General features: G+C 68.3%; 105 protein-coding genes and 1 pseudogene (1 of these 106 running past the window's edge). 58 read left to right on the plus strand and 48 right to left on the minus strand.

Translation table 11 applies throughout. From position 1 onward, the window contains the following. The 3 genes and pseudogenes from AC3WLE_RS17570 to AC3WLE_RS17580 all read right to left on the minus strand — a co-directional run. Positions 1 to 679, minus strand: a pseudogene (locus tag AC3WLE_RS17570) (hypothetical protein); the annotation flags it as partial. Continuing rightward, on the minus strand, positions 676 to 1314 hold the full coding sequence (locus AC3WLE_RS17575) for a sigma-70 family RNA polymerase sigma factor (protein WP_492321692.1): 639 nt from the start codon (positions 1312 to 1314) through the stop codon (positions 676 to 678). The pseudogene AC3WLE_RS17570 and the gene AC3WLE_RS17575, both read right to left, overlap by 4 nt. 79 nt (positions 1315 to 1393) lie before the next feature. Continuing rightward, the gene (locus AC3WLE_RS17580; RefSeq protein WP_492357017.1) at positions 1394 to 3094 is read right to left on the minus strand and encodes a vWA domain-containing protein; all 1701 of its coding nucleotides are present in this window, start codon (positions 3092 to 3094) and stop codon (positions 1394 to 1396) included. Positions 3095 to 3298: 204 nt separating this feature from the next. On the opposite strand from AC3WLE_RS17580, the gene ggt reads away from it, so the two are divergent. Further along, positions 3299 to 5179 carry a gamma-glutamyltransferase gene (gene ggt, locus AC3WLE_RS17585; RefSeq protein ID WP_037024366.1) on the plus strand — a complete coding sequence of 627 codons (1881 nt, stop codon included), beginning with the start codon at positions 3299 to 3301 and terminating at the stop codon, positions 5177 to 5179. 69 nt (positions 5180 to 5248) lie between these two features. On the opposite strand, the gene AC3WLE_RS17590 is transcribed toward ggt, so the two are convergent. The 4 genes from AC3WLE_RS17590 to AC3WLE_RS17605 all read right to left on the minus strand — a co-directional run bounded on the left by AC3WLE_RS17590 (position 5249) and on the right by AC3WLE_RS17605 (position 9529). Beyond that, positions 5249 to 6325, minus strand: a complete 1077-nt coding sequence (locus tag AC3WLE_RS17590) for a phosphotransferase (protein ID WP_492352049.1) — start codon at positions 6323 to 6325, stop codon at positions 5249 to 5251. 60 nt (positions 6326 to 6385) lie between these two features. Then, a complete protein-coding gene (locus AC3WLE_RS17595; protein WP_492357016.1) occupies positions 6386 to 7111 on the minus strand; it encodes a histidine phosphatase family protein in 726 nt (241 codons plus the stop codon). Positions 7112 to 7193: 82 nt separating this feature from the next. Further along, entirely contained in the window at positions 7194 to 7973 is a 780-nt protein-coding gene (locus AC3WLE_RS17600; protein WP_492352050.1) for an oxepin-CoA hydrolase, alternative type, read from the minus strand. A gap of 32 nt (positions 7974 to 8005) precedes the next feature. Then, a complete protein-coding gene (locus AC3WLE_RS17605) occupies positions 8006 to 9529 on the minus strand; it encodes a 3-hydroxyacyl-CoA dehydrogenase (protein ID WP_492357015.1) in 1524 nt (507 codons plus the stop codon). A gap of 189 nt (positions 9530 to 9718) precedes the next feature. Between AC3WLE_RS17605 and AC3WLE_RS17610 the strand changes: the two genes are divergently transcribed. Next, positions 9719 to 10363: a glutathione S-transferase gene (locus AC3WLE_RS17610; protein ID WP_492357014.1), complete on the plus strand. Its 645-nt coding sequence runs from the start codon at positions 9719 to 9721 to the stop codon at positions 10361 to 10363. Between the two features lie 69 nt (positions 10364 to 10432). Here the strand turns inward: AC3WLE_RS17610 and AC3WLE_RS17615 are convergent, their stop codons facing one another. Both AC3WLE_RS17615 and AC3WLE_RS17620 read right to left on the minus strand, forming a co-directional pair. Further along, positions 10433 to 11614 carry a pyridoxal phosphate-dependent aminotransferase gene (locus tag AC3WLE_RS17615; RefSeq protein ID WP_492321697.1) on the minus strand — a complete coding sequence of 394 codons (1182 nt, stop codon included), beginning with the start codon at positions 11612 to 11614 and terminating at the stop codon, positions 10433 to 10435. A 79-nt stretch (positions 11615 to 11693) separates the two neighbouring features. After that, positions 11694 to 12221, minus strand: a complete 528-nt coding sequence (locus tag AC3WLE_RS17620; protein ID WP_492321698.1) for a PIN domain-containing protein — start codon at positions 12219 to 12221, stop codon at positions 11694 to 11696. 49 nt (positions 12222 to 12270) lie between these two features. Between AC3WLE_RS17620 and yaaA the strand changes: the two genes are divergently transcribed. Both yaaA and AC3WLE_RS17630 read left to right on the plus strand, forming a co-directional pair. Then, positions 12271 to 13056, plus strand: coding sequence for a peroxide stress protein YaaA (gene yaaA / locus AC3WLE_RS17625; protein WP_492357013.1), 786 nt, complete (start codon positions 12271 to 12273; stop codon positions 13054 to 13056). Positions 13057 to 13082: 26 nt separating this feature from the next. After that, entirely contained in the window at positions 13083 to 14225 is a 1143-nt protein-coding gene (locus tag AC3WLE_RS17630) for a M14 family metallopeptidase (protein WP_010809076.1), read from the plus strand. 92 nt (positions 14226 to 14317) lie between these two features. Here AC3WLE_RS17630 and AC3WLE_RS17635 read toward each other — a convergent pair whose 3' ends face one another. The 3 genes from AC3WLE_RS17635 to AC3WLE_RS17645 form a co-directional block, all read right to left on the minus strand. Continuing rightward, a complete protein-coding gene (locus tag AC3WLE_RS17635; protein ID WP_492363584.1) occupies positions 14318 to 15106 on the minus strand; it encodes a BspC domain-containing protein in 789 nt (262 codons plus the stop codon). Positions 15107 to 15357: 251 nt separating this feature from the next. Beyond that, positions 15358 to 16245 carry an N-formylglutamate amidohydrolase gene (locus tag AC3WLE_RS17640; protein WP_010809074.1) on the minus strand — a complete coding sequence of 296 codons (888 nt, stop codon included), beginning with the start codon at positions 16243 to 16245 and terminating at the stop codon, positions 15358 to 15360. A gap of 15 nt (positions 16246 to 16260) precedes the next feature. Next, complete coding sequence (locus AC3WLE_RS17645; RefSeq protein ID WP_492320881.1) at positions 16261 to 17247, minus strand: tripartite tricarboxylate transporter substrate binding protein BugE; 987 nt, start codon at positions 17245 to 17247, stop codon at positions 16261 to 16263. A 124-nt stretch (positions 17248 to 17371) separates the two neighbouring features. On the opposite strand from AC3WLE_RS17645, the gene AC3WLE_RS17650 reads away from it, so the two are divergent. Further along, complete coding sequence (locus AC3WLE_RS17650) at positions 17372 to 18280, plus strand: LysR substrate-binding domain-containing protein (RefSeq protein ID WP_492320880.1); 909 nt, start codon at positions 17372 to 17374, stop codon at positions 18278 to 18280. A 67-nt stretch (positions 18281 to 18347) separates the two neighbouring features. Here the strand turns inward: AC3WLE_RS17650 and AC3WLE_RS17655 are convergent, their stop codons facing one another. The 3 genes from AC3WLE_RS17655 to AC3WLE_RS17665 are packed head-to-tail and all read right to left on the minus strand — an operon-like array spanning position 18348 to position 21049. Continuing rightward, the gene (locus AC3WLE_RS17655; RefSeq protein ID WP_010809067.1) at positions 18348 to 19523 is read right to left on the minus strand and encodes a vWA domain-containing protein; all 1176 of its coding nucleotides are present in this window, start codon (positions 19521 to 19523) and stop codon (positions 18348 to 18350) included. Positions 19524 to 19551: 28 nt separating this feature from the next. After that, the gene (locus AC3WLE_RS17660) at positions 19552 to 20145 is read right to left on the minus strand and encodes a GNAT family N-acetyltransferase (protein WP_492320879.1); all 594 of its coding nucleotides are present in this window, start codon (positions 20143 to 20145) and stop codon (positions 19552 to 19554) included. Positions 20146 to 20158: 13 nt separating this feature from the next. After that, positions 20159 to 21049, minus strand: a complete 891-nt coding sequence (locus AC3WLE_RS17665) for an AAA family ATPase (RefSeq protein ID WP_492320878.1) — start codon at positions 21047 to 21049, stop codon at positions 20159 to 20161. Between the two features lie 540 nt (positions 21050 to 21589). On the opposite strand from AC3WLE_RS17665, the gene AC3WLE_RS17670 reads away from it, so the two are divergent. Together AC3WLE_RS17670 and AC3WLE_RS17675 are read left to right on the plus strand one after the other, a co-directional pair. Continuing rightward, on the plus strand, positions 21590 to 21937 hold the full coding sequence (locus AC3WLE_RS17670) for a c-type cytochrome (RefSeq protein ID WP_010809064.1): 348 nt from the start codon (positions 21590 to 21592) through the stop codon (positions 21935 to 21937). Positions 21938 to 21947: 10 nt separating this feature from the next. After that, entirely contained in the window at positions 21948 to 22346 is a 399-nt protein-coding gene (locus AC3WLE_RS17675; RefSeq protein ID WP_010809063.1) for a c-type cytochrome, read from the plus strand. A gap of 100 nt (positions 22347 to 22446) precedes the next feature. Here AC3WLE_RS17675 and aroG read toward each other — a convergent pair whose 3' ends face one another. After that, positions 22447 to 23526 (minus strand): 3-deoxy-7-phosphoheptulonate synthase AroG, encoded by a 1080-nt coding sequence (gene aroG / locus AC3WLE_RS17680; protein ID WP_492320877.1) that lies wholly within the window; start codon positions 23524 to 23526, stop codon positions 22447 to 22449. A gap of 513 nt (positions 23527 to 24039) precedes the next feature. Between aroG and AC3WLE_RS17685 the strand changes: the two genes are divergently transcribed. Next, positions 24040 to 25095, plus strand: coding sequence for a class I SAM-dependent methyltransferase (locus AC3WLE_RS17685; protein WP_492320876.1), 1056 nt, complete (start codon positions 24040 to 24042; stop codon positions 25093 to 25095). Between the two features lie 63 nt (positions 25096 to 25158). Here the strand turns inward: AC3WLE_RS17685 and tldD are convergent, their stop codons facing one another. The 3 genes from tldD to AC3WLE_RS17700 form a co-directional block, all read right to left on the minus strand. Beyond that, positions 25159 to 26619 (minus strand): metalloprotease TldD, encoded by a 1461-nt coding sequence (gene tldD / locus AC3WLE_RS17690; protein ID WP_492357530.1) that lies wholly within the window; start codon positions 26617 to 26619, stop codon positions 25159 to 25161. A gap of 99 nt (positions 26620 to 26718) precedes the next feature. Beyond that, positions 26719 to 27549 carry a carbon-nitrogen hydrolase family protein gene (locus tag AC3WLE_RS17695; protein WP_492357531.1) on the minus strand — a complete coding sequence of 277 codons (831 nt, stop codon included), beginning with the start codon at positions 27547 to 27549 and terminating at the stop codon, positions 26719 to 26721. Positions 27550 to 27572: 23 nt separating this feature from the next. After that, positions 27573 to 31841 (minus strand): YhdP family protein, encoded by a 4269-nt coding sequence (locus AC3WLE_RS17700; RefSeq protein ID WP_492363585.1) that lies wholly within the window; start codon positions 31839 to 31841, stop codon positions 27573 to 27575. Between the two features lie 314 nt (positions 31842 to 32155). Between AC3WLE_RS17700 and glnE the strand changes: the two genes are divergently transcribed. Beyond that, positions 32156 to 35029, plus strand: a complete 2874-nt coding sequence (gene glnE, locus AC3WLE_RS17705) for a bifunctional [glutamate--ammonia ligase]-adenylyl-L-tyrosine phosphorylase/[glutamate--ammonia-ligase] adenylyltransferase (RefSeq protein WP_492340389.1) — start codon at positions 32156 to 32158, stop codon at positions 35027 to 35029. Next, a complete protein-coding gene (gene rrtA / locus AC3WLE_RS17710; RefSeq protein WP_492320873.1) occupies positions 35019 to 35657 on the plus strand; it encodes a rhombosortase in 639 nt (212 codons plus the stop codon). Before glnE ends, rrtA begins: the two co-directional genes overlap by 11 nt. Before the next feature lie 18 nt (positions 35658 to 35675). Here the strand turns inward: rrtA and mprA are convergent, their stop codons facing one another. From mprA to AC3WLE_RS17730, 4 genes are all read right to left on the minus strand, one after another. After that, entirely contained in the window at positions 35676 to 37301 is a 1626-nt protein-coding gene (mprA, locus tag AC3WLE_RS17715; RefSeq protein ID WP_492356899.1) for an MprA protease, GlyGly-CTERM protein-sorting domain-containing form, read from the minus strand. A 109-nt stretch (positions 37302 to 37410) separates the two neighbouring features. Then, complete coding sequence (locus AC3WLE_RS17720) at positions 37411 to 37860, minus strand: hypothetical protein (protein ID WP_011614896.1); 450 nt, start codon at positions 37858 to 37860, stop codon at positions 37411 to 37413. Between the two features lie 55 nt (positions 37861 to 37915). Further along, positions 37916 to 39670, minus strand: coding sequence for a DNA repair protein RecN (gene recN / locus AC3WLE_RS17725; protein ID WP_492356900.1), 1755 nt, complete (start codon positions 39668 to 39670; stop codon positions 37916 to 37918). Between the two features lie 66 nt (positions 39671 to 39736). Beyond that, positions 39737 to 40654 carry an NAD kinase gene (locus tag AC3WLE_RS17730; RefSeq protein WP_492320870.1) on the minus strand — a complete coding sequence of 306 codons (918 nt, stop codon included), beginning with the start codon at positions 40652 to 40654 and terminating at the stop codon, positions 39737 to 39739. Between the two features lie 102 nt (positions 40655 to 40756). Between AC3WLE_RS17730 and hrcA the strand changes: the two genes are divergently transcribed. The 3 genes from hrcA to AC3WLE_RS17745 all read left to right on the plus strand — a co-directional run bounded on the left by hrcA (position 40757) and on the right by AC3WLE_RS17745 (position 43405). Beyond that, positions 40757 to 41791, plus strand: coding sequence for a heat-inducible transcriptional repressor HrcA (gene hrcA / locus AC3WLE_RS17735; RefSeq protein ID WP_492320869.1), 1035 nt, complete (start codon positions 40757 to 40759; stop codon positions 41789 to 41791). Positions 41792 to 41897: 106 nt separating this feature from the next. Next, a complete protein-coding gene (hemH, locus tag AC3WLE_RS17740; protein ID WP_492320868.1) occupies positions 41898 to 43013 on the plus strand; it encodes a ferrochelatase in 1116 nt (371 codons plus the stop codon). Next, positions 43010 to 43405, plus strand: a complete 396-nt coding sequence (locus tag AC3WLE_RS17745) for an RNA-binding S4 domain-containing protein (protein WP_492352814.1) — start codon at positions 43010 to 43012, stop codon at positions 43403 to 43405. Before hemH ends, AC3WLE_RS17745 begins: the two co-directional genes overlap by 4 nt. Before the next feature lie 69 nt (positions 43406 to 43474). Here AC3WLE_RS17745 and AC3WLE_RS17750 read toward each other — a convergent pair whose 3' ends face one another. Then, positions 43475 to 43630: a hypothetical protein gene (locus AC3WLE_RS17750; protein ID WP_492356919.1), complete on the minus strand. Its 156-nt coding sequence runs from the start codon at positions 43628 to 43630 to the stop codon at positions 43475 to 43477. 293 nt (positions 43631 to 43923) lie between these two features. Between AC3WLE_RS17750 and grpE the strand changes: the two genes are divergently transcribed. Both grpE and AC3WLE_RS17760 read left to right on the plus strand, forming a co-directional pair. After that, positions 43924 to 44484 (plus strand): nucleotide exchange factor GrpE, encoded by a 561-nt coding sequence (gene grpE / locus AC3WLE_RS17755; RefSeq protein WP_010809047.1) that lies wholly within the window; start codon positions 43924 to 43926, stop codon positions 44482 to 44484. A gap of 88 nt (positions 44485 to 44572) precedes the next feature. Then, complete coding sequence (locus AC3WLE_RS17760; RefSeq protein WP_492356901.1) at positions 44573 to 45001, plus strand: thioredoxin family protein; 429 nt, start codon at positions 44573 to 44575, stop codon at positions 44999 to 45001. Positions 45002 to 45016: 15 nt separating this feature from the next. Here the strand turns inward: AC3WLE_RS17760 and AC3WLE_RS17765 are convergent, their stop codons facing one another. Next, positions 45017 to 46309, minus strand: a complete 1293-nt coding sequence (locus tag AC3WLE_RS17765; protein ID WP_492356902.1) for a phospholipase A — start codon at positions 46307 to 46309, stop codon at positions 45017 to 45019. A 133-nt stretch (positions 46310 to 46442) separates the two neighbouring features. Further along, on the minus strand, positions 46443 to 46874 hold the full coding sequence (locus AC3WLE_RS17770) for a DUF1841 family protein (RefSeq protein WP_010809044.1): 432 nt from the start codon (positions 46872 to 46874) through the stop codon (positions 46443 to 46445). A 102-nt stretch (positions 46875 to 46976) separates the two neighbouring features. Here AC3WLE_RS17770 and AC3WLE_RS17775 point away from each other — a divergent pair, with 102 nt between their 5' ends. Together AC3WLE_RS17775 and AC3WLE_RS17780 are read left to right on the plus strand one after the other, a co-directional pair. Further along, entirely contained in the window at positions 46977 to 47915 is a 939-nt protein-coding gene (locus AC3WLE_RS17775; protein WP_492356903.1) for a DMT family transporter, read from the plus strand. A gap of 88 nt (positions 47916 to 48003) precedes the next feature. Beyond that, positions 48004 to 48591, plus strand: a complete 588-nt coding sequence (locus AC3WLE_RS17780; protein ID WP_492352811.1) for a malonic semialdehyde reductase — start codon at positions 48004 to 48006, stop codon at positions 48589 to 48591. Positions 48592 to 48670: 79 nt separating this feature from the next. Here the strand turns inward: AC3WLE_RS17780 and AC3WLE_RS17785 are convergent, their stop codons facing one another. Genes AC3WLE_RS17785 through AC3WLE_RS17795 form a run of 3 tightly spaced genes read right to left on the minus strand, consistent with a single transcriptional unit; the run spans position 48671 to position 51959 of the window. Then, positions 48671 to 49396 (minus strand): Coq4 family protein, encoded by a 726-nt coding sequence (locus tag AC3WLE_RS17785; protein ID WP_492356904.1) that lies wholly within the window; start codon positions 49394 to 49396, stop codon positions 48671 to 48673. A 17-nt stretch (positions 49397 to 49413) separates the two neighbouring features. Then, positions 49414 to 50397: an alpha/beta fold hydrolase gene (locus AC3WLE_RS17790; protein ID WP_492320862.1), complete on the minus strand. Its 984-nt coding sequence runs from the start codon at positions 50395 to 50397 to the stop codon at positions 49414 to 49416. Next, positions 50394 to 51959, minus strand: a complete 1566-nt coding sequence (locus tag AC3WLE_RS17795; RefSeq protein ID WP_492356905.1) for a flavin-containing monooxygenase — start codon at positions 51957 to 51959, stop codon at positions 50394 to 50396. Before AC3WLE_RS17795 ends, AC3WLE_RS17790 begins: the two co-directional genes overlap by 4 nt. An 85-nt stretch (positions 51960 to 52044) precedes the next feature. Here AC3WLE_RS17795 and AC3WLE_RS17800 point away from each other — a divergent pair, with 85 nt between their 5' ends. Then, positions 52045 to 52671: a TetR/AcrR family transcriptional regulator gene (locus tag AC3WLE_RS17800; protein WP_492320860.1), complete on the plus strand. Its 627-nt coding sequence runs from the start codon at positions 52045 to 52047 to the stop codon at positions 52669 to 52671. 15 nt (positions 52672 to 52686) lie between these two features. On the opposite strand, the gene nth is transcribed toward AC3WLE_RS17800, so the two are convergent. After that, positions 52687 to 53331: an endonuclease III gene (gene nth, locus AC3WLE_RS17805; RefSeq protein WP_011614905.1), complete on the minus strand. Its 645-nt coding sequence runs from the start codon at positions 53329 to 53331 to the stop codon at positions 52687 to 52689. Then, a complete protein-coding gene (gene rsxB / locus AC3WLE_RS17810; protein WP_492356906.1) occupies positions 53328 to 54137 on the minus strand; it encodes an electron transport complex subunit RsxB in 810 nt (269 codons plus the stop codon). The genes nth and rsxB overlap by 4 nt, the downstream gene beginning before the upstream one ends. 293 nt (positions 54138 to 54430) lie before the next feature. Between rsxB and AC3WLE_RS17815 the strand changes: the two genes are divergently transcribed. Beyond that, complete coding sequence (locus AC3WLE_RS17815) at positions 54431 to 55066, plus strand: TetR/AcrR family transcriptional regulator (protein ID WP_010809035.1); 636 nt, start codon at positions 54431 to 54433, stop codon at positions 55064 to 55066. 52 nt (positions 55067 to 55118) lie between these two features. Here AC3WLE_RS17815 and AC3WLE_RS17820 read toward each other — a convergent pair whose 3' ends face one another. Continuing rightward, a complete protein-coding gene (locus AC3WLE_RS17820; protein ID WP_492320858.1) occupies positions 55119 to 56378 on the minus strand; it encodes a polyhydroxyalkanoate depolymerase in 1260 nt (419 codons plus the stop codon). Between the two features lie 311 nt (positions 56379 to 56689). Further along, a complete protein-coding gene (locus tag AC3WLE_RS17825; RefSeq protein ID WP_010809033.1) occupies positions 56690 to 57886 on the minus strand; it encodes an amino acid aminotransferase in 1197 nt (398 codons plus the stop codon). Positions 57887 to 58071: 185 nt separating this feature from the next. Between AC3WLE_RS17825 and uvrB the strand changes: the two genes are divergently transcribed. The 14 genes from uvrB to iscX all read left to right on the plus strand — a co-directional run bounded on the left by uvrB (position 58072) and on the right by iscX (position 69693). After that, a complete protein-coding gene (gene uvrB / locus AC3WLE_RS17830) occupies positions 58072 to 60156 on the plus strand; it encodes an excinuclease ABC subunit UvrB (protein ID WP_492320857.1) in 2085 nt (694 codons plus the stop codon). Positions 60157 to 60253: 97 nt separating this feature from the next. Next, entirely contained in the window at positions 60254 to 60475 is a 222-nt protein-coding gene (locus tag AC3WLE_RS17835; RefSeq protein WP_010809031.1) for a hypothetical protein, read from the plus strand. 33 nt (positions 60476 to 60508) lie between these two features. Beyond that, positions 60509 to 60751, plus strand: a complete 243-nt coding sequence (locus AC3WLE_RS17840; RefSeq protein ID WP_035822940.1) for a hypothetical protein — start codon at positions 60509 to 60511, stop codon at positions 60749 to 60751. A 90-nt stretch (positions 60752 to 60841) separates the two neighbouring features. Beyond that, the gene (locus AC3WLE_RS17845) at positions 60842 to 61330 is read left to right on the plus strand and encodes a low molecular weight protein-tyrosine-phosphatase (protein WP_010809029.1); all 489 of its coding nucleotides are present in this window, start codon (positions 60842 to 60844) and stop codon (positions 61328 to 61330) included. Between the two features lie 87 nt (positions 61331 to 61417). Next, positions 61418 to 63514, plus strand: coding sequence for a site-specific recombinase (locus AC3WLE_RS17850; RefSeq protein ID WP_492356907.1), 2097 nt, complete (start codon positions 61418 to 61420; stop codon positions 63512 to 63514). A gap of 106 nt (positions 63515 to 63620) precedes the next feature. Beyond that, entirely contained in the window at positions 63621 to 64175 is a 555-nt protein-coding gene (gene iscR, locus AC3WLE_RS17855) for a Fe-S cluster assembly transcriptional regulator IscR (protein WP_011614910.1), read from the plus strand. Between the two features lie 55 nt (positions 64176 to 64230). Next, complete coding sequence (locus AC3WLE_RS17860) at positions 64231 to 65454, plus strand: IscS subfamily cysteine desulfurase (protein WP_269446663.1); 1224 nt, start codon at positions 64231 to 64233, stop codon at positions 65452 to 65454. 66 nt (positions 65455 to 65520) lie between these two features. Then, the gene (gene iscU / locus AC3WLE_RS17865; RefSeq protein WP_010809025.1) at positions 65521 to 65919 is read left to right on the plus strand and encodes a Fe-S cluster assembly scaffold IscU; all 399 of its coding nucleotides are present in this window, start codon (positions 65521 to 65523) and stop codon (positions 65917 to 65919) included. A 43-nt stretch (positions 65920 to 65962) separates the two neighbouring features. After that, a complete protein-coding gene (gene iscA / locus AC3WLE_RS17870; RefSeq protein WP_010809024.1) occupies positions 65963 to 66283 on the plus strand; it encodes an iron-sulfur cluster assembly protein IscA in 321 nt (106 codons plus the stop codon). A 25-nt stretch (positions 66284 to 66308) separates the two neighbouring features. Beyond that, the gene (locus AC3WLE_RS17875) at positions 66309 to 66530 is read left to right on the plus strand and encodes a DUF3565 domain-containing protein (RefSeq protein ID WP_010809023.1); all 222 of its coding nucleotides are present in this window, start codon (positions 66309 to 66311) and stop codon (positions 66528 to 66530) included. Positions 66531 to 66593: 63 nt separating this feature from the next. Beyond that, positions 66594 to 67112 (plus strand): Fe-S protein assembly co-chaperone HscB, encoded by a 519-nt coding sequence (gene hscB / locus AC3WLE_RS17880; protein ID WP_492356908.1) that lies wholly within the window; start codon positions 66594 to 66596, stop codon positions 67110 to 67112. Positions 67113 to 67221: 109 nt separating this feature from the next. After that, positions 67222 to 69087, plus strand: a complete 1866-nt coding sequence (hscA, locus tag AC3WLE_RS17885) for a Fe-S protein assembly chaperone HscA (RefSeq protein WP_492356909.1) — start codon at positions 67222 to 67224, stop codon at positions 69085 to 69087. 40 nt (positions 69088 to 69127) lie between these two features. Then, on the plus strand, positions 69128 to 69466 hold the full coding sequence (gene fdx / locus AC3WLE_RS17890) for an ISC system 2Fe-2S type ferredoxin (protein WP_010809020.1): 339 nt from the start codon (positions 69128 to 69130) through the stop codon (positions 69464 to 69466). Positions 69467 to 69498: 32 nt separating this feature from the next. Further along, positions 69499 to 69693 carry a Fe-S cluster assembly protein IscX gene (gene iscX / locus AC3WLE_RS17895; protein ID WP_010809019.1) on the plus strand — a complete coding sequence of 65 codons (195 nt, stop codon included), beginning with the start codon at positions 69499 to 69501 and terminating at the stop codon, positions 69691 to 69693. Positions 69694 to 69769: 76 nt separating this feature from the next. On the opposite strand, the gene AC3WLE_RS17900 is transcribed toward iscX, so the two are convergent. The 4 genes from AC3WLE_RS17900 to prfB form a co-directional block, all read right to left on the minus strand. Further along, positions 69770 to 70516, minus strand: coding sequence for a glycine zipper 2TM domain-containing protein (locus AC3WLE_RS17900; RefSeq protein ID WP_492320852.1), 747 nt, complete (start codon positions 70514 to 70516; stop codon positions 69770 to 69772). A gap of 250 nt (positions 70517 to 70766) precedes the next feature. After that, positions 70767 to 72311 (minus strand): lysine--tRNA ligase, encoded by a 1545-nt coding sequence (gene lysS / locus AC3WLE_RS17905; protein ID WP_492320851.1) that lies wholly within the window; start codon positions 72309 to 72311, stop codon positions 70767 to 70769. Positions 72312 to 72374: 63 nt separating this feature from the next. Beyond that, positions 72375 to 73133 carry an SDR family oxidoreductase gene (locus AC3WLE_RS17910; protein WP_492352806.1) on the minus strand — a complete coding sequence of 253 codons (759 nt, stop codon included), beginning with the start codon at positions 73131 to 73133 and terminating at the stop codon, positions 72375 to 72377. Positions 73134 to 73261: 128 nt separating this feature from the next. Then, positions 73262 to 74366 (minus strand): peptide chain release factor 2 gene (gene prfB, locus AC3WLE_RS17915; protein WP_492356910.1). Its coding sequence is split into 2 segments (ribosomal slippage): positions 73262 to 74284 and positions 74286 to 74366, totalling 1104 coding nucleotides; the frame shifts between segments, so codons are not numbered across the junction. Positions 74367 to 74557: 191 nt separating this feature from the next. On the opposite strand from prfB, the gene AC3WLE_RS17920 reads away from it, so the two are divergent. Continuing rightward, the gene (locus AC3WLE_RS17920; protein WP_492356911.1) at positions 74558 to 75268 is read left to right on the plus strand and encodes a peptidoglycan DD-metalloendopeptidase family protein; all 711 of its coding nucleotides are present in this window, start codon (positions 74558 to 74560) and stop codon (positions 75266 to 75268) included. A 28-nt stretch (positions 75269 to 75296) separates the two neighbouring features. Here AC3WLE_RS17920 and recJ read toward each other — a convergent pair whose 3' ends face one another. Together recJ and AC3WLE_RS17930 are read right to left on the minus strand one after the other, a co-directional pair. Beyond that, complete coding sequence (recJ, locus tag AC3WLE_RS17925; protein WP_492320848.1) at positions 75297 to 76994, minus strand: single-stranded-DNA-specific exonuclease RecJ; 1698 nt, start codon at positions 76992 to 76994, stop codon at positions 75297 to 75299. Positions 76995 to 77055: 61 nt separating this feature from the next. Then, positions 77056 to 78165 carry a hypothetical protein gene (locus AC3WLE_RS17930; protein ID WP_492320847.1) on the minus strand — a complete coding sequence of 370 codons (1110 nt, stop codon included), beginning with the start codon at positions 78163 to 78165 and terminating at the stop codon, positions 77056 to 77058. A 136-nt stretch (positions 78166 to 78301) separates the two neighbouring features. Here AC3WLE_RS17930 and AC3WLE_RS17935 point away from each other — a divergent pair, with 136 nt between their 5' ends. The 4 genes from AC3WLE_RS17935 to AC3WLE_RS17950 all read left to right on the plus strand — a co-directional run bounded on the left by AC3WLE_RS17935 (position 78302) and on the right by AC3WLE_RS17950 (position 83643). Continuing rightward, a complete protein-coding gene (locus tag AC3WLE_RS17935; RefSeq protein WP_492356912.1) occupies positions 78302 to 79552 on the plus strand; it encodes a lipoprotein-releasing ABC transporter permease subunit in 1251 nt (416 codons plus the stop codon). Then, positions 79545 to 80285: a lipoprotein-releasing ABC transporter ATP-binding protein LolD gene (lolD, locus tag AC3WLE_RS17940; RefSeq protein ID WP_010809010.1), complete on the plus strand. Its 741-nt coding sequence runs from the start codon at positions 79545 to 79547 to the stop codon at positions 80283 to 80285. Before AC3WLE_RS17935 ends, lolD begins: the two co-directional genes overlap by 8 nt. Before the next feature lie 13 nt (positions 80286 to 80298). Continuing rightward, positions 80299 to 81159, plus strand: coding sequence for a TatD family hydrolase (locus AC3WLE_RS17945; RefSeq protein ID WP_492356913.1), 861 nt, complete (start codon positions 80299 to 80301; stop codon positions 81157 to 81159). A gap of 72 nt (positions 81160 to 81231) precedes the next feature. Then, positions 81232 to 83643: a DNA internalization-related competence protein ComEC/Rec2 gene (locus AC3WLE_RS17950; RefSeq protein ID WP_492356914.1), complete on the plus strand. Its 2412-nt coding sequence runs from the start codon at positions 81232 to 81234 to the stop codon at positions 83641 to 83643. 12 nt (positions 83644 to 83655) lie between these two features. Here AC3WLE_RS17950 and AC3WLE_RS17955 read toward each other — a convergent pair whose 3' ends face one another. After that, positions 83656 to 84603 carry a MurR/RpiR family transcriptional regulator gene (locus AC3WLE_RS17955; protein ID WP_492320842.1) on the minus strand — a complete coding sequence of 316 codons (948 nt, stop codon included), beginning with the start codon at positions 84601 to 84603 and terminating at the stop codon, positions 83656 to 83658. Positions 84604 to 84647: 44 nt separating this feature from the next. Then, positions 84648 to 84860 carry a hypothetical protein gene (locus AC3WLE_RS17960; protein ID WP_492356915.1) on the minus strand — a complete coding sequence of 71 codons (213 nt, stop codon included), beginning with the start codon at positions 84858 to 84860 and terminating at the stop codon, positions 84648 to 84650. Between AC3WLE_RS17960 and edd the strand changes: the two genes are divergently transcribed. The 12 genes from edd (at position 84859) to ftsB (ending at position 97849) form a co-directional block, all read left to right on the plus strand. After that, positions 84859 to 86754: a phosphogluconate dehydratase gene (gene edd, locus AC3WLE_RS17965; RefSeq protein WP_492320840.1), complete on the plus strand. Its 1896-nt coding sequence runs from the start codon at positions 84859 to 84861 to the stop codon at positions 86752 to 86754. The two genes, AC3WLE_RS17960 and edd, sit on opposite strands and share 2 nt — an antisense overlap. 149 nt (positions 86755 to 86903) lie before the next feature. Beyond that, positions 86904 to 87410 (plus strand): gluconokinase, encoded by a 507-nt coding sequence (locus tag AC3WLE_RS17970; RefSeq protein ID WP_492320900.1) that lies wholly within the window; start codon positions 86904 to 86906, stop codon positions 87408 to 87410. Positions 87411 to 87744: 334 nt separating this feature from the next. Continuing rightward, positions 87745 to 89220 carry a circularly permuted type 2 ATP-grasp protein gene (locus AC3WLE_RS17975; protein WP_492320839.1) on the plus strand — a complete coding sequence of 492 codons (1476 nt, stop codon included), beginning with the start codon at positions 87745 to 87747 and terminating at the stop codon, positions 89218 to 89220. 67 nt (positions 89221 to 89287) lie between these two features. Next, positions 89288 to 90241 (plus strand): alpha-E domain-containing protein, encoded by a 954-nt coding sequence (locus tag AC3WLE_RS17980; protein WP_010809003.1) that lies wholly within the window; start codon positions 89288 to 89290, stop codon positions 90239 to 90241. Positions 90242 to 90288: 47 nt separating this feature from the next. Beyond that, positions 90289 to 91128: a transglutaminase family protein gene (locus tag AC3WLE_RS17985; RefSeq protein WP_492320838.1), complete on the plus strand. Its 840-nt coding sequence runs from the start codon at positions 90289 to 90291 to the stop codon at positions 91126 to 91128. A 115-nt stretch (positions 91129 to 91243) separates the two neighbouring features. After that, entirely contained in the window at positions 91244 to 92065 is an 822-nt protein-coding gene (locus AC3WLE_RS17990; RefSeq protein ID WP_492320837.1) for a proteasome-type protease, read from the plus strand. 22 nt (positions 92066 to 92087) lie between these two features. After that, positions 92088 to 92894 carry an alpha/beta fold hydrolase gene (locus tag AC3WLE_RS17995; RefSeq protein WP_010809000.1) on the plus strand — a complete coding sequence of 269 codons (807 nt, stop codon included), beginning with the start codon at positions 92088 to 92090 and terminating at the stop codon, positions 92892 to 92894. A 139-nt stretch (positions 92895 to 93033) separates the two neighbouring features. Beyond that, on the plus strand, positions 93034 to 94686 hold the full coding sequence (gene pyrG / locus AC3WLE_RS18000) for a CTP synthase (RefSeq protein WP_492320836.1): 1653 nt from the start codon (positions 93034 to 93036) through the stop codon (positions 94684 to 94686). A gap of 28 nt (positions 94687 to 94714) precedes the next feature. After that, on the plus strand, positions 94715 to 95584 hold the full coding sequence (gene kdsA / locus AC3WLE_RS18005; RefSeq protein WP_035822887.1) for a 3-deoxy-8-phosphooctulonate synthase: 870 nt from the start codon (positions 94715 to 94717) through the stop codon (positions 95582 to 95584). An 82-nt stretch (positions 95585 to 95666) separates the two neighbouring features. Further along, on the plus strand, positions 95667 to 95960 hold the full coding sequence (locus tag AC3WLE_RS18010) for a DUF1330 domain-containing protein (protein WP_492320834.1): 294 nt from the start codon (positions 95667 to 95669) through the stop codon (positions 95958 to 95960). Positions 95961 to 96048: 88 nt separating this feature from the next. Further along, the gene (gene eno / locus AC3WLE_RS18015) at positions 96049 to 97338 is read left to right on the plus strand and encodes a phosphopyruvate hydratase (protein WP_492320833.1); all 1290 of its coding nucleotides are present in this window, start codon (positions 96049 to 96051) and stop codon (positions 97336 to 97338) included. Positions 97339 to 97507: 169 nt separating this feature from the next. Next, complete coding sequence (gene ftsB, locus AC3WLE_RS18020) at positions 97508 to 97849, plus strand: cell division protein FtsB (RefSeq protein ID WP_010808995.1); 342 nt, start codon at positions 97508 to 97510, stop codon at positions 97847 to 97849. A gap of 55 nt (positions 97850 to 97904) precedes the next feature. Here the strand turns inward: ftsB and AC3WLE_RS18025 are convergent, their stop codons facing one another. From AC3WLE_RS18025 to AC3WLE_RS18035, 3 genes are all read right to left on the minus strand, one after another. Continuing rightward, complete coding sequence (locus tag AC3WLE_RS18025; protein ID WP_492320832.1) at positions 97905 to 98327, minus strand: hypothetical protein; 423 nt, start codon at positions 98325 to 98327, stop codon at positions 97905 to 97907. 104 nt (positions 98328 to 98431) lie between these two features. Next, positions 98432 to 99433, minus strand: a complete 1002-nt coding sequence (hslO, locus tag AC3WLE_RS18030) for an Hsp33 family molecular chaperone HslO (protein WP_492320831.1) — start codon at positions 99431 to 99433, stop codon at positions 98432 to 98434. A gap of 39 nt (positions 99434 to 99472) precedes the next feature. After that, positions 99473 to 99997 carry a gamma carbonic anhydrase family protein gene (locus AC3WLE_RS18035; protein WP_010808992.1) on the minus strand — a complete coding sequence of 175 codons (525 nt, stop codon included), beginning with the start codon at positions 99995 to 99997 and terminating at the stop codon, positions 99473 to 99475. Positions 99998 to 100134: 137 nt separating this feature from the next. On the opposite strand from AC3WLE_RS18035, the gene AC3WLE_RS18040 reads away from it, so the two are divergent. Next, positions 100135 to 101016 carry a ferritin-like domain-containing protein gene (locus AC3WLE_RS18040; protein ID WP_492356916.1) on the plus strand — a complete coding sequence of 294 codons (882 nt, stop codon included), beginning with the start codon at positions 100135 to 100137 and terminating at the stop codon, positions 101014 to 101016. A 17-nt stretch (positions 101017 to 101033) separates the two neighbouring features. Here the strand turns inward: AC3WLE_RS18040 and AC3WLE_RS18045 are convergent, their stop codons facing one another. Together AC3WLE_RS18045 and AC3WLE_RS18050 are read right to left on the minus strand one after the other, a co-directional pair. After that, positions 101034 to 102239 carry an MFS transporter gene (locus tag AC3WLE_RS18045; protein WP_492356917.1) on the minus strand — a complete coding sequence of 402 codons (1206 nt, stop codon included), beginning with the start codon at positions 102237 to 102239 and terminating at the stop codon, positions 101034 to 101036. A gap of 40 nt (positions 102240 to 102279) precedes the next feature. Continuing rightward, the gene (locus tag AC3WLE_RS18050) at positions 102280 to 103482 is read right to left on the minus strand and encodes a serine hydrolase domain-containing protein (protein ID WP_492320828.1); all 1203 of its coding nucleotides are present in this window, start codon (positions 103480 to 103482) and stop codon (positions 102280 to 102282) included. A gap of 113 nt (positions 103483 to 103595) precedes the next feature. On the opposite strand from AC3WLE_RS18050, the gene AC3WLE_RS18055 reads away from it, so the two are divergent. Further along, on the plus strand, positions 103596 to 104483 hold the full coding sequence (locus tag AC3WLE_RS18055; protein WP_492320827.1) for a LysR family transcriptional regulator: 888 nt from the start codon (positions 103596 to 103598) through the stop codon (positions 104481 to 104483). Here the strand turns inward: AC3WLE_RS18055 and AC3WLE_RS18060 are convergent. Beyond that, on the minus strand, positions 104480 to 106210 hold the full coding sequence (locus AC3WLE_RS18060) for an acetate--CoA ligase (protein WP_492340249.1): 1731 nt from the start codon (positions 106208 to 106210) through the stop codon (positions 104480 to 104482). The genes AC3WLE_RS18055 and AC3WLE_RS18060 overlap by 4 nt on opposite strands. A 169-nt stretch (positions 106211 to 106379) precedes the next feature. Between AC3WLE_RS18060 and AC3WLE_RS18065 the strand changes: the two genes are divergently transcribed. Then, the gene (locus AC3WLE_RS18065) at positions 106380 to 107279 is read left to right on the plus strand and encodes an alpha/beta fold hydrolase (RefSeq protein WP_492356918.1); all 900 of its coding nucleotides are present in this window, start codon (positions 106380 to 106382) and stop codon (positions 107277 to 107279) included. Between the two features lie 16 nt (positions 107280 to 107295). Here AC3WLE_RS18065 and AC3WLE_RS18070 read toward each other — a convergent pair whose 3' ends face one another. Beyond that, positions 107296 to 108381 carry an NAD(P)/FAD-dependent oxidoreductase gene (locus AC3WLE_RS18070; RefSeq protein WP_492320825.1) on the minus strand — a complete coding sequence of 362 codons (1086 nt, stop codon included), beginning with the start codon at positions 108379 to 108381 and terminating at the stop codon, positions 107296 to 107298. A 174-nt stretch (positions 108382 to 108555) separates the two neighbouring features. Between AC3WLE_RS18070 and AC3WLE_RS18075 the strand changes: the two genes are divergently transcribed. From AC3WLE_RS18075 to dapA, 5 genes are all read left to right on the plus strand, one after another. After that, positions 108556 to 109401 (plus strand): 3',5'-nucleoside bisphosphate phosphatase, encoded by an 846-nt coding sequence (locus tag AC3WLE_RS18075; protein ID WP_492352995.1) that lies wholly within the window; start codon positions 108556 to 108558, stop codon positions 109399 to 109401. 71 nt (positions 109402 to 109472) lie between these two features. After that, the gene (locus AC3WLE_RS18080; RefSeq protein WP_492320823.1) at positions 109473 to 110096 is read left to right on the plus strand and encodes an L-threonylcarbamoyladenylate synthase; all 624 of its coding nucleotides are present in this window, start codon (positions 109473 to 109475) and stop codon (positions 110094 to 110096) included. Between the two features lie 79 nt (positions 110097 to 110175). Beyond that, positions 110176 to 110841 (plus strand): site-2 protease family protein, encoded by a 666-nt coding sequence (locus AC3WLE_RS18085; RefSeq protein ID WP_492320822.1) that lies wholly within the window; start codon positions 110176 to 110178, stop codon positions 110839 to 110841. 16 nt (positions 110842 to 110857) lie between these two features. Further along, a complete protein-coding gene (locus tag AC3WLE_RS18090; protein WP_492320821.1) occupies positions 110858 to 111436 on the plus strand; it encodes a class I SAM-dependent methyltransferase in 579 nt (192 codons plus the stop codon). A gap of 137 nt (positions 111437 to 111573) precedes the next feature. Beyond that, positions 111574 to 112139: the 5' portion of a 4-hydroxy-tetrahydrodipicolinate synthase gene (gene dapA / locus AC3WLE_RS18095; RefSeq protein ID WP_010808980.1), read on the plus strand. 319 nt of this gene lie beyond the right edge of the window; 566 of the gene's 885 nt are visible here — the first part of the coding sequence; the start codon lies at positions 111574 to 111576; its stop codon lies beyond the right edge, outside the window.

Raw genomic sequence — 112139 nt, forward strand, 5'->3', positions numbered from 1 at the left:
CTTCCCGCCGCGGGGCCGGGGCAGCCTTCGCCGCCGGCGGCGGGTTTGCCGGCGCGGCCGTCCCGGACTCCGCCGCAGCTTGCGGTGCGGGCGCTGCTGCCATCTCTGCGGCGGGTGCCGCGGCCGGGGCGGACACCTGTTCAGGCGCCGATGCCGGCAGCAGTGCGCCGTCATCGATCTGCCGCAGCACGATACTGGTGGTCAGCCCGGCCACTGCCGCAACGCTGGCCACGAGTCCCAGCGAGCGCCACCAGCGCCGCGCGCGCGCGGCGCGCGCTGCCATGGCTTGCGCCGCTGTCCGTGTTGCCCGTGCCGGTGTTGCCGCCTCCGCCTCCGCCTGTGCCTGCAGCCACGCGCTGGCAGCGGCACCGACCGGGGCACCCAGGATATCCGCTGCGGGCTCGCCTGACGCCACGCGCGCAAGCAGCGCATCGCGTCGCGTGGCCTGCGCCGCCTGCAGGCGCGCGGCTTCTTGCAGCACCGCCGTGGCCAGTGTTGGCGGCGCGGCGAAGGGCAGGGCCGCCGCGCCGGCCCGTTGGCGATCCGCCTCCTGTTGTGCCGCACGTGCGGCCGCGTGCACCGACTCTGCCAGCGCAGCGGACGGCGCGTAGGCGGGCAGGTCCCGCAGCAGAGCTGAAAGCCGGTCCTTGCCGTCGATAAAGCGGTCGGCCGCGTTCACGACGGCGTCTCCTGCGAGCCCGGCACGTTGCCGGCCAGGTCTGCGCGCAGGCGCGCGAACGCATAGCGCAGCCGGCTCTTCACCGTCTCGAACTTCTCGCCGAGCATCTGCGCAATCTCTTCGACGCTCATGTCGCTGAAGAAGCGCAGCACCACCACCTCGCGCTGGGCGACGGGCAGCTGCAGCAGCGCGCGGTGCACGTGGTGCGCGTGCTCGCGCAACTGCAGCTCCGCTTCCGGCGACAGGTCGTCGGCCGGCATCTCCGCTGGCTGGTCGTCCAGCGCTACGCGCTGGCGCGCATCGGCGCTGCGCACCTGGTCGAGCCAGGTATTGCGCGCGATCTGGAACAGGAAGGTGCGGAACGCCGCGCCCGGCTGGTAGTCACCGCAGCGGGTCATCAGCTTGACCCAGGTCTTCTGCGCGATGTCCTCCGCTTCGCCACGGTTGCCCTGGCATAGCCAGGCCACGTAGTTGTAGAGGCCGGCGTTATGGCGGCGGAACAGCTCGGTGACTGGCTGCTCGATGATGCCGCCCGCCACCAGCAGCATCAGGTCGTGGTCGGGCAGCGCCGACAGCGCGGCGCCGGGCGTGGCGGCTGCGGGCGCGGCGGAAGGGGCGGGGGCGGGTGCCTGCATGCGCCCGAGTATAGGAGAGCGCAAGGCGGCGCGACAGCCTGCCGCGCCGCCTTGCGCCGGCTTGCGGCCCGGGCTGGTGTCAGCGTGCCGCACGCTCGGCCGGCCCGCCGCTGGTGGCGCCGGCCGGACTGGACGTGGCCAGGCTCTGTGCCAGGTCCACCAGCTTGAGGAACTCGCCCCGATAGCCGAAGCGGTCGGTGCCGCGGGCGCCCTGGGCCAGCGCGTGGGCATCGGCGTAGCGCCAGTCGCCGGTGAACTTGCCGCCGCGCAGCACCTGGCCGAAACCGGCCACCGCCGCGGCAAAGCGGAAGTCGTCATCGCCTTGCGCCAGCGGGCGGATGGCCTGCCGCGCGACGGTGATGTCCATCAACTGGCTGGTGCTGGCGGCGGGCAGCTTGTAGCGCAGCTTGATGTGCGCGAGCTCGCCGTCGCGCCCCGGCGCGGGTGCGGCCGGCTGGTAGCGCAGCGGATCGACCAGCCCGGCCTGGCCGGCCAGCGTCAGCTCATACAGCGCCGTCACGGTGTGGCCCGCGCCGATATCGCCGGCATCGACCTTGTCGTTGTTGAAGTCCTCGCGCGCCAGCATGCGGTTCTCGTAGCCGATCAGGCGATACTCCTTCACCGTGGCCGGATTGAATTCCACCTGGATCTTCACGTCGCGCGCGATGGTGGCCAGGGTCGAGCTGATCTCGCTGACCAGCACCTTGTTGCCTTCCATCAGGTTGTCGATATACGAATAGGCGCCGTCGCCGGCATCGGCCAGCTGCTCCATCAGCTGCTCGTTGTAGTTGCCGGTGCCGAAGCCGAGTGTGGACAGCGACACGCCCGACCTGCGCTTCTCTTCCACCATGCTCTTGAGTTGCCGGAAGTCGGTCACGCCCACATTGAAGTCGCCGTCGGTGGCCAGCAGCACGCGGTTGATGCCGCCGGCGATAAAGCTCTGCTGCGCGGCCTGGTAGGCCAGCGCGATGCCGCTGGCGCCGGCGGTGCTGCCCCCGGCCACGATCTGGTCGATGGCGGCGCTGATGGCGGTCTTGTCGCTGCCCGGCGTGGGTGGCAGCGCCACGCGCGTGCCGCTGGCATAGGTGACCAGCGTGATGCGGTCCTGCGGGCGCAGCTTGTGCACCAGCAGCTTGAGCGAGGACTTCAGCAGCGGCAGCTTGTCCGGCGAATTCATCGATCCCGACACATCCACCAGGAATACCAGGTTGGCGGGCGGCAGCGCGGCGCTGGCCATGTCCTTGCCCTTGATGCCGATGCGCAGCAGCACATTGGCCGGGTGCCAGGGCGCGGGCGCCAGCGCGGCATGCACGGCGAACGGGCGGACGTCGGCGGGCTGGGCATAGTCATAGGGGAAGTAGTTCAGCAACTCTTCCACGCGCACCGCATCGGCCGGCGGCATGCGTCCGGCATTGAGCATGCGGCGCATATTGCTGTAGCTGCCGGTATCGACATCGATGCTGAAGGTGGATACCGGCGCCTGCGCCACCAGCCTGACGCCGTTTTCCTCGATGGCGCCGTAGCGTTCGCGCTCGGCTGGCGCCGGCGGCGGCAGGTGGTAGGGCATCGCCAGCGGGGCGCGCGGGGCGATGGCGCGCATTTCCATGGCGGGTGCCACCTGGCCAGCCTTGGCGGCGTGGTCGTGCGTGGGCGCCGGGGCCGCGGGCGGCGGCACAGGCTGGGCCACTTCCTGGGGAAGCGACGGCGAATGCCCGCCGCAGGCCGACAGCGCCAGGGCGGCGGCAAGACTGGAAATGACGGCCGGTGCGCGAAGTTGCATATTGTTCTCCTGAGCGGCCGCGGGGCGGGACCCCGGTCATGACGGCCTGTCGATGAAACGGTGCTGGCGAGGGATCGGGGTTAAGCCGGGAGAATTTTTTTGCACCTGCATGTGGCTCCCTCATGTGGCGGCAGTCAGACTTTCTTGCCCCAGGATGCTCCGATCGCCACTACAATCGTTTGATCCTTCCCCAGGAGATATCGCATGGCTCACCCTGACCTCTCTTCGATGGCGTGGCGCGGCGCGCTGGCCCTTGCCCTGACGGCGCTGCTCGGTGCTTGTGGTACCCAGGGCGGAGGGACCGCCGCGCCCGCAGCACCGGCCGCGCCGTCGGCCACGACACCGCCTGCCGCGATGCCGCCGGCCCCGGAAGTTGCCTCCGGGTATCGCCCGGGCATGTCCACCGTCTACGCGCAGCGCCACATGGCTGCCGCGGCCAACCCGCTGGCGAGCGAGGCCGGGCGCGCCATCCTGCGCCAGGGCGGCTCGGCCATCGACGCCGCCATCGCGATGCAGGCCGTGCTGACGCTGGTCGAGCCGCAGGCCACCGGCATCGGCGGCGGCGCCTTCATCATGTACTGGGACGGCAAGAACGTTCAGGCCTTCGACGGCCGCGAGACCGCCCCTGCCGGCGCCACCGAAAACCTGTTCCTGCGCCCCGACGGCAAGCCCATGGAGTTCAGCGAGGCCCAGATCGGGGGACGCTCCGTCGGCACGCCCGGCGTGATGCGCGCGCTGGAAATGGCGCACCAGAAGCACGGCCGCCTGCCGTGGGCCAAGCTGTTCCAGCCCGCCATCGACCTGGCCGAGAAGGGCTTCCCGATCTCGCAGCGGCTGTACACGCAGGTGGCGGCCGACAAGTTCCTGGCCAATTCGCCGGAGATGGCCGCCTACTTCCTGGATGCACAGGGCAAGCCCAAGCCGGCCGGCACGGTGCTGAAGAACCCGAAGCTGGCGCAGACCCTGCGCGATGTCGCCCGGCGCGGTGCCGGCGTGCTCTACAACGGTCCGATCGCGCGCGATATCGTCGCCAAGGTCAACGGCGGCAGCAATGCCGGCTCGCTGTCGCTGGCTGACCTGGGCAGCTACCGGGCCAAGCAGCGCGTGCCGGTCTGTACCGACTACAAGCGCTGGAAGATCTGCGGCATGCCGCCGCCGTCGTCGGGCGGCATCGCCATCGCGCAGATCCTGGGCACGCTGCAGGCGCTCGAGACCAAGAATCCCAAGTACGCGCTGGCCGCGCTCAAGCCGCAGGGCGTGAACACGCCGGCGGTGATGGAGGCCAATCCCGACGCGGTCCACGCGATCTCCGAAGCCGACCGCCTGGCCTACGCCGACCGTGGCCTGTACGTGGCCGATGCCGACTTCGTGCCGGTCAACGTGACCGGCCTGGTCAGCCCGTCCTACCTTGCCACACGCGCGGAGCTGATCGGCGACAAGAGCATGGGCAAGGCCCAGCCGGGGGTGCCGCCGGGCACGGCGATGGCCTACGCGCCCGACCGTTCACCGCCGCGCGTTTCCACCTCGCAGATCGTTGCGGTCGATGGCCGCGGCGGGGCGATTTCAATGACCACCACGATCGAGTCGTACTTCGGCTCCCATCTGATGGTGCGCGGCTTCATGCTGAACAACCAGCTGACCGATTTCTCCTTCGTGCCGAGCGAGAACGGCAAGCCGGTGGCCAACCGCGTGCAGCCGGGCAAGCGGCCGCGCTCGTCGATGGCGCCGACACTGGTGTTTGACCGCGAGAGCGGCCAGCTGGTCGCCACGGTCGGTTCGCCGGGCGGCTCGCAGATCATCGAGTATGTGTCCAAGACCCTGGTCGGCATGCTGGACTGGAACATGGACGTGCAGGCCGCCATCGGCATGGGCAACTTCGGCAGCCGCAACGGCCCGACCGAGGTGGAGAAGGGGCTGGTGTCGCCGGGCCTGGTGCAGGCACTGCAGCAGCGCGGCCACCAGGTGGCCGAGATCGAGATGACCAGCGGCACGCAGGCGATCATGCGCAAGCAGGGGCCTGACGGCAAGGTGGTGTGGGCCGGTGGTGCGGACCCGCGGCGGGAAGGGGTGGCGCTGGGGGATTGAGCGCCGCGCGATGCAGATGAAAAACGGGCGCCTCGGCGCCCGTCTTCTTTTGCTGCAGCAGTTGCCGCGTCAGCCCTTCGCCTTCTGCGCGTACTGCCACCCCATCTCCGCCATCGGCCGCGCGCGCTTGCCTGCGTCCAGCGCCTGCGCCGACGACGCGGTGCCGTCCACCACGCGCTTCATGATCCCCTGCAGGATGCCGGCGATGCGGAACATGCTGAAGGCCAGGTAGAAGTTCCAGTCGCCGGTGATCGGGCGGCCGGTGCGCTGCTCGTACAGGCGGCGGTAGCTGGCTTCGTCCGGGATGCCCAGCGCGGCGAAGTCAACGCCGGCAATGCCGCGGAACTGGCCCGGGGCGATATGCCAGCTCATGCAGTGATAGCTGAAGTCGGCCATCGGGTGGCCCAGCGTGGACAGTTCCCAGTCCAGCACCGCCAGCACGCGCGGCTCGGTCGGGTGGAACATCAGGTTGTCGAGCCGGTAGTCGCCGTGCACGATTGAGGTCAGGTCGGCGTCTTCCTGCGGGATATGCTGCGGCAGCCAGTCCATCAGCGCGTCCATCGACGGGATCGATTCGGTCTCGGACAGCTTGTACTGCTTGGTCCAGCGCTCGATCTGGCGCTGGAAGTAGTTGCCGGGCTTGCCGTAGTCGCCCAGGCCGATGGCGTTGTAGTCGACCGTGTGCAGCGCAGCGATGACGCGGTTCATCTCGTCGTAGATGGCGCTGCGCTCGGCGGTGCTCATGCCCGGCAGCGACTGGTCCCACAGCACGCGGCCGGCGACGAACTCCATGATGTAGAAGGCGCGCCCGATCACGGACTCGTCCTCGCACAGCGCGTACATGCGCGCCACCGGCACGTCGCTGCCGGCCAGCGCGGCCATCACGCGGTATTCGCGCTCGATCGCGTGCGCCGAAGGCAGCAGCTTGCTCTTGGGGCCGGGCTTGGCGCGCATCACGTAGGTCTGGCCCGGCGTGACCAGCTTGAAGGTCGGGTTGGACTGGCCGCCCTTGAACTGCTCCACGGTCAGCGGGCCGGCAAAGCCCTCCACGTGCCGGCGCATCCAGGCTTCCAGCGCGTCGGTGTCGAAGCGCTGCTGGTCCGCCACCGGGCGCGTGCCCTCGAAGTGCGATACGTTGCTGGTCATGCTGTCTCCGTTGGTTTTCTGTTCGGTATCGGTTGGGATTCGATCAAGTCCGCGGCGCGCTCAGCCCTGCGGCTGGCGTCCGCGCAAATACTGGTGCAGCAGCACTTCCATGGTGGTGTGGCGCGTGCCGCTGTGCACGGGCGTGGGCGGCGAGTAGTTGGTCATGCGCACCACCCAGTCGAGCGGGCCGTCGCCCATGTCGAGCACATTGATGCAGCCCGCGGTCTGCTGCAGCGAGCCGAAGAACACGCGCCGCCCGCAGGTGATGGCCTGCGACAGGATGGCGCGGTTGGTGCCGCCGTGCAGCACCATCAGCGCGGTGTCCCAGTCGGGATCGGCGCGCAGGCGCTCCAGCGCGGGCAGCACGCGGTCGAGGAACTGGCCGATGGTCTCGCCGTTGAGGAAGCGCTTGTGTTCCGGGACTTCGCCTTCGAAGGCGCCGACGAAGGCGTCGCGCAGGTCCTGGTCGGCAATCGCGGACAGGTCGCCGCCGCGGATCTCCTGCAGCGCGGGCCAGACTTCAGGCACGATGCCGTCCATCTCCGGCAGCTCGGCCAGCACGCGCTCCGCGGTCTCCACCGTGCGCGGCAGTCCGCTGACGATGACGCGGTCGAAGCGGATCTGTTCGGCGGCAAAGGCGCGGCCGGCGGCGGTGGCCTGCATGCGGCCGGTCTCGTTCAGCGGCACCATCTCGGGCAGGGCAGGGCGCCCGGCCTCGTCGAAATATGAAACGGCACCATGCCGCATCAGGTAGATGCGGCGACGCGAGGACGGCGGCAATTCCATGCGTTGTCTCCTTGTATTGTGCGGCATGCCTGTCTGTCGCGGGCTGGCCGTTCGGGTAAAGCCAGGCGTCCGGCGCCCGGCTTCAGCGGTACTGCGGCTTGCGCTTTTCCAGGAAGGCGCTGATGCCTTCGCCGCCGTCGGGGTGGTGCAGCGCGGCGACGAAGCTGTCGCGCTCGGCCAGCAGGTGTTCGGCGCGCGATGCCGTGGCTGCGTGGTTGATCAGGGCCTTGATGCGGCCCACGGCGTGCGGCGACTGGCGGGCAAGGCCAGCGGCCAGGCGCAGGGCCTCGTCCAGGGCCTGGCCCGGCTCGGTGACGCGGTTGACCAGCCCGAACTGCGCCAGCCGCGCCGCGTCCATCGGCTTGCCTTCCATCATCAGTTCGCTGGCCAGCGGCCGCGGCAGCGCGCGTGCGATCTCATACGAGCCGCCGCCGTCGGGCGTGAGCCCCACGGAGACATAGGCCATCACGAACTTGGCATTGCTGGCCGCCACCACGAAGTCGCACGCCAGCACCACCGAGAAGCCCGCGCCAGCGGCCGCGCCTTCCACCGCCGCGATGATCGGCTTGGGAAAGGCGTGCAGCGACTCGACCCAGCCGTTCAGCAGGGCGATGCTGGCGGCCTGCACCTCCTGCGGCTGGCTGCGGTTGCCGAGCAGCCGGTTGAGGTTGCCGCCGGCGCAGAAAATGCCGTCGGCGCCGGTGATGATGACCGCGCGCACCGAGTCATCGGCGGCGGCCTGATCCAGCGCCTGCTGCGAGGCCGCGTAGATGTCCGGGTGCAGCGCATTGCGTGCCTCGGGGTTCGAGATGGTCAGCACCAGGGTCGAATCGACGCGGTGGGAAAGCAACTGTGCGGGCATGGGCGTGGCTCGGTCGGTGGGGCGTGGCGGGCTTACTGCTCTTCGGCCAGCAGCGACAGGCCCAGGCCGGCACGGCGCCACAGCCACGGGCTCGGGCGGTAGCGCATGTCGCCGGTGAGCGCTTCCATGTTGCGCAGCGTCTCCAGCACCAGTTGCGGGCCGACCGCATCGCCCAGCGCCAGCGGGCCCTTGGGATAGCCCAGGCCCAGGTTGACGGCCAGGTCGATGTCCGACGGCGTGGCGATGCGCTGCTGCGCGATATCGCTGGCGATATTGATGATGCAGCAGAGCACGCGCTGCGCGACAAAGCCGGCCGAATCACGGATCACCGTGACCGGAACGCCGTCGCTGGCGAACAGGCCGTGCGCGGCATCACGCGCGGCGGCGCTGGTGGCCGGGGTGGTCATCAGCGTGCGGCGCTTGGTGGCCTCGAACGGCAGCAGCGTGTCGATGGCAACGGTGCGGGCCGGGTCCAGGCCCTGCTGCAGCGCGCTGGTGGTGGCGTCCAGGCCCAGCGGGGTGACGATGATCAGCGCGTCGGCCGACGGCTTGTTGCCGCCTTCCGGGGTCACGCCCAGCGCGCCCAGCAGTTTGGTCACCATGGCGTGGCCGCGCTCGCTGGCGTGGCTGACCCACACGCTCGACGGGCGCGCGCCCGGCACCGCGGCGGCGGCTGGCACTTGCTTCTGGCCATCGGCGTAGGAATAGAAACCGGCGCCGGCCTTGCGGCCGATCAGCCCGCCGACCGCGCGGATCGCGGTGATCGGCGACGGGCGGTAGCGCGGTTCCTGGTAGAACTGGTTGTAGATCGACTCCATCACCGGGTGCGACACGTCCAGCCCGGTCAGGTCCATCAGCTCGAACGGGCCCATGCGGAAGCCGGCCTGCTCGCGCATGATGTTGTCGATGTCGGCAAATCCGGCCACGCCTTCCTGCGCGACCTTCAGGCCTTCGATATTCATGCCGCGGCCGGCATGGTTGACGATAAAGCCCGGCATGTCCTTGCACCGCACCGGCGTATGGCCCATGCGGCGCGACAGCGCCATCAGCGCGTCGCCCACCGCGGGGTTGCCCGACAGGCCGTCGATGACCTCGACCACCTTCATCAGCGGCACCGGGTTGAAGAAGTGGTAGCCGGCGATGCGGCCCGGGTGCTTTGAACCCACGGCGATTGCGGTGATCGACAGCGAAGACGTGTTCGAGGCGATGACGGCATCTTCACGCAGGACCGCTTCGAGCTTGGCGATCAGGTCGCGCTTGACCTCCAGCTTCTCGACGATGGCTTCCAGCACCATGTCGCAGCCGGCCAGGTCTTCCAGCGCGCCGCAGGGCTTGACGCGGGCCAGCGTGGCCTCGGCGTCGGCGGCGCTGATCTTGCCCTTGTCGGCGAGCTTGGCCAGCGTGTCCTGCAGGTACTGGCGCGCGGCGGCCACGGCTTGCGGGTTGGCGTCGTACAGGTTGACGGTCAGGCCCGCCTGCGCGGCGATCTGCGCGATGCCCCGGCCCATGGCGCCGGTGCCGACGATACCCAGCGTATCGATGGTGAAAGTGCTCATCAGTTGCCCCAAAAGTTGTGGTTAAATTAGCACGATCGTACGTTTTTTGCACCTTCCGCAACAGTCTGGCGGGGCAGGCGGCGTGCGCTGATCGGCCAGCCGGTACACTGCAGACCCCGGATGGTCCACAATCACCCGACATCCGCACCGTGCGATGCGGGGATCATCCCAATAACGGAGAGAGACGACATGCTGAAGCTCTGCGGTTTTGCCGCCAGCAACTACTACAACAAAGTGAAGCTGGCGCTGCTGGAAAAGAACGTGCCGTTCGAAGAGGTGCTGGCCTGGATCGGCCAGACCGACCCGGCGGCCACGCCCGCGGGCAAGGTGCCCTACATCATCACCGAATCCGGCCCGCTGTGCGAGTCCGAAGCCATCGTCGACTACGTGGAGGCAGCCTATCCGCAGACGCCGCTGCTGCCGGGCGACCCGTACCAGGCCGCCAAGGTGCGCGAGATCGTCGTCTTCATGGAACTGTACCTGGAGCTGACCGCGCGCGAGCTGTACCCCGAGGCATTCTTCGGCGGCAAGGTCAGCGACGGCGTCAAGGACCGCCAGCACAAGCTGCTGACGCGCTATGTCCCGGCCTTCGCCAAGCTGGCGAAGTTCTCGCCGTATATCGCCGGCGACAGCTTCACGCTGGCCGACTGCGCCGCCGCGGCACACCTGCCGCTGGTGTCGTCGTGCACCAAGATCATCTACGGCACCGACCTGCTGGCCGACCTGCCGGTCAAGGACTACCTGAAGACGCTGTCGGCGCGTGAGTCGGTGCAGAAGGTCAATGCCGACCGCAAGGCCAATCTTGAGCTGATGGCGAGCCGCAGCAAGCAGTAAGCGAAGCGGCTTGAACTGCCGCATGTGTGAAAAACGCCCGCGAATTCATCGCGGGCGTTTTTGTTTTCATCACAGCCTGGCCAGCCGCTCCAGCGCCAGCGCCAGCGTCTCTTCCTTCTTGGCAAAGCAGAAACGCACCACGCCCGATTCACGCGGCTGCGTGTAGAAGGCCGAGACCGGGATCGCGGCCACGCCGATCTCGCGCGTCAGCCACATCGCGAAGTCGGCCTCGCTCAGGTCGGAAATGGCCGAGTAGTCGACGCACTGGAAGTAGGTGCCGTCCGACGGCAGCAGCTTGAACCGGCTGTTGGCCAGCCCGGCGCGGAAGAAGTCGCGCTTGGCCTGGTAGAACGCCGACAGCTGCAGGTAGGGCGCGGGATCGGCCATGTAGTCGGCCAGGCCGTGCTGCACCGGCGTGTTCACGGTGAACACATTGAACTGGTGCACCTTGCGGAACTCGGCCATCAGCGCTGCCGGCGCGGCCACGTAGCCGACTTTCCAGCCGGTCACGTGATAGGTCTTGCCGAAGCTCGAGATCACGAAGCTGCGGCGCGCAAGCTCAGGATGGCGCGAGACCGAGGCGTGCTGCTGGCCGTCGTAGACCATGTGCTCGTAGACCTCGTCCGAGAGCAGCAGGATGTCGGTGCCGGCCAGGATCTGCGCCAGCTGGTCCATGTCGGACGCGCGCAGGATCGTGCCGGTGGGGTTGTGCGGCGTGTTGATCAGGATCATGCGCGTGCGCGGCGTGATCGCTGCGGCCAGCCTGTCGAAGGGCACGCGGAATTCCGGCGCTTCCAGCGTGACCGGCACGGCGGTGGCGCCGGCCAGCTCGATCGCGGGCAGGTAGCTGTCGTAGCACGGCTCCAGCACGATCACCTCGTCGCCCGGATGCACCGCGCACAGGATCGCGGTCAGGATGCCCTGGGTGGCCCCGGCGGTGACGGTGATCTCGGTGTCCCAGCTGTACTGGTGGCCATAGAGGCTGGCGATCTTGGCGGCGATGGCCTGGCGCAGGCGCGGCACGCCCGCCATCGGCGGGTACTGGTTATGGCCGGCGCGCATGGCAGCGGTCACGGCATCGACGATCCTGGGGTCGCAGTCGAAGTCCGGGAAGCCCTGGCCCAGGTTGACGGCGTTCTTCTCGGTGGCCAGCGCGGACATCACGGTGAAGATGGTGGTGCCGACGGCGGGCAGGCGCGAGGGCGGCGGGGACAACGGCGTCAACTGGGTGTGGGTGGTGTCTGCGGACATGATGCGAACGTGTCGATGCGGTGGGGATTGCGATCAGGCGTGCGGCGCCACCGGGGAGGCGGCGCCGGGAGCCGACATTCTAAAGCGGATCGGCGGCGCTGGCGGCGCCAAGCGCGGCCAGCCAGGCACCGAAGGCCGGCGGCGTCATCACTTCCACGCCGCTGCTGCGGCGCAGGCGGGTGCGCAGCTTGAGCACGGCCTTGTCCTTCGATACCAGGCAGGCGGCGCCGGCAAAATGCGCCAGCTCAACGAACTTCTGGTCGTCGGTGTCCTTGCAGCGCGGCAGGCGGATGGCGTCGTAGTCGGCCTGCGGCGGCGCGGCTTCCAGGCTGGCGAGGCGGTCGACGGTGGCCAGCGCGGCATCGATATCGACGTCAAAGCGGGCAAATTGCGGATAGGCCAGCACCCGCCGCAGTTCCTCGCGGCAGTCGGCGCGGATCACCGGGGCGATGGTGCCGGCCTCCAGCGCGGTGCGGATAGGCTCCACATGCGGGTCGCGGAAGACCAGCAGGTCCACCCAGATGTTGGAGTCCAGCACCACGCGCGGCGCTGATGTGACGCCGGCGGGGCTGGCGAAGAGGGTGGTTGCGGTGGTGTCGAGGCGCATTCGCTACAATCTTGGCTTGTTTGTCCTTGGCTACTGCCGCGATTTTGCCATGCTCATCGTTTTGTCTCCCGCCAAGTCGCTGGACTACGAGACTCCCCCGCGCCTCAAGACCCACACGCTGCCGCGCTTTATCGACCGTTCCGCCACGCTGATCGAGCGCCTGCGCAAGCTGGCGCCGCAGGATGTGGGCGCGCTGATGGACATCTCCGACAAGCTCGCGGTGCTCAATGTGACGCGCTACGGCGACTGGTCGCCGGAGTTCACCGCGGCCAACAGCAAGCAGGCGGTGCTGGCCTTCAACGGCGACGTCTACGACGGCCTCGACGCGAAGACGCTGTCGGCCGATGACCTCGGCTTTGCGCAGAAGCACATCCGCATCCTGTCCGGCCTGTACGGCGTGCTGCGCCCGCTGGACTGGATGCAGCCCTACCGGCTGGAGATGGGCACGCGCCTCGACAACGTTGCCGGCAAGGACCTGTACGCGTTCTGGGGCGACGATGTCACGCAGATGATCAACGCCGACATGGCCGCGCTCAGGCAGGAAGGCGCGCCGGTGCTGGTCAACCTGGCCTCGGAAGAATATTTCAAGGTGGTGCGGCCCAAGGTGCTGCAGGCCCGGATCGTCACGCCGGTGTTCGAGGACTGGAAGGGCGGCCGCTACAAGATCATTTCGTTCCACGCCAAGCGCGCGCGCGGCACCATGGCACGCTACGCCGTGACGCAGCGCGTGACCGAGCCGGACAAGCTCAAGCGCTTTGCCGAAGACGGCTACGCCTTCGACGCCGCGGCCTCGGATGCCACCCGCTGGGTGTTCCGCCGCCGCCTGGAAGACTGAAACCCATCGCCACGAGACTGCCAGCCATGCCTGCCGCCTTGCACATCTCTTCGCAATTCGACTCCGGCGCCATCGAGGTCGAGGCGCTCGACCGCGCCGACGATATCCGCCTGCGCATCCGCGCCGACTCGCACGCAGACTTCCGCCAGTGGTTCCATTTCCGCCTGCAGGGCGCGGCGGGGCAGGCGTGCCGGATGCACTTCCTGAACGCCGGCGACTGCACCTACCCGGACGGATGGCGTGACTACCGCGCGGTGGCTTCGTACGACCGCGCCAACTGGTTCCGCGTGCCGACGCGCTTCGACGGCCAGGTGATGACGGTGGAATTCACGCCCGAGCACGACAGCATCTGGTTTGCGTATTTCGAGCCGTATCCGGATGAGCGCCACCTGTCGCTGCTGGCCAGCTGCCAGCGCTCGCCGCTGGCGCGGCTGTCGCACCTGGGCAGCACCGTGGACGGGCGCGACATGACCCGTGTCACGCTGGGCCAGCCCGGCCCCGGCAAGAAGACCATCTGGATGATCGCGCGCCAGCACCCGGGCGAGAGCATGGCCGAATGGTTTGTCGAAGGCGTGCTGCAGCGCCTGACCGGCACCGGCATGTGGGCGGGCGACCCGGTTGCGCGCAAGCTGCTGGAGCGCGCGGTGTTCCACATCGTGCCGAACATGAACCCGGACGGCTCGGCGCGCGGCAACCTGCGCACCAACGCCGCCGGCGCCAACCTGAACCGCGAGTGGATGGCGCCGAGCCCGGATACCAGCCCCGAGGTCTACCACGTGCGCCGCGCCATCGAGGCCAGCGGCTGCGACATGTTCTTCGACATCCATGGCGACGAGGGACTGCCGTACAACTTCGTCGCCGGCAGCGAGATGCTGCCGGGCTTTACCGAGGCGCGCCGGCGCGAGCAGCAGCGCTTTATCGAGGCCTTCAAGCGGGTCTCGCCGGATTTCCAGGATGTGCACGGCTACGCGGCCAGCAAGTACAACGCGGATGCGCTCAAGCTGGCCTCCAAGTACATCGGCCATACCTTCGGCTGCCTGGCGCTGACACTGGAAATGCCGTTCAAGGACAATGCCGACCTGCCGGATCCGGCGGTCGGCTGGAACGGCGCGCGCAGTGCGCTGCTGGGGACGGCGATGCTGCAGGCTATCCTGGACTACCTGGGCTGAGGCTGGCGACTCTGTTGCACGCTGCTGGCTGTCTCCCCTCTCCCGCATGCGGGAGAGGGGAGACAGCCAGCGCCCGCACGGGCGCCATCGCGTTACTGCTTCTTCTTGGCCTTGCTGGTCGTCTTGGCCGAGCCGGAGGTGGACTTGGCGCTCGTTGACTTCGACGACCTGGACGCCGTCGCCTTGCTTGACTTCGATGCCGTGCTCTTGCCCTTGGCCCCATTGCGGCTCTTGCTTGCCGAAGTGCGCGTAGCAGTTGGCACGGCCGGCGCGGCAGCCGGTTCGCTGATGGTGGCGCCGCCGCTGTCCAGCAGTTCATACGCCAGCATCATCCCGTCGTCATAACCGCAGCGCACCTTCACCGGCTGCCAGTCGTCGCTGCCGCGGCGCTTGTGCGCGGTGGCGGCGAAGGTGACCACCGAGCTGACCGGAACGGCCTGCTTGCCCGGCGAGAAGCGTCCGCTCCATGGCTCGGTCGTGGCCTGTCCCGCTGCGAGCGCGCCGGTGGGAATCTTCAGGGCATCGTAGGTGGCCGAGCGCGGCACCACCCAGCTGGCGTGGGCGGCGCAGTCCGCCACGTCGCTGGTGGCGTTCTCGGTCTTCATCAGTTGTTCGCGCATGCGGGTCCGGTACTCGGACAGGCTGACGCGGCCGCGGTCGGGCAGGGTGACGGTCTTGGTGGGTGGCGTGGGAGTGGCGGGTGCCGGGGCGGCGGCGGCAGGTCGGGCGGGCGCGGCGGCGGGTGCCGGGGCAGGTGCCGGGCCGGCGCTGGCATCTTCGGCCGGCATATTGGCGCAGCCTGCCAGCGCGATCGCACCGGCCACTGCGGCAGCCACCATGCGGAGCCGGCTGCCGAGCAGTTCGGAGATTCGTCGGATCACGGTGTGAGCGGTGTGTGCGTTCTTGGGTTTGCCCGCGGCGCCGTAGGGCCGGCAGGCAAGATGGGTTCGCAAAGGAATGCCATGATAGAGGAAACCTATCTGACAAAGTTCCTAAATCTTGTTACCCATTCTTCTAACGCATGATGTCGTGCAACAAGTGACTTGTGCGCTAGCAGGAATCCCCTGTCTCGCACAACTGCGGTGAACCCGCAGCTTATGCGGGGCTGCGTGGCGCAGCCCCGGCCCGGGTATCAGGCCACGCGCGACGGCATCGAGCGCGTAAAGCGCAGCAGCTCGTCGAGCAGCAGGTTCAGGTCATGGCGCAGCCTGGCAAAGCCCGCGGTATGCGTGAGGCCCACCTCGTCCATGTAGAGCTTGCGGTTGACCTCCAGCTGCAGGCTGTGGCAGCCGGCCTGGGGCTGGCCCACCACGCGCACGATCTCCACGCCCTTGTACGGGTGGTTGCGCCAGACGTCGTAGCCCATCTCCTTGAGCACGCCCTCGACCCGGTCGGTGAAGCGCTTGTCGCAGGTGGTGCCGTCGCGGTCGCCGACCACGAAATCCGGATGCTCCAGCCCCGGGAACTCGGTGGCGAATGGCGCGGCGTGGCTCGGCATCGAATGGCAGTTGATATGCCAGGCGCTGCCGTGGCTGGCCACGGCGCGGTCGGCCAGCTTCTGCAGCTGCGCGTAATAGGGCAGGTAGCAGCGGTTGATGCGCGCCTGCACTTCTTCCACGCTCAGCTTGCGGTCGTAGATGGCCTCGCCGGTGTCCAGCACCCGCCAGACCAGGCCCTTGCCCAGCCGGGTCTTGGCGGTCTCCTGCCTGGCGCCGGGCCAGGGAGCGTCGAGCAGGGCTTCGTCGATTTCTTCCAGCGCGCGGTTGGCGTCCAGGTAGCTGCGCGGGAAGCCCGCGCACAGCAGCGCGATGCCGCGCGCCGGGGCGCCGGCGTAGAGTTCGTCGACAAAGGTGTCTTCGGCCTGGCGCAGCAGCGGCAGCGGCAGCGCGGGGTCGGGGCGGAAGTCCGTCGGGTAGGTCGTCGCGCTGTGCGGCGAGTCCAGGAACAGCGCGGCGGGCTCGCCCTCGGGCTGGTACAGGTAGAACGGACTGTCCGCGGTGGTTCGGTCGGTGTCGGTCATGGTGTTGCCGTAAAGTCAGTCGAGCGAGATCTTGGCGGCGGCGGCCACGCGCTTGTTCTTGGCCACTTCGCTCTTGATCTGGGCGGCAAAGTGCGCCGGCGTATCGCCTACCGGGGTCGCGCCCAGCTTCTCGAGCTTGGCCTTCACTTCCGGCAGTGCCAGCACCTTGACCGCGGCGGTGTGGAGCCTGGTCTGGATATCCGCCGGCAGGTTGGCCGGCGCGATCAGGCCGAACCAGGCGGCGTCGTTGACTTCGCCCAGGCCCAGTTCGGCGAAGGTCGGCACGTTGGGCAGCGCGGCCACGCGCTTGGGCGCTGCCACGGCGAGCGCACGCAGCTTGCCGCCTTCAATGAACGGCAGCGACGACGGCAGGTTGTCGAACAGCACCTGCACCTGGCCGGCCAGCGCGTCGTTCAGCGCCGGGCCCACGCCCTTGTAGGGCACGTGCAGCAGTTCGGTCTTGCTGCTCATCTTGAACAGTTCCCCCATCATGTGCGAGACGCTGCCGTTGCCCGCCGAGCCATAGGCCAGCTTGTTGGGCTGCGACTGCGCCAGCGCGATGAAGGACTTCATGTCGGTGGCCTTGACCGCCGGGTTGATGCTCATCACGTTGGGCACCGAGGCCAGGTTGGTGATGGTGGTGAAGTCCTTGGTTGCATCGTAGGACAGGCGCGGGTAGACCGCCGGATTGATGCCATGGGTCGAGGCCGTGGCAATGCCCAGCGTGTAGCCGTCCGGCGCCGCCTTGGACAGGAAAGCGGTGCCGATGCTGCCGCCGGCGCCGCCGCGGTTGTCAACCACCACGGCCTGGCCCAGTTGCTGGCCGAGCTTGTCGGCGACGATGCGCGCGACGATGTCGGTGGTGCCGCCGGCGGGGAAGGGCACCACCAGCGTGATCGGCTTGGTCGGATAGCCGGCCTGGGCCATGGCGCTGAAGGAGATGCCGGCAGCGGCGGCGGCCGAAGCGGCGGCCAGGAGGCGGAGAAGATGGCGACGTTGCATGGGGGGATCCAGGGCGAGGGGAGGAATAAAGTGGATTTCACGATTCTGCGCGCCCGAGCAAGCGCGCCGCAAACGAAATAAAATCCTTAGCTCATTCCATTTGGTCGTGAAGTAGAGGTGATTTATGCGACGCTTATGTCCGTCGCTGACCGAGTTGCAGGCCTTTGAGGCCGCGGCACGCCATAACAGTTTTACCGTAGCCGCGCGTGAACTGCATGTCACGCAAGGCGCGGTCAGCAAGCAGGTGCGCAGCCTGGAGGCTTACCTGGGCGTGGAGCTGTTCCAGCGCGTGCGCCAGCGCCTGATGCTGACCACCGCGGGCGAGCGCTACCTGGAGCGCATCGGCCCCAGCCTGAACGAGCTGGAGGCCGCCACCGTCGAGCTGATGGCGCGGCAGGGGCGGGGCGGCGTGCTGCATATCGCCAGCATGCCGACGCTGGGCGCCAAGTGGCTGATTCCGCGCCTGCCGCAGTTCTTCGCGCGCCATCCGGAGGTGAAGCTGGAATTCGTGCCGCACGCGCAGGGCTACGATTTTTCCGAGCCGGACCTGGACGCCGCGATCCGCTTCGGCGACGGCGTCTGGCCCGGCAGCCTGGCCGACTACATGACCGGGCGCGAGGTGCTGCCGGTGTGCCGCCCGGGCCTGCTGGCGTCCGAGCCCGGCGGCGTGGCGCCCACGCCCGCTGCCTTGCTGCGCTATCCGCTGCTGCACCACACCACCGTGCCCGAAGCCTGGCCCGACTGGTTCGCCACGCTGGGCGTGCCGACCCGCGAGGCCTGGAGCGGCGCGCGCTTCGACCAGTTCTCGCTGCTCACGCAGGCCGCGCTGTCGGGTCTGGGCATCGCGCTGATCCCGCGCTGCCTGATCGAGGAAGAGCTGGCCACAGGGGCGCTGGTGGTGGCGCATCCGGCCCAGGTGCTGGCCAAGAAGGGCTATTACCTGTGCTATCCGGAGCAGAAGCAGCACCTGCCGGCGCTGCGCACGTTCCGCGCATGGGTGATGGAAGGGGCCGACCTGGCGCGGCCGGGCTGAGGCCGGAGCACAAAAAAGGGCGGCATCTCGATGCCGCCCCTTGCGCGCTTCAGCAGCCAGCGCTGCCTTACTTCGACAACACCTTCATCGCCTGTTCCAGCCCGGCCAGCGTCACCGGATACATCCGTCCCTTCATCAGCTGGTTGATGACCGTGATCGACTGCCGGTACTGCCACAGCCCTTCCGGCTCGGGGTTGAGCCAGACGAAGTGCGGGAACTGCTCGGTCATCCGGTTCAGCCAGACCGCGCCGGCTTCGGTGTTGTTGTACTCCACCGAGCCGCCCGGCTGCAGGATCTCGTACGGGCTCATGGTGGCGTCGCCGACGAAGATGATCTTGTAGTCGGGCGTGTACTTGTGCAGCAGGTCCCACGTGGCCAGCTTCTCGGCGTGGCGGCGGCGGTTGTTCTTCCACACGTAGTCGTACAGGCAGTTGTGGAAGTAGTAGTACTCCAGGTGCTTGAACTCGGTCTTGGTGGCCGAGAACAGCTCTTCCACGCGCTTGATGTGGTCGTCCATCGAGCCGCCCACGTCCATCAGCATCAGCACCTTGACCTTGTTGTGGCGCTCGGGCCGCAGCTTGATGTCGAGCAGGCCGGCGTTGGCCGCGGTGGAGTGGATGGTGTCGTCCAGGTCCAGCTCGGTGTCGGCGCCTTCGCGCGCAAAGCGGCGCAGCCGGCGCAGCGCCACCTTGATATTGCGCGTGCCCAGTTCGACCTGGTCGTCATAGTCCTTGTAGGCGCGCGTCTCCCACACCTTGATCGCGGTGCGGTTGCCCTTGGACGGGCCGCCGATGCGGATGCCCTCGGGGTTGTAGCCGCCGTGGCCGAACGGCGAGGTGCCGCCGGTGCCGATCCACTTGTTGCCGCCCTCGTGCTTTTCCTTCTGCTCCTCGAGCAGCTGCTTGAGGCGCTCCATCAGCTTGTCGAGGCCGCCCATGGCCTCGATCTTGGCTTTTTCCTCGGGCGAGAGTTCGCGCTCCAGCGTCTTCTGCAGCCAGTCGAGCGGGATGTCGGACTTCCAGTCGACCAGGCTCTCGACGCCCTTGAAGTAGGCGGCGAAGGTCTGGTCGAACTTGTCGAAGTGCTTCTCGTCCTTGACCAGCGTCATGCGCGACAGGTAGTAGAACTCGTCGATGGACGGCGAGATGACCTGCGCCTTGAGCGCTTCCAGCATGGTCAGGTATTCCTTGACCGAGACCGGCAGCTTGGCGTGGCGCAGCGAGAAGAAGAAATCGATCAGCATGATGCCTCGCTATCAGTCGGCGGCCGCTTCAGCGCGGACGGTCGAGCTGGAATTGCAGGTGTTGCCGCACCGCCGGCCATTCGCTGGCGATGATCGAGAACACCACGGTGTCGCGCAACGAGCCGTCCGGCATGCGCTGGTGGTTGCGCAGCACGCCGTCCTGCCTGGCGCCCAGGCGCGCGATGGCGGCGCGGCTCTGCTGGTTCATCCAGTGCGTGCGGAACTCCACGGCGATGCAGTCGAGATGGTCGAAGGCATGGCCCAGCAGCATCAGCTTGCACTCCGTGTTCAGCGGCGTGCGCTGGACGCGGCGCGCATACCAGGTGGAGCCGATCTCCACACGCCGGTGGGCTGCGTCGATATTCATGTAGGTGGTCATGCCCGCCAGCTCGCCGGCGGCATCGCGCACCGCGAACGGCAGCATCGAGCCCTGTTCCTGCAGCGCCAGGCGCCGCGCGATCTCGGCCTCCATGCGCTCGGGCGCGGGCACGCTGGTGTACCAGAGCTTCCACAGCTCGCCGTCGGCGCAGGCGTTGCGCAGGCCCTCGGCATGCTCGGCGCGCAGCGGCTCCAGCGTGACGTGCCGGCCCACCAGCGTGACGGGTTTGACGAACGCAGTCATGGCGGGCAATGCCTCAGCGGTTGGCGCGGTTCATGAACACCAGGCGCTCGAACAGGTGCACGTCCTGCTCGTTCTTCAGCAGCGCGCCATGCAGCGGCGGGATCGCGGCCTTCTTGTCCGGGCTCTTCAGTGCTTCGGGCGGGATGTCCTCGGCCATCAGCAGCTTGAGCCAGTCGATCAGTTCGGACGTGGACGGCTTCTTCTTCAGGCCCGGCAGGTTGCGCATCTCGTAGAACGATTCCAGGGCGGCGGCGACCAGCTCGCGCTTGATGCCGGGGTAGTGCACGTCGACGATCTGCTGCATGGTGTCGGCGTCGGGGAACTTGATGTAGTGGAAGAAGCAGCGGCGCAGGAAGGCGTCGGGCAGCTCCTTCTCGTTGTTCGAGGTGATGATCACCAGCGGGCGGTGCTTCGCCTTGACCAGTTCGCGCGTCTCGTAGACGTAGAACTCCATGCGGTCGAGTTCGCGCAGCAGGTCGTTGGGGAATTCGATGTCGGCCTTGTCGATCTCGTCGATCAGCAGAACCACCTGCTCGTCGGCGTCAAAGGCCTGCCACAGCACGCCCTTGACGATGTAGTTGCGGATGTCGTGGACGCGGTCGTCGCCCAGCTGCGAGTCGCGCAGGCGCGACACCGCGTCGTACTCGTACAGGCCCTGCTGCGCCTTGGTGGTCGACTTGATATGCCACTGCAGCAGCGGCATGCCCAGCGCGGCGGCGACTTCCTCGGCCAGCATGGTCTTGCCGGTGCCGGGCTCGCCCTTGATCAGCAGCGGGCGCTGCAGCGTGCGCGCGGCATTGACGGCCAGCTTGAGGTCGTCGGTGGCGACATACTGGTCGCTGCCCTCGAAACGGGCCTGCTGGGCGATGGAAGCTTGGGCGGAAGCGTTGGCGATGTTTGACATGAGGCAACCTGAGGTGACGGCCTCGGATCGAGGGCCGGGTTGGCGTGCTTGGCGCGGTCTCTTCGCGCTGTCATGCGCGCTTTCATTATGGAAACAGGGTCCGGTGCAGGGCGCCCGCGCACTGCTGGCGGCAGCATTCGCGAACGGTCGTGCGGATTCCCGGGATCAGCCAGTATAAAAGACCTTTGCGGTTCGTGTTGGGGCGCGCTGACAGGCCACCGGCGGCCCGGGCCGGTTGCTGGACTGGCAGGTGCCGGCTGCGGTACAATGCGGCGGTTTGACGCGCCCCCACGTCCAGTTCTCCCAGCATCCGGCAGTCCGCGTTCAGAAGTCCCAGCGGCCCTTCCGGGTCGCGGCGATTGCGAGAGGTGGTTCCAGAATGGTGTTCCACATCCCGGCAACAGACCGGATGCGACATGTCTGGCGGGTTGCACCTCGGCAATCCCTCCGGCTGCCCTGGTTTTCCCCGCAGCAGCATTCTGAAACCGTCTCCGCCCGGCAGGGCAGGTCACACGGTTTAACTTCCAATCCGCAAAGACAATGAAAAAGCTCCTCACGATGGTGGTGCTGGGCGCGGCTGCAACGGCTGCGCAGGCACAGGAAGTCAAGGGCAATGGAGACGCTGCCAAGGACAAGGTTGCAATGTGCATCGGGTGCCACGGCATTCCGGGCTACCGTGCGTCATTCCCCGAAATCTATGAAGTGCCGCTGCTGGGCGGCCAGAGCGCCAAGTACATCGAGAACGCGCTCAAGGCCTACCAGAAGGGCGAGCGCAAGCACCCGACCATGCGCGGCATCGCCGCGACGCTGACCGAGCAGGACATCGCCAACGTGGCGGCCTACTACTCGCAGCAGAAGGCCGGCACGCAGAACAATTCCCTCAAGTAAGAGACCCCACATGAATACGCTCAAGACGCTTTCGTTCGCGCTCGGCGCACTCGTGCTGGGTGCTGCCGCGATGCCGGCCTCGGCCGCCGACCTTGCCGCCGGCAAGGCGCTGGTGGAAAAGGGTGCCTGCGTGGCCTGCCACGGCGCGGGCATGAACGCCCCGATCTCGCCGGACTACCCCAAGCTGGCGGGCCAGCACGCCGACTACCTGTACCACGCGCTGGCGTCGTACCAGGTGTCGGGCAACCCGCTGGTGGGCCGCTCCAATGCCATCATGGCCGGCCAGGTCAACGCCAATCCGGCCGTGACCGACAAGGACGGCAAGCCGCGCCCGTTCACCCGCAAGGAGCTGAAGGACATGGCCGCCTACATCGAGTCGCTGCCTGGCGACCTGGTGCTGAAGAAGTAAGAACGCGCGGCCGCCGCCGCGCCAGTGCAGAAAAGCCGCTTCCCTGGAAGCGGCTTTTTTGTTGTATGCGCGAGCGCGGGGCCCGGGCCCCGCGGCGCTATCAGTTGCCGCTGCCCGACACCAGCCGGCGCTGGCGCACCGACTCGGCCAGGCCCTCGAGCACCTTGACCGAGTCGTCCCAGCCGATGCAGGCATCGGTCACGGACTGGCCGTAGGTCAGTTCCTCGACCGGCTGGCCCTGGACGTGGTCCTGGCGGCCCGCCACCAGGTGCGATTCCACCATCACGCCGATGATGCGCTGGTCGCCGCCGGCGATCTGGCGGCCGATGTCTTCGCACACCGGGATCTGGTTCTCATGCCGCTTGCTGCTGTTGGCGTGCGAGGCATCGACCATCAGGCGCGAGGCCAGGCCGGCCTTGGCGATCGCGTCGCACGCTTCCTGCACGCTGGCGGCGTCGTAGTTGGGCGTCTTGCCGCCGCGCAGGATCACGTGGCAGTCCTCGTTGCCCGAGGTCGACACGATCGCCGAGTGGCCGCCCTTGGTCACCGACAGGAAATGGTGCGGCTGCGACGCGGCCTTGATCGCATCGACCGCGATCTTGACGTTGCCGTCGGTGCCGTTCTTGAAGCCCACCGGGCACGACAGCCCGGAGGCGAGTTCGCGGTGCACCTGCGACTCGGTGGTGCGGGCGCCGATCGCGCCCCAGCTGACCAGGTCGGCGATGTACTGCGGGCTGATCATGTCGAGGTACTCGGTGCCGGTCGGCACGCCCATCTCGCTGATGTTCAGCAGCAGTTCGCGCGCGGTGCGCAGGCCATCGTTGATCTTGAAGCTGCCATCCATGTGCGGATCGTTGATCAGCCCCTTCCAGCCCACCGTGGTGCGCGGCTTCTCGAAGTACACGCGCATCACCACTTCCAGCTCGCCGGCGAAGCGGTCGCGCTGGACCTTGAGCAGCTTGGCGTAGTCCAGCGCGGCGCGGGTATCGTGGATCGAGCACGGGCCGATGATGACGATCAGGCGGTCATCCATGCCGTGCAGGATGCGGTGCATGGCCTGGCGCGCGCCGTAGATCACGTCCGAAGCCTGTTCGGAGCAGCCGAACTCGCGGATCAGGTGCGCGGGCGGCAGCAGTTCCTTGAGTTCGCGAATGCGCAGGTCGTCGGTGTTCTTCAGCATGATGGCTCCGGGATTCTTGTGAGGTCGTGAGTGGGTGGGGAAACAAACAGGTATAAAAAAACCGCCAGGGTCGCTGGCGGTTTTTTTTGTATTCGGGGCGCTGCTTACAGCCGTCCCTCCCTATCCGCCAGCGGTGTGAGATCGCTAAAAAAGTAAAAGTAAAACTTAGCGGACATGGCGGAAAAAGGCTTTGGCTTGGGTCAGCTTGAATCGATTATCGTCGTGGGCGCCGAATTTATGCTGCACTGCGTAGCAGAAAGGCAGGAAATTGCGCGCCGGCCGGTCAATTTTCAGCGTGCGTCAGTTGCCTGTCGCGCGGCGAAGCATCTTTATAGCGCCTTTTGCCAGGGTTGGCAAGTGTCGACGAGGCCATGCGGTGTGCTGGCGCACCGATCTCCTGGCGCCTTGCAGTCTTGCCGCGCAAGCCTTGCCCCGCCGCTGCTTTTCGGCTTTCCCCGACATGACCGGGGGCTATATTGGAACCGGGGAGCAGTGAGCACGGGGAGGTGCATCATGAGCGTCGATGAAGCGAGGCTGAATGCCTTCATGGAAAAATTCGTCAACGATATCGGCGCGGTGATGCATGCCGCGACCGTGGTGGTGGGCGATGAACTCGGCCTGTACAAGGCCATGGCGGAAAAAGCAATGACCGCCGAAGTGCTGGCGGCAAAGACCCATACCGACGTGCGCTACCTGCGCGAATGGCTGTCGGCACAGGCGGCCAGCGGCTACGTCGACTATGACCCGGCCACCGGGCAGTTCAGCCTGAACGAAGAGCAGGCCTATGCGCTGGCGCAGGAGGGCAGCCTCGCATTTATCCCGGGCGCGTTCCAGATCGCGGTGGCGCAGTTCCGCGCCATCCCGAAGGTGATCGATATCTTCCGCAACGGCCGCGGGCTGGGCTGGCACGAGCACGATCCCGCGCTGTTCCACGGCACCGAGCGCTTCTTCCGGCCCGGCTACGCGGCGCACCTGGTCTCCGAATGGATTCCCGCGCTGGACGGCATCGAGGCGCGGCTCAAGGCGGGCGCATCGGTGGCGGACGTGGGCTGCGGCCACGGCGCGTCGACCATCATCATGGCGCAGGCGTATCCGGCCTCGCGCTTTGTCGGTTTCGACTACCACGAGCCTTCGGTGCGCCATGCCGCCGAAGCCGCGCGCCGCGCCGGCGTGGCCGAGCGCGTGCGCTTCGAAGTGGCCACCGCCAAGGACTACGACGGCAAGGACTATGACCTGGTGACGGTGTTCGACTGCCTGCACGACATGGGCGATCCGGTCGGCGCGGCGCGCCACGTGCGCGAGACCCTGCGTGCCGATGGCGCCTGGATGATCGTGGAACCGTTTGCCAACGACACGCTGGAGCAGAACCTGAACCCGCTGGGCCGGGTGTTCTATTCCGCGTCCACCTTCATCTGCACGCCGGCGTCGCGCGCGCAGGAAGTCGGCCTGTGCCTGGGCGCGCAGGCGGGCGAGGCGCGCATGCGCGCAGTGGTTGAGCAGGCCGGCTTCAGCAGTTTCCGCCGCGCGGCGCAGACGCCGTTCAACCTGGTGTATGAAGTGCGGCCGTAAGGTTGGGCGATTCCATGAAAAACGGGACCCCGCAGGGTCCCGTCTTCGTCATCGCCGGACTGGTCAGGCGGTGCCGCCCACCGTCATGTTCTCGATGCGCAGCGTCGGCTGGCCCACGCCCACCGGCACGCTCTGGCCTTCCTTGCCGCACACGCCGACGCCCGAGTCCAGGCGCATGTCGTTGCCGATCATGGTGACATCCTTCAGCGATTCCGGGCCGTTGCCGACCAGCGTCGCGCCCTTGACCGGGTAGGTGATCTTGCCGTCCTCGATCATGTAGGCCTCGCTCGCCGAGAACACGAACTTGCCGTTGGTGATGTCCACCTGGCCGCCGCCGAAGTTGACCGCATACAGGCCGCGCTTGACGCTGGCGATGATCTCCTGCGGATCCCTGTCGCCGTTGAGCATGTAGGTGTTGGTCATGCGCGGCATCGGCAGCGCGGCATAGCTTTCGCGGCGCGCGTTGCCGGTGACCGGCATCTTCATCAGGCGCGCGTTGAGCGTGTCCTGGATATAGCCGCGCAGGATGCCGTCCTCGATCAGCGTGGTGCACTGGGTCGGGTTGCCTTCGTCGTCCAGGTTGAGCGAGCCGCGGCGGTTGGCCAGCGTGCCGTCGTCGACCACGGTCACGCCCTTGGCCGCGACGCGTTCGCCCATGCGGCCGGCAAAGGCCGACGAGCCCTTGCGGTTGAAGTCGCCCTCCAGGCCGTGGCCGACGGCTTCATGCAGCAGCACGCCGGGCCAGCCCGGGCCCAGCACCACGGTCATCGAGCCGGCCGGGGCCGGGCGCGCGTCCAGGTTGACCAGGGCCGAAGAGACGGCCTCGTCCACATACTTCTGCAGCAGCTCGTCGGTGAAGTAGCCATAGGCATAGCGGCCGCCGCCGCCGGAAGAGCCGACCTCGCGGCGCCCGCCGTGTTCGGCGATCACCGTGACCGAGACCCGCACCAGCGGACGCACGTCGGCGGCGATCACGCCGTCGCTGCGCGCCACCAGCACCACGTCGTATTCGCCGGCCAGGCCTGCCATCACCTGCACCACGCGCGGATCCTTGGCGCGCGCCATGCGCTCGACGCGCTCAAGCAGCGCCACCTTCTCGGCCGCGCTCATGGAGTCGAGCGGGTCGTTGGGCGCGTACAGGTTGCGCCCGGCGTGCGTGGCCAGCTCGCCGGCCACCTTGACGCGGCCGTTGCCGGCACGGCCGATGGTGCGCGTGGCCGCCGCGGCCTGCGACAGCGCCGCCAGGCTGATGTCGTCCGAATAGGCGAAGGCGGTGCGGTCGCCCGAGACCGCGCGCACGCCCACACCCTGGTCGATGCTGAAGCTGCCCGACTTGACGATGCCTTCTTCCAGGCTCCAGGCCTCGTTGCGGGTGTACTGGAAGTACAGGTCGGCATAGTCGACCTTGTGCGTGAAGATATCGGCCAGCACGCGCTGGAGCTTGGTCTCGTCCAGGCCGTACGGTGCCAGCAGCAGTTGCTGCGCGGTGGCCAGGTTGCGGATTCCGAGATCGCCGGCGTTCATGAGATGTCCTTTCTTCCTGGGGACGCACCGGCTTGCGGCCGGCGCGGCAAAAAATTCTCTGGGCGGGCGCCAGTGGCGGCCCCCGCGGTTGCGTACATGCTACAGCACCCGGTGTCGCAGTGCCGGCAGGTTCTGCCGGACCTCGGCCAGGCGCGCGGGATCGATCACGCCGCCGACCACGCCTTCGCCCTCAGGCAGCGTTGCCAGCACCTCGCCCCACGGATCGACCAGCATCGAATGGCCCCAGGTGCGCCGGCCGTTCTCATGCTTGCCGCCCTGTGCCGCGGCCAGCACATAACATTGGTTTTCAATGGCGCGGGCGCGCAGCAGGATCTCCCAGTGCGCCTGCCCCGTGGTGTAGGTGAAGGCGGCCGGCATCAGAATCAAGCTGGTGCCGTCGCCGGCGGCCAGCCCGCGGTAAAGCTCGGGGAAGCGCAGGTCGTAGCACACCGACATCGCCACCCGGCCGCAGGGCGCGTCGAAGCTGACCGGCGTGCGCCCGGCCAGGATGGTGCGCGACTCGTCGTAGCTCTCAGTGCCGCGGGTGAAGCCGAACAGGTGGATCTTGTCATAGCGCGCCACGCGCTCGCCGCTCGGATTGAAGGCGAGCGAGGTGTTGTACACGCGCGCCGGGTCGTCGCACCACATCGGCAGCGTGCCGCCGACCAGCCAGATGCCGTGGCGGCGTGCCGCATCGGCCAGGAACTGCTGCACCGGGCCGTCGCCGTCGTGCTCGCGCACGGCCACCTTGTCCGCTTCGGAGCGGCCCATCATGCAGAAGTATTCGGGCAGCAGCACCAGTGCCGCGCCGCCGGCTGCGGCCTCGGCGATCAGCGCGTCGGCGCGCGCCAGGTTGGCATCGAGCGAGGTGCCGGTCACGGTCTGGACGGCGGCAACGCGGAACGGGGCGGCGGCGGCGGGTGCAGTCATAGGCGGGGCGGGCGTTGTTTTCCTCAGCGCGGGAGGGCGGGGTCCGCGCGGTTCTGGAAGGTCGGGGCTTGCGCCTTATTGTCCTCCAGTTTGCCGATCTGCGGGTTGGCCCAGCTGCCGCTGATGCGGTAGTGCTGGGTGAACACCTTGGAGAACTCGTCGGCAAACAGCAGTTGCGCGGCCAGCGTGCCGATGCCCAGCACCGGGTTGATAAAGGCGGCCGCGATCGAGGTGGAGGTGGCGTTGATGCGCGGCACCACATCCACGCGCAGGTCCTGGGTCTCGCGCAGCAGGTTGGCGGTGCCGCTCATGCTGGCGATGATCTGCGGGCTCCTGAGCTCGAAGTCCTGGATCGTGCCGACGCCGCTCTCGATCGTGCCGGTGCCGGCAATGCGGTCGAACACCAGCCCGCGGCCTGACAGGGTGCGGAAGTCCAGCGTGGCAAAGCGCAGCAGGCCCTGCAGGCTGAGCACGCCCAGCAGCCGCGCCGCGCCGGGGTCCACGCTCAGGATCTGGCCATTCTCCAGGTCCAGCGACAGCTTGCCGGACAGCGTCGGGTAGTCGATCGACAGCGGCGAGCCGCGCCAGGCCACGCGGCCTTCGAGCTTGCCCTTGCCGTCGCTCAGCGTGTGTGCCAGCCCCAGGCGGTCGAGCGTGGCGCCGGCATCGCGCACATCGATGCTGAAGGACAACAGGGTGCGGCGCTCGGCATTGGCGTCGGCGCGCAGCCGGCGCGGCACGCGCCAGCTGCCGCTGCCGGTCAGGGTGGCGCCGGGCTGCTCAATCTGCAGCTTGTCCAGGGTCCAGACCGGGTCGGCAGCGCTGGTGCCGGTATGGGCCTTGACTTCAAGCTTGCCGAAGTCATGCCCGCGCAGCATGAACTGGTCGGCCACCAGGTCGATCGCGGGCAGCTCGTCGATGCTGCTGGCAAGCGCGTCCACCACGTTGTGCTCGTCGCTCGCATCGGGCACGTTCAGGCGCGCCAGGCGCAGTTGCAGCGAGCCGGTGGCCGAGGGCCCGGCCGGACGCCACTGCACCGCGCCGGCCACCTGGCGCGAGTCGATCTTGGCGTTCCAGCCGCCGGCCTCGCGGTTGGCGTCGAGCACCACCTCATCGAGCTTGCGGCCCATGGCGTGCAGTGCGCGCGCGCGCAGCGCAATGCGGCCAGGCAGGAAGGGCGAGGGCGCTTCGGCGGGGCCCGCGCTGCCGGCACCGCCGCCGAAGGCCGCCCGCCACGCATCGATATCGAGCTGGTCGAAGGTGGCCGCGGCGCTGACGCCGGCCACGGGCGGCGGCGCCGCCTGCTGCACGCCGATGGCGCCGGCGAGCACGTCGATGCCGCCGCCCTGGTCACGGCGCAGCAGGTAGCGCGCGTTCAGCGCATGGCCCAGCTGCAGCACCAGCTCGCTGGTGCCGGCGCGGCCCGGGGCGCTGGCCGGGCGCAGGTCCGCGCGCAGCGCCAGGTCTTGCGCTGCAGCCTTGGCCAGGGGCGCGGGCAGGCCGATCGCCATGCCATTCAGTTCGGAGCTCAGCTGCACCTGCAGTTGGTGCTCGCGCGTGGCGATCACGGCGCTGTAGCTGGTACTGCCTTCGAGCCGCGCGGCCACCGGCGCCAGCGCCGAGCCCGCGGCGGCCTCGCGCAGCCCGGCGGCCGAGACGCTGCCGCTGGCGGTGACGTGCGTGGCGCCGTCAGGCTGGGTGCCGCCGCCGAGCCGGATCTCGCCACCGAGGAAGCGGGCCCGCATGTTCTCCAGCCCGAAACCGTGTTCATTGAACGTGATGGTGCCGTTGGCGTGGCCCAGTTGCGGCAGCTGCGGGCTGAGCACGACATCGTTGCCGGGGAAGCGAAAGCGGCCCTCCACCTTGGCGGCATCGGCGTGTTCCAGCGGCATGTCGAGCTTGAGCCTGAGTTCGCCGTTGCCGTGGGCCTGCGCCGCATCGGCCACGTGCCCGGTCCATTCGCGCACCGGCGAAGCGTTGATGTAGCGCAGGAAGCCCTGTACCGGTCCGCTGGCGCCGCCGTCGATCATCAGCTTGCCGCGCGGGCCAAGGTCGTCGATGCGGCCCTTGACGTCCAGCAGCGTGACGCCAGGGATATCGTGGACCGTGGCCCGGCTCGCCAGGAACGTCATGCCGCCGCGGTCAAATACGACCCGCCCGGCAATGTCGGTGAAGGTCGGCCATGCCTGCGCGCCGGTGGTGGTGCCGCTTGCGGTCTGGTGCGGGGCGATCTGGTAGCTGACGTGTTCGATCGGCACCTCGACACGGAACTCGCCGGCCTTCTCGTGCGGGGCATGGAACGGGAAATGCGCCAGGTCGCCGCGCAGCACGAAGCTCACGCCGGCAGCTTCGCCACCCGCCAGCGCGCCGGCCAGGTAGTGCCGGGTGCCGGCCGGAATGCTCAGCGGCAGGTAACGCGGCACGCGCGCCACCTGGGCGCGGGTCATGTCGCCGCTCAGGTCGGCGATGCCGGAGACACCGTCGCCGCCTGCGCGCCAGGTGCCGCGCACCGAGCCGGCCGCATCGGCATTGGCAAAGCGCACGCCGTCCAGCGTGACCGCGAGCTTGCCGCCGGCATGGGTCCAGCGCACTTCGCCGCCGATCTGGTCGAACGGCAGCCGCGGCTCCTCGAACAGGCCAGGCAGCACCAGCGCCGCGCCGTTGCCTTCGAAGCGGGCATTGCCCTGCTGGTCATCGAAGGAGAAGGTGCCGGACAGGTGCGAGAAGCCAGGCGTGCCCAGGCGCGGGTGGCCGCTGGCGTCCACCGCGGGCACGGCCGGCTGGCCGTTGACCGAGACGTCGCGCAGCGTGCCCTGCACGCTGTAGAGAGGCCTGCCGCCGCCACGCTCGAGCATGCCCGCGCGCTCGCGGCTCCAGCTCACGTTGAGGTTGTCGATGTGGCCCGCCGGCTGCAGCGCGCGCAGCCGGCGCAGCACCGCGGTGTCCAGCGGCATCGAGCTGGCCGCCGCGCGCACCGTGTTCAGGTCCAGCGTGGGCGCTTTCAGCGAGAACTTGCGCAGGGTGCCGTCCTTGCCGGTGGCCCAGCCGAGGGTGACCTTGCGCATGCCTTCGCGCCAGGTGCTGTCGGCGGGGGTGCCCTCGTCGTCGCTGGCGGGCTGGGGTTGCCAGAGCAGGGTGTCGACGGTCAGCAGGTTGCTGCCGTCGCGTTCGGTCCGGTGCAGCAGGAAGGCCTGCGCATTGGCCAGGCGCAGCGGGGCGGAGGCGCCGGCCAGCTGCAGGTCGACGCCGCTGGCGCGCAGCCGGGTCTGGCTGCGCACGATGCGGCCCTGGCGGAATTCAATGCTGCCGTCGGTGCTGAAGGTGCCGCTGGCGGCGCGCTCGAATATCGCCAGGTAGCGCTGCAGCACCGGCAGCTGCAGCTGGCCGAGGTCCCAGCTGGCCTGCCCGGTCCAGTAGCGCCAGTTGCCGGCGCTGTGCAGGTAGTCGTTGCTGAAGGAGGACTGCACCACCAGCGGGCTCGGGCCCAGCGCCGGCGAGCGCGCTTCCAGCGTCACCGTATGGCGCGCGCCGTCGCGGCGGGTGTCGAGGCGGATCTCGCCGATATCGAGCCGGGGCAGGCGTGCCTTCTCGTCCAGCCAGCGCAGCTTGCCGTCGGACAGCGCCACGCGCCCCTGCGACATCAGCCAGCCCAGGAAGCGATCGTCGTCCTGCTGGCCGCCGGTCGCGTCCACCAGCATGCCGCCGACCAGCAGCCGGCCCTCGGGCGTGCGCCGCACCAGGATGTCGGTGCCGGTCGCGCCCAGGCTGACGAACTGCAGGTTCATGCTGAACAGCGAGCGCCACGCCAGCTTGCCGTCGAGCGTGGCGGCCGCAAGCAGCACGCGCTGTTCGCGGTCCACGGCGCGCAGGCCGCGGGCGCGGAAGGCCGGGTGCCAGCCGTCCCAGTAGGTATCGAGCGCGCCGATGCTGACCTTGGCCGACAGCGCCACCGAGCCGCGTTCTTCCAGCCACTGGCGCGCGGTGGACGCCTGCGGCCACAGCACGAAGCGGATCAGCAGGCCCGCCACCAGCGCCAGCGCGGCCAGCACCAGCGCCAGCCGCACCAGCGCGCGGCCCAGCCCGCGCCAGAACGGGTGGCGCACGGCTGCCGCCACGCCGCGCGTGCAGGCGCGCAGGAACGCGCCGGCGGAATCGTTGCGCCGGGCGCTGGTGGCATCGTTGGCCGGGGGATTCACGGGGTGTGGCGGGGCCAGGGTGGAGGCGGCGTCCTGCCCGCCCGCGCCGCCATTGGGGGGGGAACCATCAGCGGGTTGTGGGGCGCGGCTGGACATGCGCAGATTATCCGACAATACTAGCCGCTCTCCAATCTGGTGCCCGGCCGGCTGAAACAAGAACGCGCAAGCTGCGCGCACCCAAAGCGACAATAGCCACGATGGCGCGCCCGCTGCGCGGACAACAGGACGCGAGCAGGTGAACCGCGGGACCAACCACGGGCCGCACCTTTTCTCGCATTTCAAATACTGGAATGACTGCCTCTGAACCGACGAGTTCCGCCGCTGGCGACGCTGCTGACCAACATGGCGCGCGCGCCACACCGGATCCGGCCAATCCGGCGGACCCGCAGCCGGGGCCGGGCGCCGGCACCATGGCTGCCGGCGCCTTCGCCATCACCGCGGCGCAGGAGCTGCAGCCGGCTGACGGGGCTGGCCACGCGGGCGGCCACGTATTGTACTCGGCTGCGTATTCGCACTACGCGCGCCGCGTGCTGCAGGCCCGGCCGGATTTGCCGGCCATCCTGGCCGCCGCGGCCGCCCAGCCGCTGACGCGCGCCTGGATGCAGGCGCGGCTGCAGGCGCTGCACGAGCCCTCGGCCGATGCCGAGGAATCCGCCAAGCGCAGCCTGCGCCGTCTGCGCGCCGAAGTGATGTGCGCGGTGATCGAGCGCGACCTGCGCGGCCTGGCCACGCTGGGCGAGGTCACCGGCGCCATGACCGACCTGGCCGAGCTGGCGATCCAGCACGGCCTGGCGATGCTGGGCGACGACCTGGCCGCCACCTTTGGCCGCCCGGTCGGCGCCCAAAGCGGCGAGGTGCAGGAACTGGTGGTGGTGGGCATGGGCAAGCTGGGCGGGCGCGAGCTCAATGTCTCGTCCGACATCGACCTGATCTTCCTCTATGACGAGGACGGCGAGACCCAGGGCGGCTCGCGCAGCCTGTCCAACCACGAGTACTTCATCCGTCTCGGCCGCCGGCTGATCAACCTGCTGGCCGAGGTGACCGCCGACGGCTATGTGTTCCGCGTCGACATGCGGCTGCGCCCCAACGGCGACGCCGGACCGCTGGCGTGCAGCCTGGGCATGCTGGAGGAATACCTGGTGGTGCAGGGGCGCGAGTGGGAGCGCTATGCCTGGATCAAGGGCCGCGTGGTGTCGGCGCTCGACACGCCGCATGCGCAGCGCACCGCCAGCCTGCTGGCGCGGCTGACCACGCCCTTCGTGTTCCGCCGCTACCTGGACTACGGCGTGATCGCCGCCATCCGCTCGCTGCACGCGCAGATCCGCAGCGAGGCCGCCAAGCGCAGCGGCGGGCTGGCGGGGCATGGCGTCAACCAGCGGTCGTTCAATATCAAGCTGGGCCGCGGCGGCATCCGCGAGATCGAATTCATGGCGCAGGTGTTCCAGCTGATCCGCGGCGGCCAGGACCCGGCACTGCGCGTGCGCCCGACGCTGGAAGTGCTGGCGGTGGCGGTAGAGCGCGGGCTGCTGCCCGCCGGCCAGGCCGAGCAGCTCGGCGATGCCTACCGCTTCCTGCGCCAGCTCGAACACCGGCTGCAGTACCGCGACGACGCCCAGACCCACCACCTGCCGACTTCGCCCGAAGAACAGCTGGCGGTGGCGCAGATGATGGGTTGCGCCGACTGGCAGCAACTGCTGGCGCGCCTGGCGGCGCTGCAGGAGCCGGTGGCGCAGCAGTTCGAGGCCACCTTCTCGGATCCCGATGCCGCCCCGTGCGAAGCGCTGTGGCCGGGCATCGTGTTCGACGACAACGCCGCGCAAGCGCAGGACAACCCGGAACAGAAGCAGGACGATGCGGCCTGCGGCGATGACGCCGCGCCCTGCCAGCGCCTGCAGGCCGCCGGCTTTACCGACTGCACCGGGCTGCTGGACCGGCTGCGCGCGATCGCCTCGTCGCTGCGCTACCGCGCGCTGTCCGAGTCCAGCCGCGCGCGCTTCGACCAGCTGGTGAACCGCGCGCTCGACCTGGCCGCGCGCCAGGAAGACGCCGACAGCACCATCGCGCGCTTTATCGACTTCCTCGAGGCGATCAGCCGCCGCGCCTCCTACCTGTCGTTGCTGTCCGAATACCCGCAGGCGATGGACCGCGTCGCGCAGACGCTGCATGCCTCGCGCTGGGCCGCGGCCTACCTGACGCGGCACCCGCAGCTGCTGGACGAACTGCTGGACAGCGATGCGCTGGCTGGCGCGCCCGACTGGGCCGCCTTCCGCAAGCGCCTGCATGAGCGGCTGCTGGCCGCCGAAGGCCAGATCGAGCAGCAGATGGACATCCTGCGGCGCGAGCACCATGTCGAGACCTTCCGCGTGCTGCTGCAGGACCTGCAGGGCATGCTGACGGTGGAGCAGGTGGCCGACCGCCTGTCCGACCTGGCCGATGCCATGCTCGAGGCCACGCTGGAAACGGTCTGGCGCCAGCTGGCCACGCGCCACCGCGACACGCCGCGCTTCGCGGTGATTGCCTACGGCCGGCTGGGTGGCAAGGAACTGGGCTATGCCTCGGACCTGGACATCATCTTCCTGTACGACGATGACCATGAGCGCGCGCCCGACGTCTACTCCGCCTATGCGCGCCGGCTGATCACCTGGCTGACCAGCCATACCGCCGCCGGTGCGCTGTTCGACGTCGACACGCGGCTGCGCCCCAACGGCGCGGCCGGCCTGCTGGTGACCAGCTTCGAGGCGTTTCGCCGCTACCAGCTGCGCGAAGGCGACAACACCGCCTGGGTGTGGGAACACCAGGCGCTGACGCGCGCGCGCTTCTGCGCCGGCGACGCCGCCATCGGCGACCGCTTCGAGGCGCTGCGCGGCGAGGTGCTGTGCCAGGGCCGCGATGCCGCCGCGCTGCGCGACGAGATCGTGCAGATGCGCCGCAAGGTCGCCGAAGGCCATCCCAACCCGACCGACCTGTTCGACCTGAAGCACGATCGCGGCGGCATGGTCGATATCGAATTCACGGTGCAGTACCTGGTGCTGCTGCACAGCCGTGCGCACCCGCAGCTGACGCGCAACGCGGGCAATATCGCACTGCTGCGCGAAGCGGGCGAGCTGGGCCTGATCGACGCCACGCTGGCACTGGCGGTGGGCGATGCCTACCGGCTGTTCCGCGCGCGCCAGCACCAGCTGCGGCTCGACGGGCAGGCGCATGCGCGCGTCGCGCCCGCGTCGGTGGCGCAGCAGACCGGACAGGTGCGCGCGCTGTGGCAGGCCGTGTTCGGTGAAGCCTGACGCGGCAGTTCCGCCGGCGCCCGCCGGCGCATCGTGGCCGGGGCTGCTGGCGGCGATCGCGCTGGTGTGGGCGCTGTCGGCATGGTTCACCTTCATGCCGTGGTGGCATGCGCACGGCCTCTACCTGCGCGATGCGGTGCGGCTGGACGGCCAGTGGTGGCGCCTGGCCACCGCCATGTGGGTGCACCTGGACGGACACCACTGGCTGGCCGACGCGCTGGCGGCCACCGGCGTGCTGGCCATCGCCGCGCGCGTGGCGCGTGCGCGCATCCTGCTGCTGGTGCTGGTTGCCTGCGGCATCGCGGTGCAGGTGGTGGTGCTGCGCGTGCCGGCGATTGCGTGGTATGGCGGGCTCTCAGGCGCCTTGCACGGGCTGGCCTTGTGGGGCGCGCTCGGGCTGTTGCGGGCCTCGGGCTTGGCGCGCGTCACCGGCGTGCTGCTGTGCCTGGGCGTGCTGGCCAAGGTCTGGGTGGAGCAGTCGTGGCTGGCGCCGGTGGTGTTCGATCCGGCCTGGGGGTTTGGCGTGGTGCGCGTCGCGCACGCGGCCGGCGCCGTCGCCGGCCTGCTGTGCTGGGTCGTGCAGGAGTGGTGGCTGGCGCGGCGCCCGGCCCGCGGCGACGACGCCTGAGCCGGCCAGGCGCCGGGCTTACATGCGGCGCCGCAGCGCGAAGGCCAGCAGGCCGGACAGCGCCAGCAGCAGCGCGGTCCAGGGCGCAACGGCGCCGCCGCCACCGCCACCACCGTTGCCCGAGGCCGGTGCCGGCGCAGCCTGCGCCGGTGGCGTGCCCGCCGCGGTCGCCAGTGCGCCGTCGGCATCGAGCAGGCCGGCGCCGCAGACGCCCGGATTGGTGGTGCAATAGGTGCCGGACGGATGCGGGCGTGCCGAAGCCTTCAGCGCCGCGGTGACCTGGGCCGGGGTCAGCGAGCCATTGACCGCGAACATCATGGACACCACGCCCGAGACCATCGGTGCGGCGAAGCTGGTGCCCGCGGATGACGTCACCACATAGTTGCCAACGCCAGTCTTGCCATCGTTGTTCAAGGTGCGAATGACCGAGGGCGCGGTCGTGCACTGCCCATTGACTATCTGCGAGTTGCCGCACCCGCCGCCCGGCGCGCTGATCGCGACCTGCGGGCCGACATTGGCATAGCTGGCGTTCTCGCCGTCGTTGGCATGCGCCGTGACCGCGATCACGCCGCTGCAGTCGCCCGGCGCTTCCACCGCGCCGCGCTCGTTGCCGGCGGCGGCCACCACCACCACGCCGCGCGCGTTCAGGTCGTTGACGGCCTGTTGCTCAATGCTGCTGCAGGTGCCGCCGCCGAGGCTGATATTGACCACGCGCGCCGGCGTCGGATTGGCCGGCACGTTGGGTACCGACAAGCCGCCGGCCCAGCGCATGGCGTCCACGGTATCGGACAGCAGCGCGCCGCAGCGGCCCGATACGCGCACGGGCAGGATTCGCGCGTTCCAGTCGACGCCCGCGATGTCCTGCGCGTTGTTGGTCTGCGCGCCGAACACGCTCGCCACGCGCGTGCCATGCCAGCTGTTGCCGGTCGCCGTCTGCGTGGGCGTTGAACTGCCGGGGCAGGTAAAGCCGGCCTCGAGATTGTCGCCGGCATCGGTGGCATCGGCGTCGCGGCCATCGCCGTCATTGGAAATGGTGCTGCTGCTGATGAAGTCGTAGCCCGGCAACACGCGCGCCGCCAGGTCGGGGTGCGGCAGGATGCCGGTGTCCACCACCGCGATCACCACGCCGCTGCTGCCGCGGCTGCGGTCCCACGCGCGCGGCAGGTTGACGCCGCCCACCGCCGTGCCGGTACCCATCAGGTAAGGCTGGCGCGAGATGAACTCGGAATCGTTGGGCAGGGTGTCGTGCAGCCGCAGCCAGCGGTCGGGCACGGCATCGGCGATGCGCGGGTCCTGGCGCAGCCGGGCCGCCGCGCCTTCCGGGTCGTCTGCCAGTGCGTCGGGTACCTGCAGCAACTGCAGGTTGCCGCCCATGGCGCGGCGCGCCGTGACGGCAATGCCGGTGCGCTCGCTCAGCTGCTTGAGCGCATCCGCCGCCGCCGCAGGCGTCTTGCTGCTGCCATCGGCGCCATCGCGCCAGCGCACGATGATCTGGCCGGTGTAGGCGGGTGCGGCATGGGCGCCGGCAGCCAGTGCCGCGCTGGCCGGTATCGCGCCGCACACAGCGGCGGCGGCGAAGACGATGGCCCGCCAGCGGCGGGTCACGAGGCTGCTACGGAAGTCGGACTGCGCGGGTTGCGGCATGTATACCTCCTGGGGCGTAGCGCGCGTGGGGGCTTGTTATGTAGCGAATACGATTCAGCGTAGTTGCGCAAGGGCAACCGACGGCTTAAGACCTGTCCTGAATCCGGGCTCAGCTCTGCGGCATGTCGCGGCTGGTGGGAATGTTGCGGTTGGGCTTGAGCACGCGGTCCGGCTCGGCGGTCTCGATGCGGGGCGTGGCGCGCAGGGTCTCGACCGCCTGGTCGATGGTGGCGTCCGCCGACGGCGAGATCGCGGTGACCAGCCAGACGCCGCCGGACATCGGGCGCTTGACCACGTAGCGGATCGGGCCCTTGATCCCGGCCAGCAGCTTGCCGGCATCCTCTGACAGGTTCACTGCGGGCGGCTTGAAGCGCACCATGATGTCGCCAAGGGAACGGTCATCGCTGATGCTGCCCGGCGGCGGGGCCGAGGACTTGGGCTGGGCCTGGCAGGCGGACAGCGCCAGCAGTGCGGCCGATGCGGCGGTGGCGATGGCCAGCACGGCGCGCAGCGATGCGCGCGGTCGTTGCCGGAGGCCGGCTTGCGCTTGGCGGGTCATGGTGAGGCTCCTGTCAGTGTATGGATTGGCGCATGTGCGGGGCGGGCGGGGGCCGTCAGCCGGCGGCGCGGCGGCTGCGCCGGCCATCCTTGCCGCCCGCGCCGCGCGCGGGCTGGCTGCCCTGGCCGCCGGCCATGCCTTGCGCCAGCATTTCTTCCGCATGTTGCAGCGTGGTGGCGGTGACGGTGGCGCCGCCCAGCATGCGCGCGGTCTCGACCACGCGCCCGGCGGGATCCAGCACCCGGATGCGCGAGCGCGTGACCGAACCGTCGCCCGCATCGGTGGTTTCCTTGCTCACCAGCAGGTGGGTGCCGGCCTGCGCCGCCACCTGCGGCAGGTGCGTCACGCACAGCACCTGGCGCGCGCGGCCCAGTTCCTGCAGGCGCCGGCCGACCACTTCGGCCACCGCGCCGCCGATGCCGGTATCGACCTCGTCGAAGATCAGCGTGGGCGTGGGCGAGGCTTCGCTGGTGATCACCGAGATCGCCAGGCTGATGCGCGCCAGCTCGCCGCCGGAGGCCACCCGGGCCAGCGGCCGCGGGCTCACGCCGGCATGGCCGGCGACCAGGAATTCGACCTGCTCGAGCCCATGGCTCTGGCCTTCGTCGAGCGCATTGAGCGCGGCGACAAAGCTGCCGCCGGCCATCGACAGGCCCTGCATGGCGTCGGTGACCGCGGCGGACAGCGCCTGCGCGGCCTGCTGGCGGGCGTGGCTGAGATGCTGCGCCAGGGTCAGGTAGGCGGCCTTGGCCGCGGCCTCGCGCGCCATCACCTTGTTCAGGTCCTGCGCGGCCTGCAGGTCGTCCAGCTGCTGGCGGCGGGCCGCCAGCTCGTCGGGCAGCTGCTCGGGCGGCAGGCGGTACTTGCGCGCGGTGGCGTGCAGCGCCTGCATGCGTTCGTCGACCGCCTGCAGCCGCTCGGGATCGAGTTCGAGCCGGTCGACATAGCGCGTGAGCGAGTGCGCGGCTTCCTCGGCCTGCATCTGCGCGGGCTCGAGCGCGGCCAGCACGTCGCGCAGCGCGCCATCGACATCGGCCAGCTGCTGCAGCTTGTGCACGATGGTATTCAGCGCCGACAGCACCGAGCCGTCGGCCTCGGACAGTGCGTCCAGCGCGGCGCGGCTGCCGTCGATCAGGCCGGCGGCATGCGACAGGCGGTTGTACTCGGACTGGATCTCTTCCCATTCGCCCGGCTGCGGGTTGAGCTTGTCCAGTTCGCCGACCTGCCATTCCAGCCGTTCGCGTTCAAGCTGCATCTCGCGCGACTGGTGCTCGACCGCCTCGCGCTGGCGCACGCAGGCACGCCAGGCGCGCCAGGCCTCGGCCACCGCGCCGGCCTGCTGGGTGAGGCCGGCGTGGGCGTCGAACAGCAGCCGCTGCGCATCGGGGCGCAGCAGCAGCTGGTGCGCGTGCTGGCCGTGGATGTCGACCAGCTGGTCGCCGACTTCGCGCAGCTGCGCCAGGGTGGCGGCGGCGCCGTTGATAAAGGCCTTGCTGCGGCCGCCGGCATCGACCGTGCGGCGCAGCAGCACGGTGTGCACGCCGTCTTCCGCTTCGCTGTTGAGCTCGCGCTCGGCCAGCCAGGCATCCAGTGCCGGGTGGGTCGAGAAGGTGGCGCTGACGCTGGCGCGCGGGGCGCCTTCGCGCACCACGCCGGCATCGGCGCGTTCGCCCAGCACCAGCGCCAGGGCATCGATCAGGATGGATTTGCCGGCGCCGGTCTCGCCGGTGAAGACGGTGAAGCCAGTGGTGAAGTCCAGGTCGAGCGTATCGACGATGACGAAATCGCGGATGGACAGGCTGCGCAGCATCGTGGCGTGGAAGGTAGTCGGTCCGATGGGTTCGGGCTCAGGCTTGGAGGGCGGCTTGATACTGGCTCAGAGGCGGTTGTCTTCGGACGGGTATTCGTGCCAGTGCAGCTTCTTGCGCAGCGTGGCGTAGTAGTTGTAGCCGACCGGGTGCAGCAGGTTGATGGTCTTTTCGGAGCGCCGCACCACGATGCGGTCGCCCGGCAGCAGCGAGGTCAGTGACTGCATGTCGAAGTTGACGCTGGCGTCGCGCGCGCTGGCCACCTCGATGGTGACCTCGGCGTCGTGCGGCAGCACGATCGGGCGGTTGGACAGCGCGTGCGGGGCAATCGGCACCAGCACCACGCCCGACAGCGTCGGGTGCAGGATCGGGCCGCCGGCGGACAGCGCGTAGGCGGTGGACCCGGTGGTGGTCGACACGATCAGGCCGTCCGAGCGCTGGTTGTACATGAAGTGGCCGTCCACCGACACCGCCAGCTCGACCATGCCGGAGATGCCCGAGCGGTTCACCACCACGTCGTTCAGGGCCAGCGCGGAGAAGATGTCCATGTCGTCGCGCACCACGCGCGATTCCAGCAGCAGGCGGGTCTCGGCCTCATACCGGCCGTCGAGCATGTCGGGCAGCACGGTGTGCGCGTCTTCCAGCGCGATGTCGGTCATGAAGCCCAGCCGCCCGTGGTTGACGCCGATCAGCGGCACGTCGTAGCCGGCCAGCTGGCGCGCGATGCCCAGCAGCGTGCCGTCGCCGCCCAGCACCACGGCCACGTCGGCCTGCCGGCCGATCTCCTCGGCGGACAGGGCAGGGTAGGCGGTCAGCCCGGTGGCGAGCGAGGTTTCGCGCTCGAACACCACGTCCTGCCCGTTGCGCAGGATATAAGAGGCGATCTCCTCCAGCGGCCCTTCGATGCCGGCAGTGGAGTACCGGCCCACCAGGGCGACGGTCTTGAACGAAGTGCGCACGGCGCTGGCTCTCGGGGGGGCGGACATGGCGGGATTAGACCATACCGCCATGACGGTTGTCAGCAGGCGCGGGCGGGCGGGCCAGGCCGTCCGCCAGAAGGTCCAAAACTTGCGTAAAATCGGGGCATCATGGATGAACGCTCCAAAACGCTGCTCAAGACCCTGATCGAGCGCTATATTGCCGAAGGGCAGCCGGTCGGTTCCCGCACCCTGTCGAAATACTCGGGGCTGGACCTGTCGCCTGCGACGATTCGCAATGTGATGTCCGATCTGGAGGAAATGGGCTTTATTGCCAGCCCGCACACCTCCGCGGGCCGTATCCCGACCCCGCGCGGCTACCGGCTGTTCGTCGATTCGATGCTGACGGCCAAGCCGCTGGAGCGCAACGCCGACCTGGCCGAGCTGACCGGCCAGATCCAGGACCAGCTCGGCGGCCAGCAGCTGGGGCCGCAGCGCATGATCACAGCGGCGGCGCGCACGCTGTCCAACCTGTCGCACTTTGCCGGCGTGGTGATGACGCCGCGCCGCGCGCAGGCGTTCCGGCAGATCGAATTCATGCGGCTGTCGGACAAGCGCATCCTGCTGATCATCGTCAGCCCCGAGGGCGACGTGCAGAACCGCATCATCCAGACCGAGCTGTCGTACACGCCGGCCCAGCTGATCGAGGCGGCCAACTTCTTCAACTCGCACTATGCCGGCATGAGCTTCGACGCGGTGCGCGGCCACCTGCGGGTGGAACTGCAGGACCTGCGCCGCGACATGTCGCAGCTGATGCAGGCCGCGGTCGAGGCCGGCAGCGTCGCCGAGGACGAGGACGACGACCACGTCTTTATCAGTGGCGAGCGCAAGCTGCTGGAAGTGGAAGACCTGGCCTCCAGCATGGACAAGCTGCGGCGCCTGTTCGACGTGTTCGAGCACAAGACCAGCCTGCTGCAGCTGCTGGACGTGTCCAGCCATGCGCAGGGCGTGCAGATCTTTATCGGCGGCGAAAGCCGGCTGGTGCCGATCGAAGAAATGGCGGTCATCACCGCCCCGTACGAGGTCGACGGCCAGATCGTCGGCACGCTCGGCGTGATCGGCCCTACGCGCATGGCGTATGAGCGCGTGATCCCCATTGTCGACATCACCGCGCGCCTGCTGTCCAGCGCCCTGAGCCAGAACTAGTGCAAAGACTGGCTGGTCTGACAAGCGGCGCCATTCCCGCCGGGCGCGGCAATCGCCGGTGCGCCGCACCGGCGCCGTCCCGGCACCGTGTCAACCCGGAAGCGACATGACGTTTTCTCCCGAACCGGCCTACCAGCACGGCCACGCGCCGCGCACGGCGATCCTGCTGGTCAACCTGGGCACCCCGGACGCTCCCACGCCCAAGGCGGTGGGGCGCTACCTGAAGGAATTCCTGTCCGACCCGCGCGTGGTCGAGATCCCGCGCGCGGCCTGGCTGCCGCTGCTGCATGGGGTGATCCTGCCGCTGCGTTCGCGCGCCTCGGCTCTGAAATACGAATCGATCTGGCTGCGCGAGGCCCATATGACGGGCTCGCCGCTGCTGGTCTACAGCGAGCGCCAGGCCCATGCGCTGCAGCGGCTGATGCACCAGCATGGCCATGAAGTGACGGTCGCGTGCGCAATGCGCTACGGCAACCCGTCGATCGCCTCGGTGCTGGAGGCGCTGCGCCGGCAGGGCTGCGAGCAGGTGCTGGTGCTGCCGATGTATCCGCAATACTCCGGCACCACCACGGCCACGGCCTTCGACGAGGTGTTCCGGGTGCTGGGCCAGTGGCGCAACCAGCCAGAGCTGCGGCTGGTCAAGCATTTCCATGACCACCCGGCCTATATCTCGGCGCTGCACCAGCAGGTCGCCGCCTACTGGGCGCGCCATGGCATGCCGGACTTTGCCCGCGGCGACAAGCTGATCCTGTCGTTCCACGGCGTGCCGCGGCGCACGCTGGAACTGGGCGACCCCTATCACTGCGAATGCCTGAAGACCGGCCGGCTGCTGGGCGAGGCGCTGGGCCTAGAGCCGGGCCAGTACCAGGTGACGTTCCAGTCTCGTTTCGGCAAAGCGGAATGGCTGCAGCCGTACACCGCGCCGACGCTGGCCGAGCTGGGCAAGGTCGGCGCGGGCCGGGTCGATGTCTTCTGCCCGGGCTTTCCGGCCGACTGCATCGAGACCCTGGAGGAGATCGCCGTGGAAGGGCAGACCGAGTTCAAGGTCGCGGGCGGCAAGGATTTCCATTTCATCCCGTGCCTGAATGACGCCGATCCGTGGGTCGCGGCCATGGCCGAGATCGCGCTGCAGCACCTGCAGGGCTGGCCGCTGGCCACGCCGCATCCGCATGAACTGGAAGCACGGCGCACGCGCGCCCAGACCCGGGGAGCGGCGGCATGAACGTCGACTTTGAGCCGGATGCGCGCCAGCGCATCGACAAATGGCTGTGGTGCGCGCGCTTCTTCAAGACGCGCTCGCTCGCGGCTGAAGCGGTGGAGCGCAGCAAGGTGACCGTCAACGGCCAGCCATGCAAGAACTCGCGCGAGGTGAAGCCCGGCGACACGGTGGTGCTGGAAGCGCACCAGCAGCGCTGGGAGCTGGTGGTGAAAGGCATTGCCGCGGCGCGCGGGCCGGCGCCGGTGGCGCAGACGCTGTACGAGGAAAGTGCCGAAAGCCAGTCGCGCCGGCTGGCCGATGCCGAGCGCCGGCGCCTGCAGCCGGAGCCGTCCGCGCAGATCCAGGGGCGCCCGACCAAGCGGGACCGGCGCCGCATCGACCACCTGAAGAGCTGAAATGACAACGCGGCGGTCACCGGGAAGCCCCCGGTGCCGCCGCGCGCTTGGATCAGGGCCAGGTGGCGCTTATTCCTGCGTGACTTCCTGGCTGACGATAGGGACGATGTAGTGCTTGAACACCGCCTTGCCGCTGCCATACTCCGTATCGCGCGGGGTGAATGCGCCGGAAACGCAGATAAAGACGGTCATGACCGCCAATGCGGCCACAAGGCAGAGTGTCACGACTGGCAGCTTATGCATGGCCAACCTTCCGGAAGAGGCACAAAGATGAACCATCTCCACAACCCCCGGCATTTTTGTCATTTTTATTACTAAGAATCTTAGTGATTGCGATGCAGCAAAGCAATAAGGTGTCGATTGCATATGCGTGGCCTTTGTAACCGTGTGTTTCCGCGTCACGCCAGCGCCACTCTTGAAAACCTGCGCCTTGCCACCACCTGCACGGAACACGCGCCGATTTACCACCCGCGGCCAGACCCACGGCGGGCCGCGACAATGCATTGATACGGATCGACATGGAAGAACAGAAGCAGACGCCAACCACCCAGACGCCTACGCCCGCTGGCGATGAGGCGGCCAACGCCAGCCAGGAGGCCGGCGCGCCGGAAACCGCTGCCGTCGACGACGTGGCGGCCCAGCTGGCCGCCCTGGAAGCCAAGGCGCGCGAGCATTACGACCTGTATATGCGCGCCGTTGCCGAGGGCGAGAACATCCGCCGCCGGGCGCAGGAAGATGTCGCCAAGGCGCACAAGTTCGCCATCGAAAACTTCGCCGACAACCTGCTGCCGGTGATGGACAGCCTGCAGGCCGCGCTGGCCGACGGCTCGGGCGATATCGCCAAGCTGCGCGAAGGCGTCGAGCTGACCGCGCGCCAGCTGGCCGCCGCCTTTGAGCGCGGCAAGATCGTTGAACTCAACCCGGTGGGCGAGAAATTCGACCCGCACCGCCATCAGGCCATCTCGATGGTGCCGGCGGACCAGGAACCCAATACCGTGGTGACCGTGCTCCAGCGCGGCTACACCATTGCCGAGCGCGTGCTGCGGCCGGCTCTGGTGACGGTGGCGGCACCGAAATAAGGCCGCCTGGGGCGGCGGCGTGCCGTCCTGGATCGCGACCTGACGCCCGGTGCCGGCTGGCCCGGGCGTTTGTCATTCTGGAGCGAGCATGACCACTGAACCAGGCGCCGGCCCGGCGACATCCCCGGCCCCCCACCTCGACCACCGCGCCTTCGAGGCATTCGGCATGCGCGAGGCCGATGACGGCAGCATCGACGCCGCCATCGCCGCTGCGGGCGACGCGCTGGTGTGCGTGTTCTTCTGGGGGGAGGACTGCTTCAACTGCGAGATGGCCAAGAAGGCCATGCTGGCCAACCCCGAACCGATCCGCGCGCTGGAACTGCGCTGGCTGCATGCCAACGTCTACGCGCATCCCGGGCTGGGCCGGCGCTTTGGCCTGCATGGCATCCCGGTGTTCATGTTCTTCCGGAACGGCAAGAAGCTGGGCCGCGCCACCGGCTGGCATGGCCACGGCCAGTTTGCCGCCGCGGTGGCCAATGCGCGGCTCAAGGCCAGCGGCAAGCCGCTGGCCGGCTGAGTGGGTTCAGCGGGTTCAGCGGGACAGCGAGTAGCCGATGCGGAACTGCCACGGCAGCTTGTGGTTGTAGTCCAGCAGGCTCTCGCCATAGCCGACGAAGTAGCCCGCCATCAGGTAGCCCGCGGTGCCGGGGATCAGCCGCGCCATCGGGTAGGTCAGCTGCGCGTCGACGCTGCCATACCACTTGCGCGTGCCCTTGCGCAGCGTGGCGGAGAACTCCCATGAGTCCGGGCGCCCGTAGGCAATGCCCAGGTCCATGAAGCCGCGGTAGTGGGCGATGTCGGGGTTTTCGCCCTTTTCCACGTAGGCATAGAGCTTGGGCGCGACACGCCAGTGCCAGTCGTTCTGGTCGCCGAAGTAGAAGGTCGGCTTGACGAAGACCGTATTGATGCTGCGCGAGTCCTCGCCGTCGCGGCCATTGGATTCATGCTCCAGGCCGGCCGCCAGCGACAGCCGGCTGATGGCATTGTTGCGCACGCCGGTATCCGACAGGTAATAGAACAGGCTGGGCCGGTAGTTGGTGTCGCGGAACGGCTTGGACTGCTCGGACAGGTCCCATAGCGAGAACTGGGTGTAGGCCACGTAGAGGTTGTCGAACAGACGCTTCGACGCCGGATCTTCGCCCTGGAACAGGCGGTACTTGAAGCTCAGCTGGAACTTGGCGTTGGCCCCGTCATGCGCGCCGACCATGAAATACATCGGGTCATGGAACGACAGCCGGGCGCTGTCGCGCAGGTCGGCCGGAGCGGGTGCGGCAGCGTCGGCGGTGGTGACCGGGGTCACCGGCACGGCGGCTTCGGTGGCCGGCTCCAAGCCGTTCGCTGCCAGCGCCTTGCCGGCAACCGGCGGCTCAGCGGTGGCGGATTCACCGGGCCGCGGCAGGCGGTTCAGCGTCACCAGCACCGGCGCGGCGTCGATGCCGGTGGCATCCAGCCGCACCTGGCCGCGCAGGGCCGGCGGCAGCGCCACCGTGTAGCGGATCTCGCGGTGCTCGCCGCGGCGCAGGTTGACCACGGCCGGGCCCGAGACCTCGCGCCACAGCACCAGCCGCACCGGCGCCTGCAGGTCGCCCGAGGCGGTCACTTCGAGCGTGTCGGGAATACGGTAGCGGCGCGTGGCGTCGTCGGCGCTGACCACCAGCGTCAGCGTCAGCGGCTGGTTGCCGTCGATCACGCGCGGCGGCTGCAACAGCGCCACGCCGGCGTGGCCGGCCAGGGGCCAGGCCAGCATCAGCGACAGGCAGAGCGGGGCAACGGCGCGGCCGGCGGGCGCGAGCCGGCGCCGGCGGGGGAGGGCAATACGGGACATGACTTGCGGGCACCGCGCCGCCATGTGACGGCAACGCGGCTGGGGAAAATTCAGACCCGCAAAGCCTACCACGCACCCATCTGAGGGGTGTGACGAATTGTACGCTGCACTTGATGCGTGACGCGTACCGGACTTAGCGGTTGGCGCGGCGCTTGACGCAATCGACGTAGTGGTCGCCGTCGGGCGGTTGGCCGGTGCGCTGTGCCTGCCACAGCATTTCGCCCAGGCATTCCATCACCTGGTGCTGCGCTTCGTGCGGGGAATCCAGCCTGCGTGCCAGCGCCTCATAGGCCTGGCGGATGCCGCGCGGCTGGTCGACCGAGACCTGCTCGGAGATCGACAGGTGCATCGACAGGTGCAGGAAGGGATTGGTCTGGCCTTGCTCGGGAGTGTAGTCCTGCGACAGCGCACCTTCGGTGTCGCGCAGCAGGCCGTGGTACTCGGGGTGCTCGCCGATCCAGTCGACGGCGATGGCTTCCAGCGGGGTCAGCACGCCGCCTGTGAGCTGCTTCTGCCAGGCATCGCAGAAGAACCGGCGGACTTCTTCTCGTGAGGGATTAAACATGGTGGCGACATTGTAAACGAGGGCCGCGGCCCGCGCTGGCGGCGCCGCTTGTTGCCGGCGGCGCCAAGTAGAATGCGGGATCGCCGACTTCCCGCCCGCCCGATGACCGCTTCCGCCCAAACCGCCACGGACCATGCCCGCGACAAGCTGGCCGGCGTGCTGCTGATCGCGCTGTCGGCCAGCGCCTTTGGCGCCATGGCGATCTTCGCGCGCTTTGCCTACGCGGCCGGCGCGGATGTCTACGGGCTGCTGCTGGTGCGCTTCATGCTGGCCGCGGCGGCATTGGCCTGGGTGATGCGCACGCGCGGCATCGCCTTGCCGCCGTGGCGCCGCGTGCTGGCGCTGGCGGCGATGGGCGGCATCGGCTATGTCGGCCAGTCGTTCTGCTTCTTCAGCGCGCTCAACCATGCGCAGGCCAGCCTGGTGGCGCTGCTGCTGTATCTGTATCCGCTGTTCGTGACGATCCTGGCGGCCATCTTCCTGAAGGAGCGGCTGACCACGGCCGCGGTGGTCGCGCTGGTGCTGTGCTCGGTGGGCGCCGGACTGACCGTCGGCGGCGGCGAGGGCACGCCGCTGGGGATCGCGCTGGGGCTGGCGGCGGCGGTGATCTACGCGGTCTATATCATCGTCGGCGCGCGCGTGACCGCCGGCATCAACCCGATCGCCACCACCACGGTGATCTGTACCGCGGCGGCGCTGGTCTACGGCGCCGTCGGCCTGCTGCGGATGGGGGCGGGCGCGCCGCCGCAGTTCCCGGCCACTGCCGGCGGCTGGCTGGCGCTGGCGGGCATCGCGCTGCTGTCGACGGTGCTGGCAATCCTGACCTTCTTCGCCGGCCTGCAGCGGCTGGGCGCGGCGCAGGCGTCGATGCTGTCGACGCTGGAGCCGGTGGTCACGGTGCTGCTGGCGGCGTTTCTGCTGGGCGAGCATATCGGCACGGCGCAGGCCGTGGGCGGCGGGCTGATCCTGGCCGGCGTGCTGTGGCTGACCCGCCGGGGCAGTGCGCCGGCGCCGGCCCGCGCCGATATGCAAGGGAATTGAATGGGTTGCTCAAAGGCGCTGTCGTGGCGCGCACAAAGCGTTGGGTACAATCGCCCCTTCCCTCAAATCCCGTACAGGAAAGAAGCGCATGTCCCAGATCGACAACGCCGCGCTGGCGCAGCTGTTCACCGAAGCCCGCACGCACAACGTGTGGCAGGACCGCCACGTGGACGACGCCGTGCTGCACCAGATCTATGAAGCGATGAAGTTCGGCCCGACCGCTGCCAACAGCAGCCCGGCGCGCATCGTGTTCGTCAAGAGCGCCGCCGAGAAGGCGCGCCTGGTGGACTGCGTGTCGGCCGGCAACGCCGACAAGACCCGTTCGGCGCCGGTGACGGCCATCATCGCCTTCGACACCGCCTTCCACGACCAGCTGCCCAAGCTGTTCCCGCATGCCGACGCCCGCTCCTGGTACGCCGGCAACGACGAGAAGATCGCCCGCGACGCGCTGATGAACAGCTCGCTGCAAGGCGGCTACTTCATCCTGGCGGCGCGCGCGCTGGGCCTGGACTGCGGCCCGATGGGCGGCTTCGATGCCGACAAGGTCAACGCGGCCTTCTTCCCCGACGGCAAGTGGCAGGTCAACTTCCTGTGCAACCTGGGCTACGGCGAGGCCGACAAGCTGTTCCCGCGCGGCCCGCGCCTGTCGTTCGACGAAGCCTGCCGCATCGTCTGAACGCGCTGCGCACCAACGGTGCCTGAACAAAAAAAGCGACCCGCTGTGGTCGCTTTTTTTTGCCTGGCACGCAGCGGCTTCAGGCCGTCCATTCCTGCACGGGATTGCAGGCCAGGTAGCGCCGGGGTTCGGCAATGCCAAGCCGCGCGCGGGCCGCGTCGATGGGTTCGTGCAGCAGTTTCTCGTAGTCTTCGCCCAACAGCCATCGGGCGCGCCGGCCGAGACGGTAGCCCTCCAGCACGGCCCGCGCAAAGGCCAGGCTGCCGCTCACGCGCAGGCTTTTCAGCGACGCCGCGATGGCGATGAAGGCCCAGCCCTTGCCGCCGGTCTGCGCATAGCTGAATGCCACCAGCGCGGCTTCGCCAAGGCTTTCATCGGCCCGGTAGCCGGTGAGCACATGCCAGATGTCGTGGATGTCGCGGGTACGCCGGCCGAACCACATGTAGGCGTCCTCGATCAACGGTTCCTGGTCCAGGTTCGAGACCTTGGCCAGCCCGTCAGCGCTGTAGCCGGTCTGTTCCAGGAACGCGCGATAGGCCGCGCCCACCGTGCCCGCTGTGAACCTGGCCACGTAGGCGGGATCGGACAGGCGCTCCGCCAGCTCGATGCGCTGGTAGACCATGCGCCGCCCGTCGGGCGTGTTCAGCAGCCGGTTGAAGTTGCGGGGCATGGACGGCCCGTTGAGCGCGCGCATGATGCGGAACACCTGCTCTGTGTCGTTGCCGTTCGCCATCAGCTTGCGAACGGCCTGGAACGCGGCGAAGACATTGTGCTTGTAGGGGTTGGAACCGGTGGAGGTGGCCATGGGCGGGGCTCCGTGGATCAGGCGACCTGCGCCTGGGCCGGCACGGGTACTTGCAGCCGGGCGGCTGCGTCGCGGACGAAATCGACGCTGGTGTCGATAGCGGTCACCGGCAGCATATGCCCGCCGCTGACCAATGTCAGCGTGGCGCCCGGAACCTTGGCGGCGAGCGCTTCGCCATGCTCGGCAAAATCCAGGATGCGGTCTTCGCGGCCGTAGAGGACACTGACCGGCACGCGCAGCGTGCCGTAGCGGTGCAGCAGCGCGGGCAGGCTCTGCGCGGCGCCGATCAGGTCTTCGGACGCGGCCAGGAAGTGGCGGGGCCGCAGCGCCAGCAGCCCGCCTCCGCGCGTCGGGAAGTCGTCCGGCACCGGGTCCGGGCCGAACACGATGTCCATCACGGCTTCGCGGCGCCGTATCGACATCGGCACCACCAGCGTCCATGCCATCAGCCGGCGCAGCCACGCGCTGGGCACGGTCATGGCCTGGAACACCGGCGAGATCGCCTTGGGCGGGTGCGTGAGCGGCGCGATCAGTGCCAGCCCGCCCACGCGCTCGGGGTGGTGGATGGCCAGTGCCAGCGCAATCGCCCCACCCAGCGAATGGCCCACCACCAGCGGACGCTCCAGGCCAAGCTTGTCGCACAGCGCGGCGAGCGCTGCGGCCTGCGCCGGCAGGTCCGCGGCGCTGCCCGGCGTGCGTATGGAGTGGCCCGCGCCGGGGCGGTCGACGGCGATCACGCGGAAGTGCTCGGCAAGCGGCCCGATCATGCCGTAGCCAAAATTCTCTAACTGGCCGGACAGTCCATGCACCAGCAGCACCGCCGGGCCCTGGCCGCGCTCCACCACGTGCAGCCGCGCGCCGGGCACGTCGACAAAGCGGCCGTGCGGCGGCATGGCGGCTTCGATGCGCCGGGCGGTGCGCCACGTGTACAGATAGAGCGACGCGCCCAGCACCAGGATCAGCCCGATCAGCACCGCGAAAACGGTCAGGACGATGGTCATGATTGCACCTCGCTGGCGGCAACGGCCGGCACCGTGTTGTTGTCGGTGGTGTCCTGGCCGTCCCGGTGCGCCCGGTGTGCCAAGGGAGAGGGAGGCGGGACATCGAACTGCAACACGCCGTCTGCGATGCGCCCGTGCCGGATCGTCAGCAGGTCTTTCAGGTAGTTCTGGTGCACGCGCCAGGGCTTGCGATGACCTTGCCGGGGCAGCACGGTGGCGGCACGCTGCACGTAGCCGGAGGTGAAATCCAGGAACGGGGTCGGCTCTACGTCAGCGGGGGCGCGCGGCACGGCAATGCGGTGGCCGTGGCGATCCATATGACGCAGCAGGCGGCAGACGTACTCGGCCGTGAGGTCGGCCTTGAGCGTCCACGAGGCATTGGTGTACCCGAAGGCCAGCACCAGGTTGGGCACATCGCTCAGCATCATCCCCTTGTAGGCAAGGCATTCGGCGGGGCGGCGCGGCTGGCCGTCCACGCTGAGCGCGATGTCGCCCAGCATGTTCAGCTTGAGGCCGGTGGCTACCACCACGACATCCGCAGCCAGCGTCTTGCCGCTGGCCAGCACGATGCCGTCCTCGGTGAACCGGTCGATGGTGTCGGTCACCACCGATGCGTGACCGTCGCGGATCGCGCGGAACAGGTCGCCGTCGGGCACCAGGCACAGGCGCTGGTCCCACGGCCGGTAGCGGGGCGTGAAGTGGGTGCCGACGTCATAGCCTGGCGCCAGTTGCGCTGCCGCCATTCCGATCAGGCGCTGCCTGACGCGATCCGGCCGGCGCCGCGCCAGCTGGAAGAACATCATGCCCAGCAGCACGTTCTTCCAGCGCGTGGCGGCGTAGGCCAGCCGCTCCGGCAGCACGCGGCGCAGCTTGTGGGCGATGGCGTCCTCGCCGGGGCGCGTCACGATATAGGTGGGAGAGCGCTGCAGCATCGTCACGTGCGCGGCGCTTTTCGCCATGGCCGGCACCAGCGTGACCGCCGTGGCGCCGCTGCCGATCACCACCACGCGCTTGCCGGCATAGTCGAGCGATTCGTTCCAGAACTGAGGATGCACCATGCTGCCGCGGAATTGCGCTTCGCCTGCAAATTCGGGCCGGTGGCCCTCGGCATAGCTGTAATAGCCTGCGCACACATAGAGCAAACGTGTGCGCAAGCGCAGACGGCTGTGGTCCGCCATGCGTTCGGCTTCGACCGTCCAGCAGGCTGCGGCGCTGTCCCATGCCGCGCTGACGACCTTGTGGCCGAAGCGGATATGTGACGTGATGCCGGCCTCTTCGGCGGTTTCGCGGATGTAGGCGCGAATCGACGGCCCGTCGGCGATGGCCTTGGCGCCGCGCCAGGGCTTGAAGCGGTAGCCCAGCGTGTACATGTCCGAATCCGAGCGGATGCCGGGGTAGCGGAACAGGTCCCAGGTGCCGCCCATGGCCTCGCGCGCCTCCAGGATGGCGTAGCGCTTGCCGGGGCAGCGCATTTGCAGCTGGCGCGCGGCGCCGATGCCGGACAGGCCGGCGCCTACGATCAGGACATCAAGGACTGCGTCATCGGGACTTGAGGCGGTCATGGGGGGATCCGGGCGAGTGGCGCTTCTGACAACATAGATTGTCAGAAGCGATCCGGCAAGGAATCTGACAATAGGGAATGTCATAATGGCGCGCATGACGACCGAGCTCACCCCCGCGCGCCGCTACCGTGGCGCCGAAGCCGAAGAACGACGTGCGCAACGCCGCGTGCAGCTGATTGCCGCGGCCGTGCAGGTCTACGGCGAGCGCGGCTACCAGAACGCCACCGTCAAGGCCGTGTGCGAGGCCGCGGGCCTGACCGAACGGTATTTCTATGAGTCGTTCGCCAACAGCGAGGCCTTGCTGCTGGCATCGTTTCAAACGGTGACCCACCGCTTGCTGCACACCCTCGCCCTGGCGGGCGAGGGGGCCGGAGGCGATGGTCAGCAACGCGCGCTGGCCATGCTGCGCGCCTATTTCGGGGCGCTGCAGCGCGAGCCGCGTTCAGCGCGGGTGTTCCTGGTGGAAATCCGCGGCGTCAGCAAGCTGGTCGACGGGGCGCTGGCGGATTCGCTGGATGAATTCGGCGGGCTGCTCGCGCAAGCGCTGCTGCCGCCGGGACGCAAGCTCGATCCGTTGCTGACGGCGGGGGTGGCGGGCGGGGTGGTCCACATCGCCCTGCGCTGGATCACGCACGGCTACGCGCCCGAGGTGGAGATGGTCGCGCGCACCGCGCTACAACTGGCCCTGGTGCTGGCGCACGAGCCGGACTAGGACCCCAGGCCCGGGTTACAGCTGCGGCGCCGGGGTCTTTTCCCTGAACTCGCATAGCGGCTCGATCACGCAGTGCCAGCACTCGGGCTTGCGCGCCTTGCAGACGTAGCGGCCGTGCAGGATCAGCCAGTGGTGGGCATCGTGCAGGAACTCATGCGGCACGCACTTGAGCAGCTTCTGCTCGACGATCTGCACGGTCTTGCCCGGCGCCAGCCCGGTGCGGTTCGCTACCCGGAAGATATGCGTGTCCACCGCGATGGTGGGCTCGCCGAACGCGGTGTTGAGCACCACGTTGGCGGTCTTGCGGCCCACGCCCGGCAGCGCCTCCAGCGCTTCGCGCTCGGGCGGAACCTTGCCGCCGTGGCGCTCGACCAGGATGCGGCAGGTTTCGATCACGTGCTTCGCCTTGGTCTTGTACAGCCCGATGGTCTTGATGTACTCGCTGAGGCCGGCTTCGCCCAGGTCCAGCATCTGCCGCGGGGTATGCGCCACCGGGAACAGCCGCCGCGTGGCCTTGTTGACGCCGACGTCGGTCGCCTGCGCCGACAGCAGCACGGCGATCAGCAGCTCGAACGGCGAGCTGTATTCCAGTTCGGTGGCCGGGGCAGGGTTGGTTTCGCGCAGCGTCTCAAAGATGGCACGGCACTTGGCGGCGTTCATTGTTTTTCTTCCGGGTCGGTATTGGCGTTCTGGCCGGGTCCAGGCTTGGTAAGCCCCGCGCGCGCGCGCCGTGCTTCGGCGGCGTCGATCTGGGCCTGCACCGCAGCCGAGACGTTCTCCGTATTGCGCGGCTGCGCGGCCTGCTGCTTCTGCCGGGCGCGTTCGATGGCGGCCTGGATGATGGCGCGCTTGCGTTCCTGCGCGGCGCGCTCGGCATCGTTTTCCGGCGCTTCGGCCTGCACCGCGGCCAGCTTGGCGGCGGCCTTGGCGGCCAGGCGCGCGTCGTTTTCCTCGCGCTCGCGCACCAGCCGCGCATTGCGCGCCAGGTAGCGCGCGTGCGCGGCATCGGCCTGCGCCTGCGACCACGCGGCCCAGCCGGTGCGCGCGCCGGTGACCGGGACCATGTCGATGCAGTCGACCGGGCAGGGCGCCACGCACAGGTCGCAGCCGGTGCACCAGTCAGGGATCACCGTATGCATCTGCTTGGCGGCGCCGGCAATCGCATCGACCGGGCAGGCCTGGATGCAAAGCGTGCAGCCGATGCAAAGGCTCTCGTCGATGCGGGCCACCGCGCGCAGCTGTTCGCTGCCGCGTTCCGGGTCCAGCGGCAGCGGTTCGGTGCCCAGCACCGCGGCCAGGCGCACAATCCCTTGCGCGCCGCCTGGCGGGCAGCGGTTGCAGGCGGCTTCGCCGCTGGCCATGGCTTCAGCGTAGGGGCGGCAGCCGTTGAAGCCGCATTTGGTGCACTGGGTCTGGGGCAGCAGCGCTTCGATGCGGTCGGCAAGGGATTTGACGGCGGGATTCACGACTACGGGCAGGAAATCAGGGGACAAAACAGGGACCAAGGCCGGATCAACGGTCAAGACACGAAATTTGCGGGGCACTGTGAGGGTTTGGCGACATAACAGCCGAACCCGGCGGCGGACAATAGGCCAGCGACCCTGCGGCACCGGGATCTCTGTGTACCCCTGCGAGCCATCGCGCCGCAAGGATTATCCCCGATTTCGCCGGCGGGCAGAAACGGCGATGATGCGCGCACCGCCGGATTGCCGCATTCCGGCCTATGCCATAATCCGCGCAACGATCGACCAGCCACCCCATGTCAACTGAGCCCAAGACCAAACGCGACCCGGAAGGGACGCGCCGACGCATCCTCGCTGCGGCCACCGAGGAATTCGCCAAGGGGGGGCTGGCCGGCGCCCGCGTCGACCAGATTGCCCGGCGCGCGGAAACCAATGAACGCATGCTGTACTACTACTACGGCAGCAAGGAAGGCCTGTTCCTGGCGGTGCTTGAGAAGCAATACGCCAATTTCCGCGCCGACGAGGAGCAGCTCCACCTGGTCGACGAAGACCCGGTCCAGGGCGTGCGCACGCTGGCGCGTTTCGTCTGGGACTGGTATTACGAGCACCCGGAGTTCATCCGCCTGGTCAACAGCGAGAACCTGCACGAGGCCCGGCACCTGAAGAAGTCGGCGCAGCTGCAGCAGCTGATCAACCCGGTGGTGGATGTGCTGGCCGACGTGATCCGGCGCGGGCAGGAACAAGGCGTGTTCCGCGACGATATCGACGTGCCGCAGTTCTACCTGACGATTTCCGCGCTGGGCTACTACGTGCTGTCCAACCGCTATACCATCAGCGCCGTGATCGGCCGCGACGTGGCCTCGCAGCAGGAGCATGAGCGCTTTGCCGAGCTGCACTCGGAAATGCTGCTCAGCTACCTGAAGAAGCACTGAGCATCCCGGCCCGGCCCCGCAAGAAGAAACGCCCGCAATCGCGGGCGTTTTCTTACCTGGTGGCCGAGGCCTGGTGGTACTTGCGGATAAAGTCGCGCAGCTGCGGGTAGATCTCTTCGCGCCAGCGCCGGCCCGAGAAGATGCCGTAGTGGCCGCAGTGCGCCGCGTTCAGGTGCTGCTTGCGGGTTTTCGGGATGCCGGCGCACAGGTCGTGCGCCGCGGCGGTCTGGCCCGCGCCCGAGATGTCGTCCAGCTCGCCCTCGACAGTCATCAGCGCGGTGCTCTTGATGTCCTGCGGCCGCACCGGATTGCCGTCGATGGCCCAGGTGCCGTTGGCCAGGCGGAATTCCTGGAACACCTCGCGGATGGTGTCGAGGTAGTACTCGGCGGCCATGTCGAGCACCGCGTTGTATTCATCGTAGAAGCGCACGTGGGCTTCGGCGTCATCCGCATCGCCCTCGACCAGGCTCAGGTAGAAGTCATAGTGCGAGGAAAGGTGCCGGTCCGGGTTCATCGCCACGAAACCGGCATGCTGCAAAAAGCCCGGGTAGACGCGGCGGCCGTGGCCGGGGTAGTTGGCCGGCACGGTGTAGATGACGTTGTTCTCGAACCACTCGAACGACTTGTTGGTCGCCAGCGAGTTGACCGCGGTGGGGCTCTTGCGGGCGTCGATCGGGCCGCCCATCATGGTCATGGTGCGCGGCGTCTTCTCGCCGGCCGAGGCCATCAGCGAGATCGCGGCCAGCACCGGCACGGTGGGCTGGCATACCGAGATCACATGCAGGTTCTCGGCGCCGATATGGCGGATGAATTCCTGGATGTAATAGATGTAGTCCGACAGGTGGAACGCGCCTTCCTCGACCGGCACCATGCGTGCGTCGATCCAGTCGGTGACGTAGACCTTGTGGTCCTGCAGCAGCGTGCGCACCGTGTCGCGCAGCAGCGTGGCATGGTGGCCCGACAGCGGCGCGGCCACCAGCACCACCGGCTCATCCTTGAGCAGCTTGATGGTTTCCGGGTCGTCGGCATAGCGCTTGAAGCGCACCAGCTTGCAGAACGGCTTCTCAAACACGGTCTGCTCGACGATGGGGATGTCGCGCCCGTTGGAGCGCACCGACTTGATGTCGAATGCCGGCTTTTCGTATTCCTTGCCGAGCCGGTACAGCAGTTCATAGCCGGCAGCCAGGCGGGGTGCGCCGGGAACCAGCGAGAGCGGGCTGAGGGGGTTGGTGAAGGTCTTGGCGGTCGCCTGGGCCCACGCGGTCAGCGGGTGCAGGATCGAGCGCTGGAACTCATGCAATTGGTAGAGCATGCCTTTTCTGCCTGGGTCTAGCTATGAGGTACGTACTACCAAGTACTAATGTACTGACAATACACCGGGGGATCGTGGCGCCGATTATGCCTTTAATCGAACGACCGTGCTAACGATCTTGCTCTGCAGCATATACCTTAAAGTACTTCCAATGCTGCGGAAAACAATAAGGCAAAAGGCTGATTTCTTGATGACATTGGGCCGATAAATCGCAAACAAATGCAAAAAGCGGCCGAAGCCGCTTTTTGTGCATTGCTTTGTGACGCTTGCGCCAGTCGCCATCCTGCTGCGGGTGGCGATGCCTGGGGCTCTTACATCACAGCTGCGATCGCATCGACGACGGCGTCGATGTTGCGGCTGTTCAGCGCGGCCACGCAGATGCGGCCGGTGCCGACGGCGTAGATGCCGTGCTCGTTGCGCAGGCGGTCCACCTGGGCCGAGGTCAGGCCCGAGTACGAGAACATGCCGCGCTGTGCCTTGACGAAGGAGAAGTCGCCCGGCACGCCCTTGGCGGCCAGCTTGTCCACCAGCGCATGACGCATCAGCTTGATGCGGTCGCGCATCTCGGCCAGTTCTTCTTCCCACATGGCGCGCAGTTCCGGGCTGTTCAGCACGGTGGCGACCACGGTGCCGCCGTGCGTCGGCGGGTTGGAGTAGTTGGTGCGGATCACGCGCTTGACCTGCGACATCACGCGCTGTGCTTCTTCCTTGCTGGTGGTGACGATCGACAGCGCGCCCACGCGCTCGCCGTACAGCGAGAAGCTCTTCGAGAACGAGCTCGACACGAAGAAGGGCAGGCCGGAGTCCGCGAACAGGCGCACGGCGGCGCCGTCCGGGTCGATGCCGTCGGCAAAGCCCTGGTAGGCCATGTCCAGGAACGGGATCAGGTTGCGTTCCTTGACCAGTTCCACCACCTGCTTCCACTGCTCGGGCGACAGGTCCACGCCGGTCGGGTTGTGGCAGCATGCGTGCAGCACGACGATGGTGTTGGCCGGGAACGACTTCAGCGATTCCACCATGCCGGCAAAGTTCAGGCCGTGGCTGGGGGCGTCGTAGTAGGCATAGTTGACCACCGGGAAGCCGGCGGATTCGAACAGTGCGCGGTGGTTTTCCCAGCTCGGGTCGCTGATGGCGACCTTGGCGTCCGGATACAGGCGCTTCAGGAAGTCGGCGCCGATCTTCAGCGCGCCGGTGCCGCCGAGTGCCTGGGCCGTCACCACGCGGCCTTCCGTGATCAGCGGCGATTCCTTGCCGAACAGCAGCGTCTGCACGGCCTGGTCATAGGCGGCGATGCCTTCGATCGGCAGGTAGCCACGCGGCGTGGCGGTGGTCAGGCGTGCCTTTTCTGCCTCCTGGACGGCGCGCAGCAGGGGGATTTTCCCTTCGTCGGTGAAGTACACGCCAACGCCCAGGTTGACCTTGGTCGGGCGGGTATCGGCATTGAAGGCTTCGTTGAGGCCCAGGATCGGGTCGCGCGGGGCCATCTCGACGGCAGAAAACAAACTCATTTGGAATCTCGTGGTCGGCTATGTAAGAAAACGGGAAGGCGTAGAATGCTTCGGACTGCGCTGGGGGCTGACAGGCCCCCGTGACGCTTCCGGCTTGAAGCGGGGGCTGGCAACCCCAAGATTCTAGCGTATTCGCCCCGTATTCCTGAGGTATTTCCCTAATTCCGCCCGTAAATTCGCCCCCTATGTCGAACCTTGCAGAAGCCGCGCCGGCCCTGGACGAAGACAAATTCGTCACATTCCCCGGCTCCCCGTTCCAGCTCTACCAGCCGTTCCCGCCCGCCGGCGACCAGCCGGAGGCCATCCGGCAACTGGTGGAGGGGGTCGAGGACGGCCTGTCGTTCCAGACGCTGCTGGGGGTGACGGGTTCGGGCAAGACCTTCACCATGGCCAATGTGATCGCCCGGATGGGACGGCCGGCGATCGTGTTCGCGCCCAACAAGACGCTGGCGGCCCAGCTCTACGCCGAGTTCCGCGAGTTCTTCCCGCGTAACGCGGTCGAGTACTTCGTCAGCTACTACGACTACTACCAGCCCGAGGCCTACGTCCCGCAGCGCGACCTGTTTATCGAGAAGGACTCGTCGATCAACGAGCATATCGAGCAGATGCGGCTGTCGGCGACCAAGAGCCTGCTGGAGCGCCGCGACACGATCATCGTGGCGACCGTCTCTGCGATCTATGGTATCGGCAACCCGACCGAATACCACCAGATGATTCTCACACTGCGTGCCGGCGACAAGATCAGCCAGCGCGACGTGATCGCGCGCCTGATCGCGATGCAGTACACCCGCAACGAGACCGACTTCCAGCGCGGCACCTTCCGCGTGCGCGGCGACACCATCGACATCTTCCCGGCAGAACACGCCGAGATGGCGGTGCGGCTGGAGATGTTCGACGACGAGGTGGAGTCGCTGCAGTTCTTCGACCCGCTGACTGGCCGCGTGCGCCAGAAGATCCCGCGCTTCACGGTCTACCCGTCGAGCCACTATGTGACCCCGCGCGAGACCGTGCTGCGCGCGATCGAGGCGATCAAGTCGGAGCTGCGCGAGCGGCTGGAGTTCTTCCACAAGGAAAACCGGCTGGTGGAGGCGCAACGGCTCGAGCAGCGCACCCGCTTCGACCTGGAAATGCTGTCCGAGCTGGGCTTCTGCAAGGGCATCGAAAACTATTCGCGGCACCTGTCCGGTGCACGCCCCGGCGATCCGCCGCCGACGCTGGTCGACTACCTGCCGCCCGACGCGCTGATGTTCCTGGACGAGTCGCACGTGCTGATCGGCCAGCTCAACGGCATGTACAACGGCGACCGCGCGCGCAAGACCACGCTGGTGGAGTACGGCTTCCGGCTGCCCTCGGCGCTGGACAACCGGCCGCTGAAGTTCGACGAGTTCGAGCGCAAGATGCGCCAGGTGATGTTTGTTTCGGCCACGCCGGCGCAGTTCGAGCAGGACAATGCCGGGCAGGTGGTGGAGCAGGTGGTGCGTCCGACCGGGCTGGTCGATCCCATCATCATGGTGCGCCCGGCGACCACGCAGGTGGATGACCTGCTGTCGGAAATCCACGCCCGCGTGGAGGTTGGCGAACGCGTGCTGGTGACCACGCTGACCAAGCGCATGGCCGAGCAGCTGACCGAGTTCCTGTCCGAGAACGGCGTCAAGGTGCGCTACCTGCACTCGGACATCGACACCGTCGAGCGCGTGGAGATCATCCGCGACCTGCGCCTGGGCACCTTCGACGTGCTGGTGGGCATCAACCTGCTGCGCGAAGGCCTGGATATTCCCGAGGTGTCGCTGGTGGCGATCCTCGATGCGGACAAGGAAGGCTTCCTGCGCGCCGAGCGCTCGCTGATCCAGACCATCGGGCGCGCCGCGCGCAACGTCAACGGTACCGCGATCCTGTACGCGGACCGCATGACCGAGTCGATGAAGAAGGCCATTGGCGAGACCGAGCGCCGCCGCGCCAAGCAGATCGCCTTCAACGAGGCCAACGGCATCACGCCGCGCGGCGTGGTCAAGCGCATCAAGGACATCATCGACGGCGTCTACAGCGTCAACGATGCCAGGGCCGAGCTGCTGGCGGCGCAGGAGCAGGCCCGCTACGAGGACATGAGCGAGAAGCAGGTCTCCAAGGAAATCAAGCGTTTGGAGAAGCTCATGCTCGACCACGCCCGCAACCTGGAGTTCGAGCAGGCGGCGCAGGTGCGCGACCAGCTGGCCAAGCTCAAGGCGCAGGTGTTCGGCGCCAGCGGAGAGAGCGCGCTGCCGCCTGCCTGATACGCCGCACCGCCACGCGCGCTTCGCCTATAGTGAAATTCGCGGCGGCGCCGGTCATGAAGGGTGAAAGCGCGAAGGCTGCCGCGAAGGAGGCAAGATGGAACGCCAGTTTGAATACGGCGGCTACGCGGTCGTGGTCAGCGCGGTCCCCAATGCCGCCGGCGGGTTTGCGGCGCAGATGCGCATCGCCGATGCCTTCGGCGAGCCTTCCGGCCCCAGCTACGAGGCGATTGCGGGCGACGCGCCCACGCCCGAAGGGGCCATCGCCCTGGCGGAGGCCGGCGCCATGCGCGCGATCGACGCCGGCGAGGTCAACTAGCCAGGTATCCCCCATTTTCCGTGGAGAACCACAATGACCGATATCGGTGAATGGAAGAAGAAGGTCTATGAAACCCACGAAGTGCAGGTCCAGGTCAAACAGCGCTCACAGAGCGAATGGTCCTACACCGTGCGCGTCTGCCGCCCCGGTACCAATATTCGCGCCGCCGGCACGCTGACCGAGACCTCGCGCATCACCGAGCACTACAAATCGCGCGAGGCCGCGGAAGTGGCCGGGTTTGCGCACGGCGAGCGGCTGGCCAAGCAGCTGGCCTGAAGGGCTGCGGGTAGAATTGCGGCTGTCCGGCCGGCGGCCCTCCCGTGTGCCGCTGCGCCCGCCGTTCCACTCCCGCCTAGCCGTGATTCGATGAAGACATACGCCATCCTGATGTGTTGCATGGGAAACATCTGCCGTTCCCCGACGGCGGAGGGCGTGCTGCGCGCCAAGCTGGCTGCGGCGGGGCTGGACGCGCTGGTGGAACTGGATTCGGCGGGCACGCATGAATACCACCTGGGCCGCGCACCCGATCCCCGCACCCAGCGCCACGCGCTGCAGCGCGGCTATGACCTGTCCGCGCTGCGCGCGCGCAAGGTCGGCCTGCCTGACTTCGACCGCTTCGACCTGATCCTGGCGATGGACCGCGAGAACCTGGCCGGCCTGGCGCGGCTGCGCCCCGATGCTGGCGCCAAGCTGCGCCTGCTGATGAGCTTCGCCACCCGCCACGACGCCGACGAGGTGCCGGACCCCTACTACGGCGAAGGCGATGGCTTCGAGCGCGTGCTCGACTACATCGAAGATGCCTGCGACGGCCTGGTGGCCGAGTTGCGCCAGCGCCTGCAAGGCAACGCCGGCTGATCCCGGCGCCCGCTCCGTCGTCCTTTCTGCGGCCCGCGCCGCGACGCTACCAGCGCCGCGGCCGGCGGCCCGATCCCACGAGAATCCATGCTTCACAAACTGTTCCGCAAATGGCGCGAATCGCGCAATGCCAGCCTGCAGCTCGACGCCATCCTGGCCGCTGCCGATCCTGAGGCGCCGCTGGCCGAGCGCAACGGCTGGCTGATCGAGCTGGGCTTCTGGATCCGCCGCGATGGCGGGCTGGGTGCCGATGCTGACAGCCAGGAACCTGGCACGGACCGCCGCCACCCCGAGCATGTGCGGCTGCGCTACCTGCTGCAGGTGCTGGAGCGGCATCCCGACTGGGCCGGGCGTTTTGCCCTGACGGTGCGCAGCCTGGTGCGCGAGAACGACCCCACCGGACTGTTCTGCGATACCGGCGTGGCCCTGCACCCGGGCTTCGTCAGCGAGATGGTGGGCCGGCTGCAGAACCGCTTCCTGCCGCCGCCGCCCAACCGCAGCGACATGGCGGGGCTGTTTGCGCTGGTGTTCGTCGGGGATGAGGACGCGGAGTGGGTCGAAGCCATCGACGACGGGCTGCTTGCGCGGCTGGCGCGCGTGCTGCAGGCCGGCAGCGCCGGGGGCGAAGCGGCGGGCATGGCGCACTATCGCGATGCGCTGGGCCAGACGCTGGCCACCAGCATCGCGGTGCTGGTCAGTCAGGTGCGCGCCACCGGCCTGAGCCAGGCGATCCGTTCGCGCCTGGCCGGGCGCGTGGCAGAGACACCGTTCTTCCGCCTGGACGAGGCCATCCAGGCCTTGTGTGAAGAGGGCCTGCGCCATGACGACAACAGCTTCGGCCACCGCCTGAACTACTTCCGCGCGCTGCTGGACGGCTGCCATGCCGCGATCCGCCAGGTGTATGAGGACCTGGAAGACAACGGCGTGTCGGTCGAGGTGGTGTTCCAGATCGAGCGCATGAAGGTGCAGCTCAGCCGCATCGAGCTGCTGCTGGCGGCCTGGGTCGAGCCCCACCGGCCCGGCATGCATGCGCACATGGTGGCCGAGCTGATCCGATCGACCCAGGCCCGGCGCAGCATCTCGCACCTGGCCGGCACCTCGTTCGCGCAACTGGCGCGCAAGGTGGTGGAGCGCTCGGCCGAGACCGGCGAGCACTACATCACGCGCGACCGCAAGGAATACGCCGAGCTGGTGCGCGCCGCGGCCGGCGGCGGCCTGGTCTCGGTCGCCACCGTGTACCTGAAGTTCCTGATCTACGGCCTGCACCTGGACAAGTTCAGTGAGGGGCTGCTGGCCTCGCTCAACTACGCCGGCAGCTTCCTGGCCATCCACTTTGCGCACTTCACGCTGGCGACCAAGCAGCCGGCCATGACCGGGCCGGCGCTGGCGCACCGGCTGGACGGGGCCGGGCGGCCGGAGGGGCGCGAGATATTTGTCGACGACACCATTGCCATGATCCGCTCCAACGCGGCGGCGATCGTCGGCAACCTCGCGGTGGTGTTCCCGGTGGCGCTGGGGATGCAGTGGCTGGCGCACAAGCTGCTGGGCACCAACCTGATCACGCCGGCCAAGGCGATTGCCACCATCGAGTCGTTCTCGATCCTGGGCCCGACGCCGCTCTATGCCGCCTTCACCGGCGTGCTGCTGTGGCTGTCCAGCCTGATTGCCGGCTGGGCCGACAACTGGTTCGCGCTGCATCGCGTGCATGACGTGATGGCCTACAGCCGGCGCCTCCAGTACGTGCTGGGTGCGCGCGGCGCCACCCGGCTGGCGGATTTCTGGAAGCGCAACCTGTCGGGCATAGCCGCCAACGTGTCGCTGGGCCTGCTGCTGGGGCTGGGGCCGGAAATCCTGAGCTTCTTCGGGCCCCATACGGAAGTGCGCCATGTGACGCTGTCGACGGGCTCGGTCGGCGCTGCCATCGGCGTGCTGGGGCTGGATGCGCTGCGCATGCCGTCGCTGTGGCTGGCGGTGGCGGGCATTGCGCTGATGGGGATGCTGAACGTGGCAGTGAGCTTCGCGCTGGCGTTCAATATGGCGCTGCGGTCACGCAACCTGCGGCGCGTGGACCGCGCCGAACTGAGCGCGGCCGTGCGGCGGCGCATCCTGAAGCACCCGTTGTCGCTGGTGATGCCGCCGCGCGCGGCAGGCCCGGAGACGGCCGCGCGCGGGCGCGAAGCGTGATCGGGGCGTGGTGCGCTGCGGCAGGGGTAGTTGACTGAATTAGTCGGGTACCTTTATACTTGACGGAAACGATCAAGTATTAGCTTCACCCCCAGAGCCCTGCACCATGAGACTGACCACCAAAGGCCGCTTCGCGGTCACTGCGATGATCGACCTGGCCATGCGCCAGGACCAGGGACCGGTCACGCTCGCCGGCATCAGCCAGCGGCAAAAGATCTCGTTGTCCTACCTGGAGCAGCTGTTTGGCAAGCTGCGCCGGCACGAGATTGTTGAAAGCGTGCGCGGCCCGGGCGGCGGCTACAGTCTGGCGCGCAAGGCCGAAGACGTCACCGTGGCGGACATCATCATCGCCGTGGACGAGCCCCTGGATGCCACCCAGTGCGGCGGCAAGGGCAATTGTAACGGAGATGACGGCTCCGGGCGCTGCATGACCCACGAACTGTGGGCGACGCTGAACCAGAAGATGGTCGAGTACCTCGACTCCGTTTCCCTCAAGAACCTGGTGGACCAGCAACGCGAGCGCCAGCCTGCCGTGCTGCACGACATGCGCGAAGACGCCGCGCAGCCGGTCGCGGCCGCTGCGCGCGGCAAGGCCGACAAGCAGGAAAAGCCGGTCCGGGCCAGAATGGTGAATTCAGTTTTCAGCCTGGCGCAGTCCTGAGCGCGCCCAGGCAACGACAGCAAAACAGCGATCAGCGGTCCCTAACAAGGCAGTCATAACGATGAGCACCCCACATTTCCCCATCTACATGGATTACTCGGCCACCACGCCGGTGGACCCGCGCGTGGCGGACAAGATGATTCCGTACCTGCGCGAGCAGTTCGGCAACCCCGCCTCGCGCAGCCACGCGTACGGCTGGGAAGCGGAGCGCGCGGTGGAAGAAGCACGTGAGCAGGTGGCCGCACTGGTCGGCGCCGACCCGCGCGAGATCGTGTGGACCTCGGGTGCAACCGAATCGAACAACCTGGCGATCAAGGGCGCCGCGAACTTCTATTCGGGCAAGGGCAAGCACATCATCACCCTGAAGACCGAGCACAAGGCCGTGCTCGACACCACGCGCGAGCTGGAGCGCCAGGGCTTTGAAGTGACCTACCTGGACGTGAAGGAAAACGGCCTGCTCGACATGGAAGTGTTCAAGCAGGCGCTGCGCCCGGACACCATCCTGGTCTCGGTGATGCTGGTCAACAACGAGATCGGCGTGATCCAGGACGTCGCGCAGATCGGCGAGATCTGCCGCGAGAAGGGCATCATCTTCCATTGCGACGCCGCGCAGGCGACCGGCAAGGTGGCGATCGACCTGGGCAAGCTGAAGTGCGACCTGATGTCGTTCTCGGCCCACAAGACCTACGGCCCCAAGGGCATCGGCGCGCTGTACGTGCGCCGCAAGCCGCGCGTGCGCATCGAGGCGCAGATGCACGGCGGCGGCCATGAGCGCGGCATGCGCTCGGGCACGCTGGCCACGCACCAGATCGTCGGCATGGGCGAAGCCTTCCGCATCGCCCGCGAAGAGATGGCGACCGAGAACGAACGCATCCGCATGCTGCGCGACCGCCTGTGGAACGGCCTGTCGGACATGGAAGAGGTCTACCTGAACGGCGACCTGGAACAGCGCGTGCCGCACAACCTGAATGTCAGCTTCAACTTCGTCGAAGGCGAATCGCTGATCATGGCGATCAAGGACGTGGCGGTGTCGTCGGGTTCGGCCTGCACCTCGGCCTCGCTGGAGCCGTCGTATGTGCTGCGCGCGCTGGGCCGCAACGACGAACTGGCCCACAGCTCGATCCGCTTCACGGTGGGCCGCTTCACCACCGAGCAGGAGATCGACTACACCATCGAACTGCTCAAGAGCAAGATCGGCAAGCTGCGCGACCTGTCGCCGCTGTGGGAAATGTTCAAGGACGGCGTCGATTTGAATTCGATCCAGTGGGCCGCGCACTGACGCGCCCGCACAGATCATCAGAACAAAAAGCAATACCCCCGCAAAGATACGCAAGAGGTAAGCAAAATGTCATACAGCACCAAGGTTCTCGACCACTATGAAAACCCCCGCAACGTCGGTTCGTTCGATAAGAACGACGATGCGGTCGGCACCGGCATGGTCGGTGCGCCGGCCTGCGGCGACGTGATGAAGCTGCAGATCAAGGTCAACGAGGCGGGCGTGATCGAAGACGCCAAGTTCAAGACCTACGGCTGCGGCTCGGCCATTGCCTCGTCCTCGCTCGTGACCGAGTGGGTCAAGGGCAAGACCGTGGACCAGGCGCTGGAGATCAAGAACACCCAGATCGCCGAAGAACTGGCGCTGCCGCCGGTGAAGATCCACTGCTCGATCCTGGCCGAAGACGCGATCAAGGCCGCCGTCGAAGACTACAAGAAGAAGCACGGCGCCGAGCAGAAGGCTGCCTGATTCTGTCGCACTGACCACGGCATCGACGAAGGAAGACGCAACGATGATCACCATGACCGAGAAGGCGGCCAAGCATGTGGCCCGCTACCTGGAGCGCCGCGGCAAGGGCGTGGGCCTGCGCCTGGGCGTGAAGACCACCGGCTGCTCGGGCCTGGCCTACAAGCTGGAATACGTCGACGAGCTGCTGCCGGAAGACGCGGTGTTCGAATCGCACGGCATCAAGGTCATCGTCGACGCCAAGAGCCTGCCGTATATCGACGGCACCGAACTCGACTACGCACGTGAAGGGTTGAACGAAGGTTTTCGCTTCAACAACCCCAACGTCAAGGACGAGTGCGGCTGCGGCGAGTCCTTCACGGTCTGAGGCGCGCCAGCGCAAGCAAGCCCCGGTGGAGCGCAGCATCGTCGGGTTCCGCCGGGACGAGGAAGGCCACTGGGTGGCCGAACTCGAATGCGGGCACGGCCAGCATATGCGGCACGACCCGCCATGGCAGTCGCGGCCATGGACGCAAAGCGAGCAGGGCCGCGCCGGCATGATCGGCATGCGGGTGAACTGCCTGAAGTGCGACCGCAACGAACCGCCGGCCGAGTGGGCACGCAAGCCCGCCTGAGCGGCACCGTGGCGGCAATGGACAAAGGGGCGGCGCGGCCGCTCTTTTTTCTTGGGGAAGCAGTTGAAAGACGATTTTTTTGCGCTGTTCGGCCTGCCGGCGCAGTACGGCGTCGATGAAGCCGCGCTGGATGCGGCGTACCGCACCGTGCAGTCGCAGGCGCATCCGGACCGCTTTGCCAAGGCGGGCGCCGCCGAGCGCCGCGTGGCCATGCAATGGGCCGCGCATGCCAATGAAGCCTACCGTACGCTGCGCCAGCCGTTGCGGCGCGCGACCTACCTGCTGAAGCTGCGCGGCGTCGATGTGCAGGCCGAGAACAACACGGCCATGACGCCGGCCTTCCTGATGCAGCAGATGGAATGGCGCGAAGCGCTGCAGGAAGCGGTGGAAGAGCGCGCAGTGGACCGGCTCGATGCGCTGCTGCGCGAGCTGCGCCAGGAAAAGCGCGAGCGCCACGAAGCACTGGGCGCGTTGCTGGATTCCGGCGACAACGAGGCGGCTGGCGGCGCGGTGCGGCAACTGATGTTTATCGAGAAGATTGAGCACGATACCAGCGAGGCCATCGACCGGCTGGAACACTGACCGGCACGTTTGCCGGGGCCGTGACACAATGGCGCCCGGCGCGAAAACCGCTCCCCAATGCCACCCGCATGGCGGTTTCCACTGCCGCACAAGACAGCAAAGAAATACCATGGCACTGCTCCAGATTTCCGAACCCGGCATGTCGCCGGCGCCCCACCAACGCCGCCTGGCCGTCGGCATCGACCTCGGCACCACCAATTCGCTGGTGGCCGCGGTGCGCAGCAGCATTCCCGAGGTGCTGGGCGACGAGCGCGGCCGCGCGCTGCTGCCCTCGGTCGTGCGCTACCTGCCGGACCGTACCGCCCATATCGGCTACCGGGCCCAGGAAGAAGCGGTGCGCGATCCCAAGAACACCATCGTCTCGGTCAAGCGCTTCATGGGCCGCGGCCTGCGCGACGTGGCCAATATCGAGCACAGCCCGTATGACTTTGTCGACGCGCCGGGCATGCTGCAGATCAAGACCGCCGCCGGCGTAAAGAGCCCGGTGGAGATCTCGGCCGAGATCCTGGCCACGCTGCGCCAGCGCGCTGAAGACACGCTGGGCGACGACCTGGTCGGCGCCGTCATCACGGTGCCGGCCTACTTCGACGAGGCCCAGCGCCAGGCGACCAAGGACGCCGCGCGCCTGGCCGGCCTGGAAGTGCTGCGCCTGCTCAACGAGCCCACTGCCGCGGCCATTGCCTACGGCCTGGACAATGCCTCGGAAGGCATCTACGCGGTCTACGACCTGGGCGGCGGCACCTTCGATATCTCGGTGCTCAAGCTGACGCAGGGCGTGTTCGAGGTGCTGGCCACCGGCGGCGACTCGGCCCTCGGCGGCGATGACTTCGACCAGCGCCTGCTGTGCTGGATCGTCGAGCAGGCCAGCCTGCAGCCGCTATCGGCGCAGGACATGCGCCTGCTGATGGTGCGGGCGCGCGCGGCCAAGGAAGCGCTGTCGGAAAGCGACAGCACCGTGATCGACGCCGTGCTGGAGTCCGGCGAGATCGTCCACCTGACGCTGACTGTCGAGATCTTCGACCAGGTCACCGCGCACCTGGTGCAGAAGACCCTGGCGCCGGTGCGCAAGGCGCTGCGCGACGCGGGCGTCGCGCCCGACGAGGTCAAGGGCGTGGTGCTGGTCGGCGGCGCCACGCGCATGCCGTCGATCCGCAAGGCCGTGGGCGACTACTTCGGCCAGACCCCGCTGACCAACCTCGATCCGGACCGCGTGGTGGCGCTGGGCGCCGCGATGCAGGCCAACCTGCTGGCCGGCAACCATGCCCCGGGCGAAGACTGGCTGCTGCTCGACGTGATCCCGCTGTCGCTGGGCGTCGAGACCATGGGCGGCCTGGTCGAGAAGATCATCCCGCGCAACAGCACCATCCCGGTGGCGCGCGCGCAGGAATTCACCACCTTCAAGGATGGCCAGACCGCGATGGCGATCCACGTGCTGCAGGGCGAGCGCGAGCTGGCCAGCGACTGCCGCTCGCTGGCGCGCTTCGAGCTGCGCGGCATCCCGCCGATGGTGGCGGGCGCGGCGCGCATCCGCGTGACCTACCAGGTCGATGCAGACGGGCTGCTGTCGGTGACCGCGCGCGAAACGCATTCGGGCGTGGAAGCCGCGGTCACGGTCAAGCCGTCGTACGGCCTGGCCGACGACGATATCGCGCGCATGCTGCAGGAAAGCTTCCGCGAAGCCGAGCACGACATGAAGAGCCGCGCGCTGGCCGAAGAGCGCGTGGAAGCCGACCGGCTGGTCGAGGCCACGCAGCGCGCGCTGGAAACCGATGGCGACCTGCTGTCGGCGGAAGAGCGCACCGCGGTCGAGGCGCTGATGGCTACGGTGCGCGAGATCGCCTCCGGCGAAGACCACCACGCCATCCACGCCGCGGTGGAGAAGCTGTCGCACGGTACCGACGAATTCGCCGCCCGCCGCATGGACCGTTCGATCAAGAGCGCGCTGGCCGGGCGCAAGGTGCAGGAGCTGGGCTGATCACCGGGCCCGCACCGACATACAGACATCAGGACACCACATGCCACAGATCGTTGTTTTGCCCCACGTTGAATATTGCCCGGAAGGGACGGTGATCGAAGCCGAGAAGGGCGTCAGCGTCTGCGACGCGCTGCTCTCGCACGGCATCGAGATCGAGCATGCGTGCGAGAAGTCGTGCGCCTGCACCACCTGCCACGTGATCGTGCGCGAGGGCTTCAATTCGCTCAACGAGGCCGAGGAGAAGGAAGAAGACCTGCTCGACAAGGCCTGGGGGCTGGAGCCGAATTCGCGGCTGTCGTGCCAGGCCATCGTCGATGATGAAGACCTGACCATCGAGATCCCGAAGTACACCATCAACCACGCCAAGGAAGGCCACTGAGCGGCCGGCAAATCTCAGCGGAGAACAATCCCATGAAGTGGACCGATACCTACGCCATTGCCGAAGCGCTGTATGACAAGTTCCCGGATGTCGATCCGGCGGGCGTGCGCTTCACTGACCTGCGCCGCTGGGTGCTGGAGCTCGACGGCTTTGCCGACGCGCCCGAGCGCTCGGGCGAGAAGATCCTGGAGGCGATCCAGCAGGCCTGGATCCAGGAAGCCGAATAAGCGACGCAGTATCGGGATGACGACAAAAGGCCGGCAAATTGCCGGCCTTTTGCTTTGCCGCTGCGCGGGAGCCGGATCAGCCCCGCATCAGCGCGCCGTTCTCCAGGTGCACGCGCTCGCCTGGCTGCACGGCGGGGTCTTTCTCGTAGGTGAAGGTGCGGTGGCTGCCGTCATCCATGCGCACGCGCACTTCATAGTGCGTGTCCTTGCTGACGGTCTTCTCGATCTGGTTGCCCGCCACGCCGCCACCCACGGCACCCACCACGGTGCCGACGATGCGGCCATTGCCCTTGCCGACCTGGTTGCCCAGCAGCCCACCCACCACCGCGCCGCCGAGCGCGCCCAGGCCGCTGGTGTTGGGCTTCTGGGTCTGGATCGGGGTCACCGAGACGATACGGCCGGCGTAGGGGCTGCCCTTGGCAGCGTGGCGCTCGGTGTCGGCACGCTGGCTGGCGCGCGGCTCGCTGTCGCGCTGCGCGGCCTGGCGTGCCGGGGCGGTGCGTGGCGCGGCTTGCGAGGAACCGGCGGCATCCTGGCCGGCCGGGCGCTGCTGGCCGTCGTTGTAGACCGGCGGCCGGGTGGTGCTGCCCGGGGCGGGCGCTGCCGTGACCGGCAGCGGCCCTTGCGGGTCTGCCTGCGCACCGGCCTGCGCCGGCAGGTCAGGGCTGGCCTTGCCGATCGGCAGCACGCCAGTGACGGCGGCGACCGCGGTCAGGCTGGCGATCACCACGGCGACGGCTGCCGCACCGACGAGCGGATGCAGCCGGCGTTGCGGCGGCAGCGGGGCAGGGGTGTTGTCGTTCGGGGTGGCTTGGCTTTGCATTGCTATGGCTCCGGTGCGGCGAAGGCCGCGTTGGGATGGAACCAGTGTGGCCGAAGCGGGTGGGGTTTTCCGTTTGTTTTTGTAAATATATGTAGGCGGAAAATATCTTTTATATCAATGCCTTATGGTTGGTTGGGGCGCATATCACGGGGCTAGGCTGTAACATTCGGCGGCTTGGCATGACATTGGCGGCGCCCCAAGGAAAAAGCCCCACCGATTCGGTGGGGCTTCATCTTGCCAAAGCGCTTGCTCAATCTTCCCGGCGCAGGTGCGGGAACAGGATGACGTCGCGGATATTCGGGCTATCCGTCAGCAGCATCACCAGGCGGTCGATGCCGATGCCGCAGCCGCCCGTCGGGGGCATGCCGTATTCCAGCGCGCGGATGTAGTCGGCGTCGAAGTACATGGCTTCTTCATCGCCGGCGTCCTTCTGTTCGACCTGCTTGCGGAAGCGGTCGGCCTGGTCCTCGGCATCGTTCAGCTCCGAGAAGCCGTTGGCGATCTCGCGGCCGGTGATGAACAGTTCGAAGCGCTCGGTGATGCCAGGCACCGTGTCCGAGGCGCGTGCCAGCGGCGAGACCTCGACCGGGTAGTCGACGATAAAGGTCGGCTCCCACAGCTGGCTTTCCGCGGTTTCCTCGAACAGCACCAGTTGCAGCGTGCCCAGGCCGGCGTTGAGGAACTGCGGCGCGTTGGTGTTGACGCCGAACTTCTTCAGCTCGGTGCGCAGGAACCCGGCATCGGCCAGTTGCGCATCGGTGTACTGCGGTGCGAACTTCTGGATCGCCTGGCAGATCGTCAGCCGATGGAACGGCTTGGACAGGTCCAGCTCGCGGTCCTGGTAGGTCAGCACGGCACTGCCGCGCGCATCGATCGCGGCCTTGCGGATCAGGTCCTCGGTGAAGTCCATCAGCCAGCGGTAGTCCGTGTAGGCCGCATAGAACTCCATCATGGTGAACTCGGGGTTGTGGCGCGGACTCACCCCTTCGTTGCGGAAGTTGCGGTTGATCTCGAACACGCGCTCGAAGCCGCCGACGATCAGGCGCTTCAGGTACAGCTCGGGCGCGATGCGCATGAACATCTGCATGTCCAGCGCATTGTGGTGCGTGATAAACGGCTTGGCCGCGGCGCCGCCCGGGATCGGGTGCAGCATCGGCGTTTCCACTTCCATGAAGCCGGCATCGGCCATATGGCGGCGCAGCGACGAGATCGCATTGGTGCGGGCGCGGAAGGTGTTGCGTGTTTCCGGCGACACGATCAGGTCGACATAGCGCTGGCGGTACTTCATTTCCTGGTCGGCCAGGCCGTGGAACTTGTCCGGCAGCGGGCGCAGCGACTTGGACAGCAGGCGCAGTTCGCGCACCTGCACCGACAGCTCGCCCTTGTTGGTGCGGAACAGCTCGCCGCGGGCGCTGATGATGTCGCCCAGGTCCCAGTGCTTGAAGGCCGCGTAGACCTCTTCGCCGACCTTGTCGCGGGTGATGTAGAACTGGATCTGGCCGCTGCCGTCCTGCACCGTGGCAAAGCTGGCCTTGCCCATCACGCGCTTGAGCATCATGCGCCCGGCGATGGCGACCTCGACCGGCGCGGCCTCGAGCGTGGCCTGCTCGGTCTCGGCGTACTGCGCCTGCAGCGCGGCGGCCTGGTGGGTGGGGCGGAAATCGTTGGGGAAGGGCACGCCCTGCTGGCGCAGCGTGGCCAGTTTCTCGCGCCGCTCCGCGATGATCTTGTTCTCGTCGACGGCGGGTGTGTCTGCGGCGGCTGGCTTGGCCTGGGCGCGGTTCGGTTCAGTCATGATGTCTTGTCGGATCGCGCGCGGCGTGCCGCGCGCGGATTCAGATGGCTTGATGGGTGCGGCTTAGTAGTTGCGGAGATCGTCCAGCTCGATGCTGCCGAAATCCGGGCGGTGCAGGTAGGCGACGATGCGGCCGGCGGTTTCCTCGGCCGACGCCAGCTGTTCATTGGCTTTCAGCTCGCGGAAGCGCTGCACCTGGGCGAAGTCGGCATTGCGGATGGTGGCCTGCATGCCGGTGTCGATCACGCCCGGGGCCAGCGCCACTGCGCGCACGGTGCGCGGGGCTTCGGCCTGGGCGTACTCGGCGTTGACCGAGCGCATGAACATGTCCAGCCCGGCCTTGCCGGCGCAGTAGGCGCTCCAGCCTTCGACCGGGCGGCGCGCCGCGCCGGAGGAGATCGCCAGCACCTTGCGCGGGCAGTCGAACTTCTCGGTGCGCTCCAGGAACGCCGCGGTCATCGTCATCGGCGCCGCCAGGTTGGTCAGCAGGTGCGGCACCAGGGTTTTCTCCTGCAGGCGCGTGACCGGGCCGATCGGTTCGACCACGCCCGCGTTCAGGATCAGCGTGGCGCTGGTCGGCGGGAGGTCGAGCGTATCGAGCACGCTGGCGAGCCAGGTTGCGGCGGGGCCGGCCTGCGACAGGTCCTGCAGGTGCCAGGCCACCGGCACGCCGCTCATGGTGGCGATGCGCTCGAGCTCGCTGTTGCGGCTGCGCGCCACGCAGATCAGTCGGTTGCCCGGCACGAGCAGGGCATTGGTCAGTGCCGCGCCCAGCCCGCGCGAGGCGCCGGTGATGATGTAGAGGTGATTGGCTTCGCTCATGGTGCCCCGGTCGGAAAGGCCGCAGCTGCGGCGGTACAGCGATGATCCAGCGATTGCGGTGATGTTGCTGTGCCGCCGCGGGTGCCGCCCCGCGCCGGAGGGCGCGGGGCGGGCGGCCCGATTCGGCCTTACAGTCCCTGCTTGAGGCTGGCCTCGATGAACGGGTCCAGGTCGCCGTCCAGCACCTTCTGGGTGTTGGACATTTCCACGTTGGTGCGCAGGTCCTTGATGCGGCTCTGGTCCAGCACGTAGGAGCGGATCTGGTGGCCCCAGCCCACGTCGGTCTTGCCGGCTTCGAGCTTGTCGGCCTCGGCCTGGCGCTTGCGCATCTCGTGCTCGTACAGGCGCGATTTCAGCATCGACATGGCTTCGGCACGGTTGCGGTGCTGCGAGCGGTCGTTCTGGCACTGCACCACGATACCGGTCGGGATGTGCGTGATCCGCACCGCCGAATCGGTCTTGTTGATGTGCTGGCCGCCCGCCCCCGAGGCGCGGTAGGTGTCCACGCGCAGGTCCGCCGGGTTGACCTCGACCTCGAACGAATCGTCGACCTCGGGGTAGACAAACACCGACGAGAACGAGGTATGGCGCCCGCCCGACGAATCGAACGGCGACTTGCGCACCAGGCGGTGCACGCCCGTTTCAGTACGCAGGTAGCCGAAGGCGTATTCGCCCTCGATCTTGATGGTCGCGCTCTTGATGCCGGCCACGTCGCCTTCGGACTCTTCCAGCACCTCGGACTTGAAGCCCTTGCGCTCGCAGTACTTCAGGTACTGGCGCAGCAGCATCGAGGCCCAGTCGCACGCTTCGGTGCCGCCGGCGCCGGCCTGGATGTCGATAAAGGCGTTGGCCTGGTCCATCTCGCCCGAGAACATGCGGCGGAATTCCATGCCCGCGACGATCTCCTCGAAGCCCTTGACGTCGGCCTCGATCGCTTCGAGGGTGTCGTCGTCGCCTTCTTCCCTGGCGAGCTCAAACAGCTCTTCGGCGCCGCTGAGGTCGTCGGTGAGCTTGCTGAGCACGCTTACCACGCCCTCGATTGCCTTCTTTTCCTTGCCGAGGTCCTGGGCCCGCTTGGGGTTGTTCCAGACGTCGGGGTCTTCCAGCAAACCGTTGACTTCGTCCAGCCTTCCTACTTTGACATCGTAGTCAAAGATACCCCCGTAGATCTTCCGTTCGCGAACGGAGATCGGAGATGGCACCGGAGATGGCGTTGAGGCGTTCTGCTTCCATGATGTTCCTGCGCTTCGAAAACCTCGAATTATAGCGGATCGGCGCGGCAACCCGGGGCTTCCGGACCGCCTCGGGCGGGCCGCGGACCGAACGGATTGGCCGCGGCGCGGTCTATCCGCCGGTGCCGGGCGATGCACGCGGCGATAATACGGGTCGCAAGCCGCCCCCGGCACGACAAAGAACAGGGACGAATGACGCAAACCAGACATGACATCGAACCAGGCCGGCGCCGCGCGCTGGGCCTGCTGCTGGCCGCCGCGGCCGCGGTCGCGGCCGGCTGCGGCACCACGGGCGGTCCCGTGCCGGACGGCTACTACCGCGTCGAGCGCGGCGACACGCTGTATTCGATCGCGCGCAAGCACCGCCGCAGCGTACGCGACCTGACCCGCTGGAACAGCGACATCACCAGCCCCGGCCAGATCGAGGTGGGCCAGCTGATCCGCGTGCGGCCGCCGGGTGGTGCCTCAGGCAGTGCTTCGGCCGGCCAGGCCGTGACCGATACCCCGTGTGTCGACAGCGGCTCGGCCTCCCGGCCGCCCGCCAGCAGCATCCGCCTGCAATGGCCGGCCGACGGGCGCGTCACCGCCGGCTTCTCGCCGCCGGCCAGCAAGGGCCTGAGCATCGCGGTGCCGGCCAACGGCGCGGTGCGCGCGGCCGCCGCCGGGCGCGCCATCCACGTCGGCAACCTGCGCGGCTACGGCATGCTGGTGATCGTCAAGCACAGCGACGACTGGCTGACCGTCTACGGCAACCTGGACCAGCCGCTGGTCACGGAAGGCGCCCAGGTCTCGGCAGGGCAGGACGTGGGCCGCATGGGTGCGAGCCCGAGCGAGCTGCACTTCGAGGTGCGCGGCAACGGCAAGCCAGTGGATCCCGCTGCCTACCTGCCGTCGCGGGGCTGAACGGGGGGCGGAAGCCCCCGGGAGCACGCTACTGCGCGTGTTCGATCACCAGCTGCACGCGGGTGACGCCGTTGAAGGTGTTGTTGTCGAGCCGGTAGGCCACCTGTGCGCTGGCGCCGAGCGAGTCGGCATGGTTGAACCAGATCGCGTCGAAGCGCTGGCTGCCGCGCCCGAGCTGCAGCTTCAGGTGCTTGCCCTTGAGCACGCTCTGGCGCAGCACGTCGAACTCGCCGCAGAAGGTCGGCGCCGGGAAGCCCTGGCCCCATACCTGCTGCTCCAGCAGGGTGACGAATTCGGGGCTGAAGCACTGGTCCTCGATATCGCCATCGGTCTCGATCACGCGCGCCAGCTGGTCGTCGGTCAGCCATTCGCGGCCGACCGCCTCGAAGGCCTCCTGGAACTCGGCAAAACGCTCGGCGCGCACGGTCAGCCCGGCCGCCATGGCGTGGCCGCCGAACTTGAGCAGCATGCCGGGATGGCGCTTGGACACCAGGTCAAGCGCATCGCGCAGGTGGAAGCCGGGGATCGAGCGGCCCGAGCCCTTGACGGTGGTCTCGTCGCCGGGGGCGAAGGTGATGGTGGGGCGGTGGAACTTGTCTTTCAGACGCGACGCCACGATGCCGATCACGCCCTGGTGCCAGGTGTCGTTGAACACGCTGACGGTGAAGCGCGCCGACGGGTCCGGGCCGGCCAGCGGCTGCTCCAGGATCTGCAGCGCCTCCTGCTGCATGCCGGCCTCGATGTCGCGCCGCTCGCGGTTCATGCTGTCCAGCTCCTGCGCGATCTCCCAGGCGCGGTTGGCATCTTCGGTCAGCAGGCATTCAATGCCCAGCGACATGTCCGCCAGCCGGCCGGCCGCGTTCAGGCGCGGACCCAGCCCGAAACCCAGGTCGAAGGTATTGGCGCGCGCCGCCTCGCGCCCGGCGGCGCGGAACAGCGCCGCCACGCCCGGCTGCATCCGTCCGGCGCGCATGCGGCGCAGGCCCTGTGCCACCAGGATGCGGTTGTTGGTATCCAGCTTGACCACGTCGGCCACCGTGCCCAGCGCCACCAGGTCCAGCAGCGTCTGCAGCGGCGGCTGCGCGGCCTGGGTATAGACGCCACGCTGGCGCAGTTCGGCGCGCAGCGCGAGCAGCACGTAGAACATCACGCCCACGCCCGCCAGGTTCTTGCTGGGGAATTCGCAGCCCGGCTGGTTCGGGTTGACGATCACCGCGGCCTGCGGCAGCTCTGACCCCGGCAGGTGGTGGTCGGTCACCACCACGTCGATGCCCAGCGCATTGGCCGCGGCCACCCCGTCGACGCTGGCGATGCCGTTGTCGACCGTGACGATCACGTCCGGCTGCTGCCTGGCCGCCAGCGCCACGATCTCCGGGGTCAGGCCGTAGCCGTACTCGAAGCGGTTCGGCACGATGTATTCCACCCGCGCGCCCAGCATGCGCAGCCCGCGCACGCCCACCGCGCAGGCGGTGGCGCCGTCGCAGTCATAGTCGGCCACGATCAGCAGGCGCTTGCCGGCGCCGATGGCGTCGGCCAGGTAGGCCGCGGCGTGGCCGATGCCCTTCATGGCCGCGGGCGGCACCAGCTCGGGCAGGTCGGTGGCCAGTTCGGCGGCGCGGGCCACGCCGCGCGCGGCCAGGATGCGGGCCAGCGTAGGGTGCAGGCCGGCGGCGGCCAGCGAGCTGGCGTGTTCGGGAGAGTACTGGCGGATGGCGATCCGGGTCATGGGCGGGGCGGCAGGTGAGGTTTCGGTCGGGGCGGCGCGTGTCAGGCGGCTTCAGGCAGCTTTATGCGGCATAGGCGAGGTCGGACAGCAGCGCGCGCCAGTCGCCGCGCTGGCCCATGCCGCGCCAGAACTTGCGCAGGTCGGCGCGGCGCACGGTGAACTCGGCAAAGTGGTTCTCGCCGGCCAGCACCAGCGTGATGGCGCCGACCTGGCCGGCCACCAGTGCTTCCAGTGCCGGCGCGAACCAGTCGGCATCCAGCGCATGCATGCGGTCCAGCCAGAGGCCCCAGTCTTCGGCGATATGCGCTTCGGTGGCGCTGTCGAGCATGGCCAGCACCGTGCCCTCCACCCCGCTGGCGCCAGCCAGGCCGGCCGGCACCGGCAGCACGCGGCTGCCCGCGGCCAGGGCCAGCCCGCTCAGGAAGGGATCGTTGCTCAGCACCGTATCGGCCAGCCGCGGCACCGGCTGCAGCGCGCCGCCGCCGTACAGCCAGACCGAATTGACCGGCGCCTCGCCGGCAGCCTCGCGGGCCTGGTTGACGCGGTGGTCATACCAGGTCATCTGGATCTCGTTCTGCAGGCGGCGCCAGTCGCGGGCGCGTTCGCCGGCCTGCATCCAGATATCGATATTGCGGCCCGCGGCGCGCAGCGGCGTGGTCGCCTCCAGCGGGCCGAATACGGCCTCGGGCAGGTACCAGCGCTGCGGGCAGGGCGATTCCAGCGCGATGCCCGATTCCAGCAGCAGTTCGTCGATGGCGGCGCGCAGGGTCGCGGCCTCCTGCGGCCGGATGCCCAGCTGGGCGGGCGGCATCAGCACCAGGTGATCGCGCGCGGCGTGGATGTGCACCGGTTGCAGGCAGGTCCAGGACTGGCCATCGGGGGTGGCGGGGACGGCGCCGCCACTGTCGGCCAGCCGCATATAGGGCGCCAGCGGCACCCGGACCGGGTCCAGCCCCGCCTTGCCGGCCAGCCAGCGCTCCTGCGGCAGGCTGCGCAGGAAGGGGTCGTCATGCCGCTCGCGCGGGCCGGGCTCGGCCCGGGTCAGCAACTTTCCGAGCGCGGGCAGCTCCAACTGCCGCAGCAACGCGCCGGGAACGACATCGTCCCGGCCGTCGTCGCCGGCGCCCGGCGGGACGGAAAAGGGCACAATCAGGGTCAGGTGCGTCATCATGGTGGCGAGATTGTAAACTCCCGGCTGGCCGGCGCCAGTCTTGCGAGAGGCAGGCGGCGCACCCGACGGCCCGCATGCGTGCCGCCGGCGCCCCTCCACCGGGCACCGGCGCTTTCCCGAAACAACAGGAATCCTCTTGAACTTTCCCTACGAGTGGCAGATCGGCTGGCGATACACCCGCGCAAGCAAGCGCGCCAGCCGCAACACCTTCATTTCGTTCATCTCGATGATCTCGATGTTCGGGATCGCCCTTGGCGTCGCCGCGCTGATCGTGGTGCTGTCGGTGATGAACGGCTTCCAGAAGGAAGTGCGCGACCGCATGCTGTCGGTGCTGGCGCATATCGAAGTGATCGGCCCGTCGGCGCTGCCGGACTGGCAGAAGACCGCGGCCGAAGCCTTGCAGAACAAGGAAGTGACCGGCGCCGCGCCCTATGTCGCGGCCCAGGCCATGCTGACCCGCGACGACGCCGTGCGCGGCGTGCTGCTGCGCGGCGTGGAGCCGTCGCAGGAGCCCAAGGTCTCCGACATCGGCAGCCAGTTCCGGGCCGGCAGCATGACGGCGCTGGAGCCGGGCGGCTTCGGCATCGCGCTGGGCAACGAGCTGGCCAACGCCATGGGCGTGCAGGTCGGCGACAAGGTCACGCTGGTGGCGCCGCAGGGCACCATCACGCCGGCGGGCGTGCTGCCGCGGCTCAAGCAGTTCACCGTGGTGGGCGTGTTCTCGTCCGGGCATTTCGAGTTCGACAGCGCGCTGGCGCTGGTCAACATGCATGACGCCGAGACCCTGTTCCGCCTGAGCGGCCCCACCGGCGTGCGCCTGAAGCTGCAGGACATGCAGCGCGCGCCGCAGGTGGCCAACGAGCTGGCCGGCACCATGTCGGGCGAGCTCTACCTGCGCGACTGGTCCAAGCAGAACCGCAACTGGTTTGCCGCGGTGCAGACCGAGAAGCGCATGATGTTCATCATCCTGACGCTGATCATCGCAGTGGCCGCGTTCAACCTGGTGTCGACGCTGGTGATGACCGTCACCGACAAGCAGGCCGATATCGCCATCCTGCGCACCATGGGCGCGCAGCCGGGCTCGATCATGAAGATCTTTATCGTGCAGGGCGTGGCCATCGGCTTTATCGGCACCATCCTGGGCGTGGCCGGCGGCACGCTGATCGCCACCAATGTCGACGTGATCGTGCCTTTCATCGAGCGGCTGCTGCACGTGCAGTTCCTGCCGCGCGACATCTATTTCATCAGCGAACTGCCTTCGGATCCCCGCGTGAACGACATCGCCACCATCGGCATCATCTCCTTCGTGCTGGCCACGCTGGCCACGCTCTATCCCAGCTGGCGTGCCGCCCGCGTCAACCCGGCGGAGGCGCTGCGCTATGAGTGAAGCCGTGTTGCACGCCGATACCCCCACGCCCGCCGCGGACCAGCCGCGCACCGGCTCGCCGGTGCTGGTGGCCGAGGGCCTGACCAAGCGTTTCCGCCAGGGCGAACTCGACGTGGACGTGCTGCGCGGCGTCGATGTGCGCGTCGATGCCGGCGAGAAGGTTGCCATCGTCGGCGCCTCGGGCTCGGGCAAGAGCACGCTGCTGCATGTGCTGGGCGGGCTGGATGAGCCCGACTCCGGCCGCGTCGCGCTGCTCGGCAAGCCCTTCACGGCGCTGCGCGAGCGCGAGCGCAACGTGGTGCGCAACCGCCAGCTGGGCTTCGTCTACCAGTTCCACCACCTGCTGCCGGAATTCACCGCGCTGGACAACGTGGCCATGCCGATGCGCATCCGCGGCCTGACCCAGCATGACGCGCGCGGCGTGGCGCAGGCCATGCTGGAGCGCGTGGGCCTGGGCGGGCGCGCGAAGCACCGCCCGGGCGAGCTGTCCGGTGGCGAGCGCCAGCGCGTGGCCATCGCGCGCGCGCTGGTGGGGCAGCCGGCCTGTGTGCTGGCCGACGAACCCACCGGCAACCTCGACGACCACACCGCCGGCGGCGTCTATGACCTGATGCTGGAACTGTCGCGCACGCTCGGCACCAGCTTCATCATCGTCACCCACGACCTGGACCTGGCCGGACGCTGCGACCGCGTGCTGCGGCTGCGCGACGGACACCTGCACCAGGAACGCTGAGCCGGCCCGGCCCATGTGGATCGACACCCACTGCCACCTCGACGCCAGCGAGTTCGACGCTGACCGCCAGCAGGTGGCCGACGCGGCCGAGGCCGCCGGCGTGCGCGGCATCGTGGTGCCGGCGGTGGCAGCGTGGAACTTCGAGGCCGTGCGCGCGCTGGCGCGCCACGATGCGCGCTGCGTCTATGCGCTCGGCATCCATCCGCTGTGCTCGCCCGGCGCCGGCCAGGCCGACCTTGACACGCTGCGGCGCGAGGTGGTGGCGAGCATGGGCGACCCGCGCTTTGTCGGCATCGGCGAGATCGGGCTCGACTTCTTCGTCGCGGGGCTGGATGCGGAGCACCAGACCTGGCTCTACGCGGAGCAGCTGAAGATCGCGCGCGAATTTGACCTGCCGGTGCTGCTGCATGTTCGCAAGTCGCAGGACCAGGTTGGCGCGCAACTGCGCAAGCTGGGGGTGAAGCGCGGCATTGCCCACGCCTTCAACGGCAGCAATGAACAGGCGCGGCGCTTTGTCGAGCAGGGCCTGAAGCTCGGCTTCGGCGGCAACGTCACTTTCAGCCGTGCGCGGCAGATCCGCCGGCTGGCGACGGAGCTGCCGCTGGAGTCGCTGGTGCTGGAAACCGACGCACCCGATATGGCGCCGGCGTGGCTGTCTGACGATCAGTTCGGCGAACAGCACAAGGCGCGCAACACGCCGGCGGAGGTGGCGGGCGTGGCGCGTGTGATGGCTGAATTGCGCGGCATCGATGCGATGACGCTGGCGCAGGCGACGTGGCGCAATGCCGTCGATGCGATGCCGCGGCTGGCAGCGTTTGCGGACACCATGGCGCCCCCGGTTTCTACCGGACACACAACTTCCAACTCTTCTTGACGGGCTGACAAGCTCGGCGCGCCCCCGCGCGGGTACAACTCCGGCTATGCAAGATCAGCCGGGGGAGGTGCCGTGCGTTGGTTCGTGGTGGCATTCGTCGCGGGATGCTGGATGCTGCAGCAGCAGTCAACGCTGCCGCAGCAGGATGGCTTGCGCCTGGGCGCCGTGGTGCTGGCGTTGGTCGCGCTCGGCATGGTCTTGTGGGGCAGGCGGCTGCATGTGGCGGCGCATGGCCTGGCGCTTGCCGGGCTGGCGTTCGGCGCCGCCTTCTGCTGGGCGGCCTGGCGGGCCGAACTGCGCATGCGCGACTGGCTGCCGGCCACGCTGGAGGCGCGCGACCTCGACGTGCGCGGCGTGGTGTCGGGGCTGCCGGCGGATGGCGCCACCGGGACGCGTTTTGCTTTCACTGTTGAGCAGGGTGAAGCGGGCCAGCCTCTGCCGCGCCGCGTGATCCTCAACTGGCGTGGTGCGCCGCCCGACCTGCGTCCCGGGCAGCGCCTCACGCTGACCCTACGCCTGCGGCGTCCGCGCGGGCTCGCCAATCCTTGTTCTGACTACGCCTATTGGCTGCTGGCGCAGGGCTATGGCGCCACCGGCTATGTGCGCCACGCACAAGGGCCGCCGCAGGACGCGTCCGCGGAGCGGCTGGCATGGCGCATTGAGGCCGGGCGCGCCGCCGTGCGCGATCACCTGCGCGCGGCGCTGCCGGCCGATGCGCGCTTCGGCGCGGTGCTGATCGCGCTGGTCATCGGCGACCAGCGCGGCATCGATGCGGACGACTGGCAACTGTTCCGGCGCACCGGCGTCAGCCATCTGGTCGCGATCTCCGGGCTGCATATCACCATGATCGCCGGCATGGCGGCGTCGCTTGCCCGGCTGCTGTGGCGCCATTCGTTCGGACTCGGCCGCTGGCTGCGCCGGCCGTTACCGCTGCGGCTGCCGGCCCGGCAGGCCGCGCTGGTGGCGGCCGTGGCCAGTGCGCTGGCTTACGGCCTGCTGGCCGGCATGCAGATCCCGGCGCTGCGCACCGTGGCCATGCTCTGCGTGGCGGCCATTGCGGTGTGGGGTGCGCGTGCGCCGCCCGCCTCGGTGGTGCTGGCCTGGGCGGCGCTGGTGGCATTGCTGCTGGATCCGTGGGCGGTGATGTTGCCCGGCTTCTGGCTGTCCTTCGGCGCGGTGGCGGTGATCTTCTTCGCGGCCCGCGTCGGCCGCGATGCTTCGGCGCAAGGGCACTGGCAACGCCTGCGGTCCGCGCTCGCCGCCGCGGTGCGCACGCAGTGGGCCGTGACCATCGGGCTGGTGCCGCTGACGTTGCTGCTGTTCGGCCAGGTATCGGTGGTGTCGCCGTTGGCCAATGCGGTGGCGATCCCGCTCGTCAGCTTGCTGGTGACGCCGCTGGCACTGCTCGGCGCGGCCTTGCCGATGGCGCTGGCCGGGCCGGTGCTGGCGGTGGCCCACCAGGCCATGGTGGCGCTGGCCGCGGTGCTGGGCTGGCTTTCCGCGCTGCCATGGGCGATGTGGGAAGCGGCCAGCGCGGGGCCCCTGGCGCTGGTGCTGGCCGCGCTCGGGGTCGGGTTGCTGGTCGCGCCGGTCGCTTCCGCGCGCGTGCGCCTGCATGGCGGGCTGCTGATGCTGCCGATGCTGCTGGCGCGCGGCCCACCGGTTGCGCACGGCGAGTTCCGCGCCGTGATGCTGGACGTGGGGCAGGGCACGGCGGTGCTGGTGCGGACGCGCGCGCATGCGCTGCTGTATGACGCCGGGCCGGCCTATGGGTCGGGATCCAGCGCCGGTGCGCAGGTGGTGGTGCCATTGCTGCGGGGCGAGGGGATCGGCCGGCTCGACCACCTGATGGTCAGCCATGAAGACACCGATCATGCCGGCGGCGTGGCGGACGTCGCGGCGGCGGTGGCGGTGGCCGCGCGCAGCACCGGCGCGCCTGCCGGTCACGTCCTGCTTGGGTCGGCGGCCAATGACTGGCCGCCATGCGCGGCGGGCCAGCAATGGGAGTGGGACGGCGTGCGCTTTACCGTGCTGCATCCGCTCGCGGAGCAGGCGCAGCAGGCCGCCATTGCCAGCAATGCGCGCAGCTGCGTGCTGCGCGTGGATGCGGCGGCGCACAGCCTGCTCCTGACCGGCGATATCGGCGTGGCGCAGGAGCTTGCGTTGATCGACAGGTTGCCGGCCGAGGCGCTGCGTGCCGACGTGCTGGTGGTGGCCCACCATGGCAGCGGCACCTCGTCCGGCGCAGCCTGGCTGGAGGCGGTGCGCCCGTCGGCGGCGGTGTTCCAGCTGGGTTATGCCAACCGCTATCGCCACCCGAGCGGCGAGGTGTGGGAGCGCTACGGCCGCGCGGGCGTCCTGCGCTACCGGACCGATGAAACCGGCGCGGTGACCATGGACACTGCGCCCGGGGGCTTTGCCTTGTCGATGTTCCGGCAGGCGCAGCCGCGCTACTGGCGGGCGCGACCGCCGGCGCCGCGTTAGAACACTATCGAGTCAGCTGGCCTTGCGGCGGCGCGTGCGGGTGGCGGGCGGCGCGGGCGGGGCTGGCTCGGCCACGACGGGCCTGGCACGGTTTCGTGCCGGCGGTACTGGCCGGGCCGGCTCGGCACCGGCGATGCGCCGTTCGCGCAGATGCGCCTTGGCGCGCTGCAGGCGCGGCGCGACGGTGTCGGCGCGCGCCAGCGCCACGCCTGCGGCCAGGACGTCGCCCAGCACCAGGTGGCTGATGCGCGAGGTCATCGGCGTGTAGACCTCGCTGTCTTCCTCGACGTCGGAGAACACGCAGACGTCGGCCAGCCGCGCCAGCGGCGAGCCGCTATGGGTGATCGCGAGCACGCTGGCGCCGCTGCTGCGCGCGAGCGTGGCAGCGGTCAGCATGTCCCAGGTGCGGCCGCTGTTGGAGACCAGCACGGCCACGTCGCCACGGGCGAGCAGCGCGGCCGACATGCTGAATACGTGCGGGTCGGAATACGCAACCGTCGGCATGCCCAGGCGGAAGAACTTGTGCTGGATGTCCAGCGCGACGATGCCGGAGTTGCCGCAGCCGTAGAACTCGATACGGCGCGCGCCGGCGAGCAGCTGGATGCCATGCTCGATCTGGTCGGCCGACAGCGCGTTGCGCACGCTCATCAGCGTGGCAATGGTGCGGTCGAAGACCTTGCCGGCGATGTCCGCGGGGCGGTCGTCGGCCGCGACATCCTGGTGCACGAAGGGTGTGCCGCCGCCGACGTTCTGCGCGAACTGCAGCTTGAATTCGCGGAAGCCGTCGTAGCCCAGCGCCGCGCAGAAGCGCGCGATGGTGGGCTGCGACACGCCGGCGCGCTCGGCCAGCTCGGGCATCGACAGCCGGATCACGGCGGCGCCATGCCGGGCGACATAGTCGGCCAGGCGGCGTTCAGAAGGGCGGAGCGTGTCGTAGACGGCTAGGATTCGGTCGCGCATGGCGGCAGGGAGGCAGTGTCTGGGGTTGCGGATATGTAGAGATTCTACATCGGATGGCGCCGCATCTTGCCCGAAATGGTGCATCGTCCGCCCTCGGGGTTTGCCATGATTTCGGGAATTTCTGCGCAATTGTGATGCATTAGCGGGTCGACGGGGTGCTCGCGCTCGGTATAATGGCGGTGATCTGTAGAAAATCTACAATCGATGGCGCGGTATTGCCGCGCCGCCACCAAGCCCACAAGGAACGTCTCCGCCATGCCTTCTGCCGTCCATGCCGAGCTTCTTGCCGTCACCGAGCGTATCGTTGCGCGCAGCCGCGCCAGCCGCGCCGCCTACCTTGCCCGCTGCGAGCGCGCCCAGGCTGAACTGGGGCCGCTGCGCGGCATGTCCTGCGCCAACCTGGCGCACGGCTTTGCCGCACTGCCGGCCAACGACAAGCTGAAGCTGCGCGTCGACCATGCTCCCAACCTGGGCATCGTCACCGCGTACAACGACATGCTGTCGGCGCACCAGCCGTACGAGCGCTACCCCGCCGTGATCCGCGAGGCCGCGCGCGCGGTGGGCGCGGTGGCGCAGGTGGCGGGCGGCGTGCCGGCGATGTGCGACGGCATCACGCAGGGCAACCCGGGCATGGAGCTGTCGCTGTTCTCGCGCGATGCGATTGCGATGGGCACCGCGGTGGCGCTGTCGCACAACACCTTTGATGCGGCGCTGATGCTGGGCGTGTGCGACAAGATCGTGCCCGGCCTGCTGATGGGCGCGCTGCAGTTCGGCCACCTGCCGATGGTGTTCGTGCCGGCGGGCCCGATGGCCAGCGGGCTGCCCAACAAGGAGAAGGCGCGCGTGCGCCAGCTCTACGCCACCGGCCAGGTCGGGCGCGACGCGCTGCTCGAAGCCGAATGCCAGGCCTACCACGGCGCCGGCACCTGCACCTTCTACGGCACCGCCAACAGCAACCAGTTCCTGATGGAAATCATGGGCCTGCACCTGCCGGGCGCGGCCTTCGTGCACCCGGACAGCGGCCTGCGCGATGCGCTGACCGCGGCGGCCGCGCAACGCGCGATCGCCCTGCGCGCGCGCGGCGACGAATACCTGCCGCTGGCGCGCATTGTTGACGAACGCGCCATTGCCAACGCCATGGTCGGCCTGCTGGCGACCGGCGGCTCCACCAACCACACCATCCACCTGGTGGCGATGGCGCGCGCCGCGGGCATCGTCATCGACTGGAACGATTTCGACCTGCTGTCGCGCATCACGCCGCTGCTGGCGCGCGTCTACCCGAATGGCTCGGCCGATGTGAACCACTTCCATGCCGCGGGCGGCGCCGGTTTCGTCATCCGCGAACTGCTGCAGGCCGGCCTGCTGCACGAGGACGTGCAGACCGTGGCCGGCCCCGGGCTGGCCCGCTATGCGCAGGAACCGGTGATGACCGACGGCGTGCTGCGCTGGCGCGACGGCGCGGCGCACAGCGGCGACGCACAGGTGCTGGCGACGGCCGCGGAGCCTTTCTCGGCCGAGGGCGGGCTGCGGCTGATGCAGGGCAACCTGGGCCGCGGCGTGATCAAGGTCTCGGCGGTGGCGCCGGAGCACCGCGTGGTCGAAGCCCCGGTGCGGGTGTTCGATGCGCAAGAGGCGCTGCAGGCGGCCTTCGATGCGGGCGAGCTGACCGGCGACCTGGTCGCGGTCGTGCGTTTCCAGGGGCCGAATGCCAACGGCATGCCCGAGCTGCACCGCCTGACCCCGGTGCTGGGCGCGCTGCAGGACGCCGGCCACAAGGTGGCGCTGGTGACCGACGGCCGCATGTCCGGCGCGTCGGGCAAGGTGCCGGCGGTGATCCACGTCGGCCCCGAGGCGCTGGCCGGCGGCGCGCTCGCGCGCGTGCGCGACGGCGACCGCATCCGTGTCGATGCCGTTGCCGGCACGCTGCAGTGGCTGGGCGACGAAGGCGAATTCGCGGCGCGCGAGCTGGCCGCGGCGCCGGACGACGATTTCGCGCAATTCAGCCTGGGGCGCGGCCTGTTCGGCCTGTTCCGGCGCCACGCGCGCATCGCGGAAGAGGGCGGCAGCGCACTTGACCTGTCCGAGGCGGATGCCGGGGCCGGCGCAGGCGGGCGCCAACGTACCGCAGCGGCGCAAACCGTCGCACAATAGCCAGGCCTGAGGCCGATTTTCCCCTGAAGTTCCCTGCGGGGCGGCAGCGCCCCCGGGCGTCTTTGCGCCGCCGCAAGGACGTCCAGCTGGACCGACAAGGACAGACAAGGATGGCGACACCATCCGATACCAAGACCGACGGAGCAGACATGATCTATATCCTGATGGGCGTTTCCGGCAGCGGCAAGACCACGGTCGGCCAGTTGCTGGCGCAGCGACTGGGCTGCGGCTTCCATGACGCCGATGCATTCCACAGCGACGCCAACAAGGCCAAGATGCACGCCGGCGTCCCGCTGACCGACGAAGACCGCTGGCCGTGGCTGGCGGCCATGCGCGCAGCCATCGACGCGGCCCGGGCCGAAGGCCGCACCCATGTGTTCACCTGCTCGGCACTGCGCCAGGCCTACCGCGACCGGCTGACCCCGCCCGACGGCGGCGTGACCTTCGTCTTCATGAAGGGCGATGCATCGCTGATCGGCACGCGCCTGTCCGCGCGCACGGAACACTTCTTCAACCCCGACCTGCTGCAAAGCCAGTTCGATACGCTGGAAGAGCCCAGCGACGCGCTGGTGCTCGACATCCGCCAGTCGCCCGAGGCGCTGGTCGCCACCATCCTGCAGGCCACGGTGCCGCAGGGCGCCGCCGCGGCGCGCTGACCTGCTGACCTCGCCGACCGTTCCGGCCGGCCCCGTGCCCGTGCAGCCCGCAAGCGGCCGCCAGCCTGGCTGGCGGCCGTTTTTGCGTGCGCTGGCAGACATCTTGCTAGTTCACTTTCCGTGCCGGCCGGCACCCGCCAGCTTGCGGGTTTCGCCGGTACGGGTATGCTGAAAGGGCCAGTGACTCGACAGTATCGCCGTGAGCGTCCCGAACGGGCAGGCGCGGCGGGCTGGGGACAGGAAAGCCAGGGCAAAACCAGGGCAGCCGGTAGCGACCCCGAAGTCGCAGTGAAGCGGTAGCACCGGAAGCCCGCGACATGGAGGAACGGCCATCATGGCGGGGCGGTATTTCGACGAGATGCTGGACTGGCGCACGGACAGGGCGCAATGGGTTATCCAGGCGGGGCAGGCATTGCCTGAAGGCGCGGTGCGCGCGCATTACCGGCATTTCGCTGACTGGCTGGCGCGGCAGTCTGAAGGCACGATGGGCAACAAGCGCGCCGAGGCCGACCTGATCTTCCGGCGCGTGGGCATTACCTTTGCCGTCTACGGCGACAAGGATGAAGCCAACAGCGGCACCGAACGCACCATTCCGTTCGACGTGATCCCGCGCATCTTCCCGGCCAGCGAATGGGCGCTGCTGGAAAAAGGGCTGCGCCAGCGCGTGGCCGCGCTCAACCGCTTTGTCCACGATATCTACCACGGCCAGGACATCATCCGCGCCGGCGTGATCCCGCCCGACCAGATCTACAACAACGCCCAGTACCGGCCCGAGATGCTAGGCGTCAACGTGCCGCACGACATCTATGCGCACGTGGCCGGCATCGATGTGGTGCGCGCCGGCGAGGGCGAGTTCTACGTGCTGGAAGACAACCTGCGCGTGCCCTCGGGTGTGTCGTACATGCTGGAAAACCGCAAGATGATGATGCGGTTGTTCCCGGACCTGTTCGCGCGCAACCGCGTGGCGCCGGTGGCCCACTATCCTGACCTGTTGCTCGACATGCTGCGCGGGGTGTCGCCGCAGGCCATTGCCGATCCCACCGTGGTGGTGCTGACGCCGGGCATGTACAACTCGGCCTACTTCGAGCATGCCTTCCTGGCGCAGCAGATGGGCGTGGAACTGGTCGAAGGCAGCGATCTCTTCGTCGAGGACGACCACCTGTTCATGCGCACCACGCAGGGCCCGCAGCGCGTCGACGTGATCTACCGCCGCGTCGACGACGACTTCCTCGACCCGCTGGTGTTCCGCCACGACTCCTCGCTGGGCGCGGCCGGCCTGCTGTCGGTCTACCGCGCCGGCAACGTGACCATCTGCAACGCCATCGGCACGGGCGTGGCCGACGACAAGTCGATCTATCCGTACGTGCCCGACATGATCCGCTTCTACCTGGGCGAAGAGGCCATCCTCAGCAACGTGCCGACCTATATGTGCCGGCGCCCGGACGACCTGCAGTACGTGCTGGACCATATGGAAGAACTGGTGGTCAAGGAGACCCACGGCGCCGGCGGCTACGGCATGCTGGTCGGCCCGGCCGCCACGCGGGCCGAGATCGATGCCTTCCGCGAAGTGGTGAAGGCGCGCCCGGAGCAGTACATCGCGCAGCCGACGCTGGCGCTGTCGACCTGCCCGACCTATGTGGAGTCGGGCATCGCGCCGCGCCATATCGACCTGCGCCCGTTCGTGCTGTCGGGCAAGGAGGTGCGCATGGTGCCAGGCGGGCTGACCCGCGTGGCGCTGCGCGAAGGCTCGCTGGTGGTGAATTCCTCGCAAGGGGGCGGCACCAAGGACACCTGGGTGCTGGAACGATGAACGCGAACCACGTGATGACCGCCGCAACGACCGCCATGGCGACCGCCGCCACGCCAGGAGAGCCCACATGCTGAGCCGCACCGCCGACCACCTGTTCTGGATGGCCCGCTACACCGAGCGCGCGGAGAACACTGCGCGCATGCTCGACGTCAACTACCAGACCTCGCTCCTGCCGCAATCGGCCGAGGTGGCCGAGCAGGGCTGGTGGGCCATGCTCGATATCTCCGAGCTGACCGACGTCTTCGACCACAAGTACGGACTGCTGTCGCGCGACGATGTGATCGACTTCATGGTGCGCGACATGACCAACGCCTCGTCCATCATGAGCTGCCTGCGCGCGGCGCGCGAGAACGCGCGCGCGGTGCGCGGCTCGCTGACCACCGAGGTCTGGGAGACCGTCAACACCACCTGGCTGGAGGTGCAGCGCCTGATCGCCGACGGCGTGCTGAAGGAAGACCCGTCGGCGTTCTTTGAATGGGTCAAGTTCCGCTCGCACCTGGCGCGCGGGGTCCAGTTCGGCACCATGCTCAAGGACGATGCCTTCCACTTCATGCGGCTGGGCACATTCCTGGAGCGCGCCGACAACACCGCGCGGATCCTCGACGTCAAGTTCCAGGCATCGGGCAGCGACGAGAGCGATGCCAACCGCGACCAGAACGATTTCTATCACTGGGCCGCGGTGCTGCGCTCGGTATCGGGCTTCGAGGTCTACCGCAAGGTCTATCGCGCGGTCATTACGCCGCAGCGCGTGGCCGAGCTGCTGATCCTGCGGCCCGACATGCCGCGCTCGCTGGTGTCGAGCATGGACGAGGTGGTGGCCATCCTGCATACGGTGCGCAACCAGCAATCAGCGGAAACCGAGCGCCAGGCTGGTAAACTCCACGCCGACCTGAAGTACGCGCGCATCGACGATATTTTCGCGGTCGGCCTGCACGCGTACCTGACCAGCTTCCTGGAGCGCATCGGCGATCTCGGCAATGGCATCAGCCGGGACTTCCTCGTGCCGCTGCTGGCTGCCTGAAATGGGCCGCCGGCAGGCTCCATGTGCCGCCGCCGCGCCCTGATACCGTGAAATACAAGATCCACCACCATACTGTTTACCGCTACGCCGAGCCGGTGCGCCGCAGCGTGCACGAAGTGCGGCTCGAGCCGCGTTCGGGCCCGCTGCAGACGGTGCACCGCTGGCAACTGGTCGCGCCTGGCAATCCGTCGGCGGCGCGCGACGGCTTCGGCAATATCGTGCACAACTTCACGGTGGCCGGACCGACCGGCACCATCTCGATCGAAGCCAGCGGCGAGGTGGAAGTGCTGCCGCCGCATGGCGACCTCGACCGGGACGGCCACCATGCGTTCTGCGACGCTCCGCCCCCCGGCGAATCCCGGGTGTCGCCGCTGTACTTCCTCGGCAGCACGCCACTGACCTCGGCACCGCCGGAGATGCAGGCGTTTGCCGCACCGTTCCTGGCGGCCGGGCACGAGATTCCGGCGCTGCTGGCGCTGGCCCAGGGAATTGCGGAGCGGGTGCGCTACAAGCCCAACACCACCGACGTCGGCACCTCGGCGGCCGAAGCCTTCAGCCTGGGCAGCGGCGTGTGCCAGGACCAGGCGCAGGTGATGGTGGCGGCGTGCCGGGCGCTCGGTATCCCGGCACGCTATGTGAGCGGATACTTCTACGATCCGGCCGCGATCGAGATGGCCAGCCATGCCTGGGCCGACGTATGCCTGGACCCGGCGCGCGAGGTGTGGTGCAGCGTCGACATCACCCACGGCTGCCTGACCGACGAGCGTCATATACGCCTCGCGGTGGGGCGCGATTATGCGTCGGCTGCACCAGTCAGGGGCATCCTGGAAGGGGGTTCCGGCGAGACGCTTGAAGTCAATGTGAGTATCACGCCGCTTTTTACCTGATTAGGTGCCTGATTCCAGACAGGGGGCTGTGCCGCGATACCGGCGCTAGAATCCGGGGTATGCAGGCCATCGGCTGGCCACTTCCGGCCGCCGCAAAGCACACCAAAACAAGACCATGACTTACTGTGTAGCCATGCGGCTGGATGCCGGCCTGGTATTCCTGTCCGATTCCCGCACCAATGCGGGGGTAGATGCCATCTCCACGTCGCGCAAGATGACGGTGTTCGAAGAGCCCGGCGACCGCGTGATGGTGCTGATGACCGCCGGCAACCTGGCGATCAGCCAGTCGGTGCGCCAGATCCTGGCCGAGAACCATGACGAGAAGCGCTCGCTGTGGACCGCGCGCGACATGTTCGAGGCCGCTTCCATCGTCGGCGAGGCGGTGCGCCAGGTGCACAAGCGCGATGCGCATGCGCTGCGCGATGCCGGCATCGAATTCAATGTCAGCCTGATCTTCGGCGGCCAGGTGCGCGGTGAACGCGTGCGGCTGTTCAACATCTACGCGGCCGGCAATTTTGTCGAGGCCACGCCCGAGAACTGCTACTTCCAGATCGGCGAGGCCAAGTACGGCAAGCCCATCGTCGACCGCGTGGTGCACCCGTCGCTGCCGCTGGCCGAGGCGGCCAAATGCGCGCTGATCTCAATGGATTCGACGCTCAAGTCGAATATCTCGGTCGGCCTGCCGCTGGACCTGCTGGTCTATGAGGCCGATACGCTGTGCGTGACGCGCTTCGTCAACATCGACGAGCGCAACGCCTACTTCCGCATGATCCGCGACACCTGGGGGCAGCGCCTGCGCCAGGTCTTCGGCGAGATCCACAATCCCGAGTGGGATCCCGGCGCGCCCGCCGAATTCTCGCTGGCGCGTCCCGGCGAGGCCGACCGCTGGGGCCAGCCGGTGCGCGCCAAGCGCAATCCGTCGCGTACCCAGGACTGAGGGCCGGGCGAGGAAACAAGCGATGCGCGAGATCATTCATTTTTCGCATGCCAACGGCTTTCCGGTGACCACCTACCGCAAGCTGTTCGGCGAACTGGACGGCGACTTCGAATTCCGCGCCGTGGACCGCTACGGGCACAAGCCTGAATTCCCGGTGACGCGCGGCTGGCCGCACCTGGTGGAGGAGCTGCTCGGTGAGATCGACCGCCAGTACCACGAGCCGGTGTGGCTGGTGGGCCATTCGCTGGGCGGCTTCCTGTCGCTGATGGCGGCGCTGCGGCGCCCGGAGCGCGTGCGCGGCGTGGTGATGCTGGATTCGCCGATCATTGCCGGCTGGCGCGCGTCGCTGCTGAAGACCGCCCAGATGTTCGGCATGGACGAAAAGCCCGGCCCGGCGGCGGTGACCAAAAACCGGCGCACCCACTGGCCGGACGCCGAGGCGGTCTGGGAACACTTCCGCGCCAAGCCCAACTTCGCGGTGTGGGACCAGGAGGTGCTGCGCGACTACGCCATCCACGGCACCGAGCCGACCGGCAAGGACAACGAGCGGCGGCTGCGCTTTGACCGCGAGGTCGAATACTGGATCTACCGCACGCTGCCGACCAGCCTGGGGCGCAAGGTGGCGCGCGGCGCTCCGGTGCCGGTCGGCTTTGTCGCCGGCACGCGTTCGCGCGAGGTGCGCCAGTGCGGGCTGGGTGCCACCCGCAAGCTGGTCGGCCCGAACCTGCGCTTTATCGAGGGCGGCCACCTGTACCCGATGGAGCGGCCGCAGGAGACGGCGCAGCTGGTGCGCGACCTGATCGGCGCGATGCGCCGCGAGGGGCGCTGAGGCGGGGTGCGGCGCATGCGCCGCAACGCACCGGGAAAGCCTGTTGCAGCCCCGCCGAGGAGGGGTGCTGTCACAATTTCCGGGTCGGCGGGAATCGGGCTCTCATGTATAATCCCGATTTCCCCGGCAAGCTCGGTTTATGACCAAATTCGTCTTCGTCACCGGTGGCGTCGTCTCTTCTCTCGGCAAGGGCATCGCTGCTGCCTCGCTCGCGGCCATTCTTGAGTCGCGCGGCCTCAAAGTCACCCTCCTCAAGCTAGATCCCTACATCAACGTCGATCCCGGCACGATGAGCCCTTTCCAGCATGGCGAGGTGTTTGTCACGGAAGACGGTGCTGAAACCGACCTGGATCTCGGCCACTACGAGCGTTTCGTCTCGGCCAAGATGCGCAAGTCGAACAACTTCACCACCGGCCAGATCTACGAATCGGTGATCCGCAAGGAGCGCCGCGGCGAATACCTGGGCAAGACCGTGCAGGTGATCCCGCATATCACCAACGAGATCCAGGCTTTCGTCGAGAAGGGCGCCGCGGCGTCGCACGACGGCAAGGCCGACGTGGCGCTGGTCGAAATCGGCGGCACCGTGGGTGACATCGAATCGCTGCCGTTCCTGGAAGCCGCGCGCCAGATGAGCCTGCGCATGGGCCGCAACCACTGCGCCTTCGTGCACCTGACGCTGGTGCCGTTCATTGCCAGCGCCGGCGAGCTCAAGACCAAGCCGACCCAGCACTCGGTGCAGAAGCTGCGCGAAATCGGCATCTCGCCGACCGCGCTGCTGTGCCGCGCCGACCGCCCGATCCCTGACGACGAGCGCGCCAAGATTTCGCTGTTCGCCAATATCCCGCAAGACGCCGTGATTTCGGTGTGGGATGCGGACAGCATCTACAAGATCCCGCAGATGCTCAACGAGCAGGGCCTGGACCGTCTGATCTGCGAGGAGCTGCGCCTGGATCCCAAGCCGGCCGACCTGTCGATGTGGCAGAAGCTGGTCAATGCCCAGGAAAATCCCGAGCACGAGATCACCATCGGCATGGTCGGCAAGTACGTCGACCTGACCGAGTCGTACAAGTCGCTGATCGAGGCGCTGCGCCACGCCGGCATGCACACCGCCACGCGCGTCAACATCGAGTACATCGATTCCGAGGAACTGGAATCGGGCCACCTCGAAGTGCTGGCCCCCCTCGACGCCATCCTGGTGCCGGGCGGCTTCGGCAAGCGCGGCACGGAAGGCAAGATCCGCGCGATCCAGTACGCCCGCGAGAACAAGATCCCGTACCTGGGCATCTGCCTGGGCATGCAGCTGGCCGTGATCGAGTTTGCCCGCCACCTGGCCGGCATGACCGATGCCAACTCGACCGAGTTCAACCTGGAAACCGAACACCCCGTGGTCGCGCTGATCACCGAGTGGGTCGACCGCGAAGGCAAGGTCGAGCAGCGCTCGGCCGATTCCGACCTGGGCGGCACCATGCGCCTGGGCGCCCAGCGCGTGCCGGTCAAGGAAGGCACCAAGGCCGCGACGATCTACGGTGCCGAGGTCAACGAACGCCACCGTCACCGCTACGAGGTCAACAACCACTACGTGCCGACGCTGGAAAAGGCCGGCATGGTGATCTCGGCGCGCACGCCGACCGAGAACCTGCCGGAAATGATGGAGCTGCCCGAGTCGATGCACCCTTGGTTCGTCGGCGTGCAGTTCCACCCGGAATTCACCTCGACGCCGCGCGACGGCCACCCGCTGTTCAAGGCCTACGTCGAAGCCGCGCTGGCCAGCCAGCAGCGCAAGGGCGCGTAAGCCCCGGCGGCAAGCAGGAGAGACAGTCATGAAACTCTGTGGATTCGAGGCCGGCCTCGACAAGCCGTTCTTCCTGATCGCGGGTCCGTGCGTGATCGAGTCGGAGCAGATGGCGCTGGATACGGCCGGCGAGCTCAAGGCGATCACCGCTGAACTGGGCATCCCGTTCATCTACAAGTCGTCGTTCGACAAGGCCAACCGGTCTTCGGGCAAGTCGTTCCGCGGCCTGGGGATGGAGAAGGGCCTGGAGATCCTGGCGACGGTCAAGCGCGAGATCGGCGTGCCGGTGCTGACCGACATCCACGAGATCGACGAGATCAAGCCCGTCGCCGCCGTGGTCGACGTGCTGCAGACGCCGGCCTTCCTGTGCCGCCAGACCGATTTCATCCGTGCCTGCGCCCAGAGCGGCAAGCCGGTGAATATCAAGAAGGGCCAGTTCCTGGCGCCGCACGACATGAAGAACGTGATCGACAAGGCGCGCGACGCCGCGCGCGAAGCCGGTCTGCCTGACGATGTCTTCATGGCCTGCGAGCGTGGTGTCTCGTTCGGCTACAACAATCTTGTGTCCGACATGCGCTCGCTGGCGATCATGCGCGAGACCGGTGCCCCGGTGGTGTTCGACGCCACCCACTCGGTGCAGCTGCCGGGCGGCCAGGGCACCAGCTCGGGCGGCCAGCGCGAGTTCGTGCCGGTGCTGTCGCGCGCCGCCGTCGCCACCGGCATCGCGGGCCTGTTCATGGAAACGCACCCGGACCCGAGCAAGGCCATGTCCGATGGCCCCAACGCGGTGCCGCTGTCGCGCATGAAGGAACTGCTGGCCGTGCTCAAGGACCTGGACACGCTGGTCAAGCGCGCCGGCTTCCTGGAAGACAACTTCGGCTGGCCGGCCTGCGCCTGAGCCGGCCCGGTTTTGTCACCACCGCAATGCCGGTGGTGACAAACCATATCGAAAGACAATACAAAAAATCGGGAGATTCTCCATGGCCGCGGGCTTTATCATCGCCTACGTCGACGTGACCGACCCCCAGCAGTACGAGGAATACAAGGTGCTCTCGAGCAAGGCCATGCAGATCCATGGCGCCGAGGTACTCGTGCGCGGCGGCAAGACCGAGCCGCTGGAAGGCGAGTGGGCGCCGGCCCGCGTCGTGGTGCTGAAATTCCCCAGCTATGAAGCCGCCAAGTCGTTCCACGACGGCGAAGCCTATCGCGCCGCCCGCAAGGCGCGCGAGCACGCGGCAAAGATGAACATGATCGTGGTGGAAGGCGCTGCCTGAGGGTTGTCGGGCAGTTTGACATGCGCCTGACACGGGCACAGGTTGAAGTAATCAGCAGCAGCAAGAATCAACAGTCAGAGAGGAATTCATGAGTGCAATCGTAGATATCATCGGTCGCGAGGTTCTCGACTCGCGCGGCAACCCCACCGTCGAATGCGACGTGCTGCTGGAATCCGGCGTGATGGGCCGTGCGGCAGTGCCGTCGGGCGCGTCGACCGGTTCGCGCGAAGCCATCGAGCTGCGTGACGGCGACAAGAGCCGCTACCTGGGCAAGGGCGTGCTGAAGGCTGTCGAGCACATCAACACCGAAATCTCCGAAGCTATCATGGGCCTAGATGCCTCCGAGCAGGCCTTCCTGGACCGCACCCTGATCGACCTCGACGGCACCGAGAACAAGGGCCGCCTGGGCGCCAACGCCATGCTGGCCGTGTCGATGGCCGTGGCCAAGGCCGCCGCTGAAGAAGCCGGCCTGCCGCTGTACCGCTACTTCGGCGGTTCGGGCGCGATGCAGCTGCCGGTGCCGATGATGAACATCGTCAACGGCGGCGCGCACGCCAACAACAGCCTGGACATCCAGGAATTCATGGTCATGCCGGTGTCGCAGACCAGCTTCCGCGAAGCGCTGCGTTGCGGTGCCGAGATCTTCCACGCGCTGAAGAAGATCCTGGCCGACAAGGGCATGTCCACCGCGGTGGGCGACGAGGGCGGCTTCGCCCCGAACTTCTCGTCCAACGAGGAATGCCTGAACACCATCGTGCAGGCCATCGAGAAGGCCGGCTACCGCGCCGGTGAAGACGTGCTGCTGGCGCTGGACTGCGCCGCCAGCGAGTTCTACCACGAAGGCGAAGGCGTGTACCAGCTGGAGGGCGAAGGCCTGAAGCTGTCGTCGACCCAGTTCGCCGACTACCTGGCCAACCTGTGCGACAAGTTCCCGATCGTGTCGATCGAGGACGGCATGGCCGAAGGCGACTGGGACGGCTGGAAGACGCTGACCGAGAAGCTGGCCAAGCGCGTGCAGCTGGTGGGCGACGACCTGTTCGTCACCAACACCAAGATCCTGAAGGAAGGCATCGAGAAGGGCATCGGCAACTCGATCCTGATCAAGATCAACCAGATCGGCACGCTGACCGAAACCTTTGCTGCCATCGAGATGGCCAAGCGCGCCGGCTACACCGCCGTGATCTCGCACCGCTCGGGCGAAACCGAAGACAGCACCATTGCCGACATCGCCGTGGGCACCAACGCCGGCCAGATCAAGACCGGCTCGCTGTCGCGCTCGGACCGCATGGCCAAGTACAACCAGCTGCTGCGCATCGAGGAAGACCTGGGCGATATCGCCAGCTACCCGGGCAAGGGCGCGTTCTACAACCTGCGCTGACACCTTGCCCCGCCGTTCCCGCTTGCGCGGGAGCGGCAGCAAGCGGATGGAATGGCGGCGGCCAGGGATTCCCTGGCCGCCGCCGTTTTTGTATCGAAATCTGCCTGGCAATTGCCTTCTAGGCTGAGTTCGCAGATCATTGTGCGGAATTTCCTGTCCGCCATCTTTCATGCGCCTGATCTCGCTGCTGTTGTTCGTGCTGTTGCTTGCCATCCAGTACCCACTCTGGCTGGGCAAGGGCGGATGGCTGCGCGTATGGGACCTGAACCGGCAACTGACCGAGCAGGGCACCCGCAACCAGACGCTCAAGCTGCGCAACGCCAAGCTGGAAGGCGAAGTCGCCGACCTGCAGGACGGCACCGGCGCGATCGAGGAACGTGCCCGCTATGAGCTGGGCATGGTGAGGGAAGGCGAGGTCTTCGTGCAGTTTGTCGCGCCGGCGCCCAAGGTCAGCGCCACGCCGCCGTTGCCGCCGCCGGCGAATTCGGTCGCCGGAAGAGGCGGCCACTAAGGGGCGTCTTGCCTCTCGCTGTCGGTGGACTTGGATCCAGCCCGCCGCCTGCCTGTCACCACCAGCCGTACGGATAACCGCCCCAGCCCCAGCCGGGCATGCCGACGCTGACGCCGCCGCCCCAGCGGCCGCCACCCCATCCCCCGTAATACAGGTTCCAGCTGGTGTTCGGATAGCCATAAGCCGCGCGCGCGGCCGCGGCCTGCTGGTCGAGCGCGATCGCGGCGGCCTGCTCGCGCAGAATCTCCTGGTTCAGCGTGTCGAGCTTCTGCTTGTCGTCGGCCGTCAGCGGCGCTGGCGGGATGGCGTTGGGCGCCAGCCGCGCCGTGGGCGGCGAGCCGTTGGCGTCGCGCGGCAGCTCAGCGCAGCCTGTGGCCAGCAGCAGTGCGCCGGTCGCGGCGCAGGCGGCAATGGCGCGCAGCACGGCCGGCACGATGGCAGGGGATTCAGGCAGGGAGGGGGTGGCTCGGGCGGACATGGCTGTACTCAGGCTTGCTTGCGGCAGCTGGATGCTGCCATCGTACAGCCGTTGGACAGGACGGCAAGGCGGTTGTTTCCGCCGTGCCGCCCCGCGCCCGCCGCTCAGTGGTGCTGCTGCGCGCCGGCACCGGCGCCGGTGGCGACATGGGTGGCCGAGAACAGCTGGGCGCAGTCGACCGGATCGAACTCATAGCGCAGGCCGCAGAAGTCGCAGTGGATCTCCACCTGGCCGCGCTCGGCGATGATGCCTTCGATCTCTTCCTGGCCCAGCGACTGCAGCATGCCCGCCACCTTGGGGCGCGAGCAGGAGCAATGGAAATGCGGCGTCAGCGGCTCAAACACGCGCAGGCCGGCGGCCTGCAGGTCTTCCCAGAACAGGCGGCGCAGCAGGGTGTCGGGGGTCTCGGCCAGCAGTTCGTCGGCCTTGAGCGTGGCGCCCAGCTGCACGGCGCGGTCCCAGGTGTCCAGGTCCTGCGCGCGGACATGGCTGGCCAGCGGCGCGCCGGTCTCGCCGACTTCCGCGGTGCCGCCGTAGGCCGGCAGCTTCTGCAGCAGCATGCCGGCGGCGACGTGGTCGTCCGCCGCCAGCCACAGGCGCGTGTCGAGCTGCTCGGACGCCTGCATGTAGTGCTCCAGCACGGCGCTGATCGAGGCCAGCGGGCCGTGCGCGTCGGCCAGCGGCACAATGCCCTGGTACGCCTGCTGGCCCGGCAGCTTGTCCTTCGGGTCCAGCGTGATGGCAAAGCGGCCGTGGCCGTGGGCGTTGACCATCTGCGCCAGCGTGGCGTCGTCGGCGATGTGCGCGTCCTCGGCCAGCTTGGCGGTGGCGCGCATCGACAGGTCGGACAGGCATTCCACCACCAGCATGCGCACCGGGCCGTCGCCGTGCAGCTGCATCACCAGCGCCCCGTTGAACTTCAGGTTGGCCGACAGCAGCGCCGCGGCGGCCATCATCTCGCCCAGCAGCCGGCGCACCGGTGCGGGGTAGCTGTGGCGGCCCAGCACTTCTTGCCAGGTGGCTTCCATGCGCACCAGCTCGCCGCGCACGGGGGCCGCGTCGAACAGGAATTTCTGCAGGGTGTCGGGGGTGGTGGTATCGGTCACAATAATCTGTCGATGATTCGGTAGGTGCCGCCGCGGTCGTCAGCCGATCCGCTTGAGCTGTTGCTTGTACATGGCCTGCCGGGTGGCGTAGGTCTCGGCGTTGCGGTACAGGTTGGCGACGTCGGCGTCGGTCAGCTGGCGCACCACCTTGGCCGGCGCGCCCAGGATCAGAGAGCGGTCCGGGAAGACCTTGCCTTCGGTCACCACGGCACCGGCGCCGACCAGGCATTCCTTGCCGATCACGGCGCGGTTCAGGACCACGGCCTGGATCCCGATGAGCGAGCCTTCGCCCACGGTGCAGCCATGCAGCATGGCCTGGTGGCCGATCGAGACCTTGTCGCCCAGGGTCAGCGGGCAGCCCGGGTCGGTATGCAGCACCGAGCCTTCCTGGATGTTGGTGTCCTCGCCCACCACGATCGGTTCGTTGTCGCCGCGGATCACGACACCGGGCCAGGCGCTGGCGCGGGACTTGAGGGTCACGTTGCCGATGACGGTGGCTTCGGGGGCCACGTAGGCATCGCTGTCGATATTGGGCTTGACGTCGCCGAGCTGGTAAAGCGCCATGAGGTCTCCTGCACGAAAGGCTTTTGTTGAAGTGGGGGTTGCCGCCGGACTTTAAAGGGCCAGGGTGGGGGGCGGGCGCGCGGCGCCACGGCGACTGCGCGGCTTGCCCGGCAGTCGGGCACCGGCCAGGCCCTACAATGGCGGCAGACCCGGATTTTACGCTCATGCCAGAAAAAACACCCGCCGCCGCCTCGCCTGAACCGTCACTTTCGCCGCGCCAGCAGGCGCTGGTGGTGCTGTGCATGACGGATCCCCGGGAAAAGTCCATGGCGGCGCGGGCACTTTACCGCCATGTGACAACTTTGCCGGACGAGGCGCTTGCCGCCGGCGAGGCGATCCAGGCCGGTGCCGGCCAGGCCATCCCCGGCCGCCCCGCGCGGCCGCCGCTGGTGGCGCCGCAGGACGTCGAGCGGCGCCGCTCGCTGCATACCCCGGCCGGGCGCGCGGCGATGATCCATGCGCTGTGCCATATCGAGTTCAATGCCATCAACCTGGCGCTGGACGCGGCCTGGCGCTTCGCCGGCATGCCGCCCGGCTACTACCGCGACTGGCTGCGCGTGGCCGATGAAGAGGCGTACCACTTCACGCTGCTGGCCGACCACCTTGGCACGCTGGGCGCGGCCTATGGCGACTTCCCTGCCCACGACAGCCTGTGGGAGATGACCGACAAGACCGCCGGCGACGTGCTCGCGCGCATGGCGCTGGTGCCGCGCACGCTGGAGGCGCGCGGGCTCGATGCCTCGCCGCCGGTGCGCGCCAGGCTCGCCGGCGCCGGCGACCACGCCGCCGCGGCCATCATCGACATCATCCTGCGCGACGAGGTCGGCCACGTCGCCATCGGCAACCACTGGTACCGCTGGCTGTGCGCGCGGCGCGGCCTGGACCCCGTTGCCACCTACGCGCAGCTGGCCGGGCAGTACCGCGCGCCGAAGCTGCGCGGGCCGTTCAATCTCGAGGCGCGGCGCGCTGCGGGCTTCGATGAAGACGAACTGGCCTGGCTGGAGGCATCGGCCGGTTAGGCTTGCCGTCCCACACCTCAGCCGCGCGCGGGAAAGCCATGCCTGCGCGCCGACCAGACCACCAGCCAGGTTGCGGCGAGCAGGGCAGCCAGCACGGGCGGGAATGCGCCGATGCCGACGCCATCGAGCAGCATCCCGCCGATGACGCCGCCGCCGGCGATGGCAATGTTCCAGGCCGTGACCAGCATCGACTGGGCCACGTCCGCGGATTTGCCGGCGGTCTTCGCCAGCGCCGTCTGGAACAGCGTGGAAACGCCGCCGAAGCCCAGGCCCCAGATCGCGGCCGCGGCATAGACCACGGCCGGGTGCCCGCCTCCGGCCCCAAGCGCCACCACCGCAAGCCCGAACAGCAGCGTGCTGGCCAGCGTCAGCGCCCGCAGCCACCGGTCGATCAGCACGCCGGTGATCCAGATGCCGGCGAGCGAGGCCAGCCCGAACACGAACAGGACCAGGTCAAGCCGTGCCCCGGCGTTGCCGGCTCGCAGGAACGGCGCGATATAGGTGTAGAGGATGTTGTGCGCCAGCACGAAGGCGAGCGTCACGAACAGCACCGGACGCACGCCCGGCACGGTGAACACGCGCGCGATCGGCAGCCGCTGGCCGGCGGGCTGGCCGGCAAAATCCGGCACGCTGGCCAGCACCCAGGCAATCAGTCCCAGCGTCAGCACGCTGATGATGCCGAAGCACGCGCGCCAGCCCATGAGCGCACCGAGGAAGGTCCCGGATGGCACGCCCAGCGACAAGGCCAGGGGGATGCCAACCATCGCGACAGCAATGGCACGACCCTTGAGGTGATCGGGAACCATGCGCGCGGCATAGCCAGCCAGCAGCGCCCACAGCAGTCCGGCCGAGACCCCCGCAAGGAAGCGCGCCGCCATGGTCAGGACATAGTTGCCGGACCAGGCCGTCACGGCGTTGGCGACGGCAAAGCCCGCGATCGCAAGCAGCAGCAGCGGCCGTCGCCGCAGCCCTTGCGTGGCCGCCGTCAGCGGCATGGCGGCCACCAGTGAACCGAAGGCGTAGATGGTGACGAGCTGGCCGGCAAGCGGCTCGGAGATGGCAAGGCCCGCGCCGATCTGCGGCAGCAGCCCCGCCGGCAAGGCCTCGGTCAGGACGGTGATGAAGCCTGCGACGGCAAGCGCAAGCAGTGCCGGAAGCGGTAGCCGCGCAGGCTGCGCGTCCGGCTGTGCATTGTTCGCAAGCGAGTTGGTGGCTGTGGTCATGTTGGCGCCTGGATAAGGGGGTGATGTGTTGCTTGGATGGTTACGCGGCTGTGGGGGCGACACCGTAGACCGCGTCGCGCAGGTCGGTGACAAAGCGGCCGGACATGCCCTCGTACAGCGTGTTGGTGAACGCCACCACGCTCAGCCCCTGGCTGCGGTCGACGAACCAGGCGTGGCCGTAGGCGCCGCCCCAGCGCCAGGTGCCGGCAGCTTCCGGGGAGCCCGCCCGGCGCGGATCGCGCAGCACCGAGAAGCCCAGCCCGAAGCCGGTTCCCGGCGCATCGGGCAGGTCCAGGCCGCCAGTCTGGTTGCGCGCCATGTCCTCGACCAGGGCGGATGGCAGCAACGCGCCGCCGCCCTGGCGCAAGTTCTCCAGCAGGCGCAGGAAGTCGTGCGCCGTGCCCGCCATGCCCGCCCCGCCGGAGGGGAAGGCCTGCGCATTGAAGATGCGTGCGGGGCTGTAGGGAATGCCAACCGTGCCTTCGAGCACGGGCACGGTTTCGCCTTCGCGCAGGCGGTGCGGGTGCGGGCTGTCATTCACATACGGGGTCGGCACGCGGTGCGCATCGCGTGCCACGAAGCCGGTGTCGGCCATGCCCAGCGGGCCGGTCACCAGCTGGCTCACGGCCATGTCCAGCGGCGTGCCATGGACGCGCTCGATCAGTGCGCCCAGCACGTCGGTCGCGAGCGAGTAGCCCCACGCGGTACCCGGTTCGTACAGCAAGGGCACGCTGGCGATGCGCCGCAGGTTTTCCGCCAGGCTGATGGTGGTGTCGTCCATGCCGTCGGAGATGCCGGCGCGCGCATAGGGTCCGTCTTCATCGGACTCGAAGAAGCGATAGCCCAGCCCCGCGGTATGGCTGAGCAGCTGCCGCGCCGTGATACGTGCCGGTCGGCCATCGGCAAGGCGCGGGTGGAATTCAGGCAGCCAGCGGTCGATACCCTGGTCAAGCTCGAGACGGCCTTGTGCGACCAGCACCAGTGCCGCCACGGAGACGATCGGCTTGCTTACCGAAGCCAGCCGGAAGACCGCATCCATGCGCATCGGCTGTCCGCTTTCCCGATCGGCCAGGCCTGCCGCCTGCTGGTGGACCAGTTCGCCGTCACGGCTGACCAGCACGACGGCGCCGACCAGTCGCCGTTGCTCCAGCGCCTGCCGGACCACGGCGTCGATGCGCGCACTCAGGGGCGCGGGGAATGCAGGGGACACGCCCGGGGGCGGTGCAATCGTGGGGAGGGACACAGCGAATCCTTGTTCAATGAACCACCCGCTCACGATAAGGACCCGGCCATTAAAGAAAAAGTGGGCTACAGTTCCTTTTTCTCCGGAACTTTGTGTCCGCAATCGGGGGCATCATGGACAGCCTCAGTGGCTTCGCAGTGTTTGTGCAGGTGGCCGAGACCCGCAGTTTTGTCGCAGCAGGGCGCTTGCTTGGGGTGTCGGCCTCCGCCGTCGGCAAGAGCGTGGCGCGGCTGGAAGAAAGGCTCGGCGTACGGCTGTTCCACCGCAGCACGCGCAGCGTGACGCTGACCGCCGAAGGCACGCTGTTCCTGGAGCGCAGCCGCCGCGTGCTCGCCGAGATCGAAGCGGCGGAGCTGGAGCTGGCCGAAGCCACCGCGGCGCCGCGCGGCCGCCTGCGGGTGAGCCTGCCGCTGGTCAGTTCACTGGTCTTGCCCGTGCTGGGCGACTTCATGCGCGCGTATCCGGACATCGAGCTGGACCTGGATTTCACCGACCAGCTGGTCGATGTCATCGAGGAGGGCTTCGATGCGGTGGTCCGCACCGGCGAGCCCGCCGACTCGCGCCTGTCGGCGCGCAGGCTGGGTGCGTTCCAGGCGATGCTGGTGGCATCGCCCGGCTACCTCGCGCAGCGTGGCACGCCGAAGCTGCCTGCCGACCTGGCCGGGCATGCCTGCCTGCATTACCGCTTTCCCCACACCGGCAAGCTCGAGGCCTGGCCGCTGCGGCGCGCGCCGGGCGAGGCCGAGCTGGCGCTGCCGACATCGATGATCTGCAACAACATCGAGACGCGCCTGTGTTTTGCGCTGCGCGGCCTGGGTATTGCCTGCCTGCCGGATTTCGCCATCCGCGAGCAGCTCGCCGATGGCAGCCTGTGCCAGGTACTGGCTGGCCATGTGGGGCCGGCCAAGGCCTTTCACGTGCTCTGGCCGGCGAGCAGGCATCCCTCGCCCAAGGTGAGGGCGCTGGTCGATTTCCTCTGCGAGCGGGTCTTTCCTGCCTAGGCGCGCTTGCCCGCGCGCTCTTCCTCCAGCAAGCGCAGCACGCGCCGCTGGATCTTGCCGGTGGTGGTCATCGGCAGCTGGTCGATGAACTCGATCGCCTTCGGGTATTCATACGGCGCCAGCTGGCCGCGCACATGCGCCTGGAGCTCCGTGACCAGCGCCGCGTCGCCGTCGAACGAGCGCGCCACCGACGGCGTCAGCACCACGAAGGCCTTGACCACGGCGCCGCGCTCGGGGTCGGGCGAGGGCACCACGGCGCAGTTGGACACCGCCGGATGCTTGAGCAGGCAGTTCTCGATCTCGCTCGGCCCGATGCGGTAGCCCGAGGACTTGAACACATCGTCGGCACGCCCCTGGTACCACAGGTAGCCATCGGCATCGACGCGCGCCAGGTCGCCGGTGCGGCACCAGCGCAGGCCATCGCGCTCGGCGTACTTGCCCGCGGTGGCGGCCTCGTTCTTCCAGTAGCCGAGGAAGAACACCGGGTCCGGATGCCCGGCGCTGTCGGTGGCGCATACCGCGACCTCGCCGTCCTCGCCCGGCGCGCAGGGCCGGCCTTCGTCGTCGATCACCTGCACGCGGTGGCCCGGATAGGGACGCCCCATCGAGCCCGGCCGTGCCGGCCAGCCCAGCTGCTCGTCGTCGTTCTGCGCGGTGCAGTTGCCGACGATGTAGTTGATCTCGGTCTGGCCGAACATCTCGTTGACGATCACGCCCAGCGCATCGCGGCACCAGCCGAACACGGTCTCGCCCACGGCCTCGCCCGCGCTCATCAGCGCACGCAGCCTGATGTCGTAGCGCTGCCGCGGCTCGGGGCAGGCCTTCATCATCTGCTTGAGCGCGGTCGGGAACAGGAAGGTGTTGGTGACGGCGTAGCGCTCCAGCAGCTCGAAGGCGCGCTCGGCGGAGAAGCGGCCCTGGTAGCCGACGATGGGCTTGCCGAAATACAGCGCCGGCATCAGCGCATCCCACAGGCCGCCGGTCCAGGCCCAGTCGGCCGGGCTCCAGAACACGTCGTCGTCCTGCGGATACCAGTTCTGCGAGCAGACGAAGCCGGTCAGGTTGCCGATCAGCGCGCGGTGTGGAATCAGCGCGCCCTTGGGCGGGCCGGTGGTGCCGCTGGTGTAGATCAGCACCGCGGCCTCGTCGGCCTTGGTCTGCTCGGCGACAAAAGTCGGCAGCTGCGCGGCCAGCAGCACTTCCCAGTCGTGGTCGCCGCGGCCATGCGCGCCGCCGGCGGCAATCACGGTGGCCAGCGTCGGGCATTCCGGGCGCGCGGCCAGCACATTGTCGATGGAAGTCTCGTCGGCAATCGCCACGTTGGCTTCGCTGTGTGCGATACGGTAGGCCAGCGCCTCGGGCCCGAACAGCATCGACAGCGGCATGGCGATGGCGCCGAGCTGGTAGATCGCCATATGCGCGATCACGGTCTCGATCCGCTGCGGCATCACGATCGCCACGCGGTCGCCGCGTGCCACGCCCAGTGCGCGCAGCGCCGCCGACAGGCGGTTGGCTTCGGCCTGGATATGGGCAAAGGTATGCGCGTTGCGGCGGCCGTCCTCGTGCTCGGTATAGACCGCGATGCGGTCCATCGCGGCCGGGTCGCGCGCCCAGCGCCCGCAGCAGGCCTCGGCGATATTGAAATGCGGGGGGATTTCCCAGCGGAAGGATTCATACAGGGCGCGATAGTCGTCGCGCCGGCTTGCCGGCAAGGCAGCTAAGGCCATCCAAAGTCTCCGGTAGGTCCGGCTCGCGCGGCCACGGCGCCCCCGGGATGGCGGCGACCGCTATAATGCGCACAAGCGAACGATCGTTCTATTTTGTGTGGGCTTCCCTCGCCAGCCCCCGTGGCGCCGCGCCCGGCGGCAGGAAGACCCGCGCGCAAGGGTGGAGACAATGACAATCAAGGAAACCTCGCGGTCTGAATTTATCACGTTGCGCGGGCTGCGCTACCACGTGCGCCACTGGGGCCAGCCCGGCGCGCGCAAGCTGTTCATGCTGCATGGCTGGATGGATGTGGCCGCGTCGTTCCAGTTCCTGGTCGACCACCTGCGCGGCGACTGGCATGTGATTGCGCCTGACTGGCGCGGGTTTGGCGAGACCGACTGGCCCACGCGCTACCCGGGCACGCAGTCGTACTGGTTCGCGGACTATATCGCCGACCTCGAGGCCTTGCTCGACCATTACGAGCCCGACGGCCAGGTCGACCTGGTCGGCCACAGCATGGGCGCCAACGTGATCTGCCTGTATGCCGGCATCCGCCCGCAGCGCGTGCGCCGCGTGGTAGACCTGGAGGGCTTCGGCATGACGGCGACGCGGCCGGTGCATGCACCGAAGCGCTATGCGCGCTGGCTCGACGAACTGCGCACCGGCTCGGCGCTGAAGACGTATGACAGCATGGACGGCGTCGCTGCCCGGCTGCAGAAGACCAACCCGCGCCTGCCCGACGACCGTGCCGCCTTCCTGGCCGCGCACTGGTCGCGACGCAATGCGGAGGGCCGCTGGGAGATCCTGGGAGATCCGGCGCACAAGCTGGTCAACCCGATGCTGTACCGGCTCGATGAGGTGATGGCGATCTGGGAGCAGGTCAGCGCGCCAGTGCTGCATGTGGAAGCGCGCGATTCTGAAACGCTGCGCAATATCGCCCACAAGCAGGCCATCGACGAATTCAAGGAGCGCTTCCGCGCCTTCCGCGACTTCCGTGAAGCGATGGTCGATGACGCCGGCCACATGCTGCATCACGACCAGCCCGCCGCGGTGGCGGAGCTGGTGGAATCGTTCTGCAGCGCGGTGTGAGCGCTGGCGCCGCCGCTCAGGCGTGCGTCAGCTTTTCCTTCAGCGCGGCGTTGTTGCTGGTGTGCACGTGCACCAGCGCCTTTTCCGGGAAGGCGTAGTGGTAGGCGCGGCGCAATGCCAGCGCGGCCTCGTGGAAGCCTGACAGGATCAGCTTCTGCTTGTTGGTGTAGTAGGCGATATCGCCCGCGGCAAAGATGCCGCGGCGCGAGCTTTCATAAGTGGTGGTGTCGACCAGGATGCGGCCGGCGCGCATGTCCATGTCCCACTGCGCGATCGGGCCCGGCTCGGACACCAGGCCGTACAGCGCCACCAGTTCATCGGTGGGCAGCACCGTGCTGCCGTCGCGGGTGCGCACCTCGACCTCGGTCAGCGGGCCGTCCTGGCCTTCGGTGCGCAGGGCGCCGAGCATGCCGACCACGAAATCCATCTCGCCGGCCGCCACTGCCTCGCGCATTTCCGCGACGGTGCCGTCGGCCGCGCGGAAGCCTTCGCGCCGGTGCACCAGCGCCACGCGCGCGGCCACCTTGCGCAGCGCCAGCGCCCAGTCCAGCGCCGAGTCGCCGCCGCCGGCCACCACCACGCGCTTGCCGGCAAAGCGCGACACATCGCGCACGGCGTAGTGCACGTGGCGGCCTTCCAGTGCCGGCGCTTCCGGCAGCGATACACGCTGCGGCGCAAACGCGCCCGCGCCGGCGCAGATCAGCACCGCGGCGACATCGAAGCGCTTGCCGCCGTCAGTGGTGACCAGCAGGCGCTCATGGGCGGCATGCCCGTCAGGTGCCGGCTGCCGCGGGATTTCGGACAGGCTTTCCGCGCGCTGGCCGAAGTGCATCGGGAAATCGAACGGCGCGCATTGCTCCAGCAGCCGGTCGACCAGGTCCTGCGCCAGGCAGCCCGGCACGGCGGGGATGTCGTAGATCGGTTTTTCAGGATAGAGCTCGGTGCACTGGCCGCCGGCGCGGTCGAGCACATCGATCAGCTCGCATCTGAGGCCGAGCACGCCGGCCTGGAACGCGGCAAAGAGCCCGACCGGGCCGGCGCCCACGATCAGGACATCGGTGGTGGTGACGGGGGCTGGTGCGAGGGGGGTAGCGGTGGACATTGGGCATGGCGGGCACGCCAGGTGCCCGCAAAAATGACAGTGCAAGGCCCGACTATACCCCGCACATCGCCCGTTTCCGCCCACGCCAGCGTTGCCGGCAGGGCTTTGGCATGGTGGCTTTCCAGGGGGCGCCGGCGTCACGCATGGAGGGGGCGACGGGAGTAGAATGGCCCCATGCAAAACGCCCACGCCATCAATGCCGACCTGCATTGCCATTCCACCGTGTCCGACGGCACGCTGGCGCCGCGCGCCATCGCGGAAATCGCCCGCGACGCGGGGGTCGCGTTCTGGGCCCTGACCGACCACGACGAACTGGGCGGGCAGGCCGAGGCGCGTGCCGCGGCCGAGGAGTTCGGCATGCGCTATGTGCCGGGCGTGGAGATCTCGGTGACCTGGGCCGGGCAGACCGTGCACATCGTCGGCCTGCAGATCGACCCGCACTGCCCGGAACTGATCGACGGCCTGACCGATACCCGCTCGGGCCGCGCGCGCCGCGCGCGCGATATTGCCGACGCGCTGGCAAAAGTGGGCATCACCGGCGCCTATGAAGGGGCGCTGCAGCACGTGGGCAACCCGGACCTGATCTCGCGCACGCACTTTGCGCGCTGGCTGGTCGACCAGGGCCGTTGCGCCACCGTGGGCGAGGTCTTCAGCGAGTACCTGTCGGAAGGCCGCCCCGGCTATGTCGGCCACCGCTGGGCCAGCCTGGCCGACGCAGTCGGCTGGATCCGCGCCGCCGGCGGCATCGCCGTGATGGCGCACCCGGGCCGCTACAATTACACCGATACCCAGCACGACGCGCTGTTCGATGAATTCACCGCCCTGGGCGGTGGCGCCGTCGAGGTCGTGACTGGCAGCCACACGCCCGACCAGTACCGCCGCTATGCCGCGGTGGCCCGCCACTACGGGCTGCTGGCCTCGCGCGGCTCGGATTTCCACGGCCCCGGCGAAGGGCGCGTCGAGCTGGGCAAGCTGCCGCCGCTGCCGCCGACGGTGACGCCGGTCTGGCACGACTGGTAGGCGCAAGCCCGGCCTGGCCGGGGTACCCCCCAGATTCCGCTCCGATCTGTCTGAATCCGCCACCCTGGTCCATGTCACAGTACTTCGAGATCCATCCGCTCAATCCGCAGTCGCGCCTGGTCAAGCAGGCCGCCCAGATCCTGCAGAAGGGCGGCCTGATTGCGCTGCCGACCGATTCCAGCTATGCGCTGGCCTGCCGGCTCGACGACAAGGCCGCCGTCGAGCGCCTGCGCCGGCTGCGCGGTATCGATGACCGCCACCACCTGACGCTGATGTGCCGCGACCTGTCCGAGCTCGGCAACTTTGCCCGCGTCGACAACCGGCAGTACCGCTGGCTCAAGGGCGCCACGCCGGGCCCGTACGTGTTCATCCTGGAAGCGACCAAGGAGGTGCCGCGGCGGCTGTCGCACCCGGCGCGCAAGACCATCGGCGTGCGCGTGCCTGAACACGCGATTCCGCTGGCGTTGCTGGGCGAGACCGGCGAGCCGCTGATCTCGGCCACGCTGCAGATGCCGGGCGACGAAGAGCCGCTCAACGACCCGGCGGAAATCCGCGCGCGGCTGGAGAAGCAGCTTGACCTGGTGGTGTGCGGCGGCCCGGCGCCGGCGCAGCCGACCACGGTGATCGACCTGACCAGCGGCGAGCCCGAACTGATCCGCGCGGGCCGCGGCGACGTCGAGCGCTTCGGGCTCTGAGTTCCCCGGGCGCTGCCACCCCGCCTGGCGGGTGCACGAGCGTGCGCCTGGGCGGCGCCGGGCCGTTACAATAGGGACCATGGATTCCTCCCTTATCCAGACCTTCGCGGTCTATGCCCTGCCGGTGCTGTTCGCCATCACGCTGCATGAGGCCTCGCACGGCTACGTGGCCAAGCTTTTCGGCGACGACACGGCCTATGCGCTCGGGCGCGTCAGCCTGAACCCGATCCGCCATATCGATCCGATCGGCACCATCGCGGTGCCGCTGCTGCTCTATATCATGACCAGCGGCCAGTTCGTGTTCGGCTATGCCAAGCCGGTGCCGGTGGCGTTCGAGCGCCTGCGCAACCCGCGCTGGCACGGCATGTGGGTGGCGCTGGCCGGGCCGGCCAGCAATGTGGTGCAGGCCTTCGTCTGGGTGCTGCTGGCCATCGGCCTGACCTGGGGCGGCGTGCGCGAGCCGTTTTTCGGCGAGATGGCGCTGGCGGGCGTGCGCGTCAACCTGGTGGTGGCGGCCTTCAACCTGTTCCCGGTGCCGCCGCTGGACGGCGGCCGCGTGCTGACCGCGCTGCTGCCGCAGGGCATTGCCCGCGCGGTGTCGCGCATCGAGCCGTACGGCATCTTCGTGGTGCTGGCGCTGGTGGCCGCTGGCGTGATCACCACGATCTGGATGACGCCGGTGGTCAATGTGCTGATGTCGCTGATCGAGCTAATGCTGCGCCCGATCGTGATGCTGCTGCAGTGACGTGCCGGGGAACGCCATGACGCTATCGCATGCCGGGCTTTCGGCCCCCTCCCCCTGGGTTGCCCGCTGGGCCCACCTGCTGCGCCCCGGCGCGCGGGTGCTGGACCTGGCCTGCGGCAGCGGCCGCCATGCCGCCTGGCTGGCGGCGCGCGGCCACACGGTGCTGGCCGTCGACCGCGACGCCGAGGCCATCGCCGGCCTGCCGGCCGGCGTGACCGGCCGGGTGGCCGACCTGGAGCAGGGCGCCTGGCCGCTGGCCGGCGAGGCGCCGTTCGACGCCATCGTCGTCACCAATTACCTGCACCGGCCGCTGTGGCCGCACCTGGCGGCGGCGCTGGCGCCCGGCGGCATGTGGATTTATGAAACCTTTGCCGCGGGCAATGAAACCGTCGGCAAGCCGTCGCGGCCGGATTTCCTGCTGCGGCCGGGCGAATTGCTCGAAGTGGCGCGCCAGCATGGCCTGCGCGTGGTCGCCTATGAGGATGGCCTGGTCGAAGTGCCGAAAACAGCCTTCGTGCAGCGGATATGTGCGGTGCGCGAGGCGGCTGCCGGCGCCGATGCGCCCGCGCCGGCACGCTACCGGCTCGACGTCTGAGCCAGGCACGGCGCTGTCGGCGAGAATGCCGCTGCACACGTTGAAACAGTTGGTATCAACCCCTGTCCGGGCGGCGGTCGAAGCGGCCTGCGGTTCCGGTACAATCCCGTTATTCGCATCCCGAATTCCTTAACGTTATGACACAGATTACCGGCAGCATTGTCGCCATCGTTACCCCGATGCATGAAGACGGCAGCCTGGACTTCCCGGCCCTGCGCGCACTGGTCGACTGGCACGTGGCCGAAGGCACCGACGGCATCGTGATCGTGGGCACCACCGGCGAGTCCCCGACAGTTTCCGTCGAGGAGCACTGCGAACTGATCCGCGTTGCCGTGGAACAGGCCGGCAAGCGCATCCCGATCATCGCGGGCACCGGCGGCAACTCCACCAAGGAGGCCATCGAGCTGACCGCCTTCGCCAAGAAGGTGGGCGCCGATGCGTCGCTGCAGGTCGTGCCGTACTACAACAAGCCGACCCAGGAAGGCATGTACCGGCATTTCCGCACCATCGCCGAAGCGGTGGAGCTGCCGGTGCTGCTGTACAACGTGCCGGGCCGTACGGTCGCGGACATGAACAACGAGACCATCCTGCGCCTGGCGCAGGTGCCGGGCATCGTCGGCGTCAAGGAAGCGACGGGCAATATCGACCGCGCCGCGCAGCTGATCAAGGACGCGCCGGAAGGCTTTGCCATCTACAGCGGCGA

The sequence above is a fragment of the Cupriavidus sp. FW306-1B-F12B genome, from assembly GCF_058781795.1.

Bases quoted from the DNA above. Each gene is read 5' to 3' on its own strand.
- AC3WLE_RS17575 (WP_492321692.1), bottom strand. From the start codon at position 1,314: ATGCAGGCACCCGCCCCCGCCCCTTCCGCCGCGCCCGCAGCCGCCACG.
- AC3WLE_RS17580 (WP_492357017.1), bottom strand. From the start codon at position 3,094: ATGCAACTTCGCGCACCGGCCGTCATTTCCAGTCTTGCCGCCGCCCTG.
- ggt (WP_037024366.1), top strand. From the start codon at position 3,299: ATGGCTCACCCTGACCTCTCTTCGATGGCGTGGCGCGGCGCGCTGGCC.
- AC3WLE_RS17590 (WP_492352049.1), bottom strand. From the start codon at position 6,325: ATGACCAGCAACGTATCGCACTTCGAGGGCACGCGCCCGGTGGCGGAC.
- AC3WLE_RS17595 (WP_492357016.1), bottom strand. From the start codon at position 7,111: ATGGAATTGCCGCCGTCCTCGCGTCGCCGCATCTACCTGATGCGGCAT.
- AC3WLE_RS17600 (WP_492352050.1), bottom strand. From the start codon at position 7,973: ATGCCCGCACAGTTGCTTTCCCACCGCGTCGATTCGACCCTGGTGCTG.
- AC3WLE_RS17605 (WP_492357015.1), bottom strand. From the start codon at position 9,529: ATGAGCACTTTCACCATCGATACGCTGGGTATCGTCGGCACCGGCGCC.
- AC3WLE_RS17610 (WP_492357014.1), top strand. From the start codon at position 9,719: ATGCTGAAGCTCTGCGGTTTTGCCGCCAGCAACTACTACAACAAAGTG.
- AC3WLE_RS17615 (WP_492321697.1), bottom strand. From the start codon at position 11,614: ATGTCCGCAGACACCACCCACACCCAGTTGACGCCGTTGTCCCCGCCG.
- AC3WLE_RS17620 (WP_492321698.1), bottom strand. From the start codon at position 12,221: ATGCGCCTCGACACCACCGCAACCACCCTCTTCGCCAGCCCCGCCGGC.
- yaaA (WP_492357013.1), top strand. From the start codon at position 12,271: ATGCTCATCGTTTTGTCTCCCGCCAAGTCGCTGGACTACGAGACTCCC.
- AC3WLE_RS17630 (WP_010809076.1), top strand. From the start codon at position 13,083: ATGCCTGCCGCCTTGCACATCTCTTCGCAATTCGACTCCGGCGCCATC.
- AC3WLE_RS17640 (WP_010809074.1), bottom strand. From the start codon at position 16,245: ATGACCGACACCGACCGAACCACCGCGGACAGTCCGTTCTACCTGTAC.
- AC3WLE_RS17645 (WP_492320881.1), bottom strand. From the start codon at position 17,247: ATGCAACGTCGCCATCTTCTCCGCCTCCTGGCCGCCGCTTCGGCCGCC.
- AC3WLE_RS17650 (WP_492320880.1), top strand. From the start codon at position 17,372: ATGCGACGCTTATGTCCGTCGCTGACCGAGTTGCAGGCCTTTGAGGCC.
- AC3WLE_RS17655 (WP_010809067.1), bottom strand. From the start codon at position 19,523: ATGCTGATCGATTTCTTCTTCTCGCTGCGCCACGCCAAGCTGCCGGTC.
- AC3WLE_RS17660 (WP_492320879.1), bottom strand. From the start codon at position 20,145: ATGACTGCGTTCGTCAAACCCGTCACGCTGGTGGGCCGGCACGTCACG.
- AC3WLE_RS17665 (WP_492320878.1), bottom strand. From the start codon at position 21,049: ATGTCAAACATCGCCAACGCTTCCGCCCAAGCTTCCATCGCCCAGCAG.
- AC3WLE_RS17670 (WP_010809064.1), top strand. From the start codon at position 21,590: ATGAAAAAGCTCCTCACGATGGTGGTGCTGGGCGCGGCTGCAACGGCT.
- AC3WLE_RS17675 (WP_010809063.1), top strand. From the start codon at position 21,948: ATGAATACGCTCAAGACGCTTTCGTTCGCGCTCGGCGCACTCGTGCTG.
- aroG (WP_492320877.1), bottom strand. From the start codon at position 23,526: ATGCTGAAGAACACCGACGACCTGCGCATTCGCGAACTCAAGGAACTG.
- AC3WLE_RS17685 (WP_492320876.1), top strand. From the start codon at position 24,040: ATGAGCGTCGATGAAGCGAGGCTGAATGCCTTCATGGAAAAATTCGTC.
- tldD (WP_492357530.1), bottom strand. From the start codon at position 26,619: ATGAACGCCGGCGATCTCGGAATCCGCAACCTGGCCACCGCGCAGCAA.
- AC3WLE_RS17695 (WP_492357531.1), bottom strand. From the start codon at position 27,549: ATGACTGCACCCGCCGCCGCCGCCCCGTTCCGCGTTGCCGCCGTCCAG.
- AC3WLE_RS17700 (WP_492363585.1), bottom strand. From the start codon at position 31,841: ATGTCCAGCCGCGCCCCACAACCCGCTGATGGTTCCCCCCCCAATGGC.
- glnE (WP_492340389.1), top strand. From the start codon at position 32,156: ATGGCTGCCGGCGCCTTCGCCATCACCGCGGCGCAGGAGCTGCAGCCG.
- mprA (WP_492356899.1), bottom strand. From the start codon at position 37,301: ATGCCGCAACCCGCGCAGTCCGACTTCCGTAGCAGCCTCGTGACCCGC.
- AC3WLE_RS17720 (WP_011614896.1), bottom strand. From the start codon at position 37,860: ATGACCCGCCAAGCGCAAGCCGGCCTCCGGCAACGACCGCGCGCATCG.
- recN (WP_492356900.1), bottom strand. From the start codon at position 39,670: ATGCTGCGCAGCCTGTCCATCCGCGATTTCGTCATCGTCGATACGCTC.
- AC3WLE_RS17730 (WP_492320870.1), bottom strand. From the start codon at position 40,654: ATGTCCGCCCCCCCGAGAGCCAGCGCCGTGCGCACTTCGTTCAAGACC.
- hrcA (WP_492320869.1), top strand. From the start codon at position 40,757: ATGGATGAACGCTCCAAAACGCTGCTCAAGACCCTGATCGAGCGCTAT.
- hemH (WP_492320868.1), top strand. From the start codon at position 41,898: ATGACGTTTTCTCCCGAACCGGCCTACCAGCACGGCCACGCGCCGCGC.
- AC3WLE_RS17745 (WP_492352814.1), top strand. From the start codon at position 43,010: ATGAACGTCGACTTTGAGCCGGATGCGCGCCAGCGCATCGACAAATGG.
- grpE (WP_010809047.1), top strand. From the start codon at position 43,924: ATGGAAGAACAGAAGCAGACGCCAACCACCCAGACGCCTACGCCCGCT.
- AC3WLE_RS17760 (WP_492356901.1), top strand. From the start codon at position 44,573: ATGACCACTGAACCAGGCGCCGGCCCGGCGACATCCCCGGCCCCCCAC.
- AC3WLE_RS17765 (WP_492356902.1), bottom strand. From the start codon at position 46,309: ATGTCCCGTATTGCCCTCCCCCGCCGGCGCCGGCTCGCGCCCGCCGGC.
- AC3WLE_RS17770 (WP_010809044.1), bottom strand. From the start codon at position 46,874: ATGTTTAATCCCTCACGAGAAGAAGTCCGCCGGTTCTTCTGCGATGCC.
- AC3WLE_RS17775 (WP_492356903.1), top strand. From the start codon at position 46,977: ATGACCGCTTCCGCCCAAACCGCCACGGACCATGCCCGCGACAAGCTG.
- AC3WLE_RS17780 (WP_492352811.1), top strand. From the start codon at position 48,004: ATGTCCCAGATCGACAACGCCGCGCTGGCGCAGCTGTTCACCGAAGCC.
- AC3WLE_RS17785 (WP_492356904.1), bottom strand. From the start codon at position 49,396: ATGGCCACCTCCACCGGTTCCAACCCCTACAAGCACAATGTCTTCGCC.
- AC3WLE_RS17790 (WP_492320862.1), bottom strand. From the start codon at position 50,397: ATGACCATCGTCCTGACCGTTTTCGCGGTGCTGATCGGGCTGATCCTG.
- AC3WLE_RS17795 (WP_492356905.1), bottom strand. From the start codon at position 51,959: ATGACCGCCTCAAGTCCCGATGACGCAGTCCTTGATGTCCTGATCGTA.
- AC3WLE_RS17800 (WP_492320860.1), top strand. From the start codon at position 52,045: ATGGCGCGCATGACGACCGAGCTCACCCCCGCGCGCCGCTACCGTGGC.
- nth (WP_011614905.1), bottom strand. From the start codon at position 53,331: ATGAACGCCGCCAAGTGCCGTGCCATCTTTGAGACGCTGCGCGAAACC.
- AC3WLE_RS17815 (WP_010809035.1), top strand. From the start codon at position 54,431: ATGTCAACTGAGCCCAAGACCAAACGCGACCCGGAAGGGACGCGCCGA.
- AC3WLE_RS17820 (WP_492320858.1), bottom strand. From the start codon at position 56,378: ATGCTCTACCAATTGCATGAGTTCCAGCGCTCGATCCTGCACCCGCTG.
- AC3WLE_RS17825 (WP_010809033.1), bottom strand. From the start codon at position 57,886: ATGAGTTTGTTTTCTGCCGTCGAGATGGCCCCGCGCGACCCGATCCTG.
- uvrB (WP_492320857.1), top strand. From the start codon at position 58,072: ATGTCGAACCTTGCAGAAGCCGCGCCGGCCCTGGACGAAGACAAATTC.
- AC3WLE_RS17835 (WP_010809031.1), top strand. From the start codon at position 60,254: ATGGAACGCCAGTTTGAATACGGCGGCTACGCGGTCGTGGTCAGCGCG.
- AC3WLE_RS17840 (WP_035822940.1), top strand. From the start codon at position 60,509: ATGACCGATATCGGTGAATGGAAGAAGAAGGTCTATGAAACCCACGAA.
- AC3WLE_RS17845 (WP_010809029.1), top strand. From the start codon at position 60,842: ATGAAGACATACGCCATCCTGATGTGTTGCATGGGAAACATCTGCCGT.
- AC3WLE_RS17850 (WP_492356907.1), top strand. From the start codon at position 61,418: ATGCTTCACAAACTGTTCCGCAAATGGCGCGAATCGCGCAATGCCAGC.
- iscR (WP_011614910.1), top strand. From the start codon at position 63,621: ATGAGACTGACCACCAAAGGCCGCTTCGCGGTCACTGCGATGATCGAC.
- iscU (WP_010809025.1), top strand. From the start codon at position 65,521: ATGTCATACAGCACCAAGGTTCTCGACCACTATGAAAACCCCCGCAAC.
- iscA (WP_010809024.1), top strand. From the start codon at position 65,963: ATGATCACCATGACCGAGAAGGCGGCCAAGCATGTGGCCCGCTACCTG.
- hscA (WP_492356909.1), top strand. From the start codon at position 67,222: ATGGCACTGCTCCAGATTTCCGAACCCGGCATGTCGCCGGCGCCCCAC.
- fdx (WP_010809020.1), top strand. From the start codon at position 69,128: ATGCCACAGATCGTTGTTTTGCCCCACGTTGAATATTGCCCGGAAGGG.
- iscX (WP_010809019.1), top strand. From the start codon at position 69,499: ATGAAGTGGACCGATACCTACGCCATTGCCGAAGCGCTGTATGACAAG.
- AC3WLE_RS17900 (WP_492320852.1), bottom strand. From the start codon at position 70,516: ATGCAAAGCCAAGCCACCCCGAACGACAACACCCCTGCCCCGCTGCCG.
- lysS (WP_492320851.1), bottom strand. From the start codon at position 72,311: ATGACTGAACCGAACCGCGCCCAGGCCAAGCCAGCCGCCGCAGACACA.
- AC3WLE_RS17910 (WP_492352806.1), bottom strand. From the start codon at position 73,133: ATGAGCGAAGCCAATCACCTCTACATCATCACCGGCGCCTCGCGCGGG.
- AC3WLE_RS17920 (WP_492356911.1), top strand. From the start codon at position 74,558: ATGACGCAAACCAGACATGACATCGAACCAGGCCGGCGCCGCGCGCTG.
- recJ (WP_492320848.1), bottom strand. From the start codon at position 76,994: ATGACCCGGATCGCCATCCGCCAGTACTCTCCCGAACACGCCAGCTCG.
- AC3WLE_RS17930 (WP_492320847.1), bottom strand. From the start codon at position 78,165: ATGATGACGCACCTGACCCTGATTGTGCCCTTTTCCGTCCCGCCGGGC.
- lolD (WP_010809010.1), top strand. From the start codon at position 79,545: ATGAGTGAAGCCGTGTTGCACGCCGATACCCCCACGCCCGCCGCGGAC.
- AC3WLE_RS17945 (WP_492356913.1), top strand. From the start codon at position 80,299: ATGTGGATCGACACCCACTGCCACCTCGACGCCAGCGAGTTCGACGCT.
- AC3WLE_RS17955 (WP_492320842.1), bottom strand. From the start codon at position 84,603: ATGCGCGACCGAATCCTAGCCGTCTACGACACGCTCCGCCCTTCTGAA.
- edd (WP_492320840.1), top strand. From the start codon at position 84,859: ATGCCTTCTGCCGTCCATGCCGAGCTTCTTGCCGTCACCGAGCGTATC.
- AC3WLE_RS17960 (WP_492356915.1), bottom strand. From the start codon at position 84,860: ATGGCGGAGACGTTCCTTGTGGGCTTGGTGGCGGCGCGGCAATACCGC.
- AC3WLE_RS17970 (WP_492320900.1), top strand. From the start codon at position 86,904: ATGATCTATATCCTGATGGGCGTTTCCGGCAGCGGCAAGACCACGGTC.
- AC3WLE_RS17975 (WP_492320839.1), top strand. From the start codon at position 87,745: ATGGCGGGGCGGTATTTCGACGAGATGCTGGACTGGCGCACGGACAGG.
- AC3WLE_RS17980 (WP_010809003.1), top strand. From the start codon at position 89,288: ATGCTGAGCCGCACCGCCGACCACCTGTTCTGGATGGCCCGCTACACC.
- AC3WLE_RS17990 (WP_492320837.1), top strand. From the start codon at position 91,244: ATGACTTACTGTGTAGCCATGCGGCTGGATGCCGGCCTGGTATTCCTG.
- AC3WLE_RS17995 (WP_010809000.1), top strand. From the start codon at position 92,088: ATGCGCGAGATCATTCATTTTTCGCATGCCAACGGCTTTCCGGTGACC.
- pyrG (WP_492320836.1), top strand. From the start codon at position 93,034: ATGACCAAATTCGTCTTCGTCACCGGTGGCGTCGTCTCTTCTCTCGGC.
- kdsA (WP_035822887.1), top strand. From the start codon at position 94,715: ATGAAACTCTGTGGATTCGAGGCCGGCCTCGACAAGCCGTTCTTCCTG.
- AC3WLE_RS18010 (WP_492320834.1), top strand. From the start codon at position 95,667: ATGGCCGCGGGCTTTATCATCGCCTACGTCGACGTGACCGACCCCCAG.
- eno (WP_492320833.1), top strand. From the start codon at position 96,049: ATGAGTGCAATCGTAGATATCATCGGTCGCGAGGTTCTCGACTCGCGC.
- ftsB (WP_010808995.1), top strand. From the start codon at position 97,508: ATGCGCCTGATCTCGCTGCTGTTGTTCGTGCTGTTGCTTGCCATCCAG.
- AC3WLE_RS18025 (WP_492320832.1), bottom strand. From the start codon at position 98,327: ATGTCCGCCCGAGCCACCCCCTCCCTGCCTGAATCCCCTGCCATCGTG.
- AC3WLE_RS18035 (WP_010808992.1), bottom strand. From the start codon at position 99,997: ATGGCGCTTTACCAGCTCGGCGACGTCAAGCCCAATATCGACAGCGAT.
- AC3WLE_RS18040 (WP_492356916.1), top strand. From the start codon at position 100,135: ATGGCGGCAGACCCGGATTTTACGCTCATGCCAGAAAAAACACCCGCC.
- AC3WLE_RS18045 (WP_492356917.1), bottom strand. From the start codon at position 102,239: ATGACCACAGCCACCAACTCGCTTGCGAACAATGCACAGCCGGACGCG.
- AC3WLE_RS18055 (WP_492320827.1), top strand. From the start codon at position 103,596: ATGGACAGCCTCAGTGGCTTCGCAGTGTTTGTGCAGGTGGCCGAGACC.
- AC3WLE_RS18060 (WP_492340249.1), bottom strand. From the start codon at position 106,210: ATGGCCTTAGCTGCCTTGCCGGCAAGCCGGCGCGACGACTATCGCGCC.
- AC3WLE_RS18065 (WP_492356918.1), top strand. From the start codon at position 106,380: ATGACAATCAAGGAAACCTCGCGGTCTGAATTTATCACGTTGCGCGGG.
- AC3WLE_RS18070 (WP_492320825.1), bottom strand. From the start codon at position 108,381: ATGTCCACCGCTACCCCCCTCGCACCAGCCCCCGTCACCACCACCGAT.
- AC3WLE_RS18075 (WP_492352995.1), top strand. From the start codon at position 108,556: ATGCAAAACGCCCACGCCATCAATGCCGACCTGCATTGCCATTCCACC.
- AC3WLE_RS18080 (WP_492320823.1), top strand. From the start codon at position 109,473: ATGTCACAGTACTTCGAGATCCATCCGCTCAATCCGCAGTCGCGCCTG.
- AC3WLE_RS18085 (WP_492320822.1), top strand. From the start codon at position 110,176: ATGGATTCCTCCCTTATCCAGACCTTCGCGGTCTATGCCCTGCCGGTG.
- AC3WLE_RS18090 (WP_492320821.1), top strand. From the start codon at position 110,858: ATGACGCTATCGCATGCCGGGCTTTCGGCCCCCTCCCCCTGGGTTGCC.